The sequence below is a fragment of the Pseudomonas sp. PvP027 genome, assembly GCF_017833005.1.
GTDB lineage: Bacteria > Pseudomonadota > Gammaproteobacteria > Pseudomonadales > Pseudomonadaceae > Aquipseudomonas > Aquipseudomonas congelans.
On record NZ_JAFIBK010000001.1, the window covers coordinates 5188181 to 5302855 of the forward strand.

The window sequence follows — 114675 nt, forward strand, 5'->3', positions numbered from 1 at the left end:
CGTCGGTGTACGGGGTGCCGAGGGTACGCAGCACCTGCAGCTTTTTCGCAGTCTGTGTGCTGTCGATTGTCTTCTCGGCCAGAAACGGATAAGCCGGCATGATCGAGGTCGGGACCAGGTCGCGCGGGTTGTTCAGGTGTACCCGGTGCCACTCGTCCGAGTAACGACCGCCGATCCTTGCCAGGTCCGGCCCGGTGCGTTTGGAGCCCCACAGGAAAGGATGGTCCCAGACACTTTCGCCTGCCACCGAGTAATGCCCGTAGCGCTCGGTTTCAGCGCGCAACGGGCGGATCATCTGCGAGTGGCAACCGACGCAGCCGTTGGCGATGAACACATCACGGCCCTCCACCTCAAGCGCGCTGCGCGGCTTCATGCCCTCGATAGGCTGGTTGGTCACGTCCTGAAAGAACAGCGGGACAATCTGCGTCAGCCCGCCGATGCTCACGGCAATCACCATGAAGAAGGCCAGCAGACCGATGTTTTTTTCCAGCGCATCATGCTTCATCAATGCGCTCCCGCGACTGCGATGCGAGTGGCCGCCTCTGCCGCCTGAGGGTCCGAGGCACGTATCGTACGCACGACGTTGTAGGCCATCAGCAACATGCCGCTGGTGAAAATGGCGCCGCCGATGGCCCGCACTATATAGCCCAGGTGGCTGGCCTGCATGGTTTCGATGAAGGAGTAGGTCAGCGTGCCATCGTCGTTCACTGCGCGCCACATCAGGCCCTGAGTGATGCCATTGACCCACATCGAGGTGATGTACAGCACGGTACCGACAGTCGCGAGCCAGAAGTGCGTGTTGATCAGACTGACGCTGTACATGTGCGGACGGGCATAGAGTTTCGGAATCATGTGGTAGACCGATCCGATGGTAATCATCGCGACCCAGCCCAGTGCCCCTGCGTGGACATGGCCGATGGTCCAGTCCGTGTAGTGCGAAAGCGAGTTGACGGTCTTGATTGCCATCATCGGGCCTTCGAAGGTCGACATGCCGTAGAACGCCAGCGAGACCACCAGAAAGCGCAGTATCGAATCGGTCCGCAACTTATGCCACGCGCCCGACAGCGTCATCATGCCGTTGATCATCCCGCCCCAGCTGGGTACCAGCAGAATGATCGACATCACCATGCCCAGCGACTGTGCCCAGTCCGGCAGGGCGGTGTAGTGCAGATGGTGCGGGCCGGCCCAGATATACAGGGTGATCAATGCCCAGAAATGCACGATGGACAAACGATAGGAGTAGACCGGGCGCTCGGCCTGCTTGGGCACGAAGTAATACATCATGCCGAGAAAACCGGTGGTCAGGAAAAACCCGACGGCGTTGTGTCCGTACCACCACTGGATCATGGCGTCGGTCGCGCCGGCATACGCCGAATAGGATTTGAACAGGCTGACCGGCAACGAGATATGGTTGACGATGTGCAGCATGCCGGTCACCACGATGAATGCGCCGTAGAACCAGTTGGCGACATAGATATGCCGGGTGCGGCGTTTGACGATGGTGCCGAAAAACACCGCAGCGTAGGCGGCCCAGACAATGGCCAGCAGAATCGCCACCGGCCATTCGAGTTCGGCATATTCCTTGGTGGTGGTGTAGCCCATCGGCAGCGTCACGATGGCGCCGACGATCACCGCCTGCCAGCCCCAGAAGGTGAAGGCTGCAAGACCATCGGAAATCAGCCGTGTCTGGCAGGTGCGTTGCACCACGTAATAAGAGGTGGCGAACAGCGCGCAGCCGCCGAAGGCAAAGATCACCAGATTGGTGTGCAGCGGGCGCAGGCGGCCGAAGGTGGTCCATTCAAGTTCCAGGTTCAGCCCTGGCCAGACCAGTTGCGATGCGATGAACACTCCCAGGCTCATGCCGACCACGCCCCAGACCACGGTCATGATGGCGAACTGGCGCACCACGGTGTAGTTGTAGGTTGTCGGAGTGATGGTTGTGCTCATTGCAGACTTCCACGATTCAGAGGGTTACCGCAGACGTAATCGGGACAGGGCGATGCCGCGCTGGAAATGGCATCGAAGCACACCGAAAAGGCAGGGGCTGGAACAGACAGGCACATCAACGAGCGTCAAAGGGTTGCGGCAGACGCGTGTTGGCGAGTTTAGCTTTGAAACAGAGGTGTGGGAAGTCGCAGGCTCTGTGCGAAAAGTGGCTGCGCTTGATGAGGCTGCGTTAAAAGCAGGCTCGGCAGGCATTCCGCACCCCGTTGCAGGGTGCGGAGTTCACGCATCGCCGCTGGACTGAAACACAGCGGTGGCGACCTTCGCGTACAGACGAGTTGATCAGGACTCGCGCAAAGACTGTCACGTATGTTCAGTCGGCAGTGACACCTGTCATTGCCCGGCAAATTGGCCTGAGCAGGCATATGACTCTGGTGACCGACTCAGCGGTGTTGTTGCACGTGCGAGGCCAGTGCCGTCAATGAAACCGCCCGGCGGTGTCAGGTTTGGGGCGCTCATCGCCTCGGTACTTGACCTTGTGCACCTTGACAGAGTACCCGGGCAGACCTGAATGGTGGCTGTCCGACGTGGCGGGGCATGACGATGCGCCATGCGCTCGCGATTCGTGAGGGATTCACTGCCCTGTTCGCCGCTATAGTAGCGGGCTACTCCGTGACCCACCTGAATGAGGTAACCATGAGCAACGGCTTGAAGCCCGGTATCGGTATCGATCAATGGCTGCAACTGGTGAGTGAAAGAGGCTGGCTGTGGACGCCCGCGCTACCTGCGCATGCGCTGGACACGCCGACCCTGCTGCTGGCGCACGGTGCCGGCGCCCCGATGGACAGCGACTTCATGAACCGCATGGCGGCTGATCTGGCGGCCCAAGGTATCAGCGTCCTGCGCTTCGAGTTTCCCTACATGGCGCAGCGGCGACAGGGCGGCAGCAAGCGTCCACCCAATCCACAAGCACAACTGCTGGAATGCTGGAGAGAGGTGTTCGCCTGTACGCGTGCTCACATCGCCGGGCGTCTGGCGGTGGGCGGCAAGTCAATGGGCGGGCGGATGGCCAGCCTGATCGCCGATGAGCTTGAGGTCGATGTGCTGGTGTGTCTGGGTTATCCGTTCTACGCCGTGGGCAAGCCTGAAAAGCCACGCGTGGCTCATCTGGCCGAACTGAAGACACCCACGCTGATCGTCCAGGGCGAACGCGACGCGCTGGGCAATCGCGAAACAGTAGAGGGTTATGCATTGTCGAGTGCCATCCGGCTGCACTGGTTGCCGACTGCCAACCACGACCTCAAACCACTGAAGGTCGCGGGCGTCAGCCACGAGCAATGCCTGGCTGAATCCGCGAGGGAGATTGCCGGGTTCCTGCGCGCCTGAGTCACCGGCAATACAGGTCGAAGGCGCCGTCGGTCACATCAAGGTTGATTGATGACATATTGAAACTGAACACGCCCCTTAGCCGCCGTGTGCAGGGACTGGCTTCAAGCAGAACCAGCCGGCCGCCCTGGAAATGCGCAGAGTGGTAAACCGTGTTCTTGCGGTGCAGCGTTTCGTTGTAGATCACCTTGATCTGCTCATGATCGATCAGGTCGTGGTCGCCAGGCTCGAGGTCGCGATCCAGAAACAAGCCGATGGTGGTTCGCCTGTTGCCCACCCTGCCGTCGGCGATGACCTGCCATATCCATTGAGCTGGGGCCCGTTCCAGCTCCGATCTCAGCGTCAGCCGACCTGTCAGTGAGGACGTCCTGAATGGCTGCGTGTTGATGCTGGCGGCAAAGCGGCCTTCATGGACAGCGGGGTGAACGAGGCGCCGCAGTGAGGGAGTCGGACGATGCATGGGCTGACCCTGAGAGACTCTTGAAAACGGCGACAGGGCGTTACACCTTTAGCGCAACGCCCTGCCGGATATTTAATGGGGTTTCAGCAATCGATCATCTGATGCCTACGCCAAGACTGGCGTTATGACTCTTCAGTTTGAAGTTGCCGCCAGTGACCATGTTCTTCACGTAATACCAGTTCCATCCACCGATGCCGGCGCTTGAAACCGTCGACGACCAATAGTTGCCGTTACCCATCGGCCAGCGATTGCCATACAGGGCGTGGATATCCACCAGCTCGTGAATGGTTGGAATCCTCGCGCCATTGTTACCCGCGTTTTTGTTGATCTGAGAAAAGCTGCCACTGCCCAGGCCGACGCAATGAATGACGCCGGTCACGGTGACCGTGTAGTGCTTGCTCGCGCCCAGCGCATCGGTCGCGGTAATGATGGCCGTGCCTTTGCCTCGAACCGAGGTCAGGCCGTTGCTGTCCACTTTCGCGACCAGCGGGTTGCTCGAGGTGTACTGATAGGGTGCCTGCCCGCCACTGGCCTGACGCTGAAGGGTGGTGTCAGCCGGGAAGTTCGGCAGCAGGTCCGGCGAGCCCGGAAGCAGATAGACCTTGCCCGCCAGGGTGACCGGCGAAGTGTCCAGCACCAGCTCGGGCTGCGCCGCCAGAATCTGCAAGGCCAGCGTGCCGGAGACCTGTACCAGGCCGTTGACGCGATTGACGACATAAGAAATCGCGACCGTCTGCCCGGCGTTTGCCGTAACCAGCGCTGCAGCAAACACGACCTCCAGCGTCTTGCCAGCGTCTGCGCCGGTCAGGGTCTTTTCGCGGGAGTCATTGCCGTTGGGCCCTTGCCACTGTGTGATGACCTGGTCGCCGGCTTGCAGATTGGCGGTCGCGTCGATCACCACTGTTGCGCCGGATAAAGCGTCGGCCGGGTCTAGCGTGGTGCCGATGGCTTCTTTCAGGGTGGGGGTGGGGAGGGGCAGTGCCACCATCTCACGGATAGTAATTGCCAATTTCTCCGATTCAGCAATTCGGTCTCCTTGTTGTACCGTATACCAGACCTGGACCAGCCTGTTTAAATTGGCATCTACGTATCGTTTAGGAATGCGGAATACGGTTTCCCTGTTGACCGTTCCGGAATTAATGACGGTGTATGTGCCATAGGTACCCTCTGTATCACCGCCTTCCCAGTGAATGGTGACTTTGTCTCCCTCAGCCATTGCGCGATAAGGCAACACGCGAACACTGGCTTCCAGCGGTATATCGGCCGGGTCGAGAACGCCGTCAGCACTCAGTTTGTCCACGACAGGAGCTTCCAGCGGAGTGCTGTTATCCACGTCCACGAGCAACCGTAGTATGGGCGATTTGAAGAACGCTTTCGCGTAGGTGGTTACTGTGTAATACACCTCAAGTGAACCGCCTGCCAATGCACCCACCTTGTCATCCGGAATCAAATAGTCGATGCCCTTGTCGATATCATCGGCATTCAGGTTTTTAACCTCTTGATGCATGACCGTCTCACCGTTAGCAGCCTTGCCAATCCATACCAGATTGATGTCGTGGCCGTCTGCCATGAAGTAATAAGGCGGCACTTGAGTTATCACATTGTGACTATCAGGGTTCAGAATTCCGTTGGTGACGCCTTGGACATGCGGCAATGATAACTGCTGCGGTTGACCGAGCACTGCGAGTGTCAAACTCTTTGAGCGCAGCACCTCGCCAGTGCCTTTGATCACCGTATATTTAAGACGTGCCCGGCCCTGTGCGATGGGATGGAACTGTTCATTGGGGATGAGAAACTCGATGAAGCTGCCAGGTATCTGAACCACTTTTGATTCAGTGAAGGATTCCAGTTGCATGCCTTCTGCAGTGTTTCGCTCCATCACAAAATTTATGATGTCGCCAATCGCGATATTGACATTTGACAGCACGAGCGCTTGAACATCTGCGCCAGCCAGTTTATCGAGATCAAGCTCCATGTTTGGCGCCTGTGGGGCGATCGGTGCCTGCAGGCTGGAGTTGCCAGCCTCGACTGCGACATAGGCTGGGAAAGAGAAGCGGGACCAGTTATTGACGACATCCCTGACGTCGTACCGGACAACAATATTTTCCGAGTCCCCCGCTTCGATAATGATCTGCTTGTCGATACTCACAGTGACAGGTTTACCAAGCTGGTCTTCCGTCAGAGGAGGATATTCGACCCTGATGCCGTGCCAATAGATGAAAATCGAGTCCCCTGCAGCCATATTCTCGTAAGCATCGAGGGTGACGCTTACTTCTTCCGGTGAGGTGATCACGCCAGAGGGATTGACGGTTGGAATGTTGAGCTTTTCATTTTCGTACGGTGTGGCTGGGTCGGGATCCCGACCACCGGGGATTTCCAGTTTGACGACTATTTTGTTAACAGGCGAATGTTCCTGGATATTGGAGGGGAACGGCGTGTAGAGATAGCTGACATCCGTAAGGCCTGACTGTATCCAGCGGGTATCCACATACAATGAAAAAATGCCATTGGTGTTCGATGAGTCTGAAGAATGTGTGTAGGTATCAATAACCTCATTGTGTGTTCCCCAGAACAGGTCGATCCGATCTTTTGGCTTGAGGTTGATAGGGCCGATCAGTATTTCTATCGGCTTGGCCGGGTCTGCTACGTCAACATCGCCAATGCCTTGAGGGTTATAGCTCAAGGGCAATGGAACAGGCAGTGCAGATGACGTGTGTATTGAATTCATGTATTTTCTCTTTTTTCTTGTTTAAAGATAAATGGCGGAGTTCAGGCAAGGTCAAATTCTGCAGAGTCCACCGACACGCATATCGACGTAGGCGCTGGCGCGTTTAGAGTTACCTTGGCCCATGCTGCTTTTTACCTGGAAGCTGATGTCAGCATGCCCGTAACAGTGCTGGTTCAATACAGTGCGTGGCACCAGAATGTTAACGCCGTTTTGAACTTCTTCTTGAGTGATGGCCGGTGACGTGACTGACCACTCGAATTTTTTATCATCGCCCACCAGCTCGTTGTAGGCTTCATAGGTGAAGACAATGACTTGTCCTGGCGCCATGTTTATATAGGGATGGATGAAAATGGGGGCGCCTTGCGCGCTATTTTCAAAGGTCAGCGTGCCGTTGGCAGACAGCGACATAAATTGCGGTGCTTCTGGCCCTTCCGGACCACCCGGTAATTCATTTTTCGAGCGCACAATCAAGCCCTGCTCTGGTGAGGTGGAGAGATTGGGATTACCCTCGGTTTTGACGGTGTAATAAACTCTGATGTCGTTTCCTGTGCCCACGGCGGTAAACTTACTGTTCAGCGCAGTGAGCAACAGCGTACGGCCTGCGACGACGTCGCTGTTGGTGAGCGTGTAGGGTTGTTCCAATACCTCTTGGCCGCCCCAAAAGACCGTCAAGATCTGATTGGCCTTAAAGAGAGGGTTCCAGTTAACCAATACGGTGGCGTCAAGCTCAAAGTCGTTCTCATCAATAAAGTTGTCTTCATTGCTGGGCGTGCTGCTGCTACCTTTGATCGTCGGCTTGTCGAGAACGCCAGGCACGGGCAGCTCAATATTGACAAGCACTTCAAGAGGGTCTGAAGTACCGGTAACCTGTCCGTTTCTGATGACGTCATACTTGATGTCGCGCAGACCACTCTGAGCCTGTTCAATGATCAGATATGGGACATCAAAGAACAGAATGAAAGGCTCGTCCAGGTCCTCCACGGCAACAGAGGCAGGCCCTAAGTCTTCAGAACCCCAGTGCAAGAGAATCTGATCGCCTTCCATCAAAAAGGACGAGAACGGAATTTTTACCTCGACGCTGGCCGTGGCCTCTGCGTAATCAATCACGCCGTCGTTATTATCAATAACCGGAGCAGGCAGGCCGGGCGTCACTTCGGTCAGAAACAGAGGGATGGTAATCTTCTGAGACTCGGCAGATGTGTTGCCGGCTCGGTCTGTCACCGTGTAATAGGTTGCGCCTGCAGGGCTGCCGAGAGCAGTAAGAAACTCCTTGGTAAACAGGATTTCGATCGCTTGACTTTCATCTTCCAGACCGTTCAGTTCAAGCTCTGGACCGGGCACGTTTCCCCAATAGGTTTTGATAACGTCGCCGCGATTCAGTCCCGAATATCCGAAAATGCTACCGGTCAATACACCGCCCATGGACTGAAGCTCTTCAAGTGTCAGGCCATCTTTGGCCTCAGCCGGAAAATCCATGTAACCCAGTTGATGGGCGCCCGGAGCGGTGCGGTCGACAACAAGCGTTTTGATTTGGGACGATTGCTCCGCACCACTGGGATAACCGATCGTCATGTAGTCAAGTTCGTACGCGCCATCGTCTTTCAGTTCGGTGTCGACGGGGATGGTCAAGCGTAATAGCGTTCCGACCGGTGGAAGAGGTATCAGTTGGCCTGCTAAACCAACTTCATCGCCATTCAATCGCAACTGGTAAGAGTCTTGAAGCCTGGCACCTTCCCAGACTGGAAATTCGACGATGATGTCATTGGCAAGGTCGGCTGTTTTTATAAGTCCGTCCGCTTCGTCTGCGACAGGAACAAACGGTGGTATGAGCGTCGGTTCTTGATGGGGGCCGCGTGTGTAAAAATTGTTGTTTTGACGCATGTCGAAATTCCTTTATTTGATTTTTATTGACGAGCAGGAGTGTCCTGATGCCGTCAGTCGATAACGATAATTCCAGGGGCGCTTGGCCGTCAGAGAGAAGCTCTTGGCTTCATCTGGATTTTTAAGTAATAGACTTTTTGGGCGGCTGTCAATGCTCTTTGGGCAAGTATTTTTATGGATGTAGGCTGGCTGTCCAATCGGACTAGCCTAGTGTTTTGTGGGAAAGGTACTACTAAAGTTTCGGAATTGGACTACTTGTTTGTTATTGGAAATTAATTGTATCTGCTAGCGGTGCAGCCACAATAAAACTCCTATGAATGTTGAGAGTTTCTTATTGTGGCTGAGTGTTTTATTGGGAAGTGTGGGCTTTACAGGGCAGGGCTGGGCGCTATTGCGTACCTCGCGTCGACTCACGTGATGGCCGACTCTCCGCTTAGGGAGATTGTCAGAGACCGGACAGAGTATGTGGATGCGGCCAGCGCATTTGATAGTTACTCTGTATACGGTACTGGATACCTCCATTCCGACGGGGCTGCGATCAAACATATTTATTCCTACGGCGGAAGGACCGAGTTAACTGGTAATACCCTGGTCAAGGATGGAATGTTGTCTGACCGTGACGCTCGAGCTTTAGTTAAGGACTCCACCATCCTCAGCGATCGCACGGTAGCGCTCATCGTGCAGGGCAACTCGAACGTGACACTTGAACACAGTGTCGTTGAGGGAAAAGGGGGCGGCATTACCGTTGTCGAGGACGCCTCGGCCCTGATCAGCAATACACAGGTCAGCTCGCTGCAGGGTGAAGTTGGTAGACACACTGGCTGGGGCGTTGGCATTTTTGGCGCTCGCGCTGATATCACTTCCCGGAGCTACATAAAAGGCTTGTCTCACGGGGTATGGTTCACTCATCCAGGCCTCACAGTGGGTGATGGAACGCAGTTCAATCACGGTCAACTGAGCATCGACAACTCTACCGTCGAAGGGCTGACAGGAGCCGCCATAAGGGTGGAAGGGCGTGAGGGTATAAGCCACCTTGCGGATATTGAGATCAAGAACGACACCCTCCTGTTTTCCGGCAATGGCATGCTTCTTGAGGTTCTGAACCAGAGCACCGCCAACTTCAACGTCGACCACAGCACCCTCAATGGCAACCTTGTCGCCGATGACACCAGCACCCTGAACATCACGCTGCAAAACGGCGCGCAATTGAACGGCGACATCGTCAATGGCAACCGTCTGGCGATTACCTCGGGCAGTCACTGGCAGATGCAGGGCGACAATGCCGTCAGGTCGCTTTCCCTGCAGGGTGGCAGGGTCTCGTTTGCTGGCGAAGGGTTTCATACCCTTTCGCTGAATGAGTTGTCAGGGGCTGGCACGTTCGGCTTGCGCGTGGATCTGGACAACGGCTTCGGAGACCTCATTGACGTCAACGGTCAGGCCAGTGGGCAGTTCGGCTTGCGGGTGCGCAACACGGGGGAGGAGATTGTGTCTGCCGACATGGCACCGCTCAAGGTGGTGCATACCGAAGGTGGCGACGCGCAATTCAGCCTGCTGGGCGGACGGGTCGACCTGGGCGCCTATTCGTATTTGCTGGAGCAGCAGGGCAATGACTGGTTCATCGTCGGTAAACACAAGGTCATAAGCCCTTCGACCCAGAGCGCGCTTGCCCTTTACAGTGCGGCACCTGCCATCTGGATGAGTGAGCTCTCTACCTTGCGTTCGCGCATGGGAGAGGTTCGTGCAAGCGGCAGGGCGGGCGGCTGGATGCGTGCCTATGGCAACAGGCTGAATGCCACGACCAGTGACGGTGTTGACTACCGGCAGAAACAAAGTGGCCTGTCGCTGGGTGCCGATGCGCCCGTCGAGGTCAGCAACGGCCAACTGGTAGTGGGTGTGCTGGGAGGGTACAGCACGTCCGGTATCGATTTGAGCCGTGGCACTACGGGTAAAGTCGACAGCTACTATGCAGGCGCCTATGCCACCTGGCTGTTGGACGAAGGCTACTACGTTGACGGCGTGCTCAAACTCAACCGCTTTCGCAACAAGGCAGATGTTGCCATGAGCGATGCAAGCAAGGCCAAGGGTGACTACACCAACAACGGGGTAGGGGGATGGGTAGAGTTCGGCCGCCACATAAAACTGGCGGACGATTACTTTCTCGAACCGTTCGCTCAGTTGTCCAGTGTCGTCGTTCAGGGACAGGAACTGCGCCTGGACAACGGCATGAAGGCGAAGAACGACCAGACTCAATCGGTATTGGGCAAGGTGGGGACCTCGCTGGGCCTCAGTGTTGCGCTCAAGGATGGCGGAGTATTGCAGCCTTATGTACGTGTCGCTATTGCACAGGAGTTTTCGCGCCGCAACGAGGTGAAAGCCAACGATGTGAAATTCGATAACAGCCTGTTCGGTTCGCGCGGCGAACTGGGAGCCGGGGTATCGGTGTCGCTGTCCGAGCGTCTGAAACTGCACGCAGACTTCGATTACATGAAAGGTCGGCATATCGAGCAACCCTGGGGAGCGAATGTAGGGCTACGCCTGGCATTCTGATTCTTAAGGCCAGTGCCTGAGCGACACCAGAGCCCCCGGTGAGTGATCACCGGGGGCTTTTCAGTTATTGATCGGTAAACCTGCGTTTGCGTTGTCTCTGTCGGGAGGTGACAGGCATCGCATAGTCGATGTTCACCCGCAGTGCTGGTGATGTGCCGATCAGTCGATGATCACGATAAAGCTCGTAATACAGATCAACCAGACCGTACTGAATATAGGGCGTGAAAGTGTAGGAAATACACAGCACACGTACCACGCTGTTTTCGCCTACCCGATGAAAAAGCGTTGTCGATGACAGGTTTTTCCCCCAATAGAAACGGATTTCGTCACCCCAGCACATTTTGACTGACCCCGGGATATGAATGGTAATGCCCGCATGTGCCTGTTCGTGACTGATGGAATCAGGATCGATGTCAGGCAGCACAGGTGCTTTCAGCGTGTCGGAAATATCGGATGGAAGATGGAGGGGGCTCGCGTGTCGGTAGAGGCTCTCGTTGGGTGGTGCTTCTTGAACAGTGCTCGCGCTGTCGGGATTATTTTTTTCTTTTTGGGTGCGCGCCGCTACATCCATGGATTGTTCTTTATCCATCGTAAACTCTTTTATTGACATTAAGTTGAGTTGTTATATGCGTGCCGGCTGTGGTCGGCAACGGAAATATTACAAGGCACATAAGTGTTCAGGTCAAGTGTCTGCAGATGTAAAAGCCAGGCAGAGGTTGTGTGAGGTTGTGCAGTTACATTTGGTATCATGTGCGTAGTAAATTATCGCTTGTTAGTATCGGAGATACTGTAAATAAAGGGTGTGGCTTGTTGTGGGTGTTTTTTCGGGGTTTCTTATGCATGAAATACCTGTAGGACATTAACTACAGATAAGTCTTATAAAAAGTGAAAAATTACGTTTTGGCTGAATTCCTACTCCAGCGTAGGAATATTCACTCAACTTTATCATTAGGGTCCCGCACGCGTCAGTGTGCGAAGCCGTCAAGGTTGTGGGCAGAAATGCAGGTGCTGTGCTTAGAGCTGCATTGACAGTGTCACGGAGTGCGAGAGCAGTGACAGGTTGCCCGCACGGTCGATGACTTGACAGTTGATGGTAACGTGTTGGCTGTCCAGGCCAAGCAGGAAGGCTTTGCTGAAAATGATCGCAGGGGGCGGTAACAAGGTTTTCAGGTTCTACCGCATGAACCGGGCCTTCTCTGTTATTGCAGAAGGTCTGGACGCAGTCGCCGGCTCGCATGCCGGTGTAACCGGAGAGCATTCGTTTAAGGACTTCGCCAAAACTGATCGAACGGAAGATGGTGGGTGCAAACAGTGCTGCGCCGGTCGCAGAGCTAAAGTTTCACTCGGGTGATAATCGATGTTTGCCGGGGTAATAAATAACTACCGCATCACCTGGGTTTCAACTGATCGGAGTGTGCGCTCGCTGTCAATGGTCAGAGGTGTCGTGCTGCTGTCATTTAAATCGTTAAAGAAATATCCTACGCAGTCTTCAGAGTGCTTCTCAAGTTCTGTCAGATTTAAATAGAAAGCTAACAGTGCACACTATGAGCGGTCATAAAAAAGCCCCGACCAAACGAAGTTTGTCGAGGCTTGGCAAACAGTCTCAGCGATTAAACCGTTCTACCAGCGAATACTGTGAGTTGGCCGTGTCGGTCAGTTCACCACTCAATACCGCCGAGCGACGTGCTTCGTCAGCGGTCTGGTCTGCCAGGGTGGCGATGGTGGCGATATTGCGGTTGATTTCTTCGGCCACGGCGCTTTGCTCTTCCGTGGCGGTGGCGATCTGCGTGGTCATGTCGGTGATATTGGCCACGGCCTCGCTGATTCCCACCAGCGCCTGATCTGCCTCCAGTACCCGTGCAACGCCTTCTTCGGCCTGACGGCGACCGGTGTCCATGGTCTGTACCGCGTCGGTGGCAGTCTGCTGCAGTTTGGCGATCAGGCCATGAATCTGCCCGGTGGACTCTGCGGTGCGTTGTGCCAATTGGCGCACTTCATCTGCCACGACGGCAAAGCCGCGACCCATCTCACCGGCGCGTGCCGCTTCGATCGCAGCGTTGAGGGCCAGCAGGTTGGTCTGGTCGGCAATGCCTTTGATCACATCGACCACGCCGCCGATTTCATCGCTGTCCTTGGCCAGGCGGGTCACGGTCAGGCCGGTTTCGCCCACCGAAGTAGACAGGCGCTGAATGGCTTCGCGGGTTTCACCGGCGATATCGCGACCGCGGCGCGTCAGTTCGTTGGCCTGTTGGGTGGCATCAGCGGCGCGGTTAACGTGGCTGGCGACTTCCTGAGTAGTAGCGGCCATCTGGTTGATGGCGGCGGCAACTTGCTCGGTTTCCACACGCTGACGTTCCAGCCCGGTCGAGCTGGCATTGGCCAGCGAGTTGGATTGGCGGGCCTGACTGTTCAGGTGTTCGGCTGTGTCCTGCAAACGCGTCAGGCAGGTTTTCATGCGCGCTTCCTGACTGAGGATCGACATTTCCAGGCGCGCTTGCGGGCCACGGCTGTCGGTATACATCTGCGCGATCAACGGATCGGAAGTGGTCTGTTCGGCCAGGCGCAACAAGCGTTTGGTGCCACGTTGCTGCCAGGAAAGCCCCAGCAGGCCCAGTGGTACCGACAATGCCGCAGCCAGGGCAAAACCCCAGTGTGAATTGAGCCACACGCCGATCAGGAAACTCAGTTGGCTGACCAGAATGAACGGCAGCCAGTCCTGAAGTACCGGCAGCCATTTGTCGCGGCTTGGTACCGCGCTCTTGCCCTTGTTAAGCCGGCCGTAAAGCGCCTCGGCACGGCGGATCTGTTCGGCGGTCGGCTTGATACGTACCGACTCGAAACCCACCACCTGGCGGTTTTCCAGCACCGGCGTCACATAGGCATTGACCCAGTAATGATCGCCGTTCTTGCAGCGGTTCTTGACGATGCCCATCCACGGCTGCCCGGACTTGAGCGTGGTCCACATGTGCTCGAAGACTGCAGGTGGTACGTCCGGATGACGCACGGTGTTGTGCGCCGCGCCCAGCAATTCAGCCTCGCTGTAACCACTGATGTCGACGAAGGCATCGTTGCAGTAGGTGATGGTGCCTCGGGTATCGGTGGTGGAAATCAGTCGTTGTTCGGCAGGAAACGTACGCTCATGTTGAGTGACGGGCTGGTTGTTGCGCATGGGATTTCGATCCTTCGATCCGGAAGACTATGGCGTGGTTATCGGCGGGCACGTCGATAAATTGAGCGGCGTGCGACAAGTGACCGGAGAGTCAGCCCTGTCGGGCCAGCATGGGGTAGGTGAACAGCCCGAAATGCACGAGGTTCAGGCCCAGGTGACTGATGACAGCGGCCTGCAGCCCGCCGAAACGAAATGCGATGCCGTACCCCACGCCAGCCATGCTCGCCAATGCCACCCACTGCGGACCTGCACCTGCGTGCGCAAGTCCGAACAGGCCGGCAGCGAGGGTGATCGATAATGCCGTCGCATACCTCGAGCCCTTGAACAGGCGCAGCAGGCCGCCTTGCAGATAAGCGCGGAAAAACAGCTCTTCGGTCAGGGTCACCAGCAACAGATTGTTGAGTAGCCATATCAGGCCCTGGGCAGGCCATTTTGGTGTCCAGCCGACGACGTTTAACATGACTGCAGCGGTCATGCAGAACGCCGACGTCACAATCAGCGCAAGAATACCGGTCTGCAGTGAATGGGCGACGTCGACTTTCGGCAGAATCCAGGGGCAGGCCAGTATCAGCCAGAAGCCGATCAGCGGCTTGTCCAGATTCAGGTCCATGGAAAACATCGCGGCATCGGCACTGAATCGCGTCGCTTCGATGACGTTGGCGTTATTGAAGCCGGGCGCCAGGTGAAAGGCCAGCGCCAGACCGGTCACGATGAACAATCCGTGGCCACACAGGCGAATGGAGGAGTAAGAGGATCGGGCCACGCAAAACCAGGCAATGAACAATGCGCCAAAGCTCAACGCCGCCGAAGGGTCAAGGTTGCCGTGAAACAACGCCAGCGCGTAGCCGCTGCTCAGGAGGCAGAAAGTCAGCCAGTGCCTTGTGGTCATGAGTAAGTCCTGCCTTGAGAGCGGGGAATTCTATCCGGCGTTCAGCAGGGCAGGGGCGAGATTATAGAAATTTTCATGCAAGGGCCTGACCCTGAAACAGGGTGCAGGCCGCATTCAGGGGGTATCAGGACGCGATCAGCTGGCGCAGCACGTAATGCAGAATGCCGCCCGACTTGAAGTATTCCACTTCATTAAGCGTATCGATGCGGCACAGCACGTCGACGGTTTCCTTGCTGCCGTCTTCGCGTTCGATATGCAGGGTCAGGCTCATGCCCGGCTGCACGTCTGCGTTGGTCAGCCCGGTGATCTTCAGCGTCTCCTTGCCGGTCAGGCCAAGGGTCTTGCGCGTCTGGCCGTTCTTGAACTGCAATGGCAGCACGCCCATGCCCACCAGGTTCGAGCGGTGAATCCGTTCGAAGCTTTCGGCGATGACCGCTTTGACACCCAGCAGGTTGGTACCTTTGGCAGCCCAGTCACGGCTTGAACCCGTGCCGTATTCCAGACCGGCAATGATTACCAGTGGCGTCCCCTCTGTCTGATAACGCATGGCCGCGTCGTAGATCGCCAGCTTCTCGCCGGAGGGCACATGCACCGTGTTGCCACCTTCTTCGCCGCCGAGCATTTCGTTGCGGATGCGGATATTGGCAAAGGTCCCGCGCATCATCACTTCATGGTTGCCACGGCGCGAACCGTAAGAGTTGAAGTCCTGATACTTGACGCCTTTCTCCTGAAGGTAGCGCCCGGCAGGGCTGTCGGCCTTGATATTACCGGCAGGGGAGATATGGTCGGTGGTTACCGAGTCGCCCAGCAGGGCCAGAATGCGCGCGTTTTCCACGTCTTCGATAACCGGCAGCGGACCGTCGATGCCGTCGAAGAATGGCGGGTGCTGAATGTAGGTGGAATCATCCTGCCAGACGTAGGTGGCCGCCTGCGGCACCTCGATCGCTTGCCATTGCTCGTCACCGGCAAAGACTTCGGCGTATTCCTTGTGGAACATGCCGGTGTTGACGCTGGCCACGGCGTCGGCGATTTCCTGCTGACTCGGCCAGATATCGCGCAGGTAAACCGGCTTGCCGTCCGAGCCTTCGCCCAGCGGTTCGCTGCTGATGTCGATGCGTACCGAGCCTGCCAGTGCATAGGCAACCACCAGGGGCGGCGATGCCAGCCAGTTGGTCTTGACCAGTGGATGGACGCGGCCCTCGAAGTTACGGTTGCCCGACAGCACCGACGCGACGGTCAGGTCGGACTGCTGAATGGCTTTCTCGATAGGCTCCAGCAGCGGACCGGAGTTGCCGATGCAGGTGGTGCAGCCGTAACCGACCAGATCGAAGCCCAGGGCATCAAGGTATTGGGTCAGACCTGCTGCGTTGTAATAATCGGTCACCACTTTGGAACCGGGTGCCAACGAGCTTTTCACCCACGGCTTGCGTTTCAGGCCTTTCTCGACGGCTTTTTTCGCGACCAGCCCGGCTGCCATCATGACGCTGGGGTTGGAGGTGTTGGTGCAGGACGTGATCGCCGCGATCACCACGGCGCCGTCCTTCAGGTGATAGGTCTGGCCGTCGTATTCATACTGGGTTTCGCCACTGACCTGGGCCTCGTTGCCCACCGCGACACCGCCGCCGCCTTCGCTCTCCAGGCGACCTTCATCGACCTTGGCAGGTTTGACCTGCAGACCGAGAAAATCGCTGAAGGCCTTGGACACATTCGGCAGTGCTACACGATCCTGAGGGCGCTTGGGGCCAGCAAGGCTGGCTTCGACCGTGCTCATGTCCAGTTCCAGGCTGTCGGTGAACACCGGTTCCTGGCCTGCCAGACGCCATAGACCCTGAGCCTTGCAATAGGCCTCGACCAGCTTGACGGTTTCGTCGGGGCGGCCCGACAGACGCAGGTAGTCCAGCGTTACGTCATCGACCGGGAAGAAACCACAGGTCGCGCCATATTCGGGTGCCATGTTGGCAATGGTGGCGCGGTCGGCCAGCGGCAGATCGGCCAGGCCGTCACCGTAGAACTCGACAAACTTGCCGACCACGCCTTTCTTGCGCAGCATCTGGGTAACGGTGAGCACCAGATCGGTGGCGGTGATGCCTTCCTTCAATTTGCCGGTCAGCCGGAAACCGATCACTTCCGGGATCAGCATCGACACCGGCTGGCCGAGCATCGCCGCTTCGGCTTCGATACCGCCCACGCCCCAGCCCAGTACGCCCAGGCCATTGATCATCGTGGTATGCGAGTCGGTACCGACCAGAGTGTCGGGGAACGCGTAGGTGCGGCCGTCCTCTTCCTTGGTCCATACTGTGCGACCCAGGTATTCGAGGTTCACCTGATGGCAAATGCCTGTGCCGGGCGGCACCACGCTGAAGTTATCGAAAGCGCTCTGGCCCCAGCGCAGGAACGCGTAGCGCTCACCGTTGCGCTGCATCTCGATATCGACGTTCTCGCCGAAGGCTTCGGCGTTGCCAAACTTGTCGACCATCACCGAGTGGTCGATCACCAGGTCCACTGGGGAAAGGGGATTGATCCGCTGCGGATCGCCGCCGGCCTTGGCCACGGCCGCGCGCATGGCAGCCAGATCGACCACCGCCGGTACGCCGGTGAAGTCCTGCATCAGGACGCGGGCAGGGCGGTACTGGATTTCCCGGTCCGAACGACGCTCGGTCAACCAGTCGGCAAGGGCCTTGAGGTCGTTGCCGGTTACCGTCTTGTTGTCTTCCCAGCGCAGCAGGTTTTCCAGCAGCACCTTGAGTGACATGGGCAGCTTGTCCAGATCGCCCAGTGATCGTGCGGCTTCCGGCAGGCTGAAGTAGTGGTAGGTCTTGTTATCGATTTCGAGGGTTTTCAGGCTTTTCAGGCTATCGAGGGAGGGCATGAATGTCTCCTTTGAGGAATGTTCTCCGAACATCGGTTCACGGGCTCCATGTGCATCAGGTCGGGAGCGCCGCATCAGGCTTCAAGTTCTGTGGACTGTTCGGCCGCACCAGTGGTTCCTGGATTGGGCTATCATGCGCGGCTTTCAAGTCTGCGGGGTTACGCCCGAGTGCCCACTGCCCAGGAGTAACCCATGAATACACTGTTTATGCACTGCCGACCCGGTTTTGAGGGCGAAGTCTGCTCGGAAATAGCCGATCACGCCGCGCGCCTGGACGTGGCCGGGTATGCCAAGGCCCGTCCCGACACGGCCTGCGCCGAATTCATTTGCACCGAGGCGGAGGGTGCCGAACGGTTGATGAACGGTCAGCGCTTCGACAAGCTGATCTTTCCCCGGCAGTGGGCACGGGGGCTGTTTCTCGAGTTGCCGGAAACCGATCGCATCAGCGTGATTCTGGCGCAGCTGGCGGCGTTCCCGACCTGCGGCAGTCTGTGGCTGGAGGTCGTGGATACCAACGACGGCAAGGAACTGTCGAATTTCTGCAAGAAGTTCGAGGCGCCGCTGCGCAAGGCCCTGACTCAGGCAGGCAGACTGGTGGATGACCCGCGCAAGCCGCGTCTGCTGCTGACCTTCAAGAGTGGTCGCGAGGTGTTTCTCGGTCTGGCCGACGCGGACAACTCCGCCATGTGGCCCATGGGCATTCCGCGCCTCAAGTTTCCCCGCGAGGCACCAAGCCGTTCGACCTTGAAGCTTGAAGAGGCGTGGCACCACTTCATTCCCAGAGACCAGTGGGACGAGCGCCTTTCCGGGGACATGACCGGCGTGGACCTGGGGGCCGCACCGGGCGGCTGGACGTATCAACTGGTGCGCCGCGGCATGCTGGTGACCGCCATCGATAACGGGCCGATGGCGGAAAGCCTGATGGACACCGGGCTGGTGCAGCATTTGATGGCGGACGGCTTTACCTACAAGCCTCGACAGCCCGTGGACTGGATGGTCTGCGACATCGTCGAAAAGCCTGCACGCAATGCGGCGCTGCTGGAAACCTGGCTGGGCGAAGGCCTGTGCCGCGAAGCGGTGGTCAACCTCAAGTTGCCGATGAAACAGCGCTACGCTGAAGTACGCCGACTGCTCGACCGCATCGAAGAGGGCTTTCAGGCGCGCGGGGTACGGGTGGCCATTGGCTGCAAACAGCTCTACCACGACCGCGAAGAAGTCACCTGCCACCTGCGCAGGCTGGACGTGGCCAAAGCGGCGAGGAAGTGATTTCTTACTATAAAAACACCTCTGCTATCGTGCCAATGCTCCGCGTTGGCATGTCTTTCGTGACGCTCTGCGTCACATCCGTGCTGCTGGTTGTGCGTAGTTAGTGCTCTAAAGTGCTTTTCAACCGCGATGGCACTGACGACGCAGAGTGCGACGTAAGTGACGGCTGAGTCCTGGCGCTGATCCGGGGGTAGCCTGGCAGGACGCCAGGCTAGCCGCATCGGGCCATGGATGGCCCGTTGCGGCGACCCCCGGATCAGTGACAGGGCGAAGGAACCCGACGAAGTCGGGCCGGAAACGGAGCTTGGGGCTTTGCCTACTTTGGCCCCATCAAAGTAGGTCGCCGAGGGGCGAAAAGGTGACTTGAGTCGAACCTCAATCAACCTGAAATCGCAAAGCCGCTGTGTGACGCAGAGCGTCACGAACTGCATTCCCACGCGGAGCGTGAGGAACGATAGTCATCAGCCTCTCAGCTATGCTTCTAAAACGCTTTTCAACCACGATGGCACTGACGACGCAGAGTGCGACGTAAGTGACGGCTGAGTCCTGGCGCTGATCCGGGGGTAGCCTGGCAGGACGCCAGGCTAGCCGCACCGGGCCATGGATGGCCCGTTGCGGCGACCCCCGGATCAGTGACAGGGCGAAGGAACCCGACGAAGTCGGGCCGGAAACGGAGCTTGGGGCTTTGCCTACTTTGGCCCCATCAAAGTAGGTCGCCGAGGGGCGAAAAGGTGACCTGAGTCGAGCCCCAATCCACCTGATATCGCAAAACTGCTGTGTGACGCGGAGCGTTACGAACTGCGTGCCGACGCAGAGCGTCGGCACGATAATCATGTCGCAGAACCGCTGTATGACGCGGAGCGTCACGAAATGCATTCCCACGCGGAGCGTTGGAACGATCCTCACGATCAGCTAAGAATTAGCGCGTAGCACAACCCCCACTCAACCAAACCCCACAATAGCCTTGATCTCCAGATACTCTTCGAACCCCTGCACGCCGTACTCGCGACCGTTGCCCGAACGCTTGTAGCCGCCAAACGGAGCCATCGGGTTCCAGGCGGGGTAGTTCAAATGTACTTGCCCGGCACGAATGCGCGAAGCGACCGAGCGCGCCAGGTCAAGGTCCTGCCCCTGGACATGCGCGCCCAGGCCATAGACCGTATCGTTGGCAATTGCGATGGCTTCCTCGACCGTGTCGTAGCCAATCAGGCACAGCACCGGGCCGAAAATCTCTTCCCGGGCGATACGCATGGACGAGTCCACCTCGGAAAACACAGTTGGCCGGGTATAGAAGCCTTGCTCATGGCCCTGCACTCGTCCCGGCCCGCCGCAGATCAGCTTCGCGCCTTCGCTCAGTCCGGCCTCGATCATCGCCTGGACACGATGAAACTGTGCCTCGTTGGCGATAGGGCCCAATACCGTCTCCTCCAGCTGCGGATCACCCACAACGATTGCCGCGGCCGTTTCGGCAGCCAGCGCTTCGACTTCCGCCAGTCGGTTCCTGGGCACGATCATTCGTGTTGGCGCGCTGCATGACTGACCCACATTGCGGAACGCGGCCATCACGCCGGGCGGCACGGCTTTGGCGAAGTCGGCGTCGGGCAGGAGGATATTCGGCGATTTGCCGCCCAGTTCCTGAGTCACTCGTTTAACCGTCGGTGCGGCGGCCTGCGCCACCAATGCGCCTGCCCGGTTGGAACCGGTGATCGAGATCATGTCGATATCAGGGTGGGCCGCCATCGCGCCGCCGACTTCGGGGCCACTGCCATTGACCAGATTGAACACTCCCGGCGGCAGACCGGCGTCATGCACCAGTTGCGCGAACAGCAGCGCGCTCAAGGGCGACAGTTCGCTGGGCTTGAGCACCACGGTACAGCCAGCCGCGATAGCCGGGGCGACTTTGGCGGTGATTTGATACAGCGGCCAGTTCCACGGCGTGATCAGCCCGCACACACCGATGGGCTCGCGTTCGATCGCGGTGCCGCCTTCGACGGTGTGAAAGTGATAGGTCGCCAGCAGGTCACGTGCGACACGCACGTGTTCTGCGGCCAGCGGCACCTGCATGGCCCGCGCCGAACTGATGGATGCGCCCATCTCCAGCGAGATCGCCTGCGCCAGTTGTTCCTTGCGCTCGAGAATGAGCGCATGGATCCGGCCGATGACCTGTGCCCGGGCCTGTGGCGAGGTGCCAGACCAGCCCGCAAAGGCTGCCCGCGCTGCCGCGACCGCACGGTCGACATCGGCGGCCGAGCCACTGGCGACATGCGCCACGACTTCTTCGGTCGCAGGGTTGATCACCGCAATACTGACCGGGTCGAGCGGGGCGGACCAACGACCATCGATATAGAGTTTCAGCGCGGTGTCCGGATCAACGTGATGGCTGTTCAAGGACTTTGAGGTCATCCAGCGGGCTCCCTGGAGCAATAATGGTCAAGGCCAGGCCCTTTGCTGCCAGGCCGTTCTATACCCATAAGCTAACAAAGCAGTCTGGATAAAAAGCGCCGATCTGCCGGGTTGCAAAGAATAATCTGCTGTATGCAACCCGCTAACATGGCGGACCTGTTTCGGCGGTTTATCCGTACTGTTTTCAGCCGATTGCCTGAGTCACCAGTGCGAATTGCTGCACATCCGGGTTCGAGGCAGGTGGCGTCCCGAGCACCATGCGCGGTGCCCTGTCGACACACGGCAGACCCAGGCTTTCGAGCCACGGTGCCAACCCGCAGTCGGCCAGAATGTCGAAGCGCACGAACATGCCGGGTATCTGTTGCAGCAGGTGTTCAATCAATCGTTGTGCCTGATCTGCATCACCGGCAACCACCGGGCCGATGATATGACCGCGCCCGAAGCGGCGCAGCAGGGCGATGCCTTGCAACTGGCCTGAGTGTTCAATCCCGACCGCCTGTTCTGCGTCGTGCAACAGATCAGTCAACACGGCAGTACGATCCAGGCCGCTGCCCGCGTTGGCCAGCCGGATCAGTTCTGCATGGTCGGTCACGCCCAGCGTACGAATCGGCAAGTCGTCTTTCGGTGTCGCCAGACCTGACAGGTCAGCAATGCCCTGGTGCTGCTGGATGCGTGCGAAGTCGACGAAACCCAGGCTCTGATAAAGCGGCGCGCCCAGTTCCGTGGCGTTGAGGATTGGCGTGCGCGGCGCCGTCGCGTCGAGACACAGCTTCATCAGACAGCGGCCGATGCCTTTGCCCTGATGATCATCGCGGACGATCACCAGCCCGATCGAGGACCAGTCGCCTTGATGGCAGGTAAACGCCACGCCTACCAGCTGGCCATCATGCTCGGCGACAAAACCCTCGGAAGTACGTTGCACCATCGCCCAGTCCTGTTCGCGGTGTGGCCACTTGAGGTTCACTGAAAGTGCATGGGCTGCCGGGATATCCGCCGCAGTCACCGGGCGATAGCGGTATTGAGCGTTTGAGGTTGCAGGCATGGCGCCTCCGTTGCGATGGGGTGGTTGGGCGATTTGGCTCATATCAACTTTCCGGCGCTCATCAGGCTGGACGTGAACGGCATTTCGATGGCCGTCGGGTCGGTGAAGCGGCGAATGTCGAACGGGCTGATCAGCGTGCGCGTGCTGCCGGTGCTGATCAGCTCGGCCATGACGTCACCGACGCCGGGGCCCAGCTGAAAGCCGTGGCCGCAGAAGCCAAATGCGTAGAACAGGCCGTCGACTTTGCCGCTGCGGCCCATGATCGGCAACGAGTCCGGCGTGTAACTCTCGATGCCGCTCCAGACGCGGATGATGTTCAGCTTTTCTGCGCCCGGTAACAGGCGTTTCATCTGTCTCATCTGGTTGATCAGGCTCTCCGGCTTGAAGTAGGCGCGGCGGTTGAGCATGTCCGGTTTATTGCGATTGCCGCCTCCGATGATGATGTTGCCGCGTGGGATCTGCCGGAAATAGATCACTTCTTCCTTGATCTTGGTAAACACTCCGATCACCGTCGGCAGCGCGTACGGCACCGGTTCTGTCACCGACATCTGCGGTCCGTTGGGCTCAAGAGGGACAGACTCGCCGAACTGTTCGGCGAGCCTGGCGCCCCAGGCACCGGCAGTGATGAGCAACTGTTCGGCGGCGAATAGCTGGCCATCGGCGGTGGTGACCTGAAACTCTCCGCCGACCTTCTGTACCTCGGTCACCTCAGTGCGTTCTTCGATTCTTGCACCCGCACGAATCGCCGCGCGGGCGAATGCGGGGGCTGCCAGGCGTGGGTTGGCGTGCCCGTCATGAGGCGCATAGGAACCGCCTTTGACTTGTGCACCGAGAAACGGAAAACGGTCGTGCAGTGCCTTGCCGGAAAGGATCTGCAAGTCCAGCTCGCGGGCTTCCGGGGCGGCGGCATAGGCCTCCAGTTCGGCGATTTCATCTTCGCGATAGCAAACGCGCATATGCCCGCTGGGAATGAATTCCAGGTCTTCGCCGATCAGCTCCGGCAGGCGCTTCCACAATGCCCAGGAGCGATTGGACAGTTCCAGTTGGCCGAGAAACCGTCCCTGACGACGCACGTTGCCGAAATTCACGCCGCTGGCGTATTGGCCGATCTGGTCACGCTCCAGCAGGGTGACCGAGCGGCCGTGTTGACGCAGAAAAAATGCGGAGGACGCGCCCATGAAGCCGCCGCCGATAATCAGGACATCGCTTTTTTGTGGGGTCATGAGGGGCTCCCGGTCATGTTCATTGGCTGCAACGCGCCAGGGCTTCGATCTCGATCAGGTAGCCGTGGTGCAATTCCGGGACCGGCACCACCGCACGCGCAGGGCGATGCTCGCCCAGATAGCCAGCGTAGATGCGGTCGAAGGCTGGCCAGTGCTGGACGCCGGCGATGTAGATGGTCACTTTCAGCAGGTCATGCGTGCTGCATCCCGCTGCTTCAAGAATGGCCAGCAGATTGTCCAGCGCGACGGCAGCCTGGACCTCGAACGGCTCGCCGACGCTGTGACTGCCATCAGCGCGCACCGGCAGTTGTCCGGAGACATGCAGCGTGCCTTGATGCAGCATCGCCTGAGAATAATGCCCGCCGGGTGCTGCAGCCAGGGGCGTACTGATCGGTTTCATCTCACCAGCCATGCAGGCGACTCCAGGTTTGGATTGCGCCTTCGCTGTCGCAGGCGTGGTAGTCCGGGAATTGCGCGCCGGTGGCACAGGCGTGGTTGGGCAGAATGCGCAGTCGGCTGCCGATGGGAAAACGCTCGCTGATGTCGGCCTCGCTGCCCGCAGCAAGCGTGATGATGCCGTGCTCCTGATTGGCACCGGTAACCCGTGCACCGTCGATCCACTCGCCGGTTTCACTGCACACCTGGCCGTAGCCGAAATCCTCGCGCTGGCGCTGGGTGCCACGGTCGCGGCTCATGGCCATCCAGCCTGCGTCAACGATGATCCAGCCCTTGTCCTGCTGATGGCCGATGACCGTGGTCAACACGCTCAGGGCCAGTTCATCCGCCCGGCATACGCCGATGTTGTGCATCACCAGATCGAAGAACACATACACCCCGGCGCGAACTTCGGTCACGCCGTGCAGGCTCTGCGCCGACAGTGCCGTCGGGGTCGAACCGATGCTGACATCCGCACAGGGCAGTCCTGCCTGACGAATCCGCTCGGCGGCGCTGACGCAGAGCCTGCGTTCCTGTTCGGCGAGGGCTTGCAGTGCTGCGGGTGTGTCGAGGTCATAACTGGACCCGGCATGAGTCATTACCCCGCGCAGTTGCATGCCGCCGTCGACCAGCGTTCTCGCGACCTCGATGAGCGAGGGATCGTCGACAGTCAGGCCGGAGCGATGGCCGTCGCAGTCGATTTCAATCCAGACGTCGAAACGTTCGTCATGTGCCTGGCCGAAGACCACAATCGCCCGGGCAGCCGCCACGCTGTCGGTGAGGATACTCAGGCGGCATCCCTTGCGCCGCAGTCTGAGTGCCTGCTCCAGCTTGCCGGGTGCAATGGCGACGGCATAGAACACATCGTCGATGCCCTCGGCAAAGCAATGCTCGGCCTCTTTCAGCGTCGACACCGTGACGCCGCTGGCGCCTGCTGCAATCTGCGCCTGGATGACCGGCAGGCATTTGCTGGTCTTGACGTGCGGACGCAAGCGCACGCCCAGTTCGTTCATGCGTTGTTGCATGCGCTGGATATTGTGCTGCATGCGCGACACATCGAGCAGCGCGACGGGCGTATCGAGAGAGGACAGGGAGGCTGACATGGAAAGCGCTCGTGTGACTGGGTACGACCGTCACTCTACGCAGCGATGATGAAGCTGTGGTTCAATGCGTGATCATCAATCCTTAAGCTGAAGTGAATGATCGCTATCGAAGACCTGCGTCTGGCCGTGACCCTGTCGCGCTGCGAATCGCTCAGTGCTGCCGCCAGAATCCTCAATGTCTCGCCGCCCGCGCTGTCGATGCGCTTGCGCAAACTGGAGACGCAACTGGGCATCACCCTGGCCAACCGCGATGCCAGACGCCTGAGTCTGACGGCCGATGGCGAGCGTTTCGCACGCGAAAGCGCACAGTTGCTGGAGCAGTTGGAGGCGCTCCCGGAGTCCTTCAAGCAGCGTGATGAGCGGCTGGTGGGCACGCTGCGCCTGGCAGCGCCATTCGGTTATGGACGCCAGCGCATTGCGCCGCTGCTGGCGCGCTTCTCCAGGCTGCACCCGCAGTTGTGTCTGCACCTGGACCTGCGCGAAACGCCCTGGCCGGACCGTCACGACAGCGATGCGGTGATCCACATCGGCAGCCTCAATGACAGCCTGTGGATCGCCAGGCCTCTGGCGCAGAATCATCGCTGGCTGTGCGCCAGCCCGGCGTATATCGAGCAGCATGGTGCGCCCTCGACGCCCGACCAGTTGGCCGGCCATCGCTGCATCTGCATCCGCGAAAACGACGAAGACGTCACCCTCTGGCATCTGAGCAAGGGTCAGACGAAAAAGACTCTGCGCATCGAGCCCGCGCTGCTCAGCAACGACGGCTCGGTGGCTCGGCGCTGGGCCGAGCAGGGGCTGGGCATCGTGTTGCGCTCGCAGTGGGATGTCAGCGATGCCATTGCCAGTGGCAGGCTGGTGAGGGTGCTTGCCGATTGGCAGCTGGCCAGTGCGCCGATCAACCTGCTGGTGCCCGTGCGCAAGCATCGCAGTGCACGGGTACAGGCGTTGACCGAGTTTCTCGAGACAGCCCTGAAAGCCTGATTCGGCAAAGCACCGGCACGCTGTTGGTCGCTGGGTTGAACACCTTAATTGACGCTCACGGCAACGCGCGGGTATAAACCGCGTCTTGTGTTTTTGTCGGATTTTTCTCCATGAGCTTCAGCCCTCTGATTCGCCAGTTGATCGATGCCTTCCGCGTGCTGCCGGGTGTCGGTCAGAAAACCGCTCAGCGCATGGCGTTGCAGTTGCTGGAGCGTGACCGCAGCGGCGGTTCGCGGCTGGCGCAGGCACTGGGGCAGGCGATGGACGGCGTAGGTCACTGCCGCTCGTGCCGCACGCTGACCGAAGAGGAGCTCTGCCCGCAATGCGCGGATCCGCGCCGTGACGACACACTGCTGTGCGTGGTCGAAGGCCCGACGGATGTCTATGCGGTGGAGCAGACCGGCTACCGCGGTCGTTACTTCGTGCTCAAGGGCCATCTGTCGCCACTCGACGGTCTGGGGCCGGAGGCCATCGGCATTCCGCAGTTGATGGAGCGCATCAGCCAGCAGGGCACTTTCACCGAGGTGATTCTCGCGACCAATCCGACGGTGGAAGGCGAAGCGACGGCGCATTACATCGCCCAGTTGCTCCACGACAAGGGCCTGGTCGCGTCACGCATCGCCCACGGCGTTCCATTGGGTGGCGAGCTGGACCTGGTCGACGGCGGCACCCTGGCGCACTCGTTTGCAGGGCGCAAGCCGATTGCGATGTGATACCGGCCAGCGTTTCTGCTGTCAGTAGCGCGGTGTGATATCGCGCTCGACAGGTGGCGCGTCCGGATCCTGACCCGCCGGAAATTTGCCTTTCAGGTGCCAGGCGAACGCGATGATTTCGGCAATCGTGCGGTACAGCGGCTCGGGAATACTGTCGCCCAGCTCCATGCGTGCCAACAGCTTGACCAGTTCGGCGTTCTCGTAGATCGGCACTTCGTACTCGCGGGCAATGGCCAGAATGGCCTCGGCCAACTGGTCGTCGCCCTTGGCGCTGAGTGTCGGTGCGTGCTGGCCGTCATAGCTGAGGGCGATAGCCTGGCGCGGAGTGTGATCGGGCAGGGTCATCAGGCGTTCTCGTCGATCCAGCGTTGTTCGAGTGCGGTACGCGGACCGCTTGGCGGGGCGCCGTGACTGCAGGCCAGTTCGCCCACCGCCAGGCCACAGGCTATCAACCGTTCGCGCAAATACCCCAGTTCATGTTCGATCAATGCCGCGCTGTCGGGGCGCTCGGCCCATAGCTGGCTGGACAGCGTGCCGCGCAGTAACTGCGCATGCACCTGCAAGGGCCCCAAAGGCTCGAGGTCGAACGCCAGATCGACTTTCCAGAGCTTTTCCCGGGAGTCCTTGATCTCGACATCATCACGGTCTTCGGCCGCTTCCTGATCAGGTGTGTCTTCGCGCTGCACCTTGACCTGCAGGGGCACGATGTCGTGGGCGTTGCGCATTGGCACTTCCAGCTGCCAGGTGGTCACCTGGGTGCCGTCGGCGTTGGTCCGCGTCTGTTCCAGCCCGCCCAGTTGATGGCTTTGCAGGCGTGAGACGGCAGCCGCAGCGAGCTTGAGGAGGATTTCCAGATCATCCTCCTTCTCACCACCGCTGACAGTGCGCGACGGCAACGGAAAAATGCTTGGCTGAGTGCGTGCCGCGACCAGGCCGAGGGTGCCCAGCGCATTGCGAATGGCATTGGGCATCGTGCGCGCGAGGGTATTGGAAGCCGCCGCTGCGCCGTAAGACATGTTGTCCGGCAGGCCGGGAAGGATCTGGGCGATCAGGCGCATCAGGTTGGCCTTCATGTCCGGCATTTGCGCCGGGTTCAAGCCGGCCAGCAGTCTGGCTTCCAGAAACACGCCGCTGGCGTTGAGTGCCTGGGCCACGCCTTTGGGGGTGGTCATCTGCTCGACATCAGGCAGGTCGGCGAGCAACTGGTTGATACTGGCCTGCAATGGGGCGCTGATGGCCGAGCTGTTACTGGTCGGGCTGCCGGACTGCAGGTTTTGCAGGGCGTTGATCAGGGTGTCCAGCGAGCCTTGGCGATTTTGCTGTGCGGACAGTTGCTGCGCCACTGCCAGTTGGTCGAAACGACCGGGCAGGGCAACGAAGTTGAGTGCCTGATTGCCTTGTACCTGAGCGCTCAAGAGACTGCCCACCGTCAGCGGCTGCGGGCTCTCGATGGTCAGGCTGGAACCCGCCAGCGCCGTGTTGAGCAGCATCACGATGGAGCGATAGGCAGGCGTCGCAGCAGTCGGGTTCTGGGCGGCCGGTTGATTGACTGCCTGAGTAATCTCCTGACTGGTCATGACTTTGCCCTGCAGCAGCGTGCCGACCGGTAATTGTCGGGTATCGATGCTGGTCATCGAGTTTTTCAGCGCGCTGTTGAGCTGCTGCAGCGTCAAGGTCAGCTCGTTGGCCGACGCCTGCGCCACTTGCAGCAGGCTGCCGGGCGTGAACGGGACGCTGCTGGTGACCGGCAAATTGGTCAGGCTGCCGTTGGCAAGCACCAGCCTCAGCAGTAACTGGAAGTTCTGATTGACCTGCTTGAGGGTCAGCACTTCGGCGTTGGCGGTTTCGCCTTCGGGGATCAGATTTTCCGCCGATTGCAGCATGGTCAGCACTTGCGCCGGGGAGATGCCGGCGCGCAGCAATGTCATGGTGGCGTTTGTTGCCGGAACGCTGGTGATGTCGCCTGTCATTGAACTATCGACCCAAGGAAATTGCCCCTTTGATAACAGGACTCGCATGTATAATACCGGCCGAAACCGGACCAGCCGCCATTAACTTCTCTTCATGTAACGGCCGTATCAATCCCGACTTGAACCGCGTTTTACTCCGTATGTGTCTGTTTTGGCACATTTCGCGACGCAAAGCACTGGAAACGCCCCATGATCCCAGCCACCCCATTTTTGCAAGCGACGGCTCTGGCGTGTGAGCGGGACGGGCGGATGCTGTTCGAAAACCTCGATATTCAACTGCACGCGGGCGACATGCTGCAGATCAGCGGTCCCAACGGCTGCGGCAAGACCAGCCTGTTGCGCCTGCTCTGCGGGTTGATGCAACCAACGGCCGGGCAGGTACTGCTCGACGCGCAACCAATGGGCCAGCAGCTTGCTGCACCGGGCAGCAAGCTGTTGTGGATCGGTCATGCGCCGGCGCTCAAGGATGTGCTGACGCCGCTGGAAAACCTGTCCTGGCTCAGTGCACTTCACCAGCCGGCCGGTGCCGATGCCATCGCCGCCGCGATCGATGCGGTCGGTCTGGCAGGTTTCGAGGACGTGCCCTGCCACACCTTGTCGGCCGGGCAGCAGCGTCGCGTTGCGCTGGCACGTCTGTATCTGCCGGGCCCGCGACTCTGGTTGCTCGACGAGCCGTTTACCGCGCTCGACCGCCAAGGCATCGAGCAACTGGAAAAACACCTCGCCGGGCACTGTGAGCAAGGCGGCATGATTGTCATGACCACCCACCACAGTCTGAGCCGTCTGCCTGCGGGCTATCAGGACCTCGACCTGGGGCAGTGGTCAGCATGAGCAACGTGTTTGTTCTGCTGATGCTCCGTGAGGTGCGGCTGCTGGCGAGGCGTCCGGCAGAGCTGGCGAACCCGCTGGTGTTCTTTGCGATCGTGGTTGCCCTGTTCCCGCTGGCGCTGGGACCGCAGGCGCAATTGTTGCAAACCTTGTCGCCAGGGCTGGTCTGGGTGGCGGCACTGCTGGCCGTGCTGCTGTCGCTGGACGGGCTGTTGCGTAGTGATTTCGAGGATGGCTCGCTGGAGCAGTGGGTCCTTTCGCCGCACCCGCTGGCCCTTCTGGTGTTGATCAAAGTGCTGGCACACTGGGTTTTTTCCGGGCTGGCACTGGTACTGTTGTCACCCTTGCTGGCCTTGATGCTCGGGCTGCCGGTGCAGTGCCTGCCGGTGTTGATGGTTTCGCTGCTGCTGGGCACTCCGGTGCTCAGCCTGCTGGGGGCACTGGGTGCGGCGTTGACCGTGGGTTTGAAGCGCGGCGGCCTGCTGCTGGCATTGTTGATTCTGCCGCTGTACATCCCGGTACTGATTCTGGGCAGCGGTGCTTTGCAGGCCGCGCTGCAGGGCATGCCGGCGACCGGCTATCTGCTGTGGCTGGGCAGCCTGGCGGCGCTGGCTATCACCCTGACACCCTTTGCGATAGCCGCTGGCCTGAAAATCAGCATCGGCGAATAATTGAGGTTCCGGGATCGAGACTTCGATGCCGGTCAATACCCTGGATGCACCCTGATGAAAAGCAACGCCATGAAAAGCAGCATCCGTTGGGCCTGGCTGCACACCCTCGGCTCACCGAAAGGGTTTTACCGCGTCAGCGCACGCCTGCTGCCCTGGCTGAGTGTTGCCGCCGTGCTGTTGCTGGTCATCGGCATGGTCTGGGGCTTGGCGTTCGCACCGCCGGACTACCAGCAGGGCAACAGTTTCCGGATCATTTATATTCACGTACCTGCCGCGATGCTCGCTCAATCCTGCTACGTCATGCTGGCCGTGTGCGGGTTGGTCGGGCTGGTCTGGAGAATCAAGCTGGCCGATGTCGCACTGCAATGCGCTGCACCCATCGGCGCGTGGATGACCGCGCTGGCGCTGGTGACCGGTGCGATCTGGGGCAAGCCCACTTGGGGGGCATGGTGGGTCTGGGACGCGCGACTGACCTCGATGCTGATTCTGCTGTTCTTGTATTTCGGCCTGATCGCGCTGGGCAATGCCATCAGCAACCGCGACAGCGCCGCCAAGGCCTGCGCGGTGCTGGCCATCGTCGGTGTGGTGAACATTCCGATCATCAAGTATTCGGTCGAGTGGTGGAACACCCTGCACCAGGGTTCGACGTTCAGCCTCACCGAGAAACCCGCCATGCCGGTTGAAATGTGGCTGCCGCTGCTGTTCACCACGCTGGGTTTCTACTGCTTGTTCGGTGTGTTGCTGATGATGCGCATGCGCCTTGAAGTGCTGCGTCGCGAGGCGCGCACGCAGTGGGTCAAGGCCGAGATTCTGCGCTGCCTGGGTCACACGACAGCGCAGTCGGAGAACACGCTTTGAGTTTTGCATCGTTCAGCGATTTTCTTGCCATGGGCCGCCACGGAGTGTTTGTCTGGTCGGCCTACGGCCTGTGCCTTGTAGTGCTGCTGATCAACGTGGCGCTGCCGCTATGGGCACGGCAGCGATTTATGAAACAGCAGGCGCGTCGCCTGAAGCGGGAGAATCGCCCGTGAACCCGCTGCGCAAAAAGCGTCTGTTGATCATTGTGGCGCTGCTGGCCGGTGTCGGTCTGGCCGTGACCCTGGCCCTCAGCGCCTTGCAGGAAAACATCAACCTGTTCTACACCCCCAGTCAGATCGCCAATGGCGAGGCACCACTGGACACGCGGATTCGGGCTGGCGGCATGGTCGAAAAGGGTTCATTGCAGCGTTCGGCTGATTCACTGGACGTGCGTTTCGTGGTCACCGATTTAAACAAGTCGGTGACCATCACCTATCGGGGCATTCTTCCCGATCTGTTTCGTGAAGGGCAGGGCATCGTGGCGCTGGGCAAACTCAATGCACAGGGGGTGGTGGTGGCCGATGAAGTGCTGGCCAAGCATGACGAGAAATACATGCCCCCGGAGGTCACCAAGGCCCTGCGTGACAGCGGTCAGGCGGCACCGGCTGCGTCTCCCACACCCGTCAAACAGGGTTGATCGATGATTCCCGAACTCGGCCATCTGGCCATGATTCTGGCGCTCGGCTTTGCGCTGGTGCAGGCCATCATTCCGCTGATCGGCGCATGGCGCGGCGATCGCTTATGGATGAGCCTTGCCCGTCCGGCAGCCTGGGGCCAGTTCAGCTTTCTGATTTTCGCCTTCGGTTGCCTGACCTATGCATTCATGGTCGACGACTTCTCCGTCGCCTACGTTGCGCAGAACTCCAACACGGCGCTGCCCTGGTACTACAAGTTCAGCGCCGTGTGGGGCGCGCATGAAGGTTCATTGCTGCTCTGGGCCTTGATTCTCGGTGGCTGGACCTTCGCTGTGTCGGTGTTTTCCCGGCAACTGCCCCAGGTGATGCTGGCGCGGGTCCTCGCCGTGATGGGCATGATCAGCCTGGGTTTCCTGTTGTTTCTGATCCTCACCTCCAACCCGTTCGCGCGTCTGTTGCCGCAGATGCCAGCGAATGGACGTGATCTGAACCCGTTGTTGCAGGACATTGGCCTTATCGTGCATCCGCCGATGCTGTACATGGGCTATGTCGGCTTCTCCGTGGCCTTTGCGTTCGCCATCGCCGCCTTGCTCGGCGGCCGCCTCGACGCTGCCTGGGCGCGCTGGTCCAGGCCGTGGACGCTGGTGGCCTGGGCCTTTCTTGGCATCGGTATCAGCCTGGGCTCGTGGTGGGCGTATTACGAGCTGGGCTGGGGTGGCTGGTGGTTCTGGGACCCGGTGGAAAACGCCTCGTTCATGCCCTGGCTGGTCGGCACTGCACTGATTCACTCGCTGGCAGTCACGGAAAAACGTGGTGTGTTCAAGAGCTGGACGGTATTGCTGGCCATTGCTGCGTTTTCACTGAGCCTGCTCGGCACCTTCCTGGTCCGTTCCGGGGTCCTGACTTCCGTGCACGCCTTTGCCTCGGACCCGGCGCGCGGCGTGTTCATCCTGATGTTCCTGCTGGTCGTGGTGGGCGGTTCGCTGACCCTGTTCGCGATTCGCGCACCGGGGGTCAAAAGCCAGGTCGGATTCGGCTTGTGGTCACGGGAAACCCTGCTGCTGGGCAATAACCTGTTGCTGGTGGTTGCCGCGTCCATGATTCTGCTGGGCACCCTTTATCCGCTGGTGATCGATGCCATGAGCGGCGCCAAGATGTCGGTCGGGCCGCCGTACTTCAATACGTTGTTCGTGCCATTGATGGGCCTGTTGCTGGTGGTCATGGCGGTCGGCGTACTGGTGCGCTGGAAGGATACGCCGCTGAAATGGCTGCTCGGCATGCTGGCCCCGGTACTGGTTGGCAGCGTCGTCTTGGCGGTGCTTGCCGGTCTGCTGCTGGGCGATTTCCAGTGGGCGGTGCTGGCGACCCTGATGCTCGCCGCCTGGGTGCTGCTGGCCGGGGTTCGCGACCTGCTCGACAAGACCCGCCACAAGGGTCTGCTCAGCGGCGCACGCGGTCTGACCCGCAGCTATTGGGGCATGCAGCTGGCGCACCTTGGCATTGTCGTGTGTGCGCTGGGCGTGGTGCTGTCGAGCCAGAACAGCGCCGAGCGCGATTTGCGCATGGCTCCCGGCGAGTCCACCGAACTGGGTGGGTATACCTTTGTCTTCGAGGGTGCCCGGCATTATGAAGGGCCGAACTTCACCTCTGATCGGGGCACGGTTCGCGTGTTGCGCGACGGCGTTCAACTGACCGAACTGCACCCGGAGAAGCGCCTCTACATCGTGCAACAGTCGATGATGACCGAAGCGGGCATTGATGCCGGTTTCAGCCGTGACCTGTATGTCGCTCTGGGTGAACCGTTGGGCGATGGTGCGTGGGCCGTTCGGGTTCATGTCAAACCGTTTGTGCGCTGGATCTGGCTCGGCGGCCTGCTGACCGGTCTGGGCGGTGTGCTGGCGGCGCTGGATCGGCGTTATCGCACTCGGGTAAAGAACAAGGTGCGCGAGGCATTGGGTATGTCGGGAGCTGCACAATGAGACGCTGGGTCATGGTGTTGCCACTGGCGCTGTTTCTGGGCGTGGCGGCGTTTTTGTATCGCGGTTTGTATCTGGACCCCGCCGAGCTACCCTCGGCACTGATCGAAAAGCCTTTTCCGGCATTCTTGCTACCGGCGGTGCAGGGCGAGCGGATGTTGAGCCGTGCCGATCTGCTCGGCAAACCTGCGCTGGTCAACGTCTGGGGCACCTGGTGCGTGGCTTGCCGGGTGGAGCATCCGGTGCTCACCCGGCTGGCGCAGCAGGGCGTGCTGATCTACGGCGTGAATTACAAGGACGTCAACGCTGACGCGCTGAAATGGCTCAAGGAATTCCATGATCCTTATCAGTTGAATATTCGTGACAAGGACGGCTCTCTGGGCCTCGACCTGGGGGTGTACGGTGCGCCGGAAACCTTTTTGATCGATGCTCAGGGCGTCATTCGTTACAAACACGTCGGGGTCATCGACGACGCAGTGTGGCGCGAAAAACTTGCGGCGCGTTATCAGCAACTGATTGATGAGGCGCGGCCATGAAGCGCTGCCTGTTGATCGTCCTGCTCAGCGTGCTGTGCGCCGGCATTGCCCACGCGGCCATCGATGCCTATGCCTTTCGCGACGACGCCGAGCGCGCGCGCTACAGCGAACTCACCAGAGAGCTGCGCTGCCCGAAATGCCAGAATCAGGACATCGCCGACTCCAATGCGCCGATTGCCGCTGACTTGCGCAAGGAAATCTACCGCATGCTGGGAGAAGGGCAGAGCAATCAGCAAATCATCGATTTCATGGTCGAACGCTATGGCGATTTCGTTCGCTACAAGCCGAGCCTGACGGCACGCACCTGGCTGCTGTGGTTCGGGCCGGCCGGCCTGCTGGTCGGCGGCCTTGTGGTGATCGGGTTTATCGTTGGCCGCCGCCGCAAGGCGCAATCGGCGCAGGCCGACGGGCTTTCCGACGATGAGAGGCAGCGTCTCGCCACCTTGCTGGATGACCACCGCACATGATCGATTTCTGGATGGCAACCGGACTGTTGCTGGTGGTTGCGCTGAGCTTTCTGCTGATTCCGCTGCTGCGTGGCCATCGCGCGCAACGGGAAGAAGACCGCACGGCTCTCAACGTGGCGTTGTATCAGGAGCGACTGAGCGAGCTGCAGGTTCAGCAGGAGCAGGGCGTGTTGTCGTTGGCGCAACTGCAGGCGGCACGTGCCGAAGCAGCGCGCGAGCTGCTGGCCGACACCGAAGGTGCAGAGCCCGCCCGGACATCGCGTCTGGGCAAGCCCTGGCTGGTGCTGGCCGCGGTGCTGGTGCCGGTATTGGGGCTGGCAGGCTATCTCGAGCTGGGTGCCAGTGACCGGGTTGAATTGAGTCGCGAATTCGCTCGACCCCCGACCTCGCTGGCAGACATGACCCGGCGTCTGGAGCGTAGTGTGCAGGCTCAGCCGGATTCAGCCGAAAACCTGTATTTTCTGGCGCGCAGCTATATGGCACAGAACCGCCCGGGTGATGCCGCGCAGATGTTCGAGCGTTCAGTGGCGCTGGCCGGAAGGCAGCCCGAATTGCTCGGGCAGTGGGCCCAGGCGCTGTACTTCGCCAGCGACAAGCATTTCACGCCACAGGTGCAGGTGCTGACCGACGAAGCGCTGCAGGCTGACCCCAGGGAAGTCACCAGCCTTGGTCTGCTCGGGATTGCCGCGTTCGAAACACAGCGCTATCAGGCGGCGGTGGATTACTGGACCCGGCTGCTCGCGGCACTGCCCGCAGATGACGCATCGCGTTCGGCACTGGAAGGCGGTATTGCCCGCGCCAGAGAAAACCTCGCCAAACGCGCTGCAGACGTTGCGCCTGCGGTGAAAGCGAAGTCGATAAGAATTCATGTCGAGCTGGCTCCTGCGCTTCAGGGCAAAGTAAGGCCGAGCGACAGCGTGTTCATCTTCGCCCGCGCCATCAAGGGGCCGGCGGCCCCCCTGGCGGTCAAACGCATTACCGTGGCGGACCTGCCTGCCAACGTGGAACTGAGCGATTCCGACGCGATGATGCCGCAACTGAACCTGTCGAACTTTGCGCAAGTCCAACTGGTTGCGCGAGTGTCTCGCGCAGGGCAGCCAACCACCGGTGAGTGGGTCGGCCGCAGTCAGCCACTGGCCAGTGATTCCGGGGTTCAGCAGGCATTGATCATCGACAGTCCGGATAACTAGAGAATTCGCTTATGTACCGTACCGCACGCATCACCTTGTTGGGTCTGGTCGTTGGCCTGAGTGCCTGTGCTGTCCAGCATCCGGCACCGCCACATGGCCAGGATCCGATCCTCAACCTGCCGGGTGGCCAGCAGCCCGGCGCACCGCGTCCGGGTCCTGCGCCTTCGGAGCCTGCCAAGGCGCCTGCCGCAGCGCCGAAGACCTCGGCCAGCTTCGCGCCGCCACCGGGCGGCGGCAGCCATTGGGACCCGCGCCTGGGCGTGTACGTGATGGACGATCAGCCCAACACTTTCTATCGCCAGCGCACTTACTACCAGTGGAATGACGGCTGGAGCTGGGCGACCAGCCCCAACGGTCCGTGGCAGGCGACTGATGTCAGTGGTGTGCCGGCAGGGCTGGGCAAACAGTTCAGTAAATGATTCAGGCTTCAATAAAAACGGCGACCTCGAAGGTCGCCGTTTTGCATTGCCTGAGCGGCTTATTTGCCCGGATAGATCTGGTCGAATACACCACCGTCGATGAAGTGGGTCTTCTGCACCGTGCGCCAGTCACCGAAGGTTTTCTCCACCGAGAGGAAGTCCACTTTCGGGAAGCGATCCGTGTACTTGGCCAGCACCTGCGGGTCACGCGGGCGCAGGTAGTTTTTGGCAGCGATCTCCTGGCCTTCCGGTGACCACAGGTATTTCAGGTAGGCTTCGGCCAGGGCGCGCGACTGCTTCCTGTCCACCACCTTGTCGACCACACTCACCGGTGGCTCGGCTTCTGCCGACACGGAGGGGTAAACCACTTCGAACTGATCACGGCCGAATTCGCGGGCGATCATTTCCGCTTCGTTCTCGAAGGTGACCAGCACGTCGCCGATCTGGTTGGTCATGAAGGTTGTAGTCGCACCGCGACCGCCGGTATCAAGGACTGGCACATGGCGGAACAGATCACCGACGAATTTCTTCGCCGCCGCTTCATCGCCGCCTTTTTTCAGGGTGTAACCCCAGGCCGACAGGTAGGTGTAGCGGCCGTTGCCGGAGGTTTTCGGGTTGGGCACGATGACTTCCACGCCATCCTTGATCAGGTCCGGCCAGTCTTTGAGGGCCTTCGGGTTGCCCTTGCGCACGATGAACACCGTGGCCGAGGTGAACGGCGCACTGTTGTTCGGCAGACGGTTGACCCAGTCTTCCGGTACCAGCTTGCCATTGTCGGCCAGGGCGTTGATATCAGTGGCCATGTTCATGGTGATCACGTCGGCCGGCAGCCCGTCGATGACCGAACGCGCCTGCTTGCTCGACCCGCCGAAGGACATCTGCACAGTCACATCTTCATTCTTCTCGGCTTTCCAGTGTTTCTGGAAGGCGCTGTTGTAGTCCTTGTAGAAATCACGCATCACGTCGTAGGAGACGTTGAGCAGCGTCGGGGCTGCCTGGGCAGCGCTGGCAAAGGCCAGGCCGGCGGCCAGTAGCGAGGCGGCGAAGAGTTTATTCACTGCAGGGTCCTTGAGATGAAGAGTCGTGTAACAAGCCTGATGGCTTAATGCCGCGACACTATCAGCATCGCGCCTGCGGTTTAAAGACCGAAAAGATCTTTGCTTATGCCTTGTGCTCGGTTTTTTTAAACAATTGATTGCCACAACGTGAGCAGAACGCCGCGCCATGCTCGTGAAGGTTTTTCGAGCACACCGGGCAGTCGTGTTTCAGCTGCTCGCCGCGCATGGCATTGGCCAGCTCGGCGGTGAATATCCCGGTGGGCACGGCGATGATCGAGTAGCCGGTAATCATCACCAGCGAGGAGAGCATCTGGCCGAGCGGGGTCTTGGGCACGATATCGCCAAAGCCCACCGTCGTCAGGGTCACGATAGCCCAGTAAATGCCCTTGGGAATGCTGGTGAAACCATGCTCCGGACCTTCGATCACGTACATCAGCGTGCCAAACACGGTGACCAGTGTAGACACCGTGACCAGAAAGACGATGATCTTCTGCTTGCTGCCACGCAGCGCCGCCAGCAGGTAATTGGCCTGACGCAGATACGTGCCGAGCTTGAGCACCCTGAAGATCCGCAGCATGCGGATGATCCGCACGATCAGCAGGTATTGCGCATCGCTGTAATAGATCGACAGCACGCCCGGCACGATGGCCAGCAGGTCCACCAGCCCGTAGAAACTGAACGCGTACTTCAGCGGCCGTGGCGAGCAATAGACGCGCAGAATGTATTCGATGGCAAACATCAGCGTGAAGCCCCATTCGATCCACGCGAAGAGCATCGCGTAATCACGATGAATACTCTCGATGCTGTCGATAATGGTGACCAGCAGACTGAGCAGAATCGCGACCAGCACCGCCTTGTCAAACGTACGCCCGGCAGGCGTATTGGCCTCGAAAATAACAATATGCAGCCGCTCGCGGCGGCTGAGAGAGCTGTCCATGGTGCTTCCCGAATCAAAGGTCGGGTGAGCCTAGGAGCATTGGGTGGTTGAGTGCAAGCACACAAGACCTGCGGGAGCCTGCCGGGCGACGCTTCGCTTGCTCGTGAAGAGGTCTTTATAGCCGCCGTAAAGGTGACCTGAGTTGAATCTCAATCCACCTGACAAAGAAAACCGCTGTGTGACGCGGAGCGTCACGAACTGCATTCCCACGCGGAGCGTGAGGAACGATAGTCATCAGGTTCCGGGCCGTGCCTTTAGCCAAATTGCTCTGAAGCGCTTTTCAACCGCGATGGCACTGACGACGCAGAGTGCGACGTAAGTGACGGCTGAGTCCTGGCGCTGATCCGGGGGTAGCCTGGCAGGACGCCAGGCTAGCCGCACCGGGCCATGGATGGCCCCGGTGCGGCGACCCCCGGATCAGTGCCAGGGCGAAGGAACCCGACGAAGTCGGGCCGGAAACGGAGCCAGGGGCTTTGGTCACTTTGGCCCCATCAAAGTAACTCGCCGAGGGGCGAAAAGGTGACCTGAGCCGAACCCCAATCTACCTGACATCAAAAAACCGCTGTGTGACGCGGAGCGTCACGAACTGCATTCCCACGCGGAGCGTGAGGAACGATAGTCATCAGGTTCCGGGCCGTGCCTCTAGCCCGACTAATCTAAAGTGCTTTTCAACCACGATGGTACTGACGACGCAAATTGCGACGTAAGTGACGGCTGAGTCCTGGCGCTGATCCGGGGGTAGCCTGGCAGGACGCCAGGTTAGCCGCACCGGGCCGTGGATGGCCCGTTGCGGCGACCCCCGGATCAGTGTCAGGGCGAAGGAACCCGACGAAGTCGGGCCGGAAACGGAGCTGCGGGCTTTGGTCACTTTGGCCCCATCAAAGTGACTCGCCGAGGGGCGAAAAGGTGACCTGAGCCTAACCCAAATCCACCTGACAAAGAAAAACCGTTGTGTGACGCAGAGCGTCACGAACTGCATTCCCACGCGGAGCGTGAGGAACGATAGTCATCAGGTTCCGGGCCGTGCCTATAGCCCGACTACTCTAAAGTGCTTTTCGAACACGATGGTACTGACGACGCAGAGTGCGACGTAAGTGACGGCTGAGTCCTGGCGCTGATCCGGGGGTAGCCTGGCAGGACGCCAGGCTAGCCGCACCGGGCCATGGATGGCCCCGGTGCGGCGACCCCCGGATCAGTGCCAGGGCGAAGGAACCCGACGAAGTCGGGCCGGAAACGGAGCCAGGGGCTTTGGTCACTTTGGCCCCTTCAAAGTGACTCGCCGAGGGGCGAAAAGGTGACCTGAGTCGAACCCCAATCTACCTGACATCAAAAAAACGCTGTGTGACGCGGAGCGTCACGAACTGCATGCCGACGCGGAGCGTCGGCACGATAGTCAGTATTTGATTCTAATGCGACACAACCTCATGCGTTGCCCGCAACCGCTGCCAACGCAGTGCTTTTCGATCACGATGGCACTGACAACGCAAATTGCGATGTAATCCATCCATCCGAACGAGGCCTGATGGCCGAGCGAACGCCCATCCTATTTCTGCGCCACGTCATCCTTCTCCCAGCCGCCGCCAAGTGCCAGAAACAGATTGATCTGCCCCATCGCCACCTGGGTGTTGGCTTCGGCCATCTGCGCGCGTACGTCGGTGTAGGTGCGAGTGGCTTGCAGGTCGGCGAGGAACGAAGCGCGTCCGGCCTGATAGAAGCGGTGCGTCTGGTCAGCCGCTTCTTTGGCTGACTGCTCGGCTTCTTTAAGGGCGTCGCGGCGGTCGAGCAGGGCGGTGTATTGCGCCAGGCCGGTCTGGGTTTCACGGATGGCGTTGAGCACCACACCGTCAAAGCGCGCCAGGGACGCCTGCGCCGAGGCTTCGGCCTGATGGATGCGGGCGCGTGAGCCATTGGACGGGATGGTCCAGTTCAACAGCGGCCCGAAGCCCCAGCGATTGGCCGCCGGTTTGCCGAGGTTCTCGATCAGGCCGGTGGTGCCAATGCTCGCGCCGATGCTGATGTCCGGATACAGCTCGCCGGTGGCAACGCCGATCTCGGCAGTCGACATGGCCAGATGGCGTTCAGCCTGGCGCACATCCGGGCGGCGTTTGAGCAGCGCTGCGCCGTCGCCCACAGGCATGACCTGCGCAATCTGCGGCAACTCGTTACAGGTGCTCACCCCGGCAGGCAGTTGCTCGACAGGTTTGGCCAGCAGCATCGACAGGCGGAACATCGCAGCCTGACGGCGTGCCTCGTAACGGGGCATTTCGGCGCGTAACGACTTGAACTGCGTCTGCGAGCGAGTGACCTGGGTTTCATCGCCACGCCCGGCATCGCGCAGGCGCTGGTTGAGGGTCACGCTCTGTTGTTGCAGGTCCAGTGATTCGCGGGCGATGTCGAGCTCTTCGTTGGCCGCACAAATCTGCGTGTAGGCGCGCACCACATCGGCGACCACCGTGATGTGTGCCGTATCCACCGCCGCCTGATTGGCATCGACATTGGCCTGCGCCGCTTCGATACCACGCTGCAAGGTGCCGAACAGATCGAACTGGTACGAGGTGGTCAGACCCACGTCGCCCACATTGGCCACCGGCACCTTGTCGGTCAGCAGAAACGCTTCGCCCGACTCCTGCACACGCTGGGCGCCGATCTTCGCGCCGTTGGTAAAGCCGCCAGCCGCCTCGGCTTCCGAGGTCTGATAGCGGGCACGCTGCAGGTTGGCGGCGGCGATGCGCAGGTCGGTATTGGACGCGATAGCCTGGCGCACCAGCTCATCCAGATGCGCATCCTGGTACAGGCGCCACCAGTGCGCAGGCACCGGGGCCGAAACCGTGTTGACCGAGCGGCCGGCCAGTTCACCCTGCAGGTCCGGACGGTTGATCGCGCCCTCTTTGGGCAACTGGTAATCCGGGCCGACCATCTGGCAGGCCGAGAGCACGGCGGTAAAGCCGAGCGCGGCCACGCGTAAAGCACGTTTCATCGGCTGCGCTCCTGCGTGTCGTCGATGATCGATACCGTCGCGGTACGCCCGGCAATCATGCGGAAATCGGCAGGCACGTCATCGAAGGCGATCCGCACCGGAATCCGCTGCGCCAGACGCACCCAGCTGAAGGCCGGGTTGACGTTGGGCAGCAGGTTCGAGCCGCTGCTGCGGTCGCGGTCTTCGATACCGGCAACGATACTCACCACGTGGCCGGTCAGCCGGGCGTTGTCGCCGATGACACGGATGTCGACGCCCTGGCCGACATGGATGCCATCAAGCTTGGTTTCCTCGAAATAGCCATCGATGTGGAACGACGTCGAATCGACCACCGAAAGCACCGGACGCCCGGCAGTGACGAACTCATGTTCGCGGGGTGCGCGGTCGTTGAGGTAGCCGTCCACCGGACTGCGGATCACCGAGCGATCCAGGTTCAACTGCGCGGCATCCACCGCAACCTTGGATTCGCCCAGTGCCGAAAGGGCCCGAGCTTCGCGGGACTGGCTTTCTTCCAGTTGCTCGCGGGCAACCAGATTGCCCAGACCACGGTTACGCTTGTTCTCGCGACGCGCCTGCTCCCAGGTTTCCTGACGTTCGGCGACCGTCGCCTGCGCCTGGCGCAGCGCCAGACGGAAGCGGTCCTGGTCGATGGTGAACAGGACCTGGCCCTTGTGCACGGGCTGGTTGTCAGTGACTTCGACCTTCTGGATCAGCCCGGACACGTCCGGTGCGATCTGCACGATGTCGGCGCGGATATGCCCGTCGCGCGTCCACGGTGCATACATGTAATACATCACCATGCGCCATACGACCACGGCGGCCAGGGTGACAACCAGCAGGGTCAGGACCACGCGGCCCAGTGTCAGTATCGGTTTTTTCATGTCATCAGGTATCGACTTAGAGTATCCACGGCGCCGAGCAACAAAGCGTATAGACCTACGTTGAACAAAGCCCGGTGCCAGACCAGACGGTAGAAGTGGGCACGCGACAGCACCGCGTGCACGACAAGAAACAGCAGATAGGCGATGCCCATCATCGCCAGGAACGTGGGGATGAAGATACCGCTGATATCCAGATCACCGATCACAGGGGCGCTCCATCGATGTTATGCGGCAGTTGCTCGGTCAGTTCGCCGCCCACGGTGACGATCTCGACCCCTGGCAGCAGGGCCAGGCGCAGGCCGCTGAGGGCATGCAACAGGTGCAGCCGGGCCGGGTTGTCGCCCATCTCCTGATCGGTCAGCGAACGGCGTGCGCGGTCCATGGCCATCAGCAGGCCCCTGGGCGCGGGCAGCCGTTCGCCGGCCTTGCGACAAAGTTTGAAATAGCCGCTGACTTCGTCGATCACCTGACGCAACAGCACCTGGGCCGCAGGCGTGGCGCGGCGGGTGTAGGCCAGCAGATCGAGCATGTTCAGCGCGACGCGCAGTTCACGCAGGGCGATCCCGGTGTCCTGGGCGGTGAGCGTCAGGCGCGGCAGTTGCTGCATCAGGCGGTCGAGCATTTGCACACCCATGCGCCGATGCTCGGCCAGAGAAGCGTCTTCACTGAGACTGGCGATGTCACGCCAGCTGAAACGGGTCAGGCGCTTGACGGCCAACTCGACGCCGAACGGGCGGAACACCAGGGTCCAGATGAAGGCGAACAGCAGTCCGGCGGGACCCGCCAGGTTGGAATTGATGAAGTTCATGAAGTCCGCGTCATAAGCGCTCTGGATACTGATGAATGACGAGGTGTTGACGATGGTCAGCAGCGTGCCGAGAAAGAAGCGCGGTTGCACGGTCAGGGTACCGACGCAAATGAACGGCACGGAAAAGGCCAGCACCAGCATCGGGAAGTCATGCAGGTTGGGCAGCACCACAAACAGGTACAGGCTGGCGAACACCACCGAGAGCAGGGTCCAGAAGAAGAACCGGTAGATTTGCGGGGCAGGGTCATCCATGGCGGCAAAGAAGCTGCACGACACCGCCGCCAGTGCTACCGCACTTGCGCCGTCTTTCCAGCCGAGCAGAATCCACAGCACCGACGCGGCGATGATCGCCAGCACCGTCGAAGTCACCGAATAGAGCATCAGACCGCGATCGAGAAACGGGGTCAGCCGGCCCAGGCGCCAGTGGCGATAGACCGCGCGCCACTGTGACTGGTCGTCGGTCTTGATCGCGTATTGCAGGGTTCGGCAATCCAGCCACAGGTCGATCCACTCACCCAGCCTGAACAGCGTATTGGAAAGCAGCAGTTGATCGCGGTCGTCCAGTTGCGCGGAGTCCGGTTGCAGGCTCTGTACATCGCGATGCAGCTGCTGCCATTGCTCCAGCTGCGGCCCGTCGGCAGTGCTTTCGAGCCAGTCGCAAGCCTTGTGCAACAAGGGTTTGATGCTTGCCAGCAGCTCGGGCGTGCGTCGTTCCAGCGCCCACAGTGCGTCATCCAGTGCATCGATGACCGGCAGGAGGTGGATCATCCTGCCGCGCAGTTCATTGGCGTTGCGTACGGTTTGCTTGCGGGCGCCTTCGTGGCTTAACTGGCCGATCATCATTTCCAGCGAGTTGAAGCTGCCGACCATCGAATTGCGCAGCGTGCCGATTTCTTCGGGCTGACAGGTGCGGCTTATAAAGCGCTGACTGTAGGTCGCAGCATCGCTGAACCATTTTTCCGTGGTGGCCTGAAACACCGGTGCCAGGCGTCTGGGCCAGAACATCGCACCCACGACGGCGGCGCAGATGATGCCGAGAAAAATCTCTTCGGTACGCGACACCGCGATGTCGAACACCGCCTGCGGGTTGTCGACCACCGGCAGCGAAATCAGCGGCATGGTGTAGCCGGCCAGCATCAGGGCGTAGCTGTTGGCGGTGCGCAAGTGCAGGGACAGAAACAACAGGGTGCCGGTCCACAGCCCGACCACGATGGCCAGCAACAAGGGCGTCTGCACGAACATGGGCACCAGCAGCACTGATGCTGCGGCACCGGCCAGGGTTCCGGCTGCTCTGTACAGGGCCTTGGAACTGGTCGGGCCGACGAAGGGGCTGGAGACGATGTAGACCGTGGCCATTGCCCAGTAGGGGCGAGGCATTTCCATCAACAAGGCGATGTACAACGCCAGCATCGACGCGCCGAAGGTGCGTACACCGTAGAACCAGTCACGTGCCGGTGGAACGCTGGAGAAAAATCCGTTCAAGCCTGGCCCCCGTGTTCGCGCTGCGCGGCATCGGCAAACGCCTGTAACACACGCAAGGTGGCCTCCAGGTCGGCAGGTTGCAGCCCTTGCAGCACTTCGGCACGCAAGCGGGTCAGCTCGGCTTCGATCGAACACGCCAGTGCGCGACCTTTGCGCGTCAGGCTCAAGGCCTTGGCGCGGCGGTCGTTCGGGTCTTCAGTGCGGCAAACGATATCGGCCTTGCACAATTGGTCGAGCAGACGCACCAGCGTCGGACTTTCCATACCTGCCGCGTGGGCCACTTTTACCTGATGTGCGCCATCGCCCAGACGGGCGATGGCCAGCAGCGGACCTGCACAGGCTTCGGAAATGCCATAGGTCACCAGCGTGTTCTGACAGATGCGTCGCCATTGGCGAGACGCGGCCACCAGGCCACTGCTGATTGTCCGATGGAGGGATTCGACAGACATGGAAATACCAGGAATTTAGTTAGGAGCGATATTGTTAGCAGGGAGATAAATAGCTTGCTAACTAATATCTCGTAACAACTGCTTACAGTCAACCCGGAGCCGCCAGGCGGAGGTGCTTTCTTTTTAACCGGCTGAAAGCGTGTTTCGAGGCGACGTGATGCTCTAAAAAGGGTGCCTTGGTCCGCTTCACGCAGCGGAAGTTCATTTGCCATGAAGATAATTGCTACCGTCTGTCGGTATTTCGCGTTTTTTTGCGCTGTATCCACCTCGATACATTCAAAAAAATGACGCGGTTCACAGAAAACTTCTTCACGTGAATCAACGCTTGCAGCTCGACGGTGGCACATGGCCGCATCGCAACAATTGATATTGAAGTGATGGCATCAGTCATTTTTAGACGGTTTGTTGACGCCAAAGCGTTGTCGAGGCTGTTTAAAAAGTAAACGATTCAGCCGATAGTCTGGATGACCGAACGGGCCAGCACACCCGTTCCAGAGCCATTCTGTCGGTGCGATGCGCACCTTGCGAGTTACGCCATGATCGACCTTGCTACCTGGAATCTCTCCGTACCTGTCGGAAGCCCTGCGACCATTATCGAAACCCCCAAGTTGGTAAGGGGTTATCGGGATGGCTACTTTCAATCCGGGGATACGCTGTTTTTCTGGGCGCCGGTGACCGGTTCGACCACCGAAAACGCCAAGTACCCGCGTTCCGAATTGCGCGAGACGACTTCAGATGGAAGAGTCTTCAACTGGGCTTACTCCAGTGCCGACAACTTTCTGCGCGCGACACTGGAAGTCGATCAGGTGCCTTCCAGCGGCAAGATCGTGATCGGCCAGATCCACTGCTACCAGAGCACCGAACCGTTGCTGAAGGTGGAGTATCAGTACAAGGAGAAGCTGAAGACCGGCAATATCGTCGCCAAGTTTCGTCGTACGCCGGACTCGGAAATCGAGGTCATCACCATCGCCCAGGGTGTGCCGCTCGATAAGCAGTTCAACTACACCATCAATCTGTCGCCGTCTGGCGATCTGACGGTCAATGCCTTTGACTCGGTCTGGTACGCCAAGCTCGATTCAGCCTGGGCCAGCAAACTGTTCTATTTCAAGGCAGGGGTCTATACCCAGGACAATACCGGCTACACCACGGAAGGCGGCTCGGCCACGTTCTACAAGCTGGCCATTGCCCACGAGAAAAAGAATTGATCCTTGCGCAGCGCAGGCTTCAGGCGGCCGGAAATATCAGACTGAAGCAGATTCTGCCGACGGCGGGTTGAGCGACTTCGACCCGACCGCCATGCAGTTGCATGATTGCCGTGACGATCGCCAGCCCCAGACCGTTGGAGTCCGAACGCTCATGGCGTGAAGCGTCACCGCGATAAAAACGATCGAACAAGCGTGCAAGGGTCGCCTCCGGCAGCACCGGTCCCTGGTTCTCGACATCGATCTTCCAGTGCCTGTTCACAGCCGTCACCCGCATCAGAATCTCGCTGTCTTCATCGGCGTAGCGAATCGCATTGGCGACCAGATTGCTCAATGCACGCCGCAGCAAAATCGGATCGGCCAGCAGCGTACCTTGTCCGTGGGTGCTCAAGGTCAGGTTGCGTTCTTCGGCCAGCCCCTCGAAATAGCCGGCGACCCTTTGCAGTTCATCATGCAGATCCAGCGACTGACGCTCCAGCGCGGCCTGGGCTTCGTCCGCCCGTGCCAGAAACAGGATGCTTTCCACCAGCCGCGAGATGCGCTCCAGTTCTTCCAGATTGGAGGCCAGCAGCGCCTGATATTCATCGGCGCTGCGGTTCTGGCGCAAGGCGACCTGGCAATGGCCCATCAGCGAGCCGACCGGTGTGCGGATTTCGTGGGCCAGATCGGCAGAAAACTGCATCAGGCGTCGGTAGCCATCGTCCAGACGGTCAAGCATGGCGTTGAAGGCGTCGCTCAGTTGTTGCAGTTCGATGGGCGTATCACGGCTGTCGAGGCGTTTGTGCAGGCTGGCCGGGGTGATTGCTGCAGCATGGGCGGCCATTCTGCGCAGCGGACGCAAGCCGCGGCGCAGCAGCACATAGCCCAGCGCTGCGGTGATCAGAAACGCCAGGGCCACGGCTATATAGATGCGCTGACGGAAGCTGGCGAGCATGGCCATTTCCTTGACCATCAGGTGCGCAGCCTGCAAGCGTACTTCGACACCGTTGGACATCACCTGCACGGCAGCAGCGCGCAACGGCACGCCTTGCAGGCTGATGCCGCTGCGCAGGTCATCGACCCGCAGCGGTTGGTCCTGCGCCACCGTCGGCAGCTCCGGCAGGGGGGCGTGCTGCGGGTTGACCGAGATGACCGGTGACTTGCCCGGCTCGCCGATGATGAAGATGTCTTCTTCACTGTCGAGCATGTTCTCGAACAGCTGCGGGCTGCCTTTGAGGTTGTCCATGGTCAGGTCATAGCGCAACAGCTTGCGAAAGTGGTCCAGCCGCGCGAGCACGGCATGGTCGCTGCGTTGCATGACCGTTTCTTCGATGGACTGATACAGGTACAGGCCGGCGCCGCTGACGGTGAGCATCGCTACCAGGGCAAATGCCAGAGTCGAGCGCAGGGTCAGGGAAGGCTGGCGTCGCATGGCCGCACCTCGCACACATAACCGATGCCACGCACGGTGTGGATGAGCTTTACCGGGTAGGGCAGGTCGACCTTGCTGCGCAGGCGCTTGATGGCGACGTCCACGACATTGGTGTCGCTGTCGAAATTCATGTCCCAGACTTCCGAGGCAATCTGCGCCCTGGACAATACGTCGCCTTCGCGACGCAATAGCAGGTGCAGCAGGGCGAACTCCTTGTTGGTCAGCACAATGACCTGCTGCTGGCGCGTTACGCGGCGGCGCAGCAGGTCCAGTTCCAGATCGGCCAGATGAAAATGATCAGCTTCGCGCACCACGCCCCGGCGCAGGATGGTGCGGATGCGCAGCAGCAGTTCGGTGAAGGAAAACGGCTTGACCAGATAATCGTCGGCGCCCAGTTCCAGGCCGCGAATCCGGTCCTGCAACTGGTCGCGCGCGGTGAGAAACAGCACCGGCACGTCCTGCCGGGCGCGCAGCACTTCGATGATCTGCCAGCCGTCGATGCCCGGCAGCATCACGTCCAGCACGATCAGGTCGTAGCGGTTTTCCAGCGCCAGGTGCAGGCCGTCGGCCCCGTGCTGGGTCCAGTCCACCTTGTAGCCGGACTCGCCCAGACCCTTCTTCAGGTATTCGCCGGTTTTGGTGTCATCTTCAATCAGCAGGATATGCATCGTTTTGTCCGCTACGCTTTTGCCTGCACCCATGGTGCGCCGATGCCGGAGTCTAACCAGTTGCCGACAAGGTGTCCGGCGAATGACAAAAATGTCATTGCCCGGTCATTCTGCGGTGCCGGTAGCGGTGCAAAGATGGGTTTCAGATCTCACCTGCCAAGGAAGTACCGATGAAGACTGCACTCTCTACTACGTTCGGCCTGCTGTTGCTCAGTGCCGCTGTCATGACCCAGGCTGCCGACATGAAGGTGGTCAAACCCATGCGCGGGACCGTCGACAGCGTCAGCGCCGACACCCTCGATTTCACCACCCGTTCGGGGCAGCACGAAAGCATCAAGCTGACTGACAAGACCGGTATTCGTCTTGTGTCCGAAGCCGACTTCAAGCAAATCAAAGGCGACAGTTTTGTCGGTTCGGCTGCCATTCCGCAGGCGGACGGTACGTTGAAAGCGCTGGAAGTGACCGTTTTTGAAGCCAGCCTCAAAGGCAGCGGCGAAGGTCACTATGGCTGGGAAAACGCTGATGGCAGCACCGGCACCATGACCAATGGCACCGTTGGCACGCTGGCCGGCACCGATGGCCGCACGCTGACCGTCAAATACGAGGGTGGCGAGAAGAAACTGGTGGTGCCGCAGGACGTGCCTATCGCCTACGTCGAGCCAGGCAAGGTTGACCAGTTGACCAAGGGCGCCAAGGTCGTGGTATTCCCGGCTGACGACGGCAAGTCCGCTCGCGGTGTGGCAGTCGGCAAGAACGGTTTCACGCCGCCGATGTAATCACCGCCAGGGTTGTCAGGGTCACAGGGCTGCCCCTGACATCTCCTTCCATGCCTGATCAGAGGGATCTCGACATGAAAACCCGCCCCATTCATCCGTGGCCGGTGCGCCTGACCCACTGGGTCAATGCCGTGGGCATGGTCTGTATGTTCATGAGCGGCTGGGCGATCTACAACGCATCGCCACTGATGCCATTCACCTTTCCCAAATTCCTGACACTCGGCGGCTGGCTGGGCGGTTCAATTGCCTGGCACTTCGCGGTGATGTGGCTGTTGGTCATCAACGGCCTGATTTATGTGTTGTATGGCGTGTTCAGCCGCCATTTCAAACGCGACCTGCTGCCGGTCCGGCCGTCCGAAGTGACGCGTGACATGAGTGACGCGCTGCATTTTCGACTGGTCCACGTCAAAGGCCGTTACAACGCCGTGCAACGGTTGATGTACTGGCTGGTGCTGGCCATGGGCGTGCTGGTGGTGCTGTCCGGCCTGGCGATCTGGAAGCCGGTGCAGTTTCAGGGGCTGGTCAGTCTGCTGGGCGGATTCGATTTCGCCCGTTGGGTACATTTCGGGGCGATGACCGCCATCGGCGCGTTTGTCATCGTCCATCTGGTGCTGGTCGTGCTGGTGCCCAGTACCTTGCTGCCAATGATTACCGGCGGCCGCCAGCCGAACGAAGACGGAACTGCGCAATCATGAACGAACCACGTAAACGCATCACTCAGCGTATCCGCCTGGAGCCCGCGCAGGAGCGCCAGCTGGTCGATATTCAGCGCCGCTCGTTTCTGCGCGCGGGGCTGACCGTGGGCGCGATGTCGATGCTCACGGGCTGCAACCTGCAGGATGGCGATCAGGTCGACAAAGTGCTGTGGGCCATGTCGCGCTGGAATGACCGGGTTCAGGCCTGGCTGTTCAATGGCCAGAAGCTGGCGCCGACCTACAGCAAGGCGCAGTTGACCAACCCGTTCCCGTTCAATGCGTTCTACCCTGAATACAATGTGCCGGAGCTCGATCTTTCCGATTACCAGCTGGCGGTCTCGGGGCTGGTGCGGGACAAGCAGCCGTGGACGCTGGAGGCGCTGCGCAAATTGCCGCAACGCACGGACATCACACGGTTGATCTGTATCGAGGGCTGGAGTGCGATAGGGCAGTGGGGCGGCGTGCCGCTGAAGACCTTCCTGGAGTACATCGGTGCTGATACGACGGCGCGTTTCGTCGGTTTCAAGTGCGCTGATCGTTATTACTCAAGCCTGGATATGCCCACCGCGCTGCATCCGCAGACGTTGCTGGCGCTGGACTTCGGCGAAGTGGCGCTGCCACCGGATTACGGTTACCCGTTGCGGGTGCGGGTGCCGACCAAGCTGGGCTTCAAGAACCCCAAGCACATCGTCGAGATTTTCGTCAGTAACGAAAACCCTGGCGGGTACTGGGAGGATCAGGGCTACAACTGGTTCAGCGGGATCTAGGAACGGACGCAGAGCGTCGCACGATAGCGGTAGTGAGATTATCGTTCCTCATGCTCCGCGTGGGAATGCAGTTCGTGACGCTCTGCGTCACACAGCGGTTCTGTGATATCAGATGGATTAGAGTTCGACTCAAGTCACCTTTTCGCCCCTCGGCGACCTACTTTGATGGGGCCAAAGTAGGCAAAGCCCGCAGCTCCGTTTCCGGCCCGACTTCGTCGGGTTCCTTCGTCCTGACACTGATCTGGGGGTCGCCGCAACGGGCCCTCCATGGCCCGGTGCGGCTAGCCTGGCGTCCTGCCAGGCTACCCCCGGATCAGCGGCAGGACTCAGCCGTCACTGACGTCGCACTCTGCGTCTTCAGTGCCATCGTGGTTGAAAAGCGTTTTAGAAGCATAGCTGAGAGGCTGATGACTATCGTTCCTCACGCTCCAGCGTGGGAATGCAGTTCGTGACGCTCCGCGTCACATGGCGGTTTTTTCTTTGTCAGGTGGATTTGAGGTTCGGCTCAGGTCACCTTTTCGCCCCTCGGCGACCTACTTTGATGGGGCCAAAGTAGGCAAAGCCCGCAGCTCCGTTTCCGGCCCGACTTCGTCGGGTTCCTTCGCCCTGTCACTGATCCGGGGGTCGCCGCAACGGGCCCTCCATGGCCCGGTGCGGCTAGCCTGGCGTCCTGCCAGGCTACCCCCGGATCAGCGCCAGGACTCAGCCGTCACTTACGTCGCACTCTGCGTCGTCAGTGCCATCGTGCCCGAAAAGCACTTTAGAGTAGTCGGGCTAGAGGCACGGCCCGGAATCTGATGACTATCGTTCCTCACGCTCCGCGTGGGAATGCCGTTCGTGACGCTCTGCGTCACACTCAGGTGCAGTGACCACGGGCACGGCAAAGAGCCGCAGCTTGAGCAGGCGCGGCGCTTCGGATCAGTTCAGGCCCAGTTTGCCGCGCAGGGTCGAGAGGTCTTCTGCCAGGGTGTTGACCGGGCCGATCAGGGCTTTGCGGTCGTTCTCTTTGACCTTGTCGTAGGTTTCAAAGCCACCGTCCTTGGTCTTGTACTTGGCGAGGATCTTGTCCACGGTGGCGAAGTTCTTGTCGACTTTGCTGGAGAAGGCCTTGTCCTGCTGTTCGATCTGCGGGCGGAATAGGTCGACGATTTTCTTCGCGCCGTCGATGTTGCCCTGGAAGTCATACAGGTCAGTGTGACTGTAACGGTCTTCTTCGCCGGAGATCTTGGTCGCTGCCACTTCTTCCAGCAGGGCTGCTGCGCCGCCGACGACTTTTTCAGGCGGGAAGGTCAGGTCGGCCACGCGCTTTTCCAGGTCCTTGACGTCGCTCAACAGCTTGTCGGCGATAGGGCCCTGATCCTTGGTGGTGTTCTGCGAGAACAGCGCATATTCCAGACGATGGAAGCCAGTAAAGTCTTCTGCCGTCACGCCTTGTTCATGGTCGTCGACGCGTGAGTCGATGGACGCGTCCAGGTCACTGAACAGTTCGGCAATCGGTTCTACCGACTCGTAGTAAACGCGGGTAGGGGCGTAGAGCTTTTTGGCTGTCGCGATGTCGCCTTTTTTCACGGCATCGGTGAATTTCTGGGTGTGGCTGACCAGTTCTTCAATGTTTTCGGTCACGTAAATCTTGTAGTCCGACACCGGGCCTACCAGATCCAGCGGCGCGGTGGCGGCAAAGGCAGCCAGCGGGGTCTGGAGCAGGCCAAGGGTCAGGAGCAAAGCCAGGGGCGTCTTTTTCATGAGTGTCTTCCGGGTCAGGAGTGGATAGGTCATGCGTTTTTAGTGGGCGCTACGGCCGCCAGCAGTGAGCGACCGATGTAATCCTGGTCGCCGTTTACCCCCGGCAGGGTGAAGAAATAGCCGCCACCGACCGGTTTGAGGTATTCCTCCAGCGGCTCGCCGTTAAGTCGGCTCTGTACCGTAATGAAGCCTTTTTCCAGATCGGCCTGGTAGCAGATGAACAGCAGGCCCATGTCCAGCTGACCGTTCTTGTTTACCCCGTTGGAGTAATTGAACGGGCGGCGCAGGATCAGGTTGCGCTGGCTTTCGGCGGTACGCGGGTTGGCCAGGCGGATGTGCGAATCCAGCCGGGTTTTCTTGCCTTCCGGGTCTGCCGCGTAGTTGGGCACATCGCTCTCGACCTTGCCGTCCATGGGTGCACCCGTGCTTTTGCTGCGGCCGAAAATCGATTCCTGCTCCTGCAATGGCGTGCGGTCCCAACGCTCGACGAAGTTGCGGATGATGCGCACCGCCTGATAGCTGCCATTGGCGGCCCAGGCCGGTTCATCGCTGCCCGGCTGCACCCAGACCAGCTCGTTCATGGTCTTCTGGTTGTTGGAGTCCGGGTTCGCCGAACCGTCCCGGAAACCCAGGAAGTTGCGCGCGCTTTCCGGCGGCTGACCGGGTTTTTTCGGTGCCTGGGGCGGCACGGTGCCTTCCTGTTTCCAGCGCACCAGCAGCAGGTCGGGGAGGTTCTTGACGATGTCGCGCAGCGCATGGATGTTGCTGTCGGCGGTGTTGGCGCAGAACTGAATGCTCAGGTCGCCGTGGCAACTGGCCGGATCCAGCGCATCGTTGGGGAAACCGGTCATGCGGCTCAAGCGTTTCGGCTTGAGCGGGGCCAGGCCGAAACGCTCATCGAACAGCGATTCGCCCACCGACACGGTGATGGTCAGGTTGTCCGGGGTCACCACCGGACCGAGAATGCCCGAGTCTGGCGGCGGCAGTTTCGGATCGATCTCCGGCACCGGGCCACCGGTCATCAGGAACGCGATGCGCTCGTTCAACGTGCGGAAAAGACGCTCCAGGTCTTCACGGTCGGCGGCCAGAACATCGAACGCCACCAGCATGCCCGCTGCCGGGCGCGGGTTGACGATACCGCTCTGATGCAGGCCGTGAAACTCGTTGTGGTCCTGCGTTTTCTCACTGTTCGGCGCTTCGGCGACTTGCGCAGGTGCTGCGCCAAGTACATTGCCACTCAGGCTGCTGCCAGCCAGCGCGGCCCCTGCAGCGCCGAGCCCCATCAGAACGCGGCGGCGTTGCGCGGAGGCCGGAGCGTTGCTTGTGTCTGGATTGCTGTCCGGATTTTTCATCGTGGTGTGCTGTGCTCCAGTAAATCAGAGGCCGGAAAGGCCAAGTGCCGGGTCTATGCCATTGAGCGCGTCAGCCAGAGCGCCAGCCTTGGCTGCGATCTGCTTGCGCTGCGTCTCATCCACCTGATCGTAGGGGCGCACGCCACCATCGGCGGTGCTCAACGCATCAAGCGTGGTGTCCAGATCAGCCATGGCTGCATCGATCTTCTGCAGCAGATCGCCCGCACTGCGGGTCAGCAACGGACGCAGCAGGTCGACGATCTTGCGGGTGCCGTCCAGGTTGGCTGCAAAGCCGTTGACGTCGCTGTGGCTGTAGCGTTCCTCTTCGCCGTTACTGCGTACCTCAGCCAGGCTGCGCAGTGTGCGAGTGGCAATGGCCGCCAGTTGTTCGGGTGCCAGCGATTGCGCCATCAACTGTTGCTTGAGCTGGGTGACATCGGTTTGCAGACGCTGCGCGACGGGCGCCAGGCCCTCGACGCTGTGTTGCTCGTACAGGCCGTATTCAATGCGGTGGAAGCCGCCAAAACCGGGGTCCTGTTCACGTTTTTCGTAATAGTCGGCGCGGGCATTGATCGCATTGTCCAGCTCGGCGAGGCGCTGTGCAGCCGGTGCAATGCGCTGGTAGGCGGCGCGGGCGGGCAGGTAGGCCGCTTGGGCGGCGCTCAGGTCGCCGGCATCAATGGCCTGTTGCAGAGCGGTGACGGCCTTGATCAACGCCGAGCTCTGCAGGCTCAGGTACACGCGGTATTCGGAGAGCGGACCGATGAAGGCGGTCATGGACGGACGCGCTTTGGCCTTGGCATCCGACTCTGCCGTCGGCGTGACGTGCAGGGTGCCGCGCGGGTTGCTCAGCAGACCGCAGGTAATCGCGTAATCGCCGGGCGCCAGGTTGGCGTTGATCACCTGGCTCAGCCCTGGTGCGATGTTTTCCCGTTCTTCAATTACCAGCACGCCATCGAGGATTTCCCATTCGACGGCGCGCTCGGAGCGGTTGACGATGCGGAAGGCGTTCTTGCCCGCGGCAACCGTCAAGGCGTTCGGTTCGCAGTTGTGCGCGTGGATATTGACCACGGTTTCAGTACCGGCATTGGCTGCGCGCTTTTTGGCCGCGACCTGCGAGGCATAGTAGAACAGCCCGCCAGCGGCGATCATCAGGATCACTGAGCCGGCGACTGCCAATCGCAGGACACGGGGCGGCCGGGCTTTCCCGGAAGGCCCTGAAGGACGGTTAGACATGGAGGCCCTTATTCGTTCGTAACAGAAGATGTGTTTGGCTGCATGACCTTGCCAGCGGTCGGGGTATGCGGCTTGAAGAACAGCAGCAGCGCCCCGATCAGGTAAATCAGGTAAGCACTCAGGGTGCTGACCGTCGGCGCGTCCTGGTAACCGAACATGCCTGCCAGTACCGAACCGGCAGGGCCGTCCATCGGTAACAGCGCACTGATGTCGAAGACCACTTCCTGCAGGTGATTCCAGACCCCGGCTTCATGCAGTGCCTGAACGGAGTTGGCGAGAATGCCCGCCGCCACTACCAGAATGAACAGCCCGGTCCAGCGGAAAAACAGACTCAGGTTCAGGCGCATGCTGCCGCTGTAGATGGCCACGCCGAAACCGACCGCCAGCAGCAGGCCGAGCAGGGCGCCCAATGGTGCACCGGAGCCTTCGCTCTGCTGGAATACAGCGAGCAGAAAGAATACGGTCTCCAGGCCCTCGCGGGCCACGGCGAAAAACACCATGGCGATCAGCGCGTAGGTCTGGTTTTTCGAGCCGGTGAGGGCAGCGTCGAGTGATTCGTGCAGCGCGTGTTTGATCGACCGTGCGACCTTGCGCATCCAGAACACCATCGAGCTGAGAATGCCGACAGCGATAAGGCCGACGATGCCTTCGAACAGTTCCTGTTGCTTCTGCGGAAACTCGGCGCTCATCAACTCAAGCCCGCCACCGACGAACAGCGAGAGCGCGGCAGCCAGAAATACGCCGATCCACACTGCAGGCATCCACTCGCCGCGGCCGGTCTGCTTCAGGTAACTGGCGATAATGCCAACGATAAGCGCGGCTTCGATGCCTTCGCGCAGCATGATCAAAAAGGGAACGAGCATATCTCACCGGGTCAAAGCTGAAGGGTGAAGGTGTCGCAGCAGGCCATAGACCTGAAACACTGCGTAACATAATGATACTCATTCTTGAATGCGGATAGTTGTTTTTTATCTGTCTTTGGTTTTTAGCAGGTCGTTCAGGTCAGGTTCAGCTAATCGATCACGGTGTTTTGAACGTTCCGCTGTCTTCGAAAATCAGCGATCATTTTCAACGCTTTTGTAAACCGTGGTTGCCCTTCAGGGCGCTTCAATCCGGAAATCATCATGTCATCAGAATCAGACAGCGCTGACCGCGAGCATGCCCAGGCGGTGGCGTCGCTCAGGTCCATAGACCCGCAATGGCAATTGCTGATCGACCATGTCGGACCTTGTCTGCATCCGGTCAGCGCAGCGCAGGACCCGTTTCAGGCGCTGGTCAAGGCCGTTGCCTATCAGCAATTGCATGCCCGGGCGGGCGACGCGATGGTCAGTAGATTGCGCGCGCTGTTTCGGGACGACAGCTCTCCAGAGGTCAGCTTTCCCGGGGCACAGGCGCTGGTCGAGCTGGATGACCAGGCACTGCGCTCCTGTGGCTTCTCGGCGTCCAAATGCCGGGCGATCAAGGCGATTGCCGCTGCGCGGCTGGACGGTCTGGTGCCCGAGGTCAGTGCTGCGCTGGCGATGGGCAACGAAGCGCTGGTCGAACGCCTGATCCAGCTACCGGGAGTGGGGCGCTGGACCGTGGAGATGATGCTCATTTACGGGCTCGGTCAGCTGGATGTGATGCCAGCGAGCGACTTCGGCGTGTGCGAAGGCTATCGGCGACTGTATGCTCTCGAACTCAAACCGTCTCACCGGCAAATGGCCCGGCTTGCCGAGCGCTTCGCGCCTTACCGAACCATCGCTGCTTGGTATCTGTGGCGAGTGCCGGTCGATTTCAGTGAAATCGACTCATCTCGAATTTGAAAGCAAGACTCGGAGTGCCCAGTGGCTCCGACAGGTGCAGGCTTATCGAAACTCAAGGCGGGCTCCACCATGGACAGCACAGAACGCACTCAACCGGCACGCGCCCTGCGCACTGAAGACGACCCGCGCTGGGACATCCTGGTCAATCGGCGTTCACACGCTTGCACTGACTTCGTTTACGGCGTGCTGACCACCGGCGTCTATTGCAACCCGTGCAGCCCGACCCGGCTGCCGCGTCCGGAAAACGTGGTATTTTTTGATAATGCGCGCGAGGCCGAGGCCGCCGGGTTTCGCCCGTCCCTGCGCAACGCTGGCGATTCGCATGCGCTGCAACTCAGGCACGCAGAAGCCGTTGCCCAGGCTTGCAGACTGATCGATGCCGCCGATGTGATGCCCAATCTGACCGAGCTCGCGGAGCAGGTCGGGATGAGCGGTTTTCATTTCCACCGCATTTTCAAAAAGCTTACCGGGCTGACGCCCAAAGCCTACAGCGTCGCCTCGTTACGCTCGCGGGTGAAAGTCCAGCTCTCACAGGACGTAAGCATTACCCATGCGTTGTACGAGGCGGGCTACAACTCCAACAGTCGTTTCTATGAGGCTTCGCAGAAAATGCTCGGCATGAAACCTTCCGAATATCGCGCGGGCGGCGCCAATGTCGACATCAGGTTCGCCCTGGGTGAAAGTTCGCTGGGCTCGATTCTGGTGGCCACCAGCAGCAAGGGCATCTGTGCGATTTCGCTCGGTGATGACCCGCATGCACTGATCGAAGCTTTCCAGGACCAGTTCCCCAACGCCAACCTGATCGGTGCAGACGCAGCGTTCGAACAGCTGGTTGCCGAGGTCGTGGGTTTTGTCGAATCACCGGCGACCGGCCTGGCGCTGCCACTGGATATCCGCGGCACGGTGTTTCAGCAGCGGGTCTGGCAGGCGCTCAGGGACATCCCTGCCGGATCGACGGCCACCTATACGCAGATCGCCACGCAGATAGGCCTGCCCAGTGCAGTCCGTGCGGTTGCCAATGCCTGTGGTGCGAACAAGCTCGCGGTGGCCATTCCCTGCCACCGCGTGGTGCGCAGCGACGGATCGCTGTCGGGCTATCGCTGGGGCGTCGAGCGCAAGCGCAAGCTGCTTGAAATCGAAGCGGCCGAGGGGGCAGGGCTTCTTTCAGGGCGTTGAACAGCAGCCCATCTTCTGCAGGATCCGATAGGCCAGTTTCACCCGTTCCTCGTTCGGGTAGTTCTTGTTGGCGAGGATGGCAATCCCCAACTGCTGTTCCGGAATGAACGCCACATAGCCGCCGAAACCGTTGGTTGAACCGGTTTTGTTGACCCAGACCGCAGATTGCGCTGCCTGCGGTGGCTCGATCATTTCGGCTTTGACCGTGTTCAGCATGGCGCTGGCATTGCCCTCAAGCAGCACTTCCAGACGAACCGGCAGCGGATACTGCTCCCAGATCAGGTCCTGAGTCATGCCGCCGACCTTGAAATAGCCGGTCCGCGTGTCGCGCAGGGCTTTTTGCAGCGCGGCGTCGTTTTGACCGAGCCCGATGTTCGCTTCGACAAAACGGAGCATGTCCCGGGCACTCGATTTCACGCCGTAGGCTTCAGCCGCCAGTGGCCCTGGATTGACCCTGACCGGCTCGTCGAGTTTGTTGTAGCCCTGCGCGTACAGCGCCTGTTTTTCATCGGGCACGTTGATATAGGTTTCACTCAGACCCAGCGCCGGAAACAGCCGCTGCTGCAGGGCTTTTTCATATGGCAGCTTCATGCTGCGTGCCGCGACCATGCCGAGCAGGCCCACACTGGGATTGGCGTAGGTGCGCTGGGTGCCGGGCAGATATTCGGGCTGCCACGCCTTGAAATACTCCATCAACTGACGGGTGTTGTGCACTTTATCCGGCACCTGAAGCGGGAAACCGCCAGCCGTATGGGTGCCCAGATGGAACACCGGCACCTTGCCCAGCCGCGAGGCCTGCAACTGCGGAATATAGCTGTCGATGCTTTGCGTCAACGACAGCTGCCCATTGGCCTGCGCCCAGGTAGCGAGGGTGGCGGTGAAGGTCTTGCTGATCGAGCCGAGTTCAAACAGCGTATCGCGCGTGACTGGCTGGCCGGTGGCTTTTGATGCGACGCCGTAAGCGTAGAACTGCTGTTTGCCCTGGCGAGTGACGGCGATCGACAGGCCAGCGATATGATTTTCCTGCATCACTTTGCTGGCTTCTGCCTGCACGAATGCGTCGACAGCCGCTGTGTCGTCGTCGGCAACAGCCATCGCACTGGCCAGCAGAAGTCCTGTGCAGAGCAGCGTTCCATTCCATTGCATCGGTTTACTCCTTGTTGTTTCAGGTCCGGGCCGATCATCAGAGAGCCTTCCTGGAAGCCCCGCCGTGGTGGTCGGTCGTCAAAGGTTTGCGTAATATGCCCACTTTTTTGCGCTTCCTCCATGGAGCGCCGCTCAGGTAACCCATGAAAACGATCCGAATACGTGCCGAAGTCCTGGCAGGCCTCACCACATCTTTTGCATTGGTGCCCGAGTGCATCGCCTTTGCGCTGGTGGCCCATCTCAATCCGCTGATGGGGCTCTACGGCGCGTTCATCATCTGTACCCTGACCGCGCTGTTCGGCGGGCGTCCGGGCATGGTGTCCGGTGCGGCAGGTTCCATGGCGGTGGTGATCGTCGCGCTGGTGGTTCAGCAGGGGGTGCAGTATTTGCTGGCGACCGTATTGCTGGGCGGTCTGATCATGATCCTGTTCGGCTTGCTGCGGCTGGGCAAACTGGTGCGGCTGGTGCCTTATCCGGTGATGCTGGGCTTCGTCAACGGTCTGGCGATCGTCATCGCGATGGCGCAACTGGAGCACTTCAAGGTGGGTGAATCATGGCTCAGCGGTACGCCGCTGTACGTGATGCTCGGGCTGGTGGCGCTGACCATGGCCATTGTCTACCTGTTGCCGCGCGTGACCCGCGTTGCGCCGCCCGCGCTGGTGGCGATCCTCAGCGTCGGGTTGGCGGTCTACCTGCTCGGCCTGCCGACCCGCACTCTGGGCGACATGGCGCACATCGCCGGTGGCCTGCCAGTATTCGCCATGCCGGACATTCCGTGGAATCTGGAGACGCTGCGCATCATCGCGCCTTACGCGATCCTGATGGCGCTGGTCGGTCTGCTGGAAACCCTGCTGACCCTGAACCTGACCGACGAGATCACCGAAACCCGTGGTTATCCGGATCGCGAGTGCGTAGCGCTGGGCGCTGCCAACGTGGTCTCCGGTGCGTTCGGCGGCATGGGCGGCTGCGCGATGATCGGTCAGACTGTGATCAACCTGAGTTCCGGCGGCCGTGGTCGTCTTTCAGGCGTGGTCGCGGGTTTGATGATCCTGATGTTCGTGCTGTTTCTCTCGCCGCTGATCGAGCGCATTCCATTGGCGGCGCTGGTCGGGGTGATGTTCGTGGTCGCCCAGCAGACCTTCGCCTGGGCCTCCTTGCGTGTGTTGCGCAAAGTGCCGCTCAACGACGTGCTGGCGATCATTGCCGTGACCGTGGTCACGGTGCTGACCGACCTGGCCACCGCAGTGCTGTTCGGGATTATTATCGCGGCGATCAATTTCGCCTGGCAGCAGGCTCGCGAGCTGTATGCCGACAGCCACATCGAAGCCGATGGCAGCAAGGTCTATCACCTGCATGGCACGCTGTTCTTCGCCTCGACCACACCGTTTCTCGACCAGTTCAACCCGGCCGAAGACCCTGCGCAGGTGACACTGGATTGCCGCCACCTGAGCTTCGTCGATTACTCGGCCATCGCCGCGCTCAAGACCCTGCGCGAGCGTTACGCCAAAGCCGGCAAGCATCTGCGTGTGGTACACCTGTCCGAGCGCTGCAAGCGACTGCTCAAGCGTGCCGGCGTGCAGCATGCCTGAGTCGACTCGATGAGTTGAGTTGCGCGGCGCAGCCTCGTACAGGCTGGATATCTTTTCTCTGATACTGAAGGTGTGTGCCTGATGGATGCCGTCTCTCCTCTGCAAGCCTACGAACGTGCCGTTCAGCGTGGGTTTCAACCCGATCAGGCGCAGTTGCAGGCCGTCCGGCAGTTGCAGGCGTGTTATGAGGGGCTGGCTGCCGCTCGCGGTCGGGCACGCGGCGTTTATCTGTGGGGGCCGGTCGGGCGTGGCAAGACCTGGCTGATGGACCGCTTTTTCGAAAGCCTGAGCGTACCCGCCCGGCGTCAGCATTTTCATCATTTCATGCGTTGGGTGCATAAACGCATGTTCGAGTTGATGGGCACTTCCCAGCCACTGACCGTGGTTGCCAGGGAACTGGCGCGTGACGTGCGGGTGATGTGTTTCGATGAGCTGTTCGTTACCGATATCGGCGACGCAGTGATTTTGGGTGGGCTGTTGCAGGTGATGTTTGAAGAGGGCGTGGTGCTGGTCTGCACGTCCAACCAGCCACCGGAGCAGTTATACAGCCATGGCCACAATCGCGAACGCTTCCTGCCCGCGGTTGCGGCGATTCTGAAGTACATGGATGTCGTGCCGGTCGACGGCGGTGAGGATCACCGGCTGCATCCCGGGCAACTGCATCAGCGCTACTGGATTGCCGAAGCCGGTCGACCCAGCGCCTTGCAGGGCATCTTCGAAGCGTTGAGTGCGGATCAGCCGGTTCACGACTCGCAGGTCATGCTCGGTTATCGCAGCATCAACGTGGTTCAGCATTCCGACACCGCCGTGTGGTGCCGCTATCGCGACCTTTGCGAACAGCCGCTGGCAGCCATGGATTTCATCGCCCTGTGCGATCGCTTTTCAGTGATTCTGCTCAGCGAGGTGCCGCTGCTGGGGGCCGCACAGCGCGAAGCGAAAATTGCCCGCGGTACCGAGGATGGCGTCGAGCAGGTGATCGCAGGCGATCGCGAGCTGCCGCAGTTGTCGCCCAACGATGATGGTGTGCGCCGTTTCATCGCGCTGGTCGACGAGTGCTATGACCGGCGCATTCCGCTGTATGTCGAAGCGCCGGTGCCGATGGACGAGCTGTACACCGAGGGCTACCTGTCGTTTGCCTTCCGGCGCACCCTTAGTCGACTTCAGGAAATGCAGCTGGAGCGTTTCACCGAGTCCTGACGCTCAGCTCGCGTCCCGGCGGCGCTGGGCCAGCATATGCTTGGCGCCTTCGATCATCAGGACCACGACGGCCATCCAGATCGGCAGGTACGTCAGCCACTCATCGCGACCGATACTCTCGCCCAGCAGCAGGGCGACGCCTACCAGCAGCACCGGCTCGACATAACTGAGCAGCCCGAACAGGCTGAACGGCAGCAAGCGACTGGCAAGAATGTAACTGACCAGCGCCGAGGCACTGATCACCCCGAGCAGCGGGATCAGCAGGTACAACAGCGGTGCCTGCTGAATGGCCTGCGGATGGCCGTTGGCGATGAACCACAGGCCGATGGGCAGCATCAGCAGCATATCGAACCAGAGCCCGCCGAGGTGATCGGTCTTGAGCTTGCGACGCAGCACGAAGTACAGCGGATAGCCGCCCGCCACCAGCAGGGTTTCCCAGGAGAAACTGCCCAGCCGCCACAGTTCATGCGCCACACCGATCATGGCAAACACCGCAGCGACTTTCTGCAGGTAGGAGAGGTGCTCGCCATACACCACGCGGCCAGTGAGAATCATGCTCAGCGGCAGCAGGAAATAGCCCAGTGATACTTCCAGACTGCGCCCGTGCAACGGTGCCCACATGAAGATCAGCAACTGCGCCCCGAGCAGCACCGAAGACAGCAGCAGCGCGAAGATCAGCAGCGGTTGCTGCCTGAGCCGGACAGCCACTTCGCGGACTCGCCGCCAGTCACCGCTGACCAGCATGAACAGGGTTGCGCATGGCACGGTGAGCAGCATGCGCCAGCCGAAGATCTCTTCACCGTCGAGCGGGGTCATCAGTGACGTATAGAAATACATGACCCCGAACAGCGTAGACGCCAGGACCGACAGCACCACACCTTTGTACACAACGGCCTCCGCAACAACTTATTCGACAGATTGCGCACCTGTCTGGTGCGCGTGGTCGCCAGTCTACTGGCCTGAGGTGCAAAAAGCTGCAAATCAGACGGCCCCGGCACGGCGATGGAACGAGCCTCCTTCAAGTGCATCAGAGGTTTTGGCTAATCGATCAGCTTTGTTAGGCTGTCGCGCTGGCCGGTGTGACCGTACTCGGTAAATTACAAGGAGCATGCATGACCTCTTTCAGCACCGCAGCCCAGGATGCCAAGGCTCGGGCGGAGCAGTCTTCGACGCGTATCGCGTTTTTCATTGCCGGTTTCAGTGTGGCCTCTTGGGCGCCACTGGTGCCTTACGTCAAACAGCGCATGGGCCTTGATGAGGGCACACTCGGGCTCTTGTTGTTGTGTCTGGGGGTGGGCTCGATCATTTCGATGCCGCTGGCTGGAGCGCTGGCGGCGCGGTTCGGATGTCGGCGTTTGCTGGTTTGTTCGACGCTGCTGATCTGCCTGTGCCTGCCGTTACTGGCGACGATCTCCAGTCTGCCGCTGTTGATCGCCACGCTGTTTCTGTTTGGCGCGAGCATGGGCGGGGTGGATTGCACGGCCAACGTGCAGGCGGTGATTGTCGAGCGCGCCAGCGGCAAGACCATGATGTCGGGGTTTCACGGCCTGTTCAGCCTCGGCGGGATTGTCGGTGCGGCGGGTGTCGCCGGCTTGCTCAGTCTGGGTATCTCGCCATTCACGGCGATGCTGATCGTGGTATTCCTGACCTTGATTGCGCTGGCGAAAGCGGCGCCGAATCTGTTGCCTTACGGCAGTCCGTCCGATGGGCCAGCCTTTGCAATACCGCGTGGTGTGGTGCTGTTCATCGGCCTGCTGTGCTTCACCGTATTTCTGGCCGAAGGCGCGATGCTCGACTGGAGCGCGGTATTCCTGACCTCGCTGCGTGGCGTCGAGCCTTCCTATGCCGGGTTGGGTTATGCGGTATTCGCCGCGACCATGACGCTGGGGCGTCTGTTTGGCGATGCGGTGGTAAAACGGGTCGGCTCCAATCGAGTGATCATTCTCGGGGGGCTGTGTGCTGCGGCGGGGCTGGCCGTCGCGACGTTGATCCCGGTCTGGCAGGCTGCGCTGCTGGGCTATGCATTGGTGGGCGCGGGTTGTTCGAACATCGTACCGGTTTGCTACAGCGCGGTTGGCCGGCAGAAGACCATGCCCGAAAGCGTGGCCATCCCGGCCATTACCACAGTCGGTTACGCCGGGATTCTGATCGGTCCTGCGGCAATCGGTTTCATCGCCCATGTCAGCAGCCTTGAACTGGCGTTCATGATCGTCGCGGTGATGCTGTTGGGCGTGGCGATCGGTGGCAGCAAACTCAGGACCTGATCCCGGTTACAACCTGCGCGCCATCCCTGACACCCGGATCGAGCTCCCCGGTTGCTGCGGGATTTCGGCGCGCAGGCGCGACGGGCTGCCCATGTCCTCGCCCTGAACAATGTCTATCAGGCCGCCGTGCGGCCAGCCGATATCGCGCAGATAACCGCCCAGTGCTGCCGTGGCCGCTCCGGTGGCCGGGTCTTCATAAACACCGCCGAAAGCAAACGGGTTACGAGTGTGGAACAACTGATCGGTTTCGGCCCACACCAGCAGAATCGTCGCCCAGCCTTCACGGACCATCAGGTCGTGACCCGCCTGCTGGTCATAGCGCATGGCCTTGAGGCTGGCCCGGCTGTTCAGCGCCAGCAGCAGGTGTCCGGCACCGCCATTGATATGCGCGGGCGTAATACACTCATCCAGATCGGCATGGTTGTAGCCGAACAGCGCCAGGGCTTGTTCCAGCAACGGCGTACTGACCGGCTTGCTGAACGTGGGCGGCGATTGCAGCGCCGCCGACGTCAGCGAACCCTGCGCATGGCCCTCGACGGTAATCTGCGCCTGATTGAGCGTCAGCTGAAACACGCCATCGCCTTGCTGTGCCGCCAGCGCTGCGCCCAGGGCGATGGTTGCATGCCCGCAAAAAGGTACTTCTGCGAGCGGCGAGAAATACCGCACCCGCCAACCGCTTTCGACAGGCGCAGCGAACGCCGTTTCGGAGAAACCGATGTCGGCGGCAATCTGCTGCATGACGGCATCATCGGGTAACGCATCGCCAATCCACACGCCTGCCGGATTGCCACCGCGATCGCCATCGCTGAACGCCGCCAGTTTGAGTACTTCAGTTGTCATCGAAGGGTGTCCTTGCCTGGGTCAGTGGGGAACAGTGTGCAATGGCGAGGATTTGATTATCCAGTAAGAACATTTGATGCACGGCATGCGTGTGCCTGATGCATTACACCTCACACCTTGCCAGACGTCGCTGTACCAAGCGCTCACGCAGCGTGTCGTAGGCCCAGTTGAACAGCAGGGTGTAGGGCAGAAACATCAGCAGCAGGCCAATGTCCAGCCAGAACGCTTCCATCAGGCTGATCGTCAGCCACCATGCGGCCAGCGGCACCACGGCCAGAATGAGTCCGGCTTCGAAACCCGTTGCGTGCAGGACGCGGACCGTCAGGCTCATGGTAAATCCGTAGCGGTTGCGCAGGCGGTCAAACAGCGCGTTGTAGGTCATGTTCCACAGCATGGCGATGGTCGAGATCATCACCGTCATGGCGCCCATCATCGTCAGCGACTGGTTCATCAGCCAGGCCAGCAGCGGTGCGACCAGAATCACGCCGCCGATTTCGAACAGGGCGGCATGCAGTGCCCGCTCACGCAGGGTTTTGCTGACTGCGCCGGGTTGCCGGTCGATGTGCGGTTGGCTGTTACTCATGACTGCGCTGCCCTTGGTACTGATGGATGGCAGTATTATCATCGGTGTTTGCGTTAAGCTGAAAATCAAAACCATCGGTTAAACCGATATGAGAGCGCCATGAGTTATTCGCCAGAAGCCCTGGAAGCCTTCGTTCAGATTGCAGCGCTGGGTTCGTTCAGTGCCGCCGCACGCCGCCTGGGCAAGAGTCAATCGACCATCAGTGAAGCGATTGCCCGCCTGGAAATCGATCTGGGGCTGGAGCTGTTTGATCGTTCTTCCAGGCAACCGGTGCTGACCGAAGCGGGGAGGGTCATGCTTGGTCGTGTCGATGATCTGCTGTGCGCCTCGGACCGGCTGCGTCGTGCTGCCGCGCGGCTTGCGGCAGGCGTCGAGCCACGGCTGACGCTGGTGCTGTCGGATGCCAACCAGTTTGCCGATTTCGAACGGCTGATGACCGAACTCGATCAACGCTTTCCAGAGCTCGAGATGGAATGCGTGTTCGCCGAGCACGGCGACGCCATCAGTCTGGTGCAGTCGGGGAGGGCGTCACTGGGGCTGCTGTCGGCGCAAGCCAGCTATCCACCGGAGATCGGTCACGCGACCATTGATGAGAGTGCCGATTTCGGTCTGTTCGTGTCGCACAAACATCCGCTTGCCGCGCTGGAACGGGTCGATTACCAACAGCTGGCCCGCTATCGCGCCTTGCGCCTCAATACGCTGATCGAGCACAGCATCCCCACCGACGACCTGCCCACCAGCGGCCACAGGCATTGGTCGGCACCCAATTACCTGCTGCTGATGGACATGGCTGCGTTCGGTTTTGGCTGGTCGGCATTGCCGCGTTGGCTGGTGTCGCGCTATTCGGGCGGCCTTCTGAAAGAGTTGCAAGTCTCCGGTTGGCCGCGGCGCTCGGCGGTGGACGTCATCTGGTCGTTCCAGCGCAGTCTGGGGCCCGCGGGCGCGTGGCTGCTGGAGTCGCTGGTGCCGTTTGCGGGAGAGTGAGGCGGGTTTGCGCAATTCCTGTACGCCACAAGCTTTTCCAGCCTCGCGACTGCAACAGAATCCCGCTATAAAGAGTGTCTGCAACCCGACAGCACAAGGAGTCAGACATGGCTTTCGATTGGCACTCCGATCTCATTACGCGCGATACGCCGGTGAATGAGCATTATCGGAATACGCAGAACGTGAGGCGCTTCATGACCGGACAGTGCGGGACGTCGTTCAGGTTCGACCGGCCATTCATGGCGTGGATCAACAATGGCGAGCCCAAGAACATGGGACAGGTCGCGGACCAATGGTTGCGCCTGCATCCCACCGCCGCAGCGTCGAACTGATACCACGCGCGGCACAGGATCCGTCCGCCAGGGCATGCTCCTGTCCTTCTCAATGCTGTACACACCAGCCTGTCTCGCGCTGGTTTGACGAAAACCAACAATTTTGAGCTCAAAACGCCATTGTTTTTGCATGCGATCGGTTTTTCTCGTAGCGTGCTCGTGCCGCCCCGCATGACGGGAAAGCGGCGCAACCAATACCTCAGGTGCCGCCGCTGTGACCCCGACAGATTTACAACATCTCCAGAGCCGGTTAGCCGCTCTGGAGCAGGAAAACGCTTCGCTCAAAGAGAGCCTGAGCGTCACCGGTCGGGAGGCCGAATATGCCCTGGCACAATCCCAGGAGCGTTATCGTTTTCTGTTCAACGCGATGGATGAAGGCTTTTGCATCATTGAGTTCTTTGACGGGCCGCACGGTCCGCTGAGCGATTACATTCACGTTGAAGCCAACCCGGCCTACGAGTATCACGCCGGCATTTCCAATGTGGTGGGCAAGAAGCTGCGCGAGATGGTTCGCGAGGAGGCCGATGGCTGGGTGGAGTTTTACGGCGACGTTTTGCGGACCGGCAAGCCGATCCGTTTCGAGCGCGAGCTGGTGGCCACCGGGCGTTATCTGGCCTTGACTGCGTTTCGCATCGAGCCGGCCAGCCGCCAGCAGGTCGCTGTACTGTTTCAAGACATCACTGAACGCAAGCGCGCTGAACTGGCGCTCAAGCAGTTGAACGAGACACTGGAGGCGCGCATTGTCGAAGCCGTTGCCGAGCGCAATGTGCTGGCCGATGTCGTCAACGGCACCAATGCGATCATTCATGTCGTGGACTGCAATTTTCGCTGGATGGCCATCAATGGCGCAGCACTGCGCGAGTTCGAGCGCCTGTTCGGCATCCGGCCGCAAGTCGGTGACAGTATGCTCGACTTGCTCGACGACCGGCCGCAGAGCAAGGCTGACCTTGAACGGCGCTGGACGCGCGCATTAGCGGGCGAAGAGTTCGCCGAAAGCGTCAGTTTCAGCGACTCGAACGATCCGGCCAGCCATTTTGAGATACGTTACAGCACGCTGCGCAATGCTCAGGGGCAGGCCATTGGCGCTTACCTGTTTGCCTACGATGTCAGCGAACGGCTGCGCGAGCAGAAGCGCCTGAGCCAGGCTGAAGAAGCCTTGCGCCAGTCGCAGAAGATGGAAGCCGTAGGCCAGTTGACTGGCGGTATCGCCCACGACTTCAACAACCTGTTGACCGGCATCACGGGCTCGCTGGAACTGCTCAAAACGCGGGTGAGCCAGGGCCGCTTCAATGAACTGGATCGCTACATAGGGGCTGCGCAGGATGCCTCGAAACGTGCGGCGTCGTTGACCCATCGATTGTTGGCGTTTTCGCGTCGGCAGACCCTGGACCCCAAACCGGTCGACGTCAATCGGCTGGTTATCGGCATGGAAGAGCTGATTCGGCGCACGGTCGGGCCGCACATCACCGTGGAGGTCGTGACCTCGGTCGGGTTGTGGTCAACGTTCATCGACGCACCGCAGCTGGAAAATGCCTTGTTGAACCTGTGCATCAATGCCCGGGATGCCATGCCGCGAGGCGGGCGGATCACCATCGAGACAGCCAACCGGTGGATTGACGAGCGCGGCTCACAAAGCCGCGAACTGATCCCCGGGCAGTACCTGTCGCTGTGTGTCAGCGACACCGGTACCGGCATGTCGCCCGAGGTCATCAATCGGGCGTTCGACCCTTTCTTTACTACCAAGCCACTGGGGCAGGGCACAGGGCTGGGGTTGTCGATGGTGTATGGTTTCGTGCGCCAGTCCGGCGGCCAGGTGCGCATCTATTCCGAGCCTGATCAGGGCACGAACATGTGCCTGTACCTGCCGCGTCATTACCTTGGGGCACCGGAAGAGATCGAGGCTGCAGATGCCTGCGGATCGGCACTGGTACAGACCGAGCGCAACGTGATGATTGTTGACGATGAGCCGACCATCCGCATGCTCGTGGCCGAAGTGCTGGATGATCAGGGCTACATTCCGATCGAGGCGGGCGAAGGCGCATCTGCGCTCAAGGTGCTGGAGTCGGATGCGCGTATCGACCTGCTGGTGACCGACGTCGGGTTGCCGGGTGGCATGAATGGTCGGCAATTGGCCGATGCTGCGCGCATCATTCGACCCGACCTCAAAGTGCTGTTCATTACCGGGTACGCAGAGAACGCCATCATTGGCAATGGCCACCTGGATCCGGGGATGTGGGTGCTCACCAAACCCTTCACCATGGAAGCGTTTGCTAGCCGCATCTACGAAATGATCGAGCGCGAAGACTGATGCCAATAGCCGTCAGCGGGTAGGCGGCGCCTGGAACTCACCTTTGGACAAGCCTTCCACATCGTTACCCATGCTGTCACGAATGCTCAGGTCGGCGCCCTTGTCGGTCAGCTCCTTGAGCACTTCAGTGCGTTTGAACAGGGCGGCGTACATGGCGGCGGTCTGCCCGGCATTGTTGGTGAGGTTCGCACCACAATCTGCCTGAACCAGGCGCTTGGCGATGCTCAGCTCACCTTTGAAAATCGCACCCATCAGCGCCGTGTTGCCGCGATTGTCCTTGGCGCAAGGGTCTGCTCCGGCGTCTATAAGGCGTATCACCGAGTCTTCATGGCCGTGATAGGCCGCCAGAATCAGGCCGGTATAGCCTTGCTCGTCACGGATGTTGAGGTCGTAATGAGCCTCGATAAACGTGTCCAGCATCGGGTTGTTGCCTTCGCGGGAGGCATCGAAAAACAGCGTGCGCAGCTGGCTGGCAGTCTGTTCGGCGGTCAGTTCCGAAGGCGGTGGAGTGGGGGTGGGTGTCGATGTCTGCGGTGTGGCGTGCGCGGCTGCGGCAAACAGCAGCAAGCCATAGATCAGATGTTTCATGGGCGTTCTCCTGACGGGAACCGTCCCGGCGACTGGGCACCGGGACGGGGTATCAGATCATCAGTCCTTGAGGCTTGCAGCCAGGGACTTGACCTTGCTCAGATCGCCTTTGGCGACTTCGGCTACCCGAGTGCCGTAGTCCGGATCTGCCTTGTACAGGTACGACAGCATGATGTTCTTGCTTTCGGTGTCGGTGTCGGCCAGCGACTCGCCAAAGCTCTGCACCAGGTCGGTCTTCTCTTTCGCGCTGTAGGAACGATACAGATCACCCGCCTGCTTGAAGTTCTGCTCACGCGTGATCTTCGCCTGCTGGGTAGTACCACTGAGCGGCAGCTGGCTGTAACGCGCCTTGTCATCCGCTGGACGCGGTTCCAGACGGCTCGGCTCATAGTTGACGCCGCTGGTGGTGTGACCGGTATTCAGCGCACCATCCTGATTGCCGTTGTTGACCGCAACCTTGGGCTGATTGACGGGCAGGCTCAGACCATTCGCGCCCAGGCGATACATCTGGGTGTCCGCGTAAGAGAACACACGGCCTTGCAGCAGACGGTCCTCGGACGGTTCGATACCCGGTACCAGGTTGGCCGGTGCCATCGCGACCTGCTCGGTTTCCTGGAAGAAGTTATCGACGTTCTTGTTCAGGACCATCTGCCCGATCTTCTTCTCGGGAACGTCCGGCCAGATCTTGGTGGCGTCCAATGGATCGAAGTCGAACTTCGCCAGCTCTTCAGGCTTCAGAACCTGAACGTACAAGTCCCATTTCGGGAAGTCACCCTTTTTGATCGCGCCGACCAGATCGTTGGTCAGGTGGCTGTAGTCCTTGGACTGGACCTGAGCGACTTCCTTGGGATCAAGGTTCTTGAGGCCCTGCAGGGATTTCCAGTGGAACTTGACGTAGTGCACTTCGCCCTTGGCGTTGACCAGTTTGTAGGCGTGCACACCGTTGCCGTCCATGAAGCGATAGCCCGCCGGGGTACCCTCGTTCGAGTACAACAGGGTCAGTGTACGGGTGGCTTCCGGTACGTGAGAGAAGAAGTCGAAGCGACGTGAATCGTTGTCCAGGTTGGTACGCGGGTCAGGTTTGAACGCGTGGACCATGTCCGGGAACTTGATCGCGTCACGGATGAAGAAGGTCGGGAAGTTGTTGCCAACCAGGTCCCAGTTACCGTCAGCCGTGTAGAACTTGGTGGCGAAGCCGTGCGGGTCGCGCAAGGTTTCAGGCGAGTGATTGCCGTGAACCACGGAGGAGAAGCGAACAAAGACCGGGGTCTTCTCGCCGGATTTGAAAACGGTCGCCTTGCTCAGATCGCTGATGTCGGCCGAGGCAGTGAACTCGCCTTTGACACCGGTACCACGGGCATGCACGACGCGCTCAGGAATGCGTTCGCGATCAAAGCGCTGCAGCTTTTGCAGCAGTTGTACGTCTTGCAGCAGGACGGGCCCTTCGGCGCCTGCGGTCTGAGAATTCTGATTGTCTCCGACGACGGCGCCATTGTCGCGGGTCAGGGTGTCGGCTGCAAAAACGGTCGGAACAGTAATCAGACCGGCTGCAGTTAGACACACCATGTGTCTGGACCAGTTTAATAACGGCATTTTGAATCCCTCATATTTTTAGTAGGCGGGATAATCTTAGGCGCGTGAGGGAAACGCGGTGATTATAAAAATGTATGGGGGTGATTGATATAAATACCCGGGCAAAAGGTGGACCCGGTAAAGAAAGTTTGCACCGGCATCGCCTGATGCGCTGATTGCACGTTCGGATGCCGGGAATCAAGTTATATTTCAGTAGTCCCGCTAGTTCTGCATCCATTTGAAAAATATATATTTTTATAAAATGTAGGTACTCATTAAATTTGCGTGCGTCGCCTGGCGCGGGTAGATGTGAATCATTATCAACTTTATTATTTGGTGACAGACTGGCGACCGTGATGTGTGCTGGTACGATCGTACTGATAATTGCGGTCGACTTTTTGGTGGGTGGCTATTTGATATTCTTTTTTTCAGGTCATCGTATAAGTTGCAACTAAGTTGCCGCGCGGCAGGATGCTGGCCATATGACAATATCGGTCTTGAATGCCTCGACGCGCTATCATGTGGCCACTTTCTGTACAGACACACCTTTTTAATGGAGCCCCTTGTCCCATGCCGACGATCATGCTGCTACAAACCCCGCCGCCGGAATTCATCCGCAGCCAGATCCAGCAGATGGTTGTCGACTACGTGAAGGACATCAGTCTGGTGGCCATCGCCCCGAGCAACCCGCTGTACAACCTTTATCAGTACGGCGTGGGCTACGAGGTGCATTTGTACCTGAATGCCATGGACGGTTCGCAACAGCTGGCAGTAGAGCTGATCGTCGCGCTGGACGACGAAGATCCCGAAACCGTATTGGGCTTTTTGCTTTACCTGCCCGTGCAGGATGATCCGCAGGCCTGCGCCGTAGCCTACATGGCGGTGCGCGACAGCCATCGTCGCCAGGGCATCGCACGCGCGATGCTGGAGAAAATGACCAGTCGCTATCCGCATGCAGAGCTGTATTGCGTGGTCGACAAAGTCGCGTATTTCGAGGCAATGGGCTTTCAGGTGCTGGGTGCGCGTGGTCCGCAGGTCATCATGAACACGCGTGATCACGGTACTGAAGGTCTGCTTGCGGTCATGGATATCGCGCCGATCTACAACTCCGTGGAGGTGCGACAGATTCACGCCTACCTGCTCAAACAGCACGGCAAGAGCGCGATGGTCGATGCGGAGAAGCAGCGTGACCGCCATCTGGACCGCATGACCCTTGAGGCGAAGACGTTTGCCGAGCAACGTCTTGGCAACGATGATCTGGCAGACGGCGTGTCGCAAACCTTGCGGCTGCACTGATAAAGAAGGGTGAACGAGGCAGGACTGATAGAGGGTGTTAGTTGTACATAGGCGACTTGTCAAAGTTTTCCATCAAAAGATGAGGAGGCTGTGGAACGATCCAAATGGGGTGAAGTCATTATGACATCATAGCTGTTTGATCAACTCATTCCGGCACTGACACCACTCCTCATTCAGCAACAGGTAAGCCACATGAACGTCCTGCGTCAGTCCAAGTTTTCTACCAAACTTCTCTCTGCTTTCATCATCTGTGCATTGATCACTCTGGCCGTCGGCGCTCTCGGTATGGTGGGCGTGACCCGCCTGGCCAACGCCCTTGAGCTTACCTTTTCCAACAACCTTGTCTCGGTCAGCAATACCAATGAAGCGCTGACCAGCTTCACCGCTCACAACCGCGGGCTTTACCGTTTGCTGGACGCGCAGGATGGCGGTGTCTCCGAAACGGACAAGGATCGAGTTCGTCAGGCGTTGAGCGATGACCTGGCCCGTGCGCAAAAAGTGTTCGCGACTTACCGCGCCACGCCACTGGAAGATGATGAGCGCGCCGCCGGTGATCAGTTGGAGCTGATGCTGCCCGCTTATGTTTCGGGTTCTCAACAGGTTGTCGATCTGATGAAGGCGGGTAATTTCGAGGCTGCCCGGACCCAGTTGAACAGCCTGTCCTCGGAAAGCTTCACCAAGGTGCGCAGTTACCTGCGGACCATGATCGAGTCCAACAATCGTCAGATCAAGGAAGGCGCAGCCGCTGCTGCTGGTCTGAAGGCCAGTTCGGTATTGATGCTGGAGATTGGCGTAGTGATTGCCTTTCTGGTGGCCATCATGCTGGGCGTGCTGATCACCCGCATGATCACCCGGCCGTTGGCTGTCGCAGTCGCCAGTGCTCAGCGCATTGCGGGCGGTGACCTGACTCAACCCATTGTTACTGACCGTGGCGATGAGGCCGGACAACTGTTGAACGCACTGTCCGATATGCAGAACGGTCTGAAAAATACCATTCAACAGATTGCCAGTGCCTCGGACCAGTTGGCTTCCGCTGCCGAAGAGCTGAGCGCCGTCACCGATGAAAGCACCCGCGGGCTGACTCGCCAGAACGACGAAATCCAGCAGGCGGCAACGGCCGTCAATCAGATGACTGCCGCAGTGGAAGAAGTGGCGCGCAACGCGGTGTCCACGTCCGAGGCTTCGAAGTCTGCTACAGATGATGCCGTCGATGGCCGTGGTCAGGTCGATCATACGGTCAAGGGCATCACCACCATGGTCCACGAGATCACCGCGTCCACCGGCGCTGTATCCGAGCTGGCCGGGCATGTGCGGGAAATCAGCAAGGTGCTTGACGTGATTCGCAGTATCGCCGAGCAGACCAACCTGCTGGCCTTGAACGCCGCCATTGAAGCTGCGCGTGCTGGCGAACAGGGTCGTGGTTTTGCGGTGGTGGCTGACGAGGTTCGGGCCCTGGCGCACCGTACCCAGGCATCGACAGTGGAAATCGAAGGCATGATCAGCACCGTACAATCGGGTGCCGACGGTGCGGTTGCGGCGATGGGCAAGAGCCTGTCGCTGGCCACCAACACCCAGGAACTGGCCCTGCGGGCGGGCGCAGCGCTGGAGAAAATCACCCTCGGTGTGGCAACCATCAACGAGCGCAACCTGGTCATTGCCTCCGCTTCGGAAGAGCAGGCTCAGGTGGCTCGCGAGGTGGACCGCAACCTGATCAATATTCAGGACCTGTCGACCCAGAGCGCTGCAGGTGCCAACCAGACCAGCGCGTCCAGTCAGGAACTGTCGCGACTGGCCACTTCGTTCAACTCACTGGTTGCCAATTTCAAGCTGTAAGTCGTTCCCGCAAGGCATTGTCTGGCGCACGTCCTGGCCTGATCGGTTGTGAAATTCCGGTCAGGCATAAAAAAGGCGTTGCGCCCGACCGGGTCATTTCGCGCATCATAGGCGGACTCAGCCCGAGAGAGACTTTTCATGCCTGTCATTCATTACCTTCTGCGCCTGTCGCTCCCGCGAGTGTCGTTATCCTTTCTGGCAGTGTTGTGCTCTGGCGTGTTTGCCAGTGCTGCGCTGGCCGGTGACGAAACACAACTGATCGAATCCCTCAATGCCTATCGCGGCCAGGCCCAGCGCTGTGGCGAGCAGGTATCCATGGAGCTGCCACCGCTGACCAGCGACGCACGTCTGGTGCTGCCGGCCAGTGGCAATCTGGACCTGCAACAGGCGCTGACGCGTGCTTCCTACCCGATGGTCACTGTGCAGGCGATAAGCCTGTCCGGCCCGAACACTGCAGACGCTGCACTCAAGGCGGTGCTGGAGAGTTTCTGCCGCGTAGTGCTGGACCCGCAGTTCGTCGATATCGGGGTCAGCCGTGAAGGACGAGACTGGCGCATCGTGCTGGCGCGCTCGCTGGTCGCGTCGCGTCTTGGCGACTGGCAGACAGAGGGACAAAAGATTCTGGAAATGATCAACAACGCCCGCACTCAGGCACGCCAGTGCGGCACACAATCCTTCGCCGCTACCACGCCGCTGGCCTGGAACCTGGTTCTGGGGACCGCTGCGCAACGTCATTCCCAGGCGATGGCCAATCAAAACTTTTTTGACCACAAGGATCGTGACGGCCGTACACCTGGCGACCGGGCCGAACTGGCCGGGTACGTGGGGCAGCAGGTGGGGGAGAACATTGCCGCCGGTCAGGACAGTGCGCGCAAGGTGGTGGATGGCTGGCTGCTGAGCCCGGGCCACTGCGCCAACCTGATGAATCCGGATTTCCGCGAGTTGGGCGCAGCCTACGCAATGGACCCCAAAAGTGACGCAGGGATCTACTGGACGGCAATGTTCGGTACGCAGCAGTAGCGTCTATAGCTGCGCAACGGACTGGCAAACCTGGAATCAGAAACGGAATGCCTGACGGCCGATGAGCAACCATTGGCCGTTCTGCTTTTGCCAGATCTGGAAGTTCTCGATTTCAGTCGGCACAACCTTGCCGCTATTCACCGCTTCTGCCGAAAAGTGATTACGCACCAGCGCAACGTCGCCGGACAGGGTGATCTTTTGATTGAGCATCTTAAGGTCATTGAAGGCGCTCTTGCCGGTTTCGATGTCCGCGATGAACGCCTTCTTGTCCTGAATAGTACCGCCGGAGTGGCCATACGTGAGGTTGTCGGCGGTCAGCGCATTGAGTTGCGCTATGTCCTTGTGCCACATGGCCTGTGTCAGTTTGTCCACGGCATTGGCGACATCGGCCTCGTCGGAGGTTGAGGCTGCGACGTAACCGGTAAACAGGCACAGAAAGCCCATCAGCAGTGTCAGCTTTTTCATGTTCATCCCTTTTCTTGTCGTTATTGATGGTGAGAGAAACCGGCGCAGATGAGGAGTTCATCTGTCGTCGTACAACTTAGATGAGGGCAGGCCATTCGACAAGGGGAGATGCCGGGAAGCGTACTTCCCGGCATAGGGTATTAGATGCGGAATTGCTTGGTGAGACGGTTCAGGCTTGAAGCCAGGGTCGACAGTTCGGCAGTGGCAATGGCCGTCTGGTTGGAGCCCTCGGACGTCTGACTGGACAGATCACGAATACTGACCAGGCTCCTGTCTACTTCTCGAGCGACCTGAGCCTGTTCTTCGGCGGCGGTGGCAATCATCAGGTTGCGTTCATTGATCTGGCTGATGGAATCGGTAATTTCCAGCAGCGCCTTGCCGGCGCCATTGGCCATCTCCAGCGTCTTGTGGGCCTGAACGCTGGTCTGCTCCATCGCGCTGACGGCATTGCCGGTGCCCGTCTGAATCGAGCCGACCATCTGTTCGATTTCACGGGTCGATTGCTGGGTGCGATGCGCCAGTGCCCGGACTTCGTCCGCAACCACCGCAAAACCACGTCCGGCTTCACCAGCACGGGCCGCTTCGATGGCTGCGTTGAGTGCCAGCAGGTTGGTCTGTTCCGCGATGGCGCGAATCACATCCAGCACCTTGCTGATATCCGTCGCCATGACGGCGAGGCCTTGTACCTCGGTCGACGTGATCTGCACTTTGGAAACCATCAGGTTGATCGCCGTGACGGTCTCATCGACCTGCGCGCGTCCGGCCATGGCGGCAGTGCTGGATTGCGAGGTCACCTCCGATGCCGATGCGGCGTTACTGGCTACTTCTTCCACCGCCGCGCTCATCTCGTTGACGGCGGTGGCTGCCATTTCGATCTCGTTGGTCTGGCGCTGAATGGTGCGCGATGCGTCTTCCGTGACCGCATGCATTTCTTCGGAAGTGGCCGCCAGCTGGGTGGAGGAGTCGCCGATCAGGATCAGGGCATCGCGCAGGTTGGTTTGCATGGTGGCGAGTGCGGCAATCAGTTTCGCCGCCTCGTCAGTGCCCTGTTGCGGGATATCCTTGCTCAGATCATTGGAAGCGATGCGTTGCGCGATACTCAACGAATCGCCAATCGGGCCAGTCACACTGCGGGTGTACATCCAGGCGAGCAGCAGCGTGGTGATGACGCCCACGGCGATGAAGATACCCACCATCCACAGCGTCTGCTGATAGGCGGTCTCAGCAGCATCACCGGCTTTCTGAGCCTTGGAGTCATTAACGCCAATGAGTTTCTTCAGCCCGGCTTCAACCTGATCGGCCGCGCTTCTCATTTCGCCATTGGAGGTTGCCACTGCAGCTTCCAGATTACCGGCTGCCACCGAAGCCAGGTAGCGATCCTGCGCCACCTGGTACCCAGCCTGTGCCTGGGACAATTCGTCGAATGCCTGGCGCCCTTGCGGAGTCACGATCAGTTTGCCGAGCGTGTCAAAATAGCCAGCGATCAGCGAGCGAGACTGCTGGATATCGCTGAGCGCCTTGGTCTTTCGATCCTGCGGTTCAATCGGATTGCGCACGCGGGCGTTGTTGCCCCGGATGCTGACGAACTCCCGGTCAATAGATGCGAGCTGTTTCACGCTCGGAAGCACATTGGTCTCGATGAATTTTTCCGCCGCATTGAGCTCGGCCGCCTGACGCAGGGCGAGCAGGCCCAAGGCAATGATCATCAGGCAGAACACGCCGAAACAAAGCGTCGAGCGAGCGGCCAGGTTGAGTTTTCGCAGGATCATGAGTATTTCTCCGAGAGGGTAAACAGCTATCGCCCACATTCGGATTAACTTGGCCGTGAAAGAGTAACAAGGTGTTTCAGATGGGTTGCAGTTTCGGCTCTTATCTGTACCGCTTGGTTCTTTTTTGCGGGCTTAACGTTTCTCCATACCCAACATGAATGTATCCACTGCGCGTTCGACCATGGCGCGAATTTCTTCGATGCTCAACGGCATGGGCGCCTGTTGGTAAAGGCGAATGTCGGTCTCGGCAGTCAATAGCGAGGTCAGCTGCAAGGCGGCGATATGCGGGTCGGCGTCACGCAACTGACCTCGTCGCATCGCCAGCGCCATCAGTGAGGTGACTGTCTGCAGGCACTGGGTGGGGCCGGACTCGTAGAACATCATGCCGATGTCCGAGTGTCCGGACTCGGCCACCACCATGCGATACACGGCCAGGGCTTTATCATCATTGATCAGCACCATCAACATGCGCTCCCCGAAACGCGTGAACAGGGTCCTCAGATCGATCTGTTGGTCATCCTGGATCACCAGCTCTGAAACCGCGTCGGCCAGATGAGCGGTTGCAAGCCTGTTGACCACGGCGATGAACAGTTCTTCCTTGGAAGGGAAGTAACTGTAGATCGTCGCCTTGGAGCCACCCATTCGTTTGGTGACCTCATTCATCGAGGTACGCTCGTAGCCCATTTCGAGGAAGACGCTTGCTGCGGCATCAATGATGGCTTCGCGTCGAGCTTCAGTACGAACCTTCATTTATATCCTCAATTCTTCAGTGAGCAGACCATGTACAAAATTCTCTAGACGGGAACTGAACCGTTCGGTACGATTTCAGCCGACTCCGTGGAGCTTACTGGAAAAGCAGGCTTAGATAAATGCCGATGGACTGCACCCGGCCATTCGTTGCCCGAATCCATTCAAAGATGGAGTGAACAGTTCTATGACCATTATCGACTTCAACAAATCCGTCAAACGCTCTTTTCGTGGTAATACGGCAACGGCTCCTCAGCTGGAAAAAATGCTGACGGTGATTCTGAAGACCGATGCTCCTGTGCTCATGGGCATATGCAGCGATGGACTGCGTAGCAACAGCACTGTTTTGGGCGGGGAGTTTTACGGCGAAAACTTCAGCGGCTCGGTACTTTCCGGCGGTAGCAATACGCTGGTTGAGTTGTCATCCGAGCTGGCCTTTCTGGAAACCCGTTTCACGCTGGTTACCCAACTGGGTGAAATGATCAACGTTGAAAGCAGAGGCGCTCTGCTCGTTGACGAAACGGGCCAGCACGAACTGCAGAACGGAGTATGGCCAATCAGCGAAGGCCATTACCGGTGCACTTGCACACCCCGCTTTCAGGTCGCTCTGGGCCCTAACGAGTGGCTGGAGAAGAGCGCGTTCATCGGCAGGTTCGAATACCTGTATGGCAATGAAGCGCTGATCAGCTTTTACCGAATGAAGTTCTGATACATCCCTTCAAGTCCACCGAGCAAGCCCGCGCAGGCCTGCTCCTGGCAACCTGTTAAAACGTGACGCTGGCGCTCAGGCGTGCGGTACGCGGCTCCCCCACATTGACTTGCAACTGGCTGCCGGTACTGGACGGGTAGTACTGCTTGTCGAACAGGTTATCCACGTTCAACTGCAGACGCGTTTTATAACCGGCCATGGGCACGTCCCAGCGCAGAAACGCATCGGCCACGGTATAGCTGCTCATATAGAAAGTGTTGGCATCGTCGCCGGCGCGTTCGCCGACATAGCGTGCGCCGCCACCGGCGTGCCAGTCGCCCAGGCCGGACGGGACTTGCAGATGGTGGGTGAGGTACAGGCTGGCCGTGTGCTTGGGTGCCTGAATGAGACGATTGCCCTCGTTCTTCGGATCATCGAGCACTTCGGTATGGGTGTAGGCGTAAGTACCGATCATGTCCCAGCGCTCGGCGATGCGTCCTGTCACGTCCAGCTCCACGCCCTGTGAGCCCACTTTGCCAGCCGCTTCGCTGACGCCAGTAGCAACGGTGGTCACAACGTTTTTCTTCTCGATGTCGAACACGGCGAGGTTGAAGTCGAGCTCCGGTGCCAGTGCATATTTGGCCCCGACTTCGTAGCTGCGGCCTTCTTCCGGGTCGAAGGTGGTGCCGTCATCGTTAACGGCCTCGTTTGGGACGAAGGAGCGGCTGTAGTTGCCGTACAGCGACAGGTCTTCATTGACCTTGAACACCAGGCCCGCCATCGGCAGGAATATATCGTCATTTTTGTTCAGGTTAGTGTTGCGGCTTGCGCCGAGGCCTTGGGCGATGTACTGGTCGTAATGCTGGTAACGGCCACCCAGGACCAGAATCCAGCGGTCATTCAGGTGCCAGTTGTCCTTGAGGTAAACGGACGACGAGGTCAGTTGATTGCTCAGGTTGCTGGTGGTCGTACTGACGACACTGGGCTCTGCCAGGCTGCCATAGCTGGGCGAAAAGATATTGAAGCCACCCTGGACGGCGTTGCGGTAGGTCTTGCCGCGGTACTTGTCGGAATCCTCCTGCTCGGCGCCGATCAGCAGATCATGTTGCTGACCGAATACCTCCTGCTTGCCGATGAAGTCCCAGCTGGCATAACGCGTTTCATAATCGTAATGGCCGCCATTGGCCTGGCGGCGCAGCACGCCGCTGCTGGACAGCGTGCTCGGCTGGGCAATCGAGAGGCTGTAGCGGTCGTTGTTCCAGCCGTAGGTCAGGCGGGTTTTCCAGTCATCGCTGAGCTGGTACTCGAAGCGCGCGGTTGCGGTTTCGCTGATGCCGACCGTATTTGCCCATTTTTCGTCCAGGCGCTTGTCGTAGCTGATATCGGCCGGATGGCCGTTCGTGAATACCGTGCCACGATCGAAGGGGCTGACGTAGTCGTTGTATTCGTAAGCCAGCGTCAGGCTGGCGCGCTCCCCGGTCCAGGACAGCGACGGTGCAACCAGCGTGTGCTGATCAACGCCATAGTTACGCCAGTAGTCCTCGCTCTGACGCTCGGCCACCAGGCGGTAGGCCAGCCCCGAGTCGCCCAGCGGGCCGGTGGTGTCGATGCCGAAACTGCCGCCGCCTTCGCTGTATGCCGAACCACTGAGCGTGGTGCTTTGCACGTATTGCGGCTGTTTGCTGATCACGTTGATCACGCCACCCGGCTCCATCGCCCCGTACAGCAGCGAGGCCGGGCCTTTGAGTACTTCAACGCGTTCGGTCGTGGCCCCGAAATTTTTCGACACCACTGAACGCACGCCGTCACGCAGCACGGAGCCATCATCGTTGGTGCCAAAGCCGCGCTTGACCAGTGAGTCCTTGGTATTGCCGAGCGTATTGCCCTGGCTGACGCCACTGACAAACTTCATGGCATCGTCCAGCGAGCGCACGTTGTAGTCGGCGATGGTCTGCGGTGTCACCACGTTGACCGACTGCGCTTCTTCCTTCAGGGGTACATCACTCTTGCTCGCGGTGCTGGCGCTTTTGGCGCTGTAGCCTTCCTGCGCTTCGGTCGCGGTTGCCGACACCTGCGTAGCGGGCAGCGTTGCAGTTTCGGCTGCATGTACTGCGCCGCCGGAGAACATCGCCAGAGAAAGCGCGGACAGCAGAAAAGTGCCGGGACGGCGAGGGCATTGCAAGGAAGTGCTCAAGGGAGATGCTCTGCTAGGACGTTAATAGCAATAATTGTAATTTGATATTAATTCTCATGTAAATAAATGATTGAAGCGCCCGATGGTTGCGGTCGCCTCGGCAAACAAAGGGCGCGACGCCCAGGACTAAGCCGTTACGTTGGCATCGATCCGCTTGCCCATGCTGATAATGAGCTCAGGCGTATAACCCAGGGTTTGATAGAAGGCCTGCACGCTTTCATTGAAGGTATGGATCTGCAGGTTGATCTTCACGCAGCCAAGATTCGCAAGCGCTTTTTCTGCATGCCTGACCAGCCGGGTACCGAGGCCTTTGCCGCGCTGTTGCGGATCAACGGCAACCGAATACAGCCAGCCGCGATGACCGTCATAGCCGGCAAGGAGGGTCCCGACCACCTCGGCATCGGCGAGAGCAACGAAGAACAAATGGTCGTCGACAGCCAGTTTCTTGTCGATCGACAGGTCTGGGCGATTGTGTGGCATGTCGTCATTGAAGACGGTCTTCCACAGCTGGATGACCGCGAGGCGGTGATGCGGGTCTGAATACTCGACAATACAGTTCATTGCGTGGTCCTTCGGCCATGAATCCGAAGACTACTGCCACACGCCCTGAACTGTCTAACCGGCAGTCTTTGAGCTTCTGCCCTGTTTTGTCACCTGAGGCAGTGATGCGGGTGTATCGAGCAGGGCACGGATGGCCCGGCTGTAAGCGGGCTGCCCGAGTTGCATGCTGTTGTTATGCGTACCGCCAGGTACCAATAGCAGTTTCTTCGGTTCCTGCGCGGCTGCAAACAGCTGTTCGCTGAAGCGGGCCGGTACATAGCGATCCTCGGTGCCATGCACGATCAGCACCGGCATACGGATGTCTGCAATCTTGTCCAGTGAGTCGAACTTCTGCGACAGCAGCCAGCGTACCGGCAGCGAGGTATTGGCAAGCGCGGTGGCCACATCGGCCAGGTTGGTGAAGGTGGATTCTATGATCAACCCGCGGGCCTGAATCGGCGCATCGCCCTTTTCAGCGTCTTCGCCCAGCTCCGCGGCCAGGTCCACTGCCACCGCACCGCCCAGAGAGTGTCCGTAAATCAGCCTGCGCTGCGGATCGGGTTGCAATTGCTTCAGGCGTTCCCAGGCGATGCGTGCGTCTTCATACACGGACTTTTCCGACGGCAACTGGCCCATGCTTTGCCCGAAACCCCGGTAATCGATCGCCAGTATCGAGTAGCCCTGAGCCTTGAGTTGCTGGATACGGAACAACTGGCCGGTGAGGTTCCATCGTGATCCATGCAGGTACAGTACCGCCGGGGCGTTCTTGTCCGCAGCGGGCCACCACCATGCGTGGATATTCTGCGAGGTACCGAATGACGGTGTACTGAGTTCGATCTCCTGCACATCTGCCGGCAAACCGCTGTACCAGCTAGCGGTACCGGGCTCGATGCGAAACACCAGTTCGCGCTCCTTGTGTTCAAGCACCGCACAGCCGACGGGCAGGCCGAGGATGATGGCTATCATGCACACCCATCTGAGCGGACGAGCCTTGAAGCGAGCCAGAGGCGAAATCGACATAAGAGGGATATTCCGGTCAACAAAGTGAAATAAATGCAGAATCTGCATCCGGTATGCAAGACCAGCCGACGAACACCGGGTTACAGGATATTGCGTACATGCGCCGGAAATACCCATAGGCTGAGCGGCAATCCGATATGCGAGTAAAGCCCGATGCGTCAATACCTTGCGCGACGTGGGCCAAAGGCAACCTCGATAACCACGCTCTTTAGCACGATTCGTTATTGAGGTAGCCCTTTTCGATAGCCACGGATTATGCTGTGTCGGCGAGGGCGCTGTGTTTTTGTCACCTACCGCCGCCTGATTCGCCCATTTGCTTGCCGTATACCCGCGCTTTCTTCAATTTCTTCAAGAGGTTACCGCCTATGTTCACTCACCGTCCCCTGGAAGAAAAAGACGTCCCCCTCATCTGCGAGCTGCCGCAGAATGCCGATGAGCTGTTCTATATGTTCCCCAGGGCAACGTACCCGCTGACCGCCTCGCAACTCAGCGAAGCGCTTGAGACGCGGCATGATTCGACCGTCATTGAAATGGACGGCGAAGTGGTAGGTTTTGCCAATTTCTCTCAATGCACCTTCCGTGGCCGCTGTTCGCTGGGTAACGTCATCATCGCCCCGAAAGCCCGGTCCAGAGGGGTAGGGCGCTTCATGATCACCACCATGATGGGGATCGCGTTCGACAAGCATGAAGCTACTGAAATGGTCGCTTCCTGCTACAACCATAACGTCCCTGGCCTGCTGTTCTATCCGCGGATGGGATTCCGTCCATTCCATATCGAAGAAAAGCGCGATAAGCGCGGCGAGCGTGTCGCGTTGATTCATCTGCGGTTGTCCGGCCACGACGCGAAAGAAAACATACCTGACAAACAAGAATAAGTTTTCGAGCAGGGCACGCCCCATTCTCTTCGAGGAAACGGTCGTGCCCGGTTAGAGCAGCATTTTTATTCTTCGACCGTTCGTCAGTCTTTCTTCCCTTCCTCTACTACGCGCGTTTCATCCGCTGCTGTTCACGCCGAGTCCCGTTTTGTTGAAGAGCATGACGGTGAATCGTTTTTTCTGTGCGTGCCTTTAATAAAAAACAGCGTTAAAAGGGTTATGGATATTCAGATATGGAAGTTGCTTGACGTACAGGGGGCAGTGTATAAGGGGTTTAAGCATCAAGTGAGTGGCGACAGATAATTGGCGGGCTGGCGCGGGCCGTTTTTAAAAAGTCATCAACAATAAAAATTATCAAAAAATTGTCACTGTCGGGACATGCTTACACACATAAGGAGATAAAGAAATGATCGCGAGTGGACTGTCCGAGTTGGAACTCAGGAGCATTGTTGAGCGTGCTTTCCTGCCATTGCGTTGTACCTGCACGATTGCCAATGATCAGATGACGGTGCAGATAAGCGACCCGGTATCGGGGCGTACCCAGCGTCAGAAGAGCCTGCCGCTCAGCCGTATCAATACCGTTCGGGACATCTCGGCACTGGTGGCCGAGTTGCGCGAAGAGCCGGTAATGCAACGTGTCTCGAAAGCGTATTACAGCGCTGCCTGATACCGCTGCACCCCGCTGATGCTCTGGCATCACATTGCATGGCCCTGATCATCGCTGATCGGGGCCTTGTCGTTTTTACGGGCCACCCTGTCGCCTTGGATCAGCGCGAACAACAGGCTCGGCTGTCTTCATGGCCGCTAACCTCTGGTGGTAGATAGTCGCTGGGTGCTCGTCAAATTAACAGCGTCGAAAGAATGCTGTTTTAAGCGCAGACGATAAAAAATAAGTTGAACGCATTGAATGCGTTAATGTCACCGAAAACTGTCCTTTTGAAGGTGCATTCAACGATTAAAAGATACAAGGTCATTCAAATCATCGGGTTATAAAGCGTTACTGAGGCATTGCCGCCGCTTGCAGCTCATTTGACACTCCCGCGTTTCTTTGCAACTATTCAATTGCCCGATTTATTTTGTAACGCATTGTCACTTTTTTTAGGTTGATAAAAGCGCTGTCTTAAGAAGGGCGGTAGCATGACGCCTCCTTCTTGTCAGGCCGAACTTCAGGCCTTTGTCCGTTGGACCTAGTGTAACTTTTTGTGAATAACACCCTCTCCGCGCATGGCGTCTCCTCAGTGCCGTGAATGAGTGCGTGTGTATTCTGCTGCATATGTTTCGCCCCGAATCGTGCATGGACGCTGGTTCGCTTTATCAGCCAGGTATTCGATCATCCAGAACTTCTGGAATGCACCAACGTATGAAAATGACGATGGAGCATCATTATGTTTGATAACTGTATGGAAACAGCCTGCGGTTGCGTGGTGGGCGGTGCCGGGCTGGCAGGCATGGGATTTTTGTTCAACGCCCTGAAGAGCGGCGCGATGCCCGGGCTTGCTGCGAAACGACTGATTATCATTGATGCAAGTGACCAGCCCGGCGCAGGTGCGCTGGGAGACTATCGGATCACTGCCAACTCGGTAGGCGATGTATTCATCGATTGCCTTCGCGATCCGGCATTGCGCGAGGTGTTCGAACCCCTGGAAAACTCCGCAGCCTACTGGCGCATCAAGGCGCAGGCACAGAGCGCGCCGCAACTGTCGGATGTTGGCCTGCTCATGGCCGAGGCAGCCAGGCTGGTGCTGGATCACATCGTGCAACGTTATGGCGTAGAGGTCTGGCCCGGTACCCGCATCAATGAGGTCATTTGCGGGGACGACGAGTTTTGCCTGCACGTTGACAGTGTGTACGGCAAAAGACGCGTGCGCTGCCGGGCGCTGGTACTCAATCTCGGCGGGCGCCAGGATCCACACCACCTGATCGATGATCTTGCCCGACAAGGTCTGGCGCTGGCGGACCACTGCACTGTCCAGAGCGCCGACCGCTTGCTGCGCATGAACGCGGTGCAGTTACGCGAAGTATTTGGCCCGGCTTTGGCCGATAACGGGCGCATAACCATCGTCGGGGGATCCCACAGTGCGTTCTCGACGCTGGAAAATCTGGCGGATGCACTGGAGTTTGCCGGCCTGCAGGAACTGACACTTGTTCATCGAAGCAGCATCAGGCTGTTTTACGAAAGTGCAGAACTGGCTCACGCTGCCGGTTACATATTCGACCCGCAGCATGATGTCTGCCCGGTTTCCGGTCGGGTCAACCGTTCCGGTGGCTTGCGTTACCGTGCGCTGGAGATCGGCCGCGAAGCGCTGCAAAGCGGTCGCGTAGGCAAAACCGGTGTGCGTGTGCAGATGTTGCAGACACTGGGCGGACGACCCGATGAACATGAGCAGGCCCGACTCGCCCTGGCCGACTCCACTGTGGTCGTGCAGTGCTCGGGCTATCAACCCGTGTTGCCGAGACTGAGGGATGCCGAGGGTGACCTCGTCAGCCTTCGCGAAACCAAAGGTGGTCTCGACTCGGACGCTGGCGGTTGTCCGCTTGATCAGCATGGTCGTCGACTGAAGGGCCTGTATCTCTTCGGTCTGGGCGCCGGACTGGGCGTTGACCCGCTATTGGGCAGTGAACCGGCCTTCGACGGCCGCATATACGGCGTCTGGCAGTTTCACCACGATGCCAGCCGAGCGGTGCTTGAAGCGGTCACGCGCAGACTCTCTCATCAGCCTGTAGCTGCCGAGACGTGCGTTTCGGAAGGGTTCATGCAGGCAGCGTTTCGCCTTCAGGCCGGGTAGGCAGGTGTTGCAGCGAAGCGCAGAACGGCGGCCATAAAAAACGGCGTCCCAGGGACGCCGTACGGCCGGTCTGCCAATGAACGGCAAATCAGCATTGAATAAGGGGGTAATGCGGGAATTATTGTGGGTCCTGGTTGGGAGCCAGTTCTGCCTGGATACGTTTGTAGATTTCTTCACGATGCACTGAAACGTTTTTGGGTGCATTGATGCCCAGGCGGACTTGAAGCCCTTGAACGCCAAGAATCGTGACGGTGATCTCGTCACCGATGTTTATGCTTTCGCCTACTTTGCGAGTGAGTATCAACATAATCTTTTCCTTGATGGCCTCTTGAAAACGCCTCTCTCAAGAGGCTGGCGTTTGCCTTTGCGTGGTGATTGTTGCCGAGTGCATCCAAATGCATCCGTCTTATGACGTCGCACAGGTCAATTAAATTCCCTCGGTTCATTTTCTTGTCATCGAGATTTGCATCCCGGGTACGACGAGTGCGCCAATTCTGCCCGTTTCGACGTGAAAATGCCCGTATTTACTGGCGTCATATAAAAAGTAACGTGAAGCGCTGCACCGTTCCGGGTCGTCATCGTCTCAGTCGACGGTGCCGCTCAAGCAATTTCGAGATGAGTACAAGCGTAGGCACGACTTCACCAGATTGCCCGGGCTTTCTGAAAATACAAATGAAAGTGGTGAACGAGGGTGTAGGAAGGTGCTGCGGATCAACGTCGTGTCCACGCTGATGCGGGGTATTGCGGGGGGGGCTGGGAAGGGGATGCACAACTGTGAAGCGAGGAGGCCTTCGCGGGTTTCAGCACCCGCGAAGGTTCGTCCGGGGTTTAAACCGCCATTGACAAGAGCAGGATGAAAATCAGACCGACCACCGAGAGGATGGTCTCCATCACCGTCCAGGTCTTGAAAGTCTCGGCAACGGTCATGTTGAAGTACTGCTTCACCAGCCAGAACCCGGCGTCATTGACGTGCGACAGGATCAGCGAGCCGGCACCGGTTGCCAGCACCAGCAGCTCGCGATTGACGCCTGGAATCAGGCCGACCACCGGCGCTACGATGCCGGCGCCGGTAATGGTTGCCACAGTCGCCGAACCGGTTGCGACGCGGATCACCGCCGCTACCAGCCAGGCCAGCATGATCGGATTGATCTGCGCCTGCACAGCCATGTGCCCGATAACATCACCCACGCCGCTGGCCACCAGCATCTGCTTGAAGCCACCGCCTGCGCCCACAATCAGCACGATTGCCGCCACCGGAGCCAGACTCTGGTCCAGCAACTTCATGATTTTGCTGCGATCAAAGCCGCGCGCGGCACCAAAGGTGTAGAACGCCAGCAAAAGCGCTGCAAGCAGGGCGGTGATCGGGTGACCGATCAGGTCCATCCAGATGCGGAACATGTTGTTTTCCGGCAACACCACGTCGGCAAAGGTCTTGAGCAGCATCAGGAAGACCGGCAGCAGGATGGTCACCAGCGTGATACCGAAGCCTGGCAGATTTTCAGTGCTCGACTCCTTGGCGATCTGATCCATCAGCTCCTTGGACGGTGTGCCAGGGATGCTTTTGGAAATCCAGTTACCGAAGATCGGGCCAGCGATGATGGCCGTCGGCAGCGCAACGATCAGTCCGTAGAAAATGGTTTTGCCGATATCAGCGCCGAAGATGCCGATGGCCAGCAGCGGACCCGGATGCGGCGGAACCAGGCCGTGTACGGCTGACAGGCCAGCCAGCAGCGGAATGCCGATCTTGACGATGGGCACGCCGGTGCGCCGCGCGACGATAAACACCAGCGGGATCAGCAGGACAAAACCGATCTCGAAGAACAGCGGGATGCCCACCAGGAAGGCAGCGAACATCATTGCCCAGTGCACTTTCTGTTTGCCGAAGGTGCGTATCAGCGTTTGCGCAATCTGATCCGCGCCGCCCGAGTCGGCCATCAGCTTGCCGAGCATGGTGCCCAGGCCAAGGATAATACCGACGAAGCCCAGCACGCCGCCGAAGCCGTCCTGGAAGGATTTCATGACTTTTTCGACCGGCATTCCCGAGGTCAGGCCAAGAAAGCCTGCCGCCAGGGTGAGCGCGACGAAAGGGTGCACCTTGAAGGTGGTGATCAGCAGCACCAGGCCGACGATGGTCACCAACGCATCGACGAGCAGGAACGTCTCATGGGTCATACCGAACATGGGGTGTCTCTCCGGTTTATTGTTTTAAGGAACTGTAAACAGCGCCGAATTCAATCGTGTGTGCGCAAGACAGCGCTGTCTTTTGCACTCACGCCTTTATCAGGCGTGAGAGCCTTTCCACCATGCTGCGGCTTGTTTGCCGATGACATCGATAGGCTGGGACGCGTCCACGATCAATGTCAGCGGTTCGCCATAGGGCGGTTCGAGGGTCGCGAACTGGCTGTCCACCAGGCTGGCGGGCATGAAGTGTCCAGGCCGGTGCGAGCAACGTTCGGCGGCGAGTTCCTTGCTGAGTTCCAGGAAAACAAAACCCAGGCCAGGCACCGCATCACGCAGGCGCTGGCGATAGATGAGCTTGAGCGAGGAGCAGGTCAGCACCGGGTGCTCACCCTTGGCGAGGGCGGCAGCCATCTCTTCGCCCAGGCGGGTCAGCCAGCCGGCACGGTCTTCGTCGTTGAGGGGGGTTCCGGCGCTCATCTTTTCGATATTGGCCGGTGGATGGAACGCGTCGCCTTCGATCAGGCGGCCGCCGCTGTTCAGGGCAATCTCGGCACCCACGGCGCTTTTGCCGCAGCCAGACACGCCCATCACCACAAGGGCGGAAATAGCAGTATTCGCAGTTGTCACAGTAGGCACCTCATCTGGAGACAGCGCTGTCTTTGTCCGGTGGACATCAGGCTCAGCCCGGGCTGTTCCAGTTATTTGTCGTTGTTTTGGGCTCATCAATAAGCATGGGAGGCTGTTCTCCGCGGCGACCCGAACCGGGTGACCCCTATGAAACCAGCGATAAAGCATTGTCACGTTCCATGAGACAGCGCTACCTTATGGGGCATTCGACACATTTGGCAACCCCTATATTAGTTGGCAACGCATGATACGTATTGGTTCCCGCTCTACCGGTCGCCCGACGCTTAATGAAGTGGCGAAGCTGGCGGCCGTCTCTCCGATCACTGCCTCGCGTGCGTTGCGCGGCATCGCCACAGTGGCGCCTGAACTGGTCGAAAAGGTCCGTGCTGCGGCGCAGAGCTTGGGGTATGTGGCCAACCCGGCGGCCAGGGCGCTGGCCTCTTCCTGCAGTCAGACCGTCGTGGTGCTGGTGCCTTCGCTGTCCAACCAGTTGTTCATCGAGACGCTGGAAGCCATTCAGGATGTGTTGCGCGTGCGTGGCCTGGACGTGGTCATCGGCAACTACCATTACTCGCCTGAAGAGGAAGAGAAGCTGCTGCGCAACCATCTGGTCAATCGCCCGCGCGGTATTTTGCTGACCGGTTTCGACCACACGGCAGCGTCCCGCCATATGCTTGAAACCAGTGGCATACCGTGCGTACACATGATGGAGCTCGACACCCGTCTGGGCGCCTATTGCGTAGGCTTCTCGCAACAACAGGCCGGTGCCGAAGCCGCGCGTCACCTGCTAGGGCGTGGCCGCCGTCGGCTGGCGTATATGGCCGCCCAGCTCGATCCCCGCGTACTGCAACGTGGCGCCGGGTTCCGTCGCGTGCTGGAAGACGCGGGGCTGTTCGACCCGGCGCTGCAGGTCTCGACACACCAGTCCTCCTCGATCGGTCTGGGCGGAGAGTTGTTTGCGCGCCTGCTTGACCGGCATCCGGATGTCGACGGGGTATTTTTCTGTAACGACGATCTGGCGCAGGGCGCTGCGCTGGAGGCCTTGCGGCTGGGCGTCGCGATTCCCGAACGGGTCTCTCTGGTGGGCTTCAACGACCTGCCGGGGTCCGCGCACATGGTGCCGCGCCTGACCTCGATCCGCACGCCCAGGGAAGCAGTGGGGCAGCGCGCTGCTCAGGTATTGCTGGGCCTGCTGGACGGGGTGATCCAGCACCCGCAGGTGGATCTCGGGTTTGAGCTGGTGGTGCGGGAAAGCTCTTGAGGACTTTTTCCGGCCAACCCTGGCGAGCCTTCCCCAGATAATTGCGCTGACCAATGGTAAGGGGCTCTGCGGGCTCCCTGCCTCCGGGCTGGAGTGCCCGACCGCGCTGTCTGCGCCGCCGTCGATACCCTCATTTGAACGGTTCCGGTACATTTCGACTGTTATTTCTGACAGTACCCATCCCCCCGTGTTGAGTATTCAATGACCCTACGTTTTTGGCTCGGAGCGGCATAAGTGTCTTGGCCGCATCGTTGGATGACGGGGATATATCTTCTTATCTATTCCCCGTTCTGGCGGTCTTACAAGACCTATTGAAGGGTGAGAGAAATGCAAAAAAAAGCATCTCAGAACGTTAGAGCCTTGACGCATATCGCCGACCCCGTCGGTTCAGGTGCTCCCCTGGACATCGCGTGGCTGACCGGGATCATCCCGCTGGGCTTTGTACCCGCAGAGATCGCTATCAGCCCTGATGAAACCACGTTGTATGTCGCTCATGAAAGTGGTCGCGAAGTCAGTGTGGTCGACATCGTCAGAGCCAGCGTGACGGGCGCCATCAAGCGAGCTGGGGCAGGCGCGATTACCCTGAGCCCTGACGGCAAAAGGCTTTACACCATCGGCCGGAAAAGGTGCTACGTGGTCGATACGCGCATGCGCGAAGTGATCAGGATACTCCCGGCAGCCAACGTCAACAGGATCCTGTGCAGTGCCGATGGGCGTTTTATCTGCCTGTCCTTTCAGAATGCGCTCGGCGGGTTGATTCGCCTCATCGAGACCGAGAATTACACGGTCGAAAACGAGTTCGATCTGGGCGCCCTGACCAACGCATCGCTGGCCCTCGGGATCAGCCCGTTGAACGACAGGTTTTACGCGACCATGCTGGTTGACCGGACCGCGCCTACCGATGTTCTTGCGATCAGCAAAGTCGACTACCTGCAACATGATATTCCCGGGTTTTCCGACCCGCGTTCGATGGTTTTCAGTTCCGATGGCGCCTGGCTGTATGTCGGCGGCATCGACGAGGTCTACATCATCGATGCCGCGACCAATAAAACCTTCTATCGGGAAAGGATCGGCACGCAGGGCTACCCGGTGAAAGTCGTCGGAGTGACGCCGGATGACCGTTATGTCTACGCGATCTATACCTACAATTACGACGTCTACCGGATCGACACCGTGAAGGGGATCGCAACCTGTATCGCTTACTTTCCGTCGGTAGGTGGTGCAGTACTCAACAAGACCGGCACGTATATCTATTCCACCCATCCGGACATGAGCTGGATTTCGATCTACCGGCTATGAATACGCCTGCAGTTGCCTGGTTTTCGTGTTGCCAGCCGGGTCGACCGTCAGTCGGCGTCGAGCGCTGCGACAGCGGCTTTGGCGACCTGGGCATCCTGTTCGGCCTTCACGCCTGAAACCCCCAACGCACCGATTACCTGCCCGTCGACAATGACCGGCACACCGCCTTCCAGCGAAGTCAGCAGTGGAGCACTCAGGAATGCAGTGCGCCCGCCATTGACCATCTCTTCGTAACCCTTGGATTCACGTTTGCCGAGTGCCGAGGTGCGTGCCTTTTCAATCGCGATGTAGCTGCTGATCGGTGCGGCGTCGTCCAGCCTCTCGAATGCCAGCAGATGGCCGCCGTCATCAACGACGGCGATGGACACGGCCCAGCCATTGGCATGCGCCTCTTCGCGTGCGGCACCGAGCATCAGGCTGACTTCGGTCTGGGTCAGGACGGCTTTGATCTTCATGGGACTCTCCGGAGTAATGATTATTGAATAGGGATTCAGTGTGATTCAGGCGTGCCAAGCGCCGCGTCGATCAGTTCGATCCAGTGCCGCACCGGCGTTCGACCGGCGCTGGCCAGATGGGTCTGACAGCCGATATTGGCGGTGGCAATCACCTGCGGCTTGCCGCTTTCCAGCGCGTTCATGCGGTTGTCGCGCAACTGGCGGGCAATGGCAGGCTGAGTGATGGAGTAGGTGCCTGCAGAGCCGCAGCATAGATGACCGTCCGGCACTGCGGTCAGATTGAAGCCTAGACGAGTCAGGACGCGCTCGACTTCGCCGCCGAGTTTTTGCGCGTGCTGCAGCGTACACGGGCAGTGAAACGCCAGGCGCTGGTCGGCCTTGATGCCGAGGGTTTCCAGCGGTTCGTCGCGCAGCAGTTCGACCAGGTCCTTTGTTCGCGCGCTGATCTGCTCGGCTTTGTCGGCATAGGCTGGATCATGGCGCAGCAGGTGGCCGTAGTCCTTGACGAAGGCGCCGCAGCCACTGGCCGTCTGGATCAGGCTTTCGGCACCGCTCTGCAGCGCGGGCCACCACGCATCGATGTTGCGCCGTGCCCGGTCCAGCCCGGCCTCCTGTGCATTGAGGTGGTAATCCACGGCACCGCAGCAGCCGGCCTGGCTGACCGCCGTAATGCCGATGCCCAGACGATCCAGCACCCGCGCCGTGGCGCTGTTGGTGTTGGGCGACAGGCCCGGCTGAACGCAACCTTCCAGCAGCAGCACCTGGCGCGCATGACCGGTGTGCGGGCGAAGTCCCGCAGGATGGATCGTCGCCGGCAGTTTGGTGGCCAGGGTCTGTGGCAGCAACGGCCTGAACTTCAAGCCCATGCCGGTCAGGGATTTGAACAGTCCGGGATTGGGGATGACCCGACGCAAGCCTTCACGCAGCATGCGTTCTGCGAGTGGCCGCGGGACCAGGGCATCAACCGCGGCGCGGCCGATGTCCAGCAGGTTGTGGTAATCCACGCCGGACGGGCAAGTGGTCTCGCAGTTGCGACAGCTCAGGCAGCGGTCCAGATGCAAACGGGTTTTCTCGGTGACCGGCTGACCTTCGAGCACCTGTTTGATCAGGTAGATCCTGCCGCGTGGACCGTCCAGCTCGTCACCCAGCAATTGATAGGTCGGACACGTGGCATTACAGAAGCCGCAATGCACACAGCTGCGCAGGATACGTTCGGCTTCTGCGGCGCGCGGCAGGGTTCTGGCGTGTTCACTCAATGTGGTCTGCATGTTTCAAAGCTCCGCGTACAGTCGGCCGGGGTTGAAAACCCCCTGCGGGTCGAGTCGGGTCTTGAGTGCCTGATGGTAACGCAGCACGGGTGCGGCCAACGGCTCGAAGGGGCTGTCGACGAAGCCCTGGCTGTAGCAGGTCGCATGGCCGCCAACCGCTTTAGTGATCGCTCGAATGGTTTGTCCGTCAGCATCCGACTTGAGCCAGCGTTGCGCGCCACCCCAGTCGATCAACTGCTCGCCCGGCAGCTCCGGCAGTCGGCTGTCGGCAGGCACACAGAGCCGCCACAGGGGCCGCGGGTCGCGGAAGAAGGGCAGGCGATGCGCATTCAACTGTTGCCAGTACACGCCATCGAGTACCTCGCCGCCGAGCCGGTCCCGGGCTGCTGCCACTGAACCTTCGCCGCCTTCCAGGCGCAGGCGCAATACGTGGCCATCATGGCTGGCCGCGCTGATCGGTATCGGTTGCTGACCCCATTCTGCGAGGCGGGCCAAGGCCCGCGCGCGGTCCATTTCCAACGCGATGCTGCTGCACAGACGTGGTTTGGGCAGCACCTTGAGCGACACCTCGGTCAGCAGCCCCAGGCAGCCGAAACTGCCTGCCATCAGGCGCGAAACGTCGTAGCCTGCGACGTTCTTCATGACTTCTCCGCCGAATCGCAGGTGCTTGCCAAGACCGGTGATGACGCGTGTGCCGAGCACGAAATCACGCACCGAGCCGCTCCATGGGCGGCGCGGCCCCGAGAGGCCCGCAGCGACCATGCCGCCGAGCGTTGCAGCGCCGAAGTCGGGCGGTTCGCAAGGCAGCATCTGGCCTGCGCCATCCAGCGTGTGCATCAGCTCGCTCAGTGGCGTGCCGGCGCGCGCAGTGATTACCAGTTCTGTCGGGTCATAACTGACAATGCCACGGTGCCCGCGGGTATCGAGTAGCTCGCCAGCGGTTTTACGACCGAGCGAAGCCTTGCTGTTGCCGCCCTGAATACGCAACGGCGTGTTGTCGCGCAGCGCCTGAGCGACCCGCTCGAGCATTGCCTGGCTTACGTCCTTGTCCACCGTGCTCATCAGAAACGCTCCAGGTCGGGGAACGGCAATTGCCCGGCGTGGATATGCATGGCGCCAAATTCCGCGCAGCGATGCAGGGTCGGGATGTTCTTGCCGGGATTGAGCAGGCCGCTGGCGTCGAATGCCGCCTTGATGGCATGGAAGAAGGTCAGCTCGTCGCTATTGAACTGCGCGCACATCTGATTGATCTTCTCGCGACCGACACCGTGCTCGCCGGTAATGCTGCCGCCGACCTTGACGCACAGCTCGAGGATTTTGCCGCCCAGTGCTTCAGCGCGCTCCAGCTCCCCCGGTTGATTGGCATCGAACAGGATCAGCGGGTGCATGTTGCCATCGCCCGCATGAAACACATTGGCGACGCGCAAGCCGTATTGCTCGGATAGCTCCTTGATGCTGCGCAACACGCCCGGTAACTCACGGCGCGGAATGGTCCCGTCCATGCAGTAGTAGTCCGGTGACAGGCGACCCACGGCCGGGAAGGCGTTCTTGCGCCCGGCCCAGAAGCGGACCCGCTCGGCCTCGTCCTTGGCCTGGCGCACTTCGGTAGCGCCGGCCAGTGTCAATACCTCGCTGACCCGTTCGCAGTCGGCGTGCACGTCGGCTTCGACGCCGTCCAGTTCACAGAGCAGGATGGCTTGGGCATCGACCGGGTAGCCTGCGTGAATGAAATCCTCGGCGGCACGAATCGCCAGATTGTCCATCATCTCCAGCCCGCCGGGGATAATGCCTGCGGCAATGATATCGGCCACTGCGCGTCCGGCCTTTTCCACGGAATCGAACGCCGCCAGCAGCACCTTGGCTACCTGCGGCCTGGGCAACAGCTTGACCGTGACTTCGGTAATCACGCCGAGCATGCCTTCAGAGCCGGTAAACAGTGCCAGCAGGTCGAAGCCCGGTGAGTCCAGCGTGTCGCTGCCCAGCGTCATGGGCTCGCCTTCCACCGTCAGGATTTCGACCTTGAGCAGGTTATGCACGGTCAGCCCGTATTTGAGGCAATGCACGCCGCCGGCATTTTCCGCCACATTGCCGCCGATGGAACATGCGATTTGCGAGGACGGGTCCGGCGCGTAATACAGGCCGTGGGGCGCTGCCGCCTGGGAGATGGCCAGGTTGCGCACGCCGGGCTGAACCCGCGCCAGGCGCGCTGAATGGTCGATATCGAGGATCTGGTTGAAGCGTGCCATGACCAGCAGCACGCCTTTTTCCAGCGGCAACGCGCCACCCGATAGTCCGGTGCCGGCCCCGCGAGCGACTACCGGTACGCGACGTGCGTGGCACAGCCTGAGCAGCGTCTGTACTTCTTCCACATGACGTGGCAATGCCACCAGCATCGGTGTGGTGCGATACGCCGACAACCCGTCGCACTCGTAAGGCCGCAGCTCTTCGGGGCGATGCAGGATGTCCAGGTCGGGCAACTGCTGTTGCAGCGCCTGCAACAGTTGTTGCTTGTCGACGGCGGGCAGCATGCCGTCGATGCGTTCGTCGTACAGAATATTCATCGAGCCACCCTGGGTTGTTTTTATCGGGTTAATGCATCCTAGCTCATTCGCTACGAAGCTTGAGTTGACAGCGAAGGTCTGATCACGCAATTTACGCATTACGTAATGTGGTTACGAAAATAACAAGACCGCACCCATGCGTCAGGCAGGCGACTTCCGTGGACCTATTCACTTATTACCGCTCGACCTCCAGTTACCGTGTGCGCATTGCGCTGGCCCTCAAGGGGCTGGATTACACTGCGATTCCGGTCAACCTGTCGCTCGAGGGTGGCGCGCAGCACATAGCTGATTACAAGGACTTGAACCCGCAGGGCAGGGTGCCTGCACTGCGGCTGGACGATGGAGTGATCATCACTCAGTCGCTGGCGATCATTGAATACCTGGAGGAGTGTTATCCGCAGCCTGCGTTACTGGCGCAGGAGGCTGTGATGCGGGCTCGACAGCGCGCCGTTGCAGCGCTTATCGGCTGTGACATCCAGCCCTTGCACAACCTTTCGGTGCTCGACCGGTTACGCACTCTCGGTCACGACGAGGATGCTGTCCTGGTCTGGGTCAGGCACTGGATCGGCGAAGGGCTGCAGGCTGTCGAGCAGTTGATCGGGGACCACGGTTTCTGTTTTGGCGCGAGCCCGGGCCTCGTGGATATTTACCTGTTACCCCAGTTGTACGCAGCACATCGTTACCACGTCGACCTGAGTGCATTTGCGCGTATTCAGCGGGTCGAGCATCTGGCCCTGCAGCACCCGGCCTTTCAGCAGGCACATCCTGATGCACAATCGGACAAGCCGGAGTAGGCTGCCCTCATGAAGATTCTTGGTCTGCAACTGATATTTGGTGATTTTCTCGCACGCAGTGTGCGAGGCATCCCGTGCGCGCCGCCCGCAGGACAGTGATTGCCAGGGTTACCCACTCTCACTTTCCTGCAAGGAGCCAGTCATGGCTGATCTCTACGAAAACCCGATGGGCCTGATGGGCTTTGAATTCATCGAATTCGCATCACCGACGCCCAACAGCCTTGAGCCCGTGTTTCAGATGATGGGCTTCACTAAAGTCGCGACCCACCGCTCCAAGGACGTATCCCTGTATCGTCAGGGTGCGATCAACCTGATCCTCAATAACGAGCCGCACAGCCTGGCATCATACTTTGCCGCCGAGCATGGTCCTTCGGTATGCGGCATGGCGTTCCGCGTGAAGGATGCGCAGAAGGCCTATAGCCGCGCACTTGAACTGGGTGCACAACCGCTGGAAATCGCTACCGGGCCCATGGAGTTGCGCCTGCCTGCGATCAAGGGCATAGGTGGCGCGCCGTTGTACCTGATCGATCGTTTCGGCGAGGGCACGTCGATCTACGACATCGATTTCAACTTCATCGAAGGCGTGGACCGCCACCCGGTCGGTGCCGGTCTGAAATTCATCGATCATCTGACCCACAACGTGTATCGCGGGCGCATGGCGTATTGGGCCGGCTTCTATGAAAAGCTGTTCAATTTTCGCGAGCTGCGTTACTTCGATATCAAGGGGGAATACACCGGCCTGACCTCCAAAGCCATGACCGCGCCGGACGGCATGATCCGCATTCCGCTCAACGAAGAATCGTCCAAGGGTGCAGGCCAGATTGAAGAGTTCCTGATGCAGTTCAATGGCGAAGGCATTCAGCATGTGGCGTTCTTTACCGATGACCTGATCAAGACCTGGGACGCGCTGAAAGCAACCGGCATGCGCTTCATGACTGCGCCGCCGGATACCTACTACGAGATGCTTCAAGATCGTCTGCCCGATCACGGTGAGCCGGAGGCCGAGCTCAAGTCACGTGGCATTCTGCTCGATGGCTCTTCCGAAGGGGGCGAGCGTCGCCTGCTGTTGCAGATATTCTCCGCTACGCTGATGGGGCCGGTGTTCTTCGAATTCATTCAGCGCAAGGGCGATGACGGGTTTGGCGAGGGCAACTTCAAGGCACTGTTCGAATCCATCGAACGCGACCAGATCCAGCGTGGTGTACTGACGCCGGATTGAGTCATCACCGGAAGCGTCCGTCTTGCGCTACCAGACGAGCCTGCTCGGGCTCGTTCTGGGTCATTTATGCTTCATGTCAGCTTGCCGATTGTGAGACGGGATATAGCGCTCGGTGAATGCATGAGCCGGCATGGGGCGACCGTACAGATAGCCTTGGCCTTCGTCGCACACATAGTGGCGCATCAGACTTTCCTGCTCAGGGGTTTCTATGCCTTCTGCCGTGACTTGAAGATTGAAGCCGTTCGCCAGCCTGACAACGGCCTCGATGATGACTTCGTCTTTTTTGCTGCGCTCCACGCCACTTACAAATGAGCGGTCAATTTTCAGCCGTGTCACCGGATAGTCTTTCAGCAGGCTCAGGGACGCATAGCCTGTACCGAAATCATCGAACGCAATGCCCACACCCAGTGAGCGAAGGTGGCGCAGCGGTTCCATAATGCGCTGTTCGTTCCGCAGGATGATGTTTTCCGTGATCTCCAGCTCGAGTGAGTGTGCCGGCAGGGAAAAGTCTTCAAGCGCACTTTCGACCATTTCGGCAAAGTCACGCATGCGAAACTGCGCGGCGAACAGGTTGACGCCGATGCGGAATTCGTCACAGCCGGTATTTCGCCATTGAGCTGCCTGCTCACAGGCTGAACGCAGTATCCATTCGCCCACCGGCACCGCAAGAAGACCGGCTTCCAGTGCAGGTAGAAAAACTGCCGGGGACACGACACCCAGCGTCGGATGGTTCCAGCGTATGAGGGCTTCGGCTCCAGTGATACGACCATCCGCAAGTCGTACCTGAGGTTGGTAGTACAGCTCGAACTCTTTGTTGGCCCATGCCTGACGCATCGATGAGCTGAGTGCCCCTCTTCTTGAAGCGGTCTGTCGATGCTCGGAGGTGAAGGTGCGGACCAGGGAGCGTCCGTCAGACTTGGCCTGGTAGAGCGCCAGATCCGCATTACCGAGCATTTGCGCTTCGTCGTAGTCAGAGCCACACCTTACGGAGACGCCGATGCTGGCGCCGATATAGACTGAATTGTCTTCAAATTCTATCGGCTCCTCGATGACGGCGATGAGCGCCAGGCCCAGCTTGATCGCCTTTTCAGGATCTGCCGTATCTGAAAGGAACACGACAAATTCATCGCCGCCCAGACGCGAGACCATATGACAGGCCGGTACGTGTTCGCGAAGTCGGTGAGAGGTCACCTTGAGCACAAAATCACCTGCAGCGTGGCCCAACGTGTCGTTGACGTCCTTGAAGCCGTCCAGGTCGATCAGCAGGATGGCTGCTGACAACTGCGCGTCGCACGCCTCCTTGATCCGTCTCTTGAGGGTCGATCGATTGGCAAGGCCGGTGAGATGATCGTATTCGGCCGCATGCTTGAGCAATTTGTCCGCCTCGACACGCTGGGTGATGTCACGAATGATCGCCCCGAATTGTGGCTCGCCGGCGTACATCCATTGTGAGAGCGAGAGCTCGATGGGGATGGTATGACCGTCGCGATGAATGGCCGTCAGGTTGATGGATTTACCGATGATGGAGGTCGGGCCGCCTGCAGCCACCCTCGACAAACCTGCGTGATGCCTGGAGCGCATCTCGGGCGGAATAATGATGTCGAGAGGCTTTCCCATCGCATCTTCGGCTCGATGCCCGAAAATAAGCTCGGCCGAGTTATTCCATGAGGTGATCCGGTTTTTGCTGTCCGAGCAGATGATCGCGTCGGGTGAAGTCGACGTGATACTCATGAAGCGGGTGTGGTTGTCTTCATTCTCGAGCTCGAGCCGACGCAACTCCATTTTTTCGATGACCATGATCGCCAGGTCCTGAAGAACCCGCTGATCCCTCTCCGAGAAGGTTTCTCGAGGTTTATCGTCAATCAGGCACAGGCTGCCCAGCACATGGCCGCTGGCGGTTATCAGCGGCGCGCCTGCATAAAAGCGAATATAGGGAGCGCCTGTAACCAGGGCGTTTGAGCTGAACCGCTCATCCTGCAAGGCATCAGGTACCAGAAAAACGTTACGGCCCATGAGCGCAAAATTACAGAATGAGACGTCGCGGCCCGTTTCGCAGACATCGAGGCCAACGCGCGCCTTGAAGAATTGTCGGTCGCGATGAACCAGAGAAATCAGAACAATAGGCACATCGAAAATCCGCGATGCCATTTGCACGATCTGATCGTATTCGTGCTCAGGTGGGGTATCCATCAACGAAAAAGCATTCAACATGCGAATACGTTCTTCGTCATCATCGCCGACCGGGTAAGTATTCATTTGAGGCCATCGCTGGAAGCTGATCGCATCTGAAGCACGAAGCGATCGACGGGCAACGTCGCTTTGTCGGCACCGGTGTAGGTACCCTGCCAGCATGCGCTTGCGCCACGCCGGAAAAGGAAAGTCAGATACATGCGGCACCTCTCACAGTAGCGTCGGTAGCTGTCTCAAGCAGCCTAGAAGCTATATCGTCAAAAAACCGGATACCTGTAACAACTTATCGAGCAACTAGCGTGGCGGGTATGGATCCAACTAAGGCCAGTATTACCTTGGTGCAACAAGATGTTCAGGTTCAGTGTCGCAAAGGTATGGAAACTGCATAGCGGGTTTCACTGCCAATTTGATGACAACCCTATGAAACGGCTTTCCTTTATTTCGACGAGGCTTACACCTTCGGCGCTCAGCAAAGCTCTGATCGGCTTCATTGCCCTGGTCTGTCTCTCGTTGATCCTGGCCACCGCCTGGCAGATGAACCAATCCAAGCTGGAGCGCGTCGCCACTGCCAGGATTGCGGTGTCCAATATTGTGCTTGCCGCTGAGCAGCAGGCTCAGGACACCCTGCAGCAGGCTGACAATACGCTGCGTGACCTTGTCGAGCGGGTGGAGCAGGATGGCGTCGCTGGCGAGCAGCAAAGCCGCTTGACCAGGCTGATGGCCCAAGACCTTATCAACGTCAAAGGGCTTCAGGGGCTGTTCATCTACGATGCTCAAGGCAACTGGGTCGCCAATTCCTTTGCCAAGGGCGTACAGACCAGAAACAACGAAGACCGCGCCTACTTCATTTACCACCGCGACAACCCTGACCCGTCCATTCATGTAGGGTCCATTGTCGAAAGCCGCAATACGGGGGATATGATCATCCCGGTCAGTCGGCGTATCAATGCGGCGGATGGCAGTTTTGCAGGCGTTGCACTGGCCACGGTGCCGGTGACTTATTTTCAGGCGTTTTTCCAGCGCATGGATGTAGACGACAAGGGTGTAATCTTCCTCGCTCTGAATAATGGCGACCTGCTCGCGCGGCGGCCCACGTTAACCGCACTGATGACCACCAATGTGGCCAAGGGCGATATCTTCACTCGCTATCTGCCGTACAGCGACAGCGGTACCGCGGTGATCAACTCCGTGGTGGATGGGGTGGAAAGGATCTACGCCTATCGGCGCGTGTCAGGATTACCCATCGTCGCCGCTGCCGGTATCTCCTGCCAGCATGTGCTCGCGCCCTGGTGGATTTATGCACAGCGGTCCATGACCATTACCGGCATCATTACCCTGGCGCTGGTTTTTCTGGGCGTCCTGCTGTACCGGCAAATCCAGCAGTTGATCACTGCGGAGGGTGAACTGAACAGCGCCAGAAACGACCTGGAGATCATCGCTCACACAGACAGCCTGACGCACCTGGCCAATCGACGCTGCTTCGATACGGCCTTGCAGCAGGAGTGGGGGCGGGCGAGCCGGAATGATGCAACCATCGCAATTATTTTGCTGGATATTGACTGGTTCAAACAATACAACGACACCTACGGTCATCTACAGGGTGACGACTGCCTGAGGCAAGTGGCGGGGCTGATTGGCAACAGTCTTGACCGGTCTGGGGATATTGCAGCACGTTACGGCGGCGAAGAGTTTGTCATTCTGTTGCCTGAAACCGACCTGGCAGGCGCGCTGAGACTTGCGGAAAAGATCAGATCATCCATTGAAGCCAGTTGCATAGAGCACTCGTCCAGCCCGCTGTGCAGGCTGAGCATCAGCTCGGGCGTGGTGGCGGTCAACGCAGCAGAGCAGAATCGGCATACCGCTGCGCTGGAGGAAGCTGATCGACTCCTTTACCTGGCCAAAACCAAAGGGCGTAACCGCGTCGAAGGTCGCTTGATTCAAGGGTGGCAAGCAGATAGCCATTTTGCCAGGGTATCCAGCGCTTCTACCTGATGGTCAACAGAGTGTCACGGATCTGTACCTGCACAGGGTTGCTATCAACAGGTTCGGCAAACCAACGTGCGTCGCGGCAGGCGCAACGTCAGTCTGACGGATGGCTACCTCCCATGCGTTCGCTGATTGCCACCGCCGTTTGCAAAAGCCGCCTGGCCGCCAGAGTCTGCGTCTCGTCGTTCAACAGCGATCCCGGCCCAACCACGGTGATCACGCCCACCAACTTGTCGCCCATTGCGAACAGCGGCGACGAAGCTGCGTTTATCCCCGGCATCAACAAGCCCTGAATCTGGTGCACGCCAGTGGTACGAATCTGCTCGACATGCTGCTCGACCTCACGCAACTGCCCGGCGTTCAGCAAAGGCAATTCCTGTTCGCGAAGCGCAGCGGTTTCGCGGTCGTTCAGAAAGCTGTCGAACACCAGCCCGGTAGACGAACCAAGCAGCGGCAGCACCGAGCCGATCTGCGTGACCAGCGTCACCGCACCCATCGAGGGCTCAACATAGACCACGGTCGGGCCCTTGTTGCCCCATACCGCCAGAAAGCAGGTCTGGTTCAGCTCATCGCGCAGGCTGGCCAGCCAGGGTGCCGAAACCTTGAGGACATCCAGCTTGCCGAGCGAGGCCAGCCCCACCTGTAACGCCTCGCGGCCCAGCCCATAGTGATTGTTGACGGCATCCTGTTCGGCAAAGCCACTGGCAATCAGCGCCTGCAGATAACGATGAACCTTGCTGGCAGGCATGCCCAGGTGTTCGGCAAGTCTCGATAAGGATGTGGCAGGGGAGAGTTCGGCGAGCGCCTTGAGCACGCCCAGTCCGACTTCGGCGGCCTGGACCTTCTGCTGACGTCCGCCTGCGGGGCTTTCGGTTTCCTGGGTCATGGAGTGCTGTGCGCCGATCGGGGAAGGCAGCTTTATAGCTTGACCGGCTGGCAAACTCAAATTACGTTATGCGTAATCCGCTTACGTTAAATTATGTTTCTTCCTGTCTCTGCCCGACCCCATAACAACAAGAGGTCCAGATGGCTATCCACTCCAGTTCCGAAGCGTTGGTTTATCAGTCGGGCTTCGGCAACCAGTTCAACAGCGAGGCGCTGCCCGGGGCTTTGCCGATTGGCCGGAATTCGCCGCAGAAGCATCCGCTGGGTCTGTATGCCGAGCAGTTCTCGGGCACCGCTTTCACGGTCGCGCGTAGCGAAGCCCGACGTACCTGGCTGTATCGGATCAAGCCGTCGGCCGCCCATCCGCGCTACCAGCGCATGGATCGGCAGATGGCCGGGCAGGAGCAGGGGCCGATCAACCCCAATCGGTTGCGCTGGAATGCCTTCGATATACCGGTCGCACCCACCGATTTCATCGACGGTCTCATCCCCATCGCCAGCACCTCGGCGGCGGAGCAGGCTGACGGTGTCAGCGTTTACCTGTACACCGCCAATACCTCCATGCAGCGAGCTTTCTTTAGTGCGGATGGCGAATGGCTGGTGGTGCCCCAGCAGGGCCGGCTCAGAATCGTCACCGAACTGGGCATGCTGGACATCGAACCTCTGGAAATCGCCGTCTTGCCGCGAGGGCTGAAGTTCAGCGTGCACTTGCTCGACAGCAGCGCCCGTGGATATCTCTGCGAGAATCATGGTTGCGCCTTGCGCCTTCCGGAACTGGGGCCGATCGGCAGCAACGGGCTGGCCAATTCACGTGATTTTCTGACCCCGATCGCCTGGTTTGAAGACAGTAGCCAGCCTATGCAGCTGGTGCAGAAGTTCCTCGGTGAGCTGTGGTCGACGCAACTGGAGCACTCACCGTTCGATGTGGCGGGCTGGCACGGCAACAACGTCCCGTACAAGTACGACCTGCGGCGTTTCAACACCATCGGTACGGTCAGCTACGATCATCCGGATCCGTCGATTTTCACCGTGCTGACCTCACCGGGAGTTATTCACGGCCAGGCCAACATCGATTTTGTGATCTTTCCACCGCGCTGGATGGTGGCGGAAAACACTTTCCGCCCGCCGTGGTTCCACCGCAACCTGATGAACGAATTCATGGGTCTGATCGACGGAGCGTACGACGCCAAGGCCGAAGGCTTCATGCCCGGTGGCGCTTCGTTGCACAACTGCATGAGTGCGCACGGCCCCGATAATGTCACCGCCGAAAAAGCCATTGCCGCCGAGCTGAAACCGCACAGGATCGACAACACCATGGCCTTCATGTTCGAGACCGGCAAAGTCTTGCGCCCCAGTCGTCACGCGCTCGACTGCCCGCAACTGCAAACCGATTACGATGCGTGCTGGAAGGATATGGCCAGGACATTCACCAAGGAGCCACACTGATGACGACCGTGCTGAATCGTCTTAGCTGGGTCGAGTCTGCCAACGGGCATGCCGATTTTCCGCTGCAGAACCTGCCGTTGGGCGTGTTCAGTCATGGCCAGACCGGTGCGCGTGGCGGGGTGGCCATAGGCAACTGGATTTTCGATCTGCGCGCAGCAGCGGACTCCGGGGTGTTTCAGGGACCGGCCGCCGAGGTTGCCGAAGTCGCCAGCCGCGACCAGCTCAATGATTTCCTTGCGCTGGGCGCCGCTGCGCGCCAGGCATTGCGCGCCGCCTTGTTGCAGTTGCTCGATGAAGACAGTCCGCAACGCGACAGGCTGCAGGGCGTTGCCGGTTTGTTGCTGCCGATGAGTGAGTGCACCCTGCACATGCCCGCTCGGGTGGGTGATTACTCGGACTTCTACGTCGGTATTCATCATGCGCTGAATGTCGGCAAGTTGTTTCGCCCGGACAACCCGCTGCTGCCCAATTACAAATACGTGCCGATCGGCTATCACGGCAGAGCGTCGACCTTGTGCCCCTCCGGTACGGCGGTGCGGCGACCCAGTGGACAAACCCTGGCGGCAGGTCAGGAGGTTCCCGTTTTCGGTCCCTGCAAACGCCTCGATTACGAGCTGGAACTGGGGGTCTGGATCGGGCCGGGGAATGCGCAGGGCGAGGCCATCGGGATCGATCGGGCTGCCGAGCACATTGCCGGATTGTGCCTGCTCAACGACTGGTCGGCGCGTGACATTCAGGCATGGGAATACCAGCCGCTGGGTCCGTTTCTGTCCAAGAGCTTTGCCACCACGATCTCGCCCTGGATAGTGACAGCCGAAGCCCTTGAACCGTTTCGTCGCGCGCAACCGCAACGCCCGGACGGCGATCCGCAACCGTTGGCGTATCTGCTGGATGAACACGATCAGCAGGGCGGGGCGCTGGATATCGAGCTGGAAGTGCTGCTGCTGACTGCACAGATGAAAGACGCCGGGCTGGCGCCTCACCGGCTGGGTCTGAGCAACTCGCTGAACATGTACTGGACAGTGGCGCAGATGGTCGCGCATCACAGCGTCAACGGTTGCAAGTTGCAACCGGGCGACTTGCTCGGCACCGGTACGTTGTCCGGCCCCCAGGAAGGTCAGTACGGCAGCCTGCTGGAGATGACCGCAGGCGGCAAACAACCGGTGACCTTGCCCAATGGTGAAGAGCGAATGTTCCTGCAGCGTGGCGACGAGGTGCTTCTGCGTGCCCGTTGTCATCGCGAAGGGCACGTCTCGATTGGCTTTGGCGAGTGCCGCGGCGTTGTGCTCGACTGAAAATACCGTGCTCGACTGCTTCAGCGTCAGCGGGTTATTTCGTACCAGCCGAGAAACATGTCCAGCGTCGATTCGACCACATTGTGCTGCTCCTCGGGTGTAAGCAATGCAGCACTGAACGTTACCTGCGGCCAGAACGCGAACGACTTGAGCAATGCGTGCATTTGCGTCGCGGCAAAGGCCGGGTCGACCGGTTTCAGGCGGCCGTCCTTCTGCGCGGCGCGAATCCAGGCACTGAAGGTCTCTTCTCGTTCATTGATACGTGCCATCCACACCTGTGCCCGCTCGGGCGAGTGAATGGTCGCGCCTACCACCACGCGGGCCAGGTCGAGAAAGTGACTGTTGGTCAGGTTGCGCATCTTGCCCCACAGCAGTTCCCGCAACTGTTCGCGCAGGCCGATCTGCGGGCGGAAAACCACTTCGGCCTGCGGCGGGGCGCAGCTCCAGAGGCGTTGCAGCATCTCGGCGAACAGTTCTTCCTTGCTGGGGAAGTGGTTATAGACCGTACGCTTGGAAACCTCGGCGCGCGCGGCGATCCGGTCCATGCTGGTGATCTCGAAGCCACGATCGCCAAATTCGGCAATTGCCGCCTGGACGATGGATTCGCGTTTCTGATCGGTGAGGCGCATGGGTTCGGTCATAGGTTCGCTTCAAACGTGCGTTTAGAGAAAATTACACTCAGCAGTTTACTTGTCGCCAAGGATCATGCAAGCTTAAAACTACACCGTGTAGTGTAAAACACTGTTACATATTTTCCCTCGGGCATCCTGCAACAGGATCACGTACGAAGTATGCACAGCTGGAGCCTCAACCTGCCCCCAGGAGTCAGCGAACCATGGCCTCGACACATCAGAAAAAGGACGCATCTTCACTGCCTGTCTTGTCCCGACACGAAGGGCGATACCGCAATCACGCGACGATGAAGCCGTCGAGTCTGTTGCGCACGCTCGGTATTTTCTGGGATCAGGTGTTCCACAAGCCCAAGGACACACGCCCGGCAGGGGAAATTCCGGTCCAGCCGCTGTCGCGTCAGCAATTGCTGGCTGCACCGAACAACACGGTGTATCGCCTGGGGCATTCGACCGTGCTGCTCAAACTGCGTGACCAGTTCTGGCTGACCGACCCGGTGTTCGCCGAGCGTGCCTCACCCGTGCAGTGGGCGGGCCCGCAGCGCTTTCATCAGCCGCCGATCAGCCTCGAAGAGTTGCCGCCGATCAAGGCGGTGATTCTTTCGCACAATCATTACGATCACCTGGATCGCATGGCCATCAAGGCGCTGACCGAAAAGACCGAGCACTTTCTGGCGCCACTTGGCGTGGGCGATACGTTGATCGAATGGGGCGTGCCTGCGCACAAGGTGCGTCAACTGGACTGGTGGCAGTCCACCGAAGTGGCAGGCATCGAGTTCGTCGCCACGCCCTCGCAGCATTTCTCGGGGCGCACGCTGCTCGACAGCAACCGAACCCTGTGGGCGTCCTGGGTGATGATCGATGGCGATCAGCGGATCTTCTTCAGTGGTGACAGCGGTTACTTCGATGGCTTCAAGACCATCGGCGAGCAATACGGGCCGTTTGACCTGACCCTGATGGAAACCGGCGCCTACAACGTCGAGTGGCCCGATGTGCACATGCAGCCCGAGCAGACGCTGCAGGCGCACCTGGACCTGCGCGGTCGCTGGTTGCTGCCGATCCACAATGGCACCTTCGACCTGTCAATGCATGCCTGGCACGAGCCGTTCGATCGCATTCTGGCCCTGGCCTGGGAGCAGAATGTCTCGATCACCACACCGATGATGGGCCAGCCGTTCTATGTGCAATACCCGTGTCGCGGTCTGACCTGGTGGTTGGGCGTGGATGAGGTGGTTGAGTCTGAAACCGAACAGACGGAGAGCGCAGAATCCTGCAGATGCCGTCGGCAGAACGCCTGAAAACCACCTGTGGTAACGGTGAACTGATTTTTAAATGGCAAGGCCCAGATTTTGATTTGTCCCCTGAGCATGCGCCCGGCCTAATCGTGACCTCGATAGCAGTGGTGACGGTATGCAGATACGTAACTCGGTGGTTCAGAATATTGGGTTGATGATCAGTGTCCTGCTGGTGGCGTTGAACCTGCGTCCGTCGATGGCCGCGGTCGGTCCGTTGCTGGTGGCGATTCGTCTGGACATTCCGCTGGGTTTCGGGACGGCGTCATTGCTGACCATGCTGCCGGTCATGACCATGGGACTGGCAATGTTTTTCGGCATGGGCATCGCTCGTTACCTGGGTTCGTATCGCAGCATCATGCTTTCACTGGCGCTTATCGGTCTGGCAACTCTGGCGCGTCTGTTTCTCGATTCTGCTGCGGAACTGATTCTCAGCGCTGTGCTGGCGGGTCTCGGTATTGCCTTGATTCAGGCGCTGATGCCCGCGTTGATCAAATCGCGCTTCAAGTCCGACGTTTCCTTGTGCATGGGCTTGTATGTGACCGCAATCATGGGCGGCGCCGCGCTGGCCGCTTCATTCAGCCCTCTGCTGATGGGCAGCAGCGGCAGTTGGCGCTTCGGCCTGGCGGTCTGGTCGCTATTGGCTCTTCTGGCATTGTGCTTCTGGTTTGCCCAGCGGCACGTATTGCGGCCTGACGCGTCAGCCGCTGCAGGTCTGCGGCAGACCTTCTTCCACACGCCTCGGGCCTGGATGCTGGGGATTTTCTTCGGCCTTGGCACGGCGTCCTATACCTGCGTGCTGGCCTGGCTGGCGCCGTATTATCTGGAGAATGGCTGGAGTGAGCAGAGTGCAGGGCTGCTGCTGGGCTTTCTGACGCTGATGGAGGTCGTATCGGGTCTGCTGGCTCCGGCGTTGGCCAACCGCAGTCGCGATAAGCGCATGGCGCTGGTTGTGCTGCTGATGTTGATGATGATTGGCTTTGTCGGGCTGATTCTGATGCCGCAACAGCTGGGCCTGCTGTGGGCATGCCTGCTGGGGTTGGGGATCGGCGGTCTTTTTCCGATGAGCCTGATCGTATCCATGGATCATTTCGATGATCCACAGCAGGCGGGCAGCCTGACGGCATTCGTGCAAGGTGTGGGTTATCTGATTGCCAGCCTGTCGCCGCTGCTTGCGGGAGTGATTCGTGACCTGACGGGCAGCTTTGAAGGGGCGTGGTGGTCACTGATGACGTTGGTCGCGATCATGCTGTTGATGGTGGTGCGACTCGACCCCCGACGTTATGCTGATCATCTGCGCAACGCACTCGGCGAACCTGTCATCACTGGCAGGTAGGCGGCATGATCGCATTTTGATGCTATCTTGTGCGCGTTGACCTGACCGCCTGGTCACAGCGCCAGCGAGATACCCTGATGCTTAACAGTAATGCCCTGAGAAAGCTGGACATGCAGGACCTGATGGTCTTTGTCTCGGTGTATGAGCAGCGCAATCTGACCCTGGTCGCGGAAGCGTTGCATGTCAGCCAGTCGACGGTCAGTTACTGCCTGAAAAAGCTGCGTGCGAACTTCGAAGACGATCTGTTCATCTGCACCCGCAATGGCATGCGTCCGACCCGCAAGGCGCTGGCCATGCACGACCATGTGCAGCAGATTCTCCGCTCGGTCAATCTGTGCCATAACGGCCTCGACCTGTTCGACCCGACTCGTGCACAGACCACCTTCACAGTCTGCGCCCCTGAGTATTTCGAGCTGCTGGTATTGCCGCATTTGATGCGTGACTTTGTTGCCGCCGGTTTCTCGGTGACGGTCAATGTGCAGAAGCTGGAGAAGCAGTTGCCTGCCGAGCAATTGAACGATGGTCTGTTCGACCTTGCCCTGTGCTTCGGGCCTGGGTTTCACCGAGTCCCGGACAGTCTGATTTCGCAGGTATTGATGGAGGATGATCTGGTTTGCGTCATGGACTCCCGGTTTGCGCCGCTCAGCGCCCTGATCGACCTTGAAACCTTCATCCAGCATCGTCATGTCTATCCGACGCCGTGGACGTCCGACACCAACATGGTGGATGGCTGGCTGCAGCAGCAGGGGCTGGAGCGCAACATCGTCGCGCGGGCCAACAGCTACCGGGCGGCCTTGCAATTGCTGGAAGGCACCGATTTCATGCTGGTGCTGCCACGGCGCATTCAGACGCTGCTGGGTAATGAACTGTGGATTTCAGTATTCGAACTACCGCCTGACCTGCCAGGCTTCAGCCTGGACATGCTGTGGAGCGCCCAGGCGGATAGAGACGAAGCCAGTGGCTGGCTGCGTGAACAAGTCGTGAAGGTGTGTGCCGAACGCGGCCTGCTCTGACGCGGTGTCAGTTGCCTGACTTGTCTTTCTGCGGGTCGGGTGAGGTCGCAGGTCGAGCCTGTTCACCCTGCTGATTGAGCTGTTTGTTCTTCTCGCCCACTTTGCCGGCGTTTTCCGGCTTGTGATCGAGGTCTTCGCGTTTGGATTCATCGGCCATGACCGTACTCCTTCTTGTTGGGGTGTGTGGTTATTGGTCAGTGTGGCGTGGGCAAGATTCGATTTAAATGACGCGCGGTCCGTTGCCCGATGCTGATAGCGTCGAACGCCGAACCGCGCAAACCGATCAGTTCAGCAGAGTGATCAGGTCTTTGGCCGCCTGCGCAGAGCTGGCCGGGTTCTGGCCAGTCACCAGTTTGCCGTCGGTCAGCACGTAAACGCCCCAGTCGTCGCCCTTGGAATAGTCACCGCCCAGTTGCTTGAGCGTGTCTTCGACCAGAAAAGGCACGACATTGGTCAGGCCGACCGCTTCTTCTTCACTGTTGGTGAAGCCTGTGACGCGGCGACCTTTGACCAGCGGCCGGCCGTCCGGCGCTTTTACGTGACGCAATACGCCAGGTGCATGACAGACCATCCCGTGTGGCTTGTCTGCCTTGGCAAAAGCCTCGATCAGAGCGATGGAGTTCTTGTCTTCAGCCAGGTCCCACAGCGGGCCGTGACCGCCCGGGTAGAACACAGCATCGAAATCGGCGGCATTGACGTCAGCCAGGCGGCCTGTGCTGGCGAGCGCTTTCTGCGCTTCAGCATCTTTGGAGAAACGCTTGGTGTCTTCGGTCTGAGCGTCTGGCTCATCGCTTTTCGGATCCAGCGGTGGTTGACCGCCTTTCGGAGAAACCAGGGTAACGTCGGCACCGGCCTCTTTGAACGCGTAATACGGCGCGACGAACTCTTCGAGCCAGAAACCGGTTTTCTTGCCGGTGTCGCCCAGTTGGTCATGGGATGTCAAAACCATCAGGATTTTCATGTGCATGCTCGTCTTCGGAGGGTTGAGAGGGTGTAGACAGGCGAAAACCTCAAGTGTTGTGAGAATTTTTACGACCTGAACGAGCAGGGCCGGATGTCGACACAATGGCTTGCGTCGACATCCGGCCCTGTTTCATCGCTGTGTTGAAGAGACGTCACATGAGGATCATTGCTCTTTGGTCAGATCCACCAGCGGCTCTTTGCGCACTTCGGTCTCGCGACCGTCCTGAATGTGCTTGACCTGCCCAAGGGCTTTGTCCACCGCGCCCTTGTCAGCCAGCAGGCTGTAGCTGATCTGGAACTGACGTTGCTCTTTCGGGGCAATGGTTGGCACCAGGTTCAGCGGGCGCTGGAAGCGGCGGTTATAGGAGAAGCTGGTCCCCGGTTCCAGGCCGGTGACGTAGCCCTGGCCTTTGGTGTCGGTGTTTTTCCACAGCGAGAACACCGGCAACTGCTTGGTATTGAAACCGACCGACACACCCAGGCTGCCAGCCTTGTTGTGCAGCACGGTCAGCGTGTCACCCTTGGCATCACCGTAGGGCACGATGTTGTAGACCGTCTCGTCGTAATCCGGCGTCGGTGCGCGGTAGGTCTGCCAGTCGCCCAGGTCACCCTTGGCTTTTTCATTGAATGGCGAAACCTGTTTGACCGGTGCTTCGAAACGCGCCCCTTGCTCGAGGAACGGCGTGCTGAAGTTGCTGTGGTACAGCGCCTGGTATTCTTTCGGATAGTCGCCATTGTTGGTCAGCGTATCGTTGAGCGAAAAGCTCGTGCTGCCCGGCTCGGTGACCAGTTCGGTCTGCACCGAGAAGTCGACCTTCTTGAACGCCTGCTCCTTCAATTCACCCTTGAGGCGAATCGCGTAAGGCGGTTTTTCATCGATCTGCAGTGTCACCTTGCTCGCCGGAATGTTGGCGGCACGGCCGTGCAGGGTCAGCAGTTCGCCGTTATCCATGCCCGGATGGCCCACCCACTCATAGCCGCAGCGAGTCACCAACTCGTTGAAACCTTCCAGCCAGCCCAGTCCGCCGCGTCCATTGAGCTCGATGAAGGCCGGATTGACCACGTCCTTGACCGGCGAATCCCAGCCCATGCGCACATCGCCGACTGATGCCTGCAGCACGTTCATGCCACGGGTCGGGACGACTGACAGCTTCATCGTGCCGTTGTCGATATCGATGATGCTCACGCCTTCCTGACGACCGCCGTGCAGCGTACGCATTGTGATAGTGAACGGCTTGTCGGTCTTGACGCCCAGTTGCTGGCTGGTGATCTGCTGATTCTGCGCAGCCTTGTCGGTGTCGAGCAGCACGTAATCCCAGGCAAACACACTGGAAGCGGCTGTGAGGGCGCTGAGGCCCACGAGCAGGGGAAGGGATTTCATGGTGGTGGTCCTTCTGTAATTATTGGAATTATGGTGTTGCGTATCGTCTGAGTAGCCATTTAACGCCGAGTTAAACGATTCAGCAATGGCCTGAGTCCAGGCAAAGCGTTTTTCAGTCGCAATGGCACTGACGGCATAGAGTGCGAGGTTACTTTGGCCTCATCAAAATGACTCGTCGAACCTCAATCCACCTCCCGGCATAGAACCGCTGTGTGACGCGGAGCGTCACGAACTGCATTCCCACGCGGAGCGTTGGAACGATAGTCAAACAGCCGCCGCTCTCAGCGCAGTGCCTTTCGACGGCAATGGCACTGACGACGCAGAGTGCGACGTTAGTGACGGCTGAATCCTGGCGCTGATCCGGGAGTAGCCTGGCAGGACGCCAGGCTAGCCGCATTCCCACGTGGAGCGTGAGGAACGAGAGGTGCCTCGGCCCAGCATAACCAGGCACGTTCAAGCCACGATCATTGAGAGCCCGACGACTGTCCTTTAACCTGATCGAGAGCGGGCTGCCAGGCTATCGCCTCACCCAGCAACCGCTCGATCTGCGCATGCTCCCAGCCACTGAGCAAGCTCACCGGATCGGTGCGCAGCCAGCTTTCGAACGAGCCTTCCCGACCCTGCGGGCAGCGACATGCGCGACAGCGGGTCGGGCTGCCTTCGGTTATGTCCAGAGTCAGCAGCCAGCCCTCGATCTCGACCTGCTGCAGCCCGGAACCGGATGGCATGCCGATTAGCTTCAGCGACCGCGTACCCATCGCAGCATCGCGCAGTTGCTGATACACCTCACGAGTCGTCAGCGCTTTCACAGGCGTCCCTCAATTCCATTTTGCTGAGTAAGGCAGGATTCCGAATCATGCCGGTTAAAGCAGACATGCGAGGCAGGCGCTTCAAAACGTTGAAGGCGCGCCAAACAGGCTTTCGATCTCGGGCCGGGTCTGGTTGATCGCACCCAGCTGACGGATCAACTGGGCCTGCCTGCTGCCACGCACGCCGGCAGTGGTCATCAGCGCATCGCGCACGTAGGTGTAGACACCGCTGACACCAAACGGTGTGATGTAGCGAACATGCTTGCTGAGGCCTTGGGTGATCGTCTTGAAGTGCTCGCTGGCGTAATAGGTTCTGCGCGTCCAGGCCGATTCGAACACCAACTCCATCATGACGATATTCAGGCGCGACTCTTCGACCTCGTGATTAACATCCGGCGCCGGTGGTGCAGGCTTGGCGTTATCGTAGGGTTGTGCGAGGTGCAGGCGCAGTTTCAGCACGGCATCGGAACTGGCCATGTCATGGGCGAGTTGCTCAATGGCTTTGCGGGCTGCAGGCAGGTCAGCGCTGGCGAGATGAAAGTGCAGATGCATCTTGTCCTGCGCGGCGGTTTCGTTGGGGATCGGGTCGGGCAGACGATCCACCAGGGTGCTGGAGCCATCCGGAACGTCGTAGGCGATGGTTTCCTCGAACATGTTCTGCTCGTCGGAGAACAGCAGGGCACTGGCATCCTTGAATTGTTTCTGCGCTTCGGCGGACAGAAAACCGATCTCGACGCCACCATCCAGCACGTAGCCCGGCAATGCCGTAACGCCTTCGATGACTGGCCACAGGTGGCCGTCCTTTTCGCGCGTCAGGTGATGCTGAACATACCAGCCCAGGCCTTCAAGCCTGGCGCACAGCGGGCCATGAACGTCGCGCCAGTAAGTCGCGAACAGTTCATGGGGAACACCCGTCTTGCGCAGCACGGTGGTGTAGGAGTTGATAACGATGTTTTCATCGCGAGCGGCGTGGTTGCCGGAAAAGGTGCTCGCGGAAAATACTGAGTTGGGCATGAAGGCTCTCTGTCATGAAGATATTCCTCTCAGGCGCCTCGTCGCAGAGGTAAGTTCAAGGAAACTTACCGGCGGACACCCCCTTGTGCGGCGATGCAAGGCGAGACGAACAGATAACCCCGA

101 protein-coding genes (2 of these 101 only partly in view) are annotated in these 114675 nt (G+C 59.5%); 44 read left to right on the forward strand and 57 right to left on the reverse strand.

Going from position 1 to position 114675, the window contains the following annotated elements; all coding sequences use genetic code 11:
• Both ccoO and ccoN read right to left on the reverse strand, forming a co-directional pair.
• Positions 1-505, reverse strand: partial view of a cytochrome-c oxidase, cbb3-type subunit II gene (gene ccoO, locus JOE33_RS22625; protein WP_003391400.1) — the 5' portion only. 104 nt of this gene lie to the left of the window's left edge; 505 of the gene's 609 nt are visible here — the first part of the coding sequence; it begins with the start codon at positions 503-505; its stop codon lies beyond the left edge, outside the window.
• Positions 505-1947: a cytochrome-c oxidase, cbb3-type subunit I gene (gene ccoN / locus JOE33_RS22630; RefSeq protein WP_187625827.1), complete on the reverse strand. Its 1443-nt coding sequence runs from the start codon at positions 1945-1947 to the stop codon at positions 505-507. The genes ccoO and ccoN overlap by 1 nt, the downstream gene beginning before the upstream one ends.
• 693 nt (positions 1948-2640) lie before the next feature.
• Between ccoN and JOE33_RS22635 the strand changes: the two genes are divergently transcribed.
• Complete coding sequence (locus JOE33_RS22635) at positions 2641-3330, forward strand: alpha/beta family hydrolase (protein ID WP_032611869.1); 690 nt, start codon at positions 2641-2643, stop codon at positions 3328-3330.
• A 1-nt stretch (position 3331) separates the two neighbouring features.
• On the opposite strand, the gene JOE33_RS22640 is transcribed toward JOE33_RS22635, so the two are convergent.
• From JOE33_RS22640 to JOE33_RS22650, 3 genes are all read right to left on the reverse strand, one after another.
• Positions 3332-3790, reverse strand: a complete 459-nt coding sequence (locus JOE33_RS22640; RefSeq protein WP_187625826.1) for a hypothetical protein — start codon at positions 3788-3790, stop codon at positions 3332-3334.
• Positions 3791-3884: 94 nt separating this feature from the next.
• Positions 3885-6518, reverse strand: coding sequence for a hypothetical protein (locus tag JOE33_RS22645; RefSeq protein WP_187625825.1), 2634 nt, complete (start codon positions 6516-6518; stop codon positions 3885-3887).
• Positions 6519-6569: 51 nt separating this feature from the next.
• A complete protein-coding gene (locus tag JOE33_RS22650) occupies positions 6570-8399 on the reverse strand; it encodes a hypothetical protein (protein ID WP_187625824.1) in 1830 nt (609 codons plus the stop codon).
• 417 nt (positions 8400-8816) lie between these two features.
• On the opposite strand from JOE33_RS22650, the gene JOE33_RS22655 reads away from it, so the two are divergent.
• Positions 8817-10946, forward strand: coding sequence for an autotransporter outer membrane beta-barrel domain-containing protein (locus JOE33_RS22655; RefSeq protein WP_240009402.1), 2130 nt, complete (start codon positions 8817-8819; stop codon positions 10944-10946).
• Between the two features lie 64 nt (positions 10947-11010).
• Here JOE33_RS22655 and JOE33_RS22660 read toward each other — a convergent pair whose 3' ends face one another.
• The 4 genes from JOE33_RS22660 to acnA form a co-directional block, all read right to left on the reverse strand.
• On the reverse strand, positions 11011-11535 hold the full coding sequence (locus JOE33_RS22660; RefSeq protein WP_187625822.1) for a hypothetical protein: 525 nt from the start codon (positions 11533-11535) through the stop codon (positions 11011-11013).
• Positions 11536-12549: 1014 nt separating this feature from the next.
• Positions 12550-14115, reverse strand: a complete 1566-nt coding sequence (locus JOE33_RS22665) for a PAS domain-containing methyl-accepting chemotaxis protein (RefSeq protein ID WP_010426864.1) — start codon at positions 14113-14115, stop codon at positions 12550-12552.
• Positions 14116-14206: 91 nt separating this feature from the next.
• Positions 14207-15004: a CPBP family intramembrane glutamic endopeptidase gene (locus tag JOE33_RS22670; protein WP_032611856.1), complete on the reverse strand. Its 798-nt coding sequence runs from the start codon at positions 15002-15004 to the stop codon at positions 14207-14209.
• Positions 15005-15128: 124 nt separating this feature from the next.
• Entirely contained in the window at positions 15129-17873 is a 2745-nt protein-coding gene (acnA, locus tag JOE33_RS22675) for an aconitate hydratase AcnA (RefSeq protein WP_010426862.1), read from the reverse strand.
• 192 nt (positions 17874-18065) lie between these two features.
• On the opposite strand from acnA, the gene rlmM reads away from it, so the two are divergent.
• Entirely contained in the window at positions 18066-19139 is a 1074-nt protein-coding gene (gene rlmM, locus JOE33_RS22680) for a 23S rRNA (cytidine(2498)-2'-O)-methyltransferase RlmM (protein WP_010426861.1), read from the forward strand.
• 942 nt (positions 19140-20081) lie between these two features.
• Here rlmM and JOE33_RS22685 read toward each other — a convergent pair.
• The 5 genes from JOE33_RS22685 to JOE33_RS22705 all read right to left on the reverse strand — a co-directional run bounded on the left by JOE33_RS22685 (position 20082) and on the right by JOE33_RS22705 (position 25345).
• Positions 20082-21542, reverse strand: coding sequence for an aldehyde dehydrogenase family protein (locus JOE33_RS22685; protein ID WP_010436205.1), 1461 nt, complete (start codon positions 21540-21542; stop codon positions 20082-20084).
• Between the two features lie 184 nt (positions 21543-21726).
• Complete coding sequence (locus JOE33_RS22690; protein WP_096130571.1) at positions 21727-22584, reverse strand: GNAT family N-acetyltransferase; 858 nt, start codon at positions 22582-22584, stop codon at positions 21727-21729.
• A gap of 38 nt (positions 22585-22622) precedes the next feature.
• On the reverse strand, positions 22623-23807 hold the full coding sequence (locus JOE33_RS22695; protein WP_187625431.1) for an FAD-binding oxidoreductase: 1185 nt from the start codon (positions 23805-23807) through the stop codon (positions 22623-22625).
• 19 nt (positions 23808-23826) lie between these two features.
• Positions 23827-24219 (reverse strand): RidA family protein, encoded by a 393-nt coding sequence (locus JOE33_RS22700; protein WP_010436198.1) that lies wholly within the window; start codon positions 24217-24219, stop codon positions 23827-23829.
• The gene (locus tag JOE33_RS22705; protein WP_010436195.1) at positions 24209-25345 is read right to left on the reverse strand and encodes a DSD1 family PLP-dependent enzyme; all 1137 of its coding nucleotides are present in this window, start codon (positions 25343-25345) and stop codon (positions 24209-24211) included. Before JOE33_RS22705 ends, JOE33_RS22700 begins: the two co-directional genes overlap by 11 nt.
• Before the next feature lie 96 nt (positions 25346-25441).
• Between JOE33_RS22705 and JOE33_RS22710 the strand changes: the two genes are divergently transcribed.
• Both JOE33_RS22710 and recR read left to right on the forward strand, forming a co-directional pair.
• Positions 25442-26326 (forward strand): LysR family transcriptional regulator, encoded by an 885-nt coding sequence (locus JOE33_RS22710; RefSeq protein ID WP_010436192.1) that lies wholly within the window; start codon positions 25442-25444, stop codon positions 26324-26326.
• Between the two features lie 110 nt (positions 26327-26436).
• Positions 26437-27039 carry a recombination mediator RecR gene (gene recR, locus JOE33_RS22715; RefSeq protein ID WP_004408165.1) on the forward strand — a complete coding sequence of 201 codons (603 nt, stop codon included), beginning with the start codon at positions 26437-26439 and terminating at the stop codon, positions 27037-27039.
• A 21-nt stretch (positions 27040-27060) separates the two neighbouring features.
• On the opposite strand, the gene JOE33_RS22720 is transcribed toward recR, so the two are convergent.
• Together JOE33_RS22720 and JOE33_RS22725 are read right to left on the reverse strand one after the other, a co-directional pair.
• Positions 27061-27384 (reverse strand): EscU/YscU/HrcU family type III secretion system export apparatus switch protein, encoded by a 324-nt coding sequence (locus JOE33_RS22720; protein ID WP_010436185.1) that lies wholly within the window; start codon positions 27382-27384, stop codon positions 27061-27063.
• Positions 27384-29009, reverse strand: a complete 1626-nt coding sequence (locus JOE33_RS22725; RefSeq protein WP_187625430.1) for a flagellar hook-length control protein FliK — start codon at positions 29007-29009, stop codon at positions 27384-27386. Before JOE33_RS22725 ends, JOE33_RS22720 begins: the two co-directional genes overlap by 1 nt.
• A gap of 189 nt (positions 29010-29198) precedes the next feature.
• On the opposite strand from JOE33_RS22725, the gene ccmA reads away from it, so the two are divergent.
• Genes ccmA through JOE33_RS22775 form a run of 10 tightly spaced genes read left to right on the forward strand, consistent with a single transcriptional unit; the run spans position 29199 to position 36589 of the window.
• Positions 29199-29840 carry a cytochrome c biogenesis heme-transporting ATPase CcmA gene (gene ccmA / locus JOE33_RS22730; protein ID WP_187625429.1) on the forward strand — a complete coding sequence of 214 codons (642 nt, stop codon included), beginning with the start codon at positions 29199-29201 and terminating at the stop codon, positions 29838-29840.
• Complete coding sequence (ccmB, locus tag JOE33_RS22735) at positions 29837-30508, forward strand: heme exporter protein CcmB (protein WP_024649320.1); 672 nt, start codon at positions 29837-29839, stop codon at positions 30506-30508. The genes ccmA and ccmB overlap by 4 nt, the downstream gene beginning before the upstream one ends.
• Positions 30509-30562: 54 nt before the next feature.
• Entirely contained in the window at positions 30563-31366 is an 804-nt protein-coding gene (locus JOE33_RS22740) for a heme ABC transporter permease (RefSeq protein ID WP_187625428.1), read from the forward strand.
• The gene (gene ccmD / locus JOE33_RS22745) at positions 31363-31539 is read left to right on the forward strand and encodes a heme exporter protein CcmD (RefSeq protein ID WP_010436173.1); all 177 of its coding nucleotides are present in this window, start codon (positions 31363-31365) and stop codon (positions 31537-31539) included. Before JOE33_RS22740 ends, ccmD begins: the two co-directional genes overlap by 4 nt.
• Positions 31536-32003: a cytochrome c maturation protein CcmE gene (gene ccmE / locus JOE33_RS22750; protein WP_187625427.1), complete on the forward strand. Its 468-nt coding sequence runs from the start codon at positions 31536-31538 to the stop codon at positions 32001-32003. The genes ccmD and ccmE overlap by 4 nt, the downstream gene beginning before the upstream one ends.
• Before the next feature lie 3 nt (positions 32004-32006).
• Positions 32007-33980, forward strand: coding sequence for a heme lyase CcmF/NrfE family subunit (locus JOE33_RS22755; protein ID WP_187625426.1), 1974 nt, complete (start codon positions 32007-32009; stop codon positions 33978-33980).
• Positions 33977-34513 carry a DsbE family thiol:disulfide interchange protein gene (locus tag JOE33_RS22760; protein ID WP_122694465.1) on the forward strand — a complete coding sequence of 179 codons (537 nt, stop codon included), beginning with the start codon at positions 33977-33979 and terminating at the stop codon, positions 34511-34513. The genes JOE33_RS22755 and JOE33_RS22760 overlap by 4 nt, the downstream gene beginning before the upstream one ends.
• Positions 34510-34980: a cytochrome c-type biogenesis protein gene (locus JOE33_RS22765; protein WP_122694464.1), complete on the forward strand. Its 471-nt coding sequence runs from the start codon at positions 34510-34512 to the stop codon at positions 34978-34980. The genes JOE33_RS22760 and JOE33_RS22765 overlap by 4 nt, the downstream gene beginning before the upstream one ends.
• Entirely contained in the window at positions 34977-36170 is a 1194-nt protein-coding gene (gene ccmI, locus JOE33_RS22770; RefSeq protein ID WP_187625425.1) for a c-type cytochrome biogenesis protein CcmI, read from the forward strand. The genes JOE33_RS22765 and ccmI overlap by 4 nt, the downstream gene beginning before the upstream one ends.
• 11 nt (positions 36171-36181) lie before the next feature.
• Entirely contained in the window at positions 36182-36589 is a 408-nt protein-coding gene (locus JOE33_RS22775; protein ID WP_010436161.1) for a hypothetical protein, read from the forward strand.
• Positions 36590-36648: 59 nt separating this feature from the next.
• Here JOE33_RS22775 and JOE33_RS22780 read toward each other — a convergent pair whose 3' ends face one another.
• From JOE33_RS22780 to JOE33_RS22810, 7 genes are all read right to left on the reverse strand, one after another.
• Positions 36649-37647: a sulfate ABC transporter substrate-binding protein gene (locus JOE33_RS22780; RefSeq protein ID WP_187625424.1), complete on the reverse strand. Its 999-nt coding sequence runs from the start codon at positions 37645-37647 to the stop codon at positions 36649-36651.
• A gap of 103 nt (positions 37648-37750) precedes the next feature.
• Positions 37751-38584, reverse strand: coding sequence for an ion transporter (locus JOE33_RS22785; protein ID WP_187625423.1), 834 nt, complete (start codon positions 38582-38584; stop codon positions 37751-37753).
• A 1543-nt stretch (positions 38585-40127) separates the two neighbouring features.
• The gene (locus JOE33_RS22790) at positions 40128-41561 is read right to left on the reverse strand and encodes an efflux transporter outer membrane subunit (RefSeq protein WP_187625422.1); all 1434 of its coding nucleotides are present in this window, start codon (positions 41559-41561) and stop codon (positions 40128-40130) included.
• The gene (locus JOE33_RS22795) at positions 41558-42442 is read right to left on the reverse strand and encodes an HlyD family secretion protein (protein WP_003344172.1); all 885 of its coding nucleotides are present in this window, start codon (positions 42440-42442) and stop codon (positions 41558-41560) included. Before JOE33_RS22795 ends, JOE33_RS22790 begins: the two co-directional genes overlap by 4 nt.
• Positions 42439-42648, reverse strand: a complete 210-nt coding sequence (locus JOE33_RS22800; protein WP_003315925.1) for a DUF1656 domain-containing protein — start codon at positions 42646-42648, stop codon at positions 42439-42441. The genes JOE33_RS22795 and JOE33_RS22800 overlap by 4 nt, the downstream gene beginning before the upstream one ends.
• The gene (locus tag JOE33_RS22805) at positions 42645-44732 is read right to left on the reverse strand and encodes an FUSC family protein (RefSeq protein ID WP_032614757.1); all 2088 of its coding nucleotides are present in this window, start codon (positions 44730-44732) and stop codon (positions 42645-42647) included. Before JOE33_RS22805 ends, JOE33_RS22800 begins: the two co-directional genes overlap by 4 nt.
• Positions 44729-45181, reverse strand: coding sequence for a MarR family transcriptional regulator (locus JOE33_RS22810; RefSeq protein ID WP_010434340.1), 453 nt, complete (start codon positions 45179-45181; stop codon positions 44729-44731). The genes JOE33_RS22805 and JOE33_RS22810 overlap by 4 nt, the downstream gene beginning before the upstream one ends.
• Before the next feature lie 536 nt (positions 45182-45717).
• Here JOE33_RS22810 and JOE33_RS22815 point away from each other — a divergent pair.
• Positions 45718-46386 (forward strand): polysaccharide lyase family 7 protein, encoded by a 669-nt coding sequence (locus JOE33_RS22815; RefSeq protein WP_010434343.1) that lies wholly within the window; start codon positions 45718-45720, stop codon positions 46384-46386.
• A gap of 19 nt (positions 46387-46405) precedes the next feature.
• On the opposite strand, the gene JOE33_RS22820 is transcribed toward JOE33_RS22815, so the two are convergent.
• Together JOE33_RS22820 and JOE33_RS22825 are read right to left on the reverse strand one after the other, a co-directional pair.
• Positions 46406-47794, reverse strand: coding sequence for a heavy metal sensor histidine kinase (locus JOE33_RS22820; protein WP_010434346.1), 1389 nt, complete (start codon positions 47792-47794; stop codon positions 46406-46408).
• Positions 47773-48462 carry a heavy metal response regulator transcription factor gene (locus JOE33_RS22825; protein WP_002554192.1) on the reverse strand — a complete coding sequence of 230 codons (690 nt, stop codon included), beginning with the start codon at positions 48460-48462 and terminating at the stop codon, positions 47773-47775. The genes JOE33_RS22820 and JOE33_RS22825 overlap by 22 nt, the downstream gene beginning before the upstream one ends.
• A gap of 170 nt (positions 48463-48632) precedes the next feature.
• On the opposite strand from JOE33_RS22825, the gene JOE33_RS22830 reads away from it, so the two are divergent.
• From JOE33_RS22830 to JOE33_RS22840, 3 genes are all read left to right on the forward strand, one after another.
• Complete coding sequence (locus tag JOE33_RS22830; protein WP_010434348.1) at positions 48633-49238, forward strand: hypothetical protein; 606 nt, start codon at positions 48633-48635, stop codon at positions 49236-49238.
• A gap of 74 nt (positions 49239-49312) precedes the next feature.
• Positions 49313-49933 (forward strand): cytochrome b/b6 domain-containing protein, encoded by a 621-nt coding sequence (locus JOE33_RS22835; RefSeq protein WP_010434351.1) that lies wholly within the window; start codon positions 49313-49315, stop codon positions 49931-49933.
• Complete coding sequence (locus JOE33_RS22840; RefSeq protein WP_003344155.1) at positions 49930-50700, forward strand: molybdopterin-dependent oxidoreductase; 771 nt, start codon at positions 49930-49932, stop codon at positions 50698-50700. Before JOE33_RS22835 ends, JOE33_RS22840 begins: the two co-directional genes overlap by 4 nt.
• 918 nt (positions 50701-51618) lie before the next feature.
• Here the strand turns inward: JOE33_RS22840 and efeO (JOE33_RS22845) are convergent.
• The 4 genes from efeO (JOE33_RS22845) to efeU are packed head-to-tail and all read right to left on the reverse strand — an operon-like array spanning position 51619 to position 55894.
• Entirely contained in the window at positions 51619-52443 is an 825-nt protein-coding gene (gene efeO / locus JOE33_RS22845) for an iron uptake system protein EfeO (RefSeq protein WP_003417764.1), read from the reverse strand.
• A 29-nt stretch (positions 52444-52472) separates the two neighbouring features.
• Positions 52473-53795, reverse strand: a complete 1323-nt coding sequence (efeB, locus tag JOE33_RS22850) for an iron uptake transporter deferrochelatase/peroxidase subunit (RefSeq protein ID WP_032611691.1) — start codon at positions 53793-53795, stop codon at positions 52473-52475.
• A 24-nt stretch (positions 53796-53819) separates the two neighbouring features.
• A complete protein-coding gene (gene efeO / locus JOE33_RS22855; RefSeq protein WP_096126223.1) occupies positions 53820-55031 on the reverse strand; it encodes an iron uptake system protein EfeO in 1212 nt (403 codons plus the stop codon).
• Between the two features lie 8 nt (positions 55032-55039).
• Complete coding sequence (gene efeU, locus JOE33_RS22860) at positions 55040-55894, reverse strand: iron uptake transporter permease EfeU (RefSeq protein ID WP_003417759.1); 855 nt, start codon at positions 55892-55894, stop codon at positions 55040-55042.
• Between the two features lie 261 nt (positions 55895-56155).
• Between efeU and JOE33_RS22865 the strand changes: the two genes are divergently transcribed.
• Together JOE33_RS22865 and ada are read left to right on the forward strand one after the other, a co-directional pair.
• Positions 56156-56836 (forward strand): DNA-3-methyladenine glycosylase 2 family protein, encoded by a 681-nt coding sequence (locus JOE33_RS22865; RefSeq protein WP_187625421.1) that lies wholly within the window; start codon positions 56156-56158, stop codon positions 56834-56836.
• A gap of 69 nt (positions 56837-56905) precedes the next feature.
• Complete coding sequence (gene ada / locus JOE33_RS22870; protein ID WP_010431993.1) at positions 56906-58012, forward strand: bifunctional DNA-binding transcriptional regulator/O6-methylguanine-DNA methyltransferase Ada; 1107 nt, start codon at positions 56906-56908, stop codon at positions 58010-58012.
• On the opposite strand, the gene ampC is transcribed toward ada, so the two are convergent.
• Positions 58001-59158 (reverse strand): class C beta-lactamase, encoded by a 1158-nt coding sequence (gene ampC / locus JOE33_RS22875; RefSeq protein WP_010431990.1) that lies wholly within the window; start codon positions 59156-59158, stop codon positions 58001-58003. The two genes, ada and ampC, sit on opposite strands and share 12 nt — an antisense overlap.
• A gap of 143 nt (positions 59159-59301) precedes the next feature.
• On the opposite strand from ampC, the gene JOE33_RS22880 reads away from it, so the two are divergent.
• Positions 59302-60747 (forward strand): SulP family inorganic anion transporter, encoded by a 1446-nt coding sequence (locus JOE33_RS22880; protein WP_032611680.1) that lies wholly within the window; start codon positions 59302-59304, stop codon positions 60745-60747.
• An 81-nt stretch (positions 60748-60828) separates the two neighbouring features.
• The gene (gene zapE / locus JOE33_RS22885; protein WP_122694453.1) at positions 60829-61944 is read left to right on the forward strand and encodes a cell division protein ZapE; all 1116 of its coding nucleotides are present in this window, start codon (positions 60829-60831) and stop codon (positions 61942-61944) included.
• Positions 61945-61947: 3 nt separating this feature from the next.
• Here the strand turns inward: zapE and rarD are convergent, their stop codons facing one another.
• Positions 61948-62832 (reverse strand): EamA family transporter RarD, encoded by an 885-nt coding sequence (rarD, locus tag JOE33_RS22890; protein WP_010431982.1) that lies wholly within the window; start codon positions 62830-62832, stop codon positions 61948-61950.
• 224 nt (positions 62833-63056) lie between these two features.
• Between rarD and JOE33_RS22895 the strand changes: the two genes are divergently transcribed.
• Positions 63057-64208, forward strand: a complete 1152-nt coding sequence (locus JOE33_RS22895) for an MFS transporter (protein WP_010431980.1) — start codon at positions 63057-63059, stop codon at positions 64206-64208.
• A gap of 6 nt (positions 64209-64214) precedes the next feature.
• Here the strand turns inward: JOE33_RS22895 and JOE33_RS22900 are convergent, their stop codons facing one another.
• Both JOE33_RS22900 and JOE33_RS22905 read right to left on the reverse strand, forming a co-directional pair.
• Entirely contained in the window at positions 64215-65048 is an 834-nt protein-coding gene (locus JOE33_RS22900) for a PhzF family phenazine biosynthesis protein (protein ID WP_187625420.1), read from the reverse strand.
• Between the two features lie 103 nt (positions 65049-65151).
• Complete coding sequence (locus JOE33_RS22905) at positions 65152-65631, reverse strand: multidrug/biocide efflux PACE transporter (protein WP_096125638.1); 480 nt, start codon at positions 65629-65631, stop codon at positions 65152-65154.
• Positions 65632-65730: 99 nt separating this feature from the next.
• Between JOE33_RS22905 and JOE33_RS22910 the strand changes: the two genes are divergently transcribed.
• The 3 genes from JOE33_RS22910 to JOE33_RS22920 all read left to right on the forward strand — a co-directional run bounded on the left by JOE33_RS22910 (position 65731) and on the right by JOE33_RS22920 (position 69255).
• A complete protein-coding gene (locus JOE33_RS22910) occupies positions 65731-66615 on the forward strand; it encodes a LysR family transcriptional regulator (RefSeq protein ID WP_054992840.1) in 885 nt (294 codons plus the stop codon).
• Between the two features lie 107 nt (positions 66616-66722).
• On the forward strand, positions 66723-66947 hold the full coding sequence (locus JOE33_RS22915; RefSeq protein ID WP_096102704.1) for a DUF6434 domain-containing protein: 225 nt from the start codon (positions 66723-66725) through the stop codon (positions 66945-66947).
• 214 nt (positions 66948-67161) lie between these two features.
• Positions 67162-69255 (forward strand): PAS domain-containing protein, encoded by a 2094-nt coding sequence (locus tag JOE33_RS22920; protein WP_187625419.1) that lies wholly within the window; start codon positions 67162-67164, stop codon positions 69253-69255.
• A 12-nt stretch (positions 69256-69267) separates the two neighbouring features.
• Here JOE33_RS22920 and JOE33_RS22925 read toward each other — a convergent pair whose 3' ends face one another.
• The gene (locus JOE33_RS22925) at positions 69268-69843 is read right to left on the reverse strand and encodes an ankyrin repeat domain-containing protein (protein WP_010431962.1); all 576 of its coding nucleotides are present in this window, start codon (positions 69841-69843) and stop codon (positions 69268-69270) included.
• Positions 69844-69903: 60 nt separating this feature from the next.
• Positions 69904-71409 carry a catalase KatB gene (gene katB / locus JOE33_RS22930; RefSeq protein ID WP_010431959.1) on the reverse strand — a complete coding sequence of 502 codons (1506 nt, stop codon included), beginning with the start codon at positions 71407-71409 and terminating at the stop codon, positions 69904-69906.
• A gap of 576 nt (positions 71410-71985) precedes the next feature.
• On the opposite strand from katB, the gene JOE33_RS22935 reads away from it, so the two are divergent.
• The 3 genes from JOE33_RS22935 (at position 71986) to JOE33_RS22945 (ending at position 75564) form a co-directional block, all read left to right on the forward strand.
• Entirely contained in the window at positions 71986-72711 is a 726-nt protein-coding gene (locus JOE33_RS22935) for a GNAT family N-acetyltransferase (protein ID WP_187625418.1), read from the forward strand.
• Positions 72712-72903: 192 nt separating this feature from the next.
• The gene (locus JOE33_RS22940; RefSeq protein WP_010431953.1) at positions 72904-74544 is read left to right on the forward strand and encodes a methyl-accepting chemotaxis protein; all 1641 of its coding nucleotides are present in this window, start codon (positions 72904-72906) and stop codon (positions 74542-74544) included.
• A gap of 138 nt (positions 74545-74682) precedes the next feature.
• Positions 74683-75564 carry a CAP domain-containing protein gene (locus tag JOE33_RS22945; protein WP_010431950.1) on the forward strand — a complete coding sequence of 294 codons (882 nt, stop codon included), beginning with the start codon at positions 74683-74685 and terminating at the stop codon, positions 75562-75564.
• Positions 75565-75600: 36 nt separating this feature from the next.
• Here JOE33_RS22945 and JOE33_RS22950 read toward each other — a convergent pair whose 3' ends face one another.
• The 3 genes from JOE33_RS22950 to JOE33_RS22960 form a co-directional block, all read right to left on the reverse strand.
• Positions 75601-76029, reverse strand: a complete 429-nt coding sequence (locus JOE33_RS22950) for a nuclear transport factor 2 family protein (protein WP_032611700.1) — start codon at positions 76027-76029, stop codon at positions 75601-75603.
• A gap of 140 nt (positions 76030-76169) precedes the next feature.
• Positions 76170-77798, reverse strand: a complete 1629-nt coding sequence (locus JOE33_RS22955; RefSeq protein ID WP_032611668.1) for a methyl-accepting chemotaxis protein — start codon at positions 77796-77798, stop codon at positions 76170-76172.
• Between the two features lie 132 nt (positions 77799-77930).
• The gene (locus JOE33_RS22960) at positions 77931-78548 is read right to left on the reverse strand and encodes a TetR/AcrR family transcriptional regulator (RefSeq protein ID WP_010435368.1); all 618 of its coding nucleotides are present in this window, start codon (positions 78546-78548) and stop codon (positions 77931-77933) included.
• 184 nt (positions 78549-78732) lie between these two features.
• On the opposite strand from JOE33_RS22960, the gene JOE33_RS22965 reads away from it, so the two are divergent.
• Entirely contained in the window at positions 78733-79254 is a 522-nt protein-coding gene (locus tag JOE33_RS22965) for a DUF3237 domain-containing protein (RefSeq protein ID WP_010435364.1), read from the forward strand.
• A 55-nt stretch (positions 79255-79309) separates the two neighbouring features.
• On the opposite strand, the gene JOE33_RS22970 is transcribed toward JOE33_RS22965, so the two are convergent.
• The 3 genes from JOE33_RS22970 to JOE33_RS22980 form a co-directional block, all read right to left on the reverse strand.
• Complete coding sequence (locus JOE33_RS22970) at positions 79310-81427, reverse strand: TonB-dependent siderophore receptor (RefSeq protein ID WP_025991057.1); 2118 nt, start codon at positions 81425-81427, stop codon at positions 79310-79312.
• A 126-nt stretch (positions 81428-81553) separates the two neighbouring features.
• Positions 81554-81988: a GNAT family acetyltransferase gene (locus JOE33_RS22975; protein ID WP_010435358.1), complete on the reverse strand. Its 435-nt coding sequence runs from the start codon at positions 81986-81988 to the stop codon at positions 81554-81556.
• Positions 81989-82042: 54 nt separating this feature from the next.
• Positions 82043-82987, reverse strand: coding sequence for an alpha/beta fold hydrolase (locus tag JOE33_RS22980; RefSeq protein ID WP_032611664.1), 945 nt, complete (start codon positions 82985-82987; stop codon positions 82043-82045).
• A gap of 365 nt (positions 82988-83352) precedes the next feature.
• Between JOE33_RS22980 and JOE33_RS22985 the strand changes: the two genes are divergently transcribed.
• The 3 genes from JOE33_RS22985 (at position 83353) to JOE33_RS22995 (ending at position 86648) form a co-directional block, all read left to right on the forward strand.
• Positions 83353-83862 (forward strand): GNAT family N-acetyltransferase, encoded by a 510-nt coding sequence (locus tag JOE33_RS22985; protein WP_032611662.1) that lies wholly within the window; start codon positions 83353-83355, stop codon positions 83860-83862.
• A gap of 406 nt (positions 83863-84268) precedes the next feature.
• Complete coding sequence (locus JOE33_RS22990; protein ID WP_010435352.1) at positions 84269-84529, forward strand: DUF1652 domain-containing protein; 261 nt, start codon at positions 84269-84271, stop codon at positions 84527-84529.
• A 718-nt stretch (positions 84530-85247) separates the two neighbouring features.
• Complete coding sequence (locus JOE33_RS22995; RefSeq protein ID WP_010435350.1) at positions 85248-86648, forward strand: hypothetical protein; 1401 nt, start codon at positions 85248-85250, stop codon at positions 86646-86648.
• A 118-nt stretch (positions 86649-86766) separates the two neighbouring features.
• On the opposite strand, the gene csrA is transcribed toward JOE33_RS22995, so the two are convergent.
• The 3 genes from csrA to JOE33_RS23010 form a co-directional block, all read right to left on the reverse strand.
• Positions 86767-86955 (reverse strand): carbon storage regulator CsrA, encoded by a 189-nt coding sequence (csrA, locus tag JOE33_RS23000; protein WP_002554157.1) that lies wholly within the window; start codon positions 86953-86955, stop codon positions 86767-86769.
• A gap of 521 nt (positions 86956-87476) precedes the next feature.
• A complete protein-coding gene (locus JOE33_RS23005) occupies positions 87477-88829 on the reverse strand; it encodes a GntP family permease (protein WP_010436493.1) in 1353 nt (450 codons plus the stop codon).
• A 99-nt stretch (positions 88830-88928) separates the two neighbouring features.
• Complete coding sequence (locus JOE33_RS23010; RefSeq protein ID WP_024638672.1) at positions 88929-89417, reverse strand: gluconokinase; 489 nt, start codon at positions 89415-89417, stop codon at positions 88929-88931.
• Between the two features lie 283 nt (positions 89418-89700).
• Here JOE33_RS23010 and JOE33_RS23015 point away from each other — a divergent pair, with 283 nt between their 5' ends.
• Both JOE33_RS23015 and JOE33_RS23020 read left to right on the forward strand, forming a co-directional pair.
• Entirely contained in the window at positions 89701-90717 is a 1017-nt protein-coding gene (locus tag JOE33_RS23015) for a LacI family DNA-binding transcriptional regulator (protein WP_096138859.1), read from the forward strand.
• A 327-nt stretch (positions 90718-91044) separates the two neighbouring features.
• Complete coding sequence (locus tag JOE33_RS23020; RefSeq protein WP_187625417.1) at positions 91045-92016, forward strand: YncE family protein; 972 nt, start codon at positions 91045-91047, stop codon at positions 92014-92016.
• Positions 92017-92063: 47 nt separating this feature from the next.
• Here the strand turns inward: JOE33_RS23020 and JOE33_RS23025 are convergent, their stop codons facing one another.
• The 4 genes from JOE33_RS23025 to glcD are packed head-to-tail and all read right to left on the reverse strand — an operon-like array spanning position 92064 to position 96300.
• On the reverse strand, positions 92064-92471 hold the full coding sequence (locus JOE33_RS23025; protein WP_096125786.1) for a heme-binding protein: 408 nt from the start codon (positions 92469-92471) through the stop codon (positions 92064-92066).
• A 35-nt stretch (positions 92472-92506) separates the two neighbouring features.
• Complete coding sequence (gene glcF, locus JOE33_RS23030) at positions 92507-93739, reverse strand: glycolate oxidase subunit GlcF (RefSeq protein WP_096103311.1); 1233 nt, start codon at positions 93737-93739, stop codon at positions 92507-92509.
• A 3-nt stretch (positions 93740-93742) separates the two neighbouring features.
• On the reverse strand, positions 93743-94801 hold the full coding sequence (gene glcE, locus JOE33_RS23035) for a glycolate oxidase subunit GlcE (protein ID WP_122694443.1): 1059 nt from the start codon (positions 94799-94801) through the stop codon (positions 93743-93745).
• Complete coding sequence (glcD, locus tag JOE33_RS23040; RefSeq protein WP_187625416.1) at positions 94801-96300, reverse strand: glycolate oxidase subunit GlcD; 1500 nt, start codon at positions 96298-96300, stop codon at positions 94801-94803. Before glcD ends, glcE begins: the two co-directional genes overlap by 1 nt.
• Positions 96301-96458: 158 nt before the next feature.
• Between glcD and maiA the strand changes: the two genes are divergently transcribed.
• Positions 96459-97094: a maleylacetoacetate isomerase gene (maiA, locus tag JOE33_RS23045; RefSeq protein WP_187625415.1), complete on the forward strand. Its 636-nt coding sequence runs from the start codon at positions 96459-96461 to the stop codon at positions 97092-97094.
• Positions 97095-97236: 142 nt separating this feature from the next.
• Positions 97237-98313: a 4-hydroxyphenylpyruvate dioxygenase gene (gene hppD / locus JOE33_RS23050; protein ID WP_032611647.1), complete on the forward strand. Its 1077-nt coding sequence runs from the start codon at positions 97237-97239 to the stop codon at positions 98311-98313.
• A gap of 60 nt (positions 98314-98373) precedes the next feature.
• Here hppD and JOE33_RS23055 read toward each other — a convergent pair whose 3' ends face one another.
• Positions 98374-100569, reverse strand: a complete 2196-nt coding sequence (locus JOE33_RS23055) for an EAL domain-containing protein (RefSeq protein WP_187625414.1) — start codon at positions 100567-100569, stop codon at positions 98374-98376.
• Positions 100570-100923: 354 nt separating this feature from the next.
• Here JOE33_RS23055 and JOE33_RS23060 point away from each other — a divergent pair, with 354 nt between their 5' ends.
• Complete coding sequence (locus JOE33_RS23060; RefSeq protein WP_032611643.1) at positions 100924-102495, forward strand: sensor domain-containing diguanylate cyclase; 1572 nt, start codon at positions 100924-100926, stop codon at positions 102493-102495.
• Between the two features lie 88 nt (positions 102496-102583).
• Here the strand turns inward: JOE33_RS23060 and JOE33_RS23065 are convergent, their stop codons facing one another.
• Positions 102584-103375: an IclR family transcriptional regulator gene (locus tag JOE33_RS23065; RefSeq protein ID WP_122590121.1), complete on the reverse strand. Its 792-nt coding sequence runs from the start codon at positions 103373-103375 to the stop codon at positions 102584-102586.
• 140 nt (positions 103376-103515) lie between these two features.
• On the opposite strand from JOE33_RS23065, the gene hmgA reads away from it, so the two are divergent.
• Both hmgA and fahA read left to right on the forward strand, forming a co-directional pair.
• A complete protein-coding gene (hmgA, locus tag JOE33_RS23070) occupies positions 103516-104820 on the forward strand; it encodes a homogentisate 1,2-dioxygenase (RefSeq protein ID WP_032611640.1) in 1305 nt (434 codons plus the stop codon).
• Complete coding sequence (fahA, locus tag JOE33_RS23075; protein WP_187625413.1) at positions 104820-106115, forward strand: fumarylacetoacetase; 1296 nt, start codon at positions 104820-104822, stop codon at positions 106113-106115. Before hmgA ends, fahA begins: the two co-directional genes overlap by 1 nt.
• Positions 106116-106141: 26 nt before the next feature.
• On the opposite strand, the gene JOE33_RS23080 is transcribed toward fahA, so the two are convergent.
• Complete coding sequence (locus JOE33_RS23080) at positions 106142-106756, reverse strand: TetR/AcrR family transcriptional regulator (protein ID WP_032611636.1); 615 nt, start codon at positions 106754-106756, stop codon at positions 106142-106144.
• Between the two features lie 194 nt (positions 106757-106950).
• On the opposite strand from JOE33_RS23080, the gene JOE33_RS23085 reads away from it, so the two are divergent.
• From JOE33_RS23085 to JOE33_RS23095, 3 genes are all read left to right on the forward strand, one after another.
• Entirely contained in the window at positions 106951-108042 is a 1092-nt protein-coding gene (locus JOE33_RS23085) for an MBL fold metallo-hydrolase (RefSeq protein ID WP_010438687.1), read from the forward strand.
• Between the two features lie 112 nt (positions 108043-108154).
• Positions 108155-109372 (forward strand): cyanate transporter, encoded by a 1218-nt coding sequence (locus JOE33_RS23090; RefSeq protein ID WP_187625412.1) that lies wholly within the window; start codon positions 108155-108157, stop codon positions 109370-109372.
• A 77-nt stretch (positions 109373-109449) separates the two neighbouring features.
• Positions 109450-110385 (forward strand): LysR family transcriptional regulator, encoded by a 936-nt coding sequence (locus tag JOE33_RS23095; RefSeq protein ID WP_187625411.1) that lies wholly within the window; start codon positions 109450-109452, stop codon positions 110383-110385.
• Positions 110386-110392: 7 nt separating this feature from the next.
• Here JOE33_RS23095 and JOE33_RS23100 read toward each other — a convergent pair whose 3' ends face one another.
• The 6 genes from JOE33_RS23100 to JOE33_RS23125 all read right to left on the reverse strand — a co-directional run.
• The gene (locus JOE33_RS23100) at positions 110393-110542 is read right to left on the reverse strand and encodes a hypothetical protein (protein WP_002554136.1); all 150 of its coding nucleotides are present in this window, start codon (positions 110540-110542) and stop codon (positions 110393-110395) included.
• A gap of 126 nt (positions 110543-110668) precedes the next feature.
• Positions 110669-111346, reverse strand: a complete 678-nt coding sequence (locus JOE33_RS23105) for a type 1 glutamine amidotransferase domain-containing protein (protein ID WP_163023614.1) — start codon at positions 111344-111346, stop codon at positions 110669-110671.
• Between the two features lie 165 nt (positions 111347-111511).
• Complete coding sequence (locus JOE33_RS23110) at positions 111512-112729, reverse strand: aldose 1-epimerase family protein (RefSeq protein WP_010438692.1); 1218 nt, start codon at positions 112727-112729, stop codon at positions 111512-111514.
• A 464-nt stretch (positions 112730-113193) separates the two neighbouring features.
• Positions 113194-113538 carry a hypothetical protein gene (locus JOE33_RS23115; protein WP_096243212.1) on the reverse strand — a complete coding sequence of 115 codons (345 nt, stop codon included), beginning with the start codon at positions 113536-113538 and terminating at the stop codon, positions 113194-113196.
• 81 nt (positions 113539-113619) lie between these two features.
• Positions 113620-114552, reverse strand: coding sequence for a hypothetical protein (locus JOE33_RS23120; RefSeq protein ID WP_010430900.1), 933 nt, complete (start codon positions 114550-114552; stop codon positions 113620-113622).
• 65 nt (positions 114553-114617) lie between these two features.
• On the reverse strand, positions 114618-114675 hold the final stretch of the coding sequence (locus JOE33_RS23125) for a TDT family transporter (RefSeq protein ID WP_187625410.1). Its footprint extends 1103 nt past the window's final position; only the last 58 of its 1161 coding nucleotides appear in the window; its start codon lies off the right edge, out of view; it ends in the stop codon at positions 114618-114620.

Coding starts and splice junctions, on each gene's coding strand:
- ccoN (WP_187625827.1), bottom strand. CDS start 1,947: ATGAGCACAACCATCACTCCGACAACCTACAACTACACCGTGGTGCGC.
- JOE33_RS22635 (WP_032611869.1), top strand. CDS start 2,641: ATGAGCAACGGCTTGAAGCCCGGTATCGGTATCGATCAATGGCTGCAA.
- JOE33_RS22640 (WP_187625826.1), bottom strand. CDS start 3,790: ATGCATCGTCCGACTCCCTCACTGCGGCGCCTCGTTCACCCCGCTGTC.
- JOE33_RS22645 (WP_187625825.1), bottom strand. CDS start 6,518: ATGAATTCAATACACACGTCATCTGCACTGCCTGTTCCATTGCCCTTG.
- JOE33_RS22650 (WP_187625824.1), bottom strand. CDS start 8,399: ATGCGTCAAAACAACAATTTTTACACACGCGGCCCCCATCAAGAACCG.
- JOE33_RS22655 (WP_240009402.1), top strand. CDS start 8,817: ATGGCCGACTCTCCGCTTAGGGAGATTGTCAGAGACCGGACAGAGTAT.
- JOE33_RS22660 (WP_187625822.1), bottom strand. CDS start 11,535: ATGGATAAAGAACAATCCATGGATGTAGCGGCGCGCACCCAAAAAGAA.
- JOE33_RS22665 (WP_010426864.1), bottom strand. CDS start 14,115: ATGCGCAACAACCAGCCCGTCACTCAACATGAGCGTACGTTTCCTGCC.
- JOE33_RS22670 (WP_032611856.1), bottom strand. CDS start 15,004: ATGACCACAAGGCACTGGCTGACTTTCTGCCTCCTGAGCAGCGGCTAC.
- acnA (WP_010426862.1), bottom strand. CDS start 17,873: ATGCCCTCCCTCGATAGCCTGAAAAGCCTGAAAACCCTCGAAATCGAT.
- rlmM (WP_010426861.1), top strand. CDS start 18,066: ATGAATACACTGTTTATGCACTGCCGACCCGGTTTTGAGGGCGAAGTC.
- JOE33_RS22685 (WP_010436205.1), bottom strand. CDS start 21,542: ATGACCTCAAAGTCCTTGAACAGCCATCACGTTGATCCGGACACCGCG.
- JOE33_RS22690 (WP_096130571.1), bottom strand. CDS start 22,584: ATGCCTGCAACCTCAAACGCTCAATACCGCTATCGCCCGGTGACTGCG.
- JOE33_RS22695 (WP_187625431.1), bottom strand. CDS start 23,807: ATGACCCCACAAAAAAGCGATGTCCTGATTATCGGCGGCGGCTTCATG.
- JOE33_RS22700 (WP_010436198.1), bottom strand. CDS start 24,219: ATGGCTGGTGAGATGAAACCGATCAGTACGCCCCTGGCTGCAGCACCC.
- JOE33_RS22705 (WP_010436195.1), bottom strand. CDS start 25,345: ATGTCAGCCTCCCTGTCCTCTCTCGATACGCCCGTCGCGCTGCTCGAT.
- JOE33_RS22710 (WP_010436192.1), top strand. CDS start 25,442: ATGATCGCTATCGAAGACCTGCGTCTGGCCGTGACCCTGTCGCGCTGC.
- recR (WP_004408165.1), top strand. CDS start 26,437: ATGAGCTTCAGCCCTCTGATTCGCCAGTTGATCGATGCCTTCCGCGTG.
- JOE33_RS22720 (WP_010436185.1), bottom strand. CDS start 27,384: ATGACCCTGCCCGATCACACTCCGCGCCAGGCTATCGCCCTCAGCTAT.
- JOE33_RS22725 (WP_187625430.1), bottom strand. CDS start 29,009: ATGACAGGCGACATCACCAGCGTTCCGGCAACAAACGCCACCATGACA.
- ccmA (WP_187625429.1), top strand. CDS start 29,199: ATGATCCCAGCCACCCCATTTTTGCAAGCGACGGCTCTGGCGTGTGAG.
- ccmB (WP_024649320.1), top strand. CDS start 29,837: ATGAGCAACGTGTTTGTTCTGCTGATGCTCCGTGAGGTGCGGCTGCTG.
- JOE33_RS22740 (WP_187625428.1), top strand. CDS start 30,563: ATGAAAAGCAACGCCATGAAAAGCAGCATCCGTTGGGCCTGGCTGCAC.
- JOE33_RS22755 (WP_187625426.1), top strand. CDS start 32,007: ATGATTCCCGAACTCGGCCATCTGGCCATGATTCTGGCGCTCGGCTTT.
- JOE33_RS22760 (WP_122694465.1), top strand. CDS start 33,977: ATGAGACGCTGGGTCATGGTGTTGCCACTGGCGCTGTTTCTGGGCGTG.
- JOE33_RS22765 (WP_122694464.1), top strand. CDS start 34,510: ATGAAGCGCTGCCTGTTGATCGTCCTGCTCAGCGTGCTGTGCGCCGGC.
- ccmI (WP_187625425.1), top strand. CDS start 34,977: ATGATCGATTTCTGGATGGCAACCGGACTGTTGCTGGTGGTTGCGCTG.
- JOE33_RS22775 (WP_010436161.1), top strand. CDS start 36,182: ATGTACCGTACCGCACGCATCACCTTGTTGGGTCTGGTCGTTGGCCTG.
- JOE33_RS22785 (WP_187625423.1), bottom strand. CDS start 38,584: ATGGACAGCTCTCTCAGCCGCCGCGAGCGGCTGCATATTGTTATTTTC.
- JOE33_RS22790 (WP_187625422.1), bottom strand. CDS start 41,561: ATGAAACGTGCTTTACGCGTGGCCGCGCTCGGCTTTACCGCCGTGCTC.
- JOE33_RS22795 (WP_003344172.1), bottom strand. CDS start 42,442: ATGAAAAAACCGATACTGACACTGGGCCGCGTGGTCCTGACCCTGCTG.
- JOE33_RS22810 (WP_010434340.1), bottom strand. CDS start 45,181: ATGTCTGTCGAATCCCTCCATCGGACAATCAGCAGTGGCCTGGTGGCC.
- JOE33_RS22815 (WP_010434343.1), top strand. CDS start 45,718: ATGATCGACCTTGCTACCTGGAATCTCTCCGTACCTGTCGGAAGCCCT.
- JOE33_RS22820 (WP_010434346.1), bottom strand. CDS start 47,794: ATGCGACGCCAGCCTTCCCTGACCCTGCGCTCGACTCTGGCATTTGCC.
- JOE33_RS22825 (WP_002554192.1), bottom strand. CDS start 48,462: ATGCATATCCTGCTGATTGAAGATGACACCAAAACCGGCGAATACCTG.
- JOE33_RS22830 (WP_010434348.1), top strand. CDS start 48,633: ATGAAGACTGCACTCTCTACTACGTTCGGCCTGCTGTTGCTCAGTGCC.
- JOE33_RS22835 (WP_010434351.1), top strand. CDS start 49,313: ATGAAAACCCGCCCCATTCATCCGTGGCCGGTGCGCCTGACCCACTGG.
- JOE33_RS22840 (WP_003344155.1), top strand. CDS start 49,930: ATGAACGAACCACGTAAACGCATCACTCAGCGTATCCGCCTGGAGCCC.
- efeO (WP_003417764.1), bottom strand. CDS start 52,443: ATGAAAAAGACGCCCCTGGCTTTGCTCCTGACCCTTGGCCTGCTCCAG.
- efeB (WP_032611691.1), bottom strand. CDS start 53,795: ATGAAAAATCCGGACAGCAATCCAGACACAAGCAACGCTCCGGCCTCC.
- efeO (WP_096126223.1), bottom strand. CDS start 55,031: ATGTCTAACCGTCCTTCAGGGCCTTCCGGGAAAGCCCGGCCGCCCCGT.
- efeU (WP_003417759.1), bottom strand. CDS start 55,894: ATGCTCGTTCCCTTTTTGATCATGCTGCGCGAAGGCATCGAAGCCGCG.
- JOE33_RS22865 (WP_187625421.1), top strand. CDS start 56,156: ATGTCATCAGAATCAGACAGCGCTGACCGCGAGCATGCCCAGGCGGTG.
- ada (WP_010431993.1), top strand. CDS start 56,906: ATGGACAGCACAGAACGCACTCAACCGGCACGCGCCCTGCGCACTGAA.
- ampC (WP_010431990.1), bottom strand. CDS start 59,158: ATGCAATGGAATGGAACGCTGCTCTGCACAGGACTTCTGCTGGCCAGT.
- JOE33_RS22880 (WP_032611680.1), top strand. CDS start 59,302: ATGAAAACGATCCGAATACGTGCCGAAGTCCTGGCAGGCCTCACCACA.
- zapE (WP_122694453.1), top strand. CDS start 60,829: ATGGATGCCGTCTCTCCTCTGCAAGCCTACGAACGTGCCGTTCAGCGT.
- JOE33_RS22895 (WP_010431980.1), top strand. CDS start 63,057: ATGACCTCTTTCAGCACCGCAGCCCAGGATGCCAAGGCTCGGGCGGAG.
- JOE33_RS22900 (WP_187625420.1), bottom strand. CDS start 65,048: ATGACAACTGAAGTACTCAAACTGGCGGCGTTCAGCGATGGCGATCGC.
- JOE33_RS22905 (WP_096125638.1), bottom strand. CDS start 65,631: ATGAGTAACAGCCAACCGCACATCGACCGGCAACCCGGCGCAGTCAGC.
- JOE33_RS22910 (WP_054992840.1), top strand. CDS start 65,731: ATGAGTTATTCGCCAGAAGCCCTGGAAGCCTTCGTTCAGATTGCAGCG.
- JOE33_RS22915 (WP_096102704.1), top strand. CDS start 66,723: ATGGCTTTCGATTGGCACTCCGATCTCATTACGCGCGATACGCCGGTG.
- JOE33_RS22925 (WP_010431962.1), bottom strand. CDS start 69,843: ATGAAACATCTGATCTATGGCTTGCTGCTGTTTGCCGCAGCCGCGCAC.
- katB (WP_010431959.1), bottom strand. CDS start 71,409: ATGGTGTGTCTAACTGCAGCCGGTCTGATTACTGTTCCGACCGTTTTT.
- JOE33_RS22935 (WP_187625418.1), top strand. CDS start 71,986: ATGCCGACGATCATGCTGCTACAAACCCCGCCGCCGGAATTCATCCGC.
- JOE33_RS22940 (WP_010431953.1), top strand. CDS start 72,904: ATGAACGTCCTGCGTCAGTCCAAGTTTTCTACCAAACTTCTCTCTGCT.
- JOE33_RS22945 (WP_010431950.1), top strand. CDS start 74,683: ATGCCTGTCATTCATTACCTTCTGCGCCTGTCGCTCCCGCGAGTGTCG.
- JOE33_RS22950 (WP_032611700.1), bottom strand. CDS start 76,029: ATGAAAAAGCTGACACTGCTGATGGGCTTTCTGTGCCTGTTTACCGGT.
- JOE33_RS22955 (WP_032611668.1), bottom strand. CDS start 77,798: ATGATCCTGCGAAAACTCAACCTGGCCGCTCGCTCGACGCTTTGTTTC.
- JOE33_RS22960 (WP_010435368.1), bottom strand. CDS start 78,548: ATGAAGGTTCGTACTGAAGCTCGACGCGAAGCCATCATTGATGCCGCA.
- JOE33_RS22965 (WP_010435364.1), top strand. CDS start 78,733: ATGACCATTATCGACTTCAACAAATCCGTCAAACGCTCTTTTCGTGGT.
- JOE33_RS22975 (WP_010435358.1), bottom strand. CDS start 81,988: ATGAACTGTATTGTCGAGTATTCAGACCCGCATCACCGCCTCGCGGTC.
- JOE33_RS22980 (WP_032611664.1), bottom strand. CDS start 82,987: ATGTCGATTTCGCCTCTGGCTCGCTTCAAGGCTCGTCCGCTCAGATGG.
- JOE33_RS22985 (WP_032611662.1), top strand. CDS start 83,353: ATGTTCACTCACCGTCCCCTGGAAGAAAAAGACGTCCCCCTCATCTGC.
- JOE33_RS22990 (WP_010435352.1), top strand. CDS start 84,269: ATGATCGCGAGTGGACTGTCCGAGTTGGAACTCAGGAGCATTGTTGAG.
- JOE33_RS22995 (WP_010435350.1), top strand. CDS start 85,248: ATGTTTGATAACTGTATGGAAACAGCCTGCGGTTGCGTGGTGGGCGGT.
- csrA (WP_002554157.1), bottom strand. CDS start 86,955: ATGTTGATACTCACTCGCAAAGTAGGCGAAAGCATAAACATCGGTGAC.
- JOE33_RS23005 (WP_010436493.1), bottom strand. CDS start 88,829: ATGTTCGGTATGACCCATGAGACGTTCCTGCTCGTCGATGCGTTGGTG.
- JOE33_RS23010 (WP_024638672.1), bottom strand. CDS start 89,417: ATGGGCGTGTCTGGCTGCGGCAAAAGCGCCGTGGGTGCCGAGATTGCC.
- JOE33_RS23015 (WP_096138859.1), top strand. CDS start 89,701: ATGATACGTATTGGTTCCCGCTCTACCGGTCGCCCGACGCTTAATGAA.
- JOE33_RS23020 (WP_187625417.1), top strand. CDS start 91,045: ATGCAAAAAAAAGCATCTCAGAACGTTAGAGCCTTGACGCATATCGCC.
- JOE33_RS23025 (WP_096125786.1), bottom strand. CDS start 92,471: ATGAAGATCAAAGCCGTCCTGACCCAGACCGAAGTCAGCCTGATGCTC.
- glcF (WP_096103311.1), bottom strand. CDS start 93,739: ATGCAGACCACATTGAGTGAACACGCCAGAACCCTGCCGCGCGCCGCA.
- glcE (WP_122694443.1), bottom strand. CDS start 94,801: ATGAGCACGGTGGACAAGGACGTAAGCCAGGCAATGCTCGAGCGGGTC.
- glcD (WP_187625416.1), bottom strand. CDS start 96,300: ATGAATATTCTGTACGACGAACGCATCGACGGCATGCTGCCCGCCGTC.
- hppD (WP_032611647.1), top strand. CDS start 97,237: ATGGCTGATCTCTACGAAAACCCGATGGGCCTGATGGGCTTTGAATTC.
- JOE33_RS23055 (WP_187625414.1), bottom strand. CDS start 100,569: ATGAATACTTACCCGGTCGGCGATGATGACGAAGAACGTATTCGCATG.
- JOE33_RS23060 (WP_032611643.1), top strand. CDS start 100,924: ATGAAACGGCTTTCCTTTATTTCGACGAGGCTTACACCTTCGGCGCTC.
- JOE33_RS23065 (WP_122590121.1), bottom strand. CDS start 103,375: ATGACCCAGGAAACCGAAAGCCCCGCAGGCGGACGTCAGCAGAAGGTC.
- hmgA (WP_032611640.1), top strand. CDS start 103,516: ATGGCTATCCACTCCAGTTCCGAAGCGTTGGTTTATCAGTCGGGCTTC.
- fahA (WP_187625413.1), top strand. CDS start 104,820: ATGACGACCGTGCTGAATCGTCTTAGCTGGGTCGAGTCTGCCAACGGG.
- JOE33_RS23080 (WP_032611636.1), bottom strand. CDS start 106,756: ATGACCGAACCCATGCGCCTCACCGATCAGAAACGCGAATCCATCGTC.
- JOE33_RS23085 (WP_010438687.1), top strand. CDS start 106,951: ATGGCCTCGACACATCAGAAAAAGGACGCATCTTCACTGCCTGTCTTG.
- JOE33_RS23090 (WP_187625412.1), top strand. CDS start 108,155: ATGCAGATACGTAACTCGGTGGTTCAGAATATTGGGTTGATGATCAGT.
- JOE33_RS23095 (WP_187625411.1), top strand. CDS start 109,450: ATGCTTAACAGTAATGCCCTGAGAAAGCTGGACATGCAGGACCTGATG.
- JOE33_RS23100 (WP_002554136.1), bottom strand. CDS start 110,542: ATGGCCGATGAATCCAAACGCGAAGACCTCGATCACAAGCCGGAAAAC.
- JOE33_RS23105 (WP_163023614.1), bottom strand. CDS start 111,346: ATGAAAATCCTGATGGTTTTGACATCCCATGACCAACTGGGCGACACC.
- JOE33_RS23110 (WP_010438692.1), bottom strand. CDS start 112,729: ATGAAATCCCTTCCCCTGCTCGTGGGCCTCAGCGCCCTCACAGCCGCT.
- JOE33_RS23120 (WP_010430900.1), bottom strand. CDS start 114,552: ATGCCCAACTCAGTATTTTCCGCGAGCACCTTTTCCGGCAACCACGCC.